Source organism: Streptomyces sp. NPDC008313 (assembly GCF_042956125.1).
Classification (GTDB): Bacteria; Actinomycetota; Actinomycetes; order Streptomycetales; family Streptomycetaceae; genus Streptomyces.
In genome coordinates, this window is the sequence record NZ_JBIBFR010000003.1 from 339675 (window position 1) to 430614 (window position 90940).

The window sequence follows — 90940 nt, forward strand, 5'->3', positions numbered from 1 at the left end:
TCCGGTGTCGATCACCGAGGACGACAAGGTGCCCTCGCCCCGGTCGGACGCCCTCACGGGTGACGGCGCGCTCTTCGACAACACCTCGGCGACCGACGCCACGGTGACCTCCGTCGACCTGCCGGTGGCGAAGGCCACCAAGGCGGTCCAGTACACGCTGACGTCCTCCGACAAGGCCGAGGCCCCCACGGGCTGGACGCTGCAGGGCTCCTCGGACGGCACCCGGTGGAAGACGCTCGACAAGCGCTCCGGCGAGTCCTTCGCCTGGGACAAGCAGACCCGGGCCTTCTCCGTCGGCCACGCCCGCTCCTACACGCACTACCGGCTGGTCCTCGACGGTGAGGCGGCCCTCGCGGAGGTGGAACTGCTGGGCTGACGCACCCCTTCAGGCAAGAGGGGCGGGCGCGGAGTGTGGACTCCGCGCCCGCCCCGCCGTCGTACCGGCGTCTCCCGCTCAGCCGGCCGCGACGGTGAACACGTGCAGATCCGCGTTGTCCGGCAGCTTCACGCTGCGGACCGTCTTCCCGGCCGGGGCCTCGTAGGGTTTCGTCGCGAAGACGTAGGTGGCCACCGGGTCCTTGTCGGCGCCCGCCACATTGCGGTAGGCCGTCCTGGCCACGACCTCGTTGCCGTACTGGACGGTGCCGCCTCCGCCGCCGACGGTCCAGTCGGTGAAGGAGAGGTCGACCGTGGCGGTGCTGCCGTCGCCGTAGGTGATGGTCGCCCTGGTCTGCTGATTGCCGTTGACCGCGCTGCCGAGGAACGACAGCCGGGTGGTGTCCGCCGGGAGTTCGACGGTCTGTCCGGCCGCCGAGGCGTTGTCGGGGCGGCCCGAGGGCGAGTTCGGCCAGGTGTACGCCAGTCCGCCTTCCAGCGTGCCCCTGCCGCCCGGGGTGAGACCCGCGGCGGCGAGCGCCTGGCGGGAGTAGCTCCAGCCGCCGCCGTCGTAGTCGGCCTCGTCGTGGTCGCCGGCGTCGTCCGAGACGCCGGTGTTGTTGTAGGCGGCGAGCAGGGAGCCCTCCGCCGCCACGGTCAGCGCCACCGGCTGCTCGTACGAGGTGCCGTCCGAGGTGACGGTGACCTTGACGTCGTAGAAGCCCTGCTCGGCCGAGTCCGCGGCGGACAGCGTGATCCGCTGGGCGCCGTCGGTGACGGTGCCCTCGGCGGGGCTCGCGGTCACGCCCTCGGGCGTCCGCACCCGGAAGCGGACCTCGGGGCCCGCGCCGCCGCCGAGCGACAGGGCCCGGATGTCGATCTTCGTGTCCGCTCCCGGCTCGACCGTCGCCGTGGTCGGGCCGACACCGATCTGGTAGGGCTGTTCACCCGTGCGGAAGGACGGCGGCGCGTCCGCCGGGTCGCTGCCCCAGGTGCGGTTCGCGGTGGCGCCGAGCGTGTAGTCGAGCGTGCCGCCGTGCCGTACGAACGAGGCGGGCAGCCAGGGGCGGTCACTGGAGCGGCCGTCGACCTTCAGCGACTGCACGTAGGGCGATCCCGCGGCAGCCCCGGTGGCGCGGATGCTGATGTCCCGGCCGTGCGGCCGGTCGATCTCGGCCCTCGGGAACAGCGGTGAGGCCAGCGTCAGTTCGGCCCGCGACGGCACCTGGGGGTACATGCCGAGCGCCGAGAACACGTACCAGGACGACATGGCGCCCAGGTCGTCGTTGCCGGGGATGCCGCCGGGCTCGGTCGACCACAGCTCGGACATCGCCGCCCGTACGGTCTCCTGCGTCTTGTAGGGCGCGCCCGCGTAGTCGTAGAGGTAGGGCACGTTCGTCGACGGTTCGTTGTCCAGCTCGGACTTGTCGCCGCCGCTGCCGGTGAACGCCCAGCCGCCGTCGGCGTCGTGGAAGAAGGCGTCCAGCCGGCCCAGCGCCTTGTCCCGGCCGCCCATGGCCGCGAAGAGACCGGCCGGGTCGTGCTGCACCATCCAGGTGTACTGGGCCGCCGTGCCCTCGACGAAGCCGTTGCCGGTGGACGGGGTGAAGCCGGTGACCCAGCTGCCGTCCGCCTTGCGGTTGGCGATGTAGCCGCCGCCGGGGTCGGCCGCGATGTTGAAGTTGTTCTGCCACCACTGGGAGCGGTCCGCGAAAGCGGCCGCCGTCCTCTTCCGCCCGGCCGCGTCGGCGAGCTGGGAGAGCGCGAAGTCGGCGCCGGACATCTCCAGCGTCTCCGCCGCGCCGCCCCAGGCGTTGGACACGGACGGCATGTAGTGGTGCTTCAGATACTTGTCGAGCGAGGGCCGCTGCCCCACCGAGAGGACCGGCTTCCCGGCCGGTGACAGGTCCTGCTCCGTCGGTACGGTCGCCGCCCGCACCAGGGAGTCCAGCGCCCCGCGCAGGTCGAAGTCCGTACCGCCGAAGGCCCGGATGCCGGCCAGCGCCGGTGCCGACGGGTCACCGTTCATGACGTGCGTCCCGCTCGCGCCGTGCAGCCAGCGGTCCCAGACTCCCCCGTTCTGCCGGGCGAGCTCGTACAGCGACTGCGCGACGTCGGAGCCGGTGTCCGGGCTCAGCAGGGTCACCAGCTGGACCTGGGAGCGGTAGACGTCCCAGCCGGAGAACGTGCCGTACTGGGCCTTGTGGCCCCGGCCCACGCGGTGCACCTCGCCGTCGCTGCCCCGGTAGCGGCGGTCGGCGTCACTGATCACGTTCGGGTGCAGCAGGGCGTGGTAGAGCGCGGTGTAGAAGGTGGTGCGCTCCGCGTCCGTGCCGCCGCCGACCCGGACGGCGTCCAAGCGGTCCCGCCAGGCCCGGCCGGCCGCCTTCCGCACGGAGGTGAAGGATCTGGACGGCGGGTTCTCCGCCCTCAGGTTGGCCTCGGCCCCGGCCGCGCTGACGTAGGAGATGCCGACCTTCACGTTCACCGGGCCGTCGCCGGGTTCGAACTCCACGTAGCCGCCGGCTCCCTTGCCCGCGACGGGGCGGCCGCCCTGGCCGAATCCCCCGGTGCCACCGCTCGCCTCGGTGGAGCCGGGGCTCAGCGTGCCGTCGTGCCAGGTGCCGGTGGACTTGAAGTCCCGGTCGAAGCGCGCGGTGAAGTGGAGGGTGTAGTAGCTGCGCTGCCCCTCGGGATCGAGGTAGCCGCAGAAGTTCCCGGAGGTGACGGAGCCGGAGACCGTCCGGGTCTCCGGGTCGATGCGCAGGTCCGAATCGGTGGAGCCGACCTCGGAGTTGGCGGTGCGGATCAGCAGCGAGGCCGGTTTGTCCTCGGGGTAGGTGAAGCGGCCCGCGCCGGTCCGCTCGGTCGCCGTGAGGTCGGCGGTGACACCGCTCGCGAGGCCCACCTTGTAGTGGCCGGGCTCGGCGGTCTCGTCGGCGTGCGCGAAGTCGGCGGCGTACACCGCGTCCTTGGTGTCGCTCGCCGGGGAGGAGGTGACCTCGCCCGCGTACGGGAAGAAGGGGATGTCGCCGCTGCCGCCCGCGCAGCCGGTGCCGGACATGTGGGTGAGGGAGAAGCCCCGGATGCGGGTGGCGTCGTACTGGTAGCCGCCGGGCGCGGCCGTGCGGGTGGCGTCGCCCCGGGTGTTCTCGGGGCTCCAGGAGAGCATGCCGAACGGCACGACGGCGCCGGGGAAGACGTTGCCGCCGTTCCTGGTGCCGATCAGCGGGTCGACGTGGGCGGTGGGGTCGCGGACGAGGTCCGGCGGGGCGCCGGACGCGGCCAGGGCTGGCGTCGCTCCTCCGGCCGCCACCAGGGCGACGGCCAGGAGCACGGATGACGGACGGAAACGCATGACGCGGCCCCTCCTCCTTCGGACGGGTCGCGCACCACAGGTCGCACAAGCCGCAGGGACAGTAGCGTGCGCCACCGGTACCACGGAAGACCGCGTACGGGACGGAGGCGGGCGCACAGGGCCTCAGGCGCACCGCCCGTTTCACTCCGCCAGGTCAGGCGGCGGACCGCGTGAGCGCGGATGGGCCGGTCACCTGGCTTGACATCGTTGTCCGTCGGCGGGGTAGAGTCATGTACAGACCATTAGACAACGTTGTCGCGTCCCACTGGTCCGCCACAAGCCACGCTCCACCCGGGTCGGCCTGCCCCCCAGCCCCGCCCCGGCTCGCGGACCGGGTGAGTCCCGAACACCCACCCGGTCCGCCCCGAGCCACCGCGTGAGGCGGGAGCGGCCCCGGAGGCGGGTTCCGGTCCACCTGGTATGGGAGCGCTCCCACCCCACTCTCCGGTGAAACTAGTGCCTCGGGGGGGTCCCTGTATACGCCTGACGCGCATCGCTTCCCCGCAGGGCGAGGGCCGCGCGTCCCGCGACCGCCCGCACGGATCGACGGGGAACCGCTTCCGGACACGGCGAGGGCCGCACCCCCGTCCACCGGGGATGCGGCCCTCGACTGCCTTGCCCTGCCGCCTACTTGCGGATCAGGCTGCGCAGCACGTACTGCAGGATGCCGCCGTTGCGGTAGTAGTCGGCCTCACCGGGGGTGTCGATGCGGACGACCGCGTCGAACTCGACGCCCGTGTCGGTGGTGACCTTGACCGTGCGCGGGGTCGAGCCGTCGTTCAGCTCGGTGACGCCGCTGACGGAGAAGGCCTCCTCGCCGGTCAGGCCGAGGGACTGGGCGGTGTGGCCCTCGGGGTACTGCAGCGGCAGGACGCCCATGCCGATGAGGTTCGAGCGGTGGATGCGCTCGTACGACTCGGCGATGACGAACTTGACGCCGAGGAGCGCCGTGCCCTTGGCCGCCCAGTCGCGGGACGAGCCGGAGCCGTACTCCTTGCCGGCCAGGACGACCAGGGGGATGCCCTGCTCGATGTAGTTGCGCGAGGCGTCGTAGATGAACGAGACCGGGCCGTCGGCCTGGGTGAAGTCGCGGGTGTAGCCGCCCTCGGTGCCCGGCGCGATCTGGTTGCGGAGGCGGATGTTGGCGAACGTACCGCGGATCATGACCTCGTGGTTGCCGCGGCGCGAGCCGTAGCTGTTGAAGTCGCGGCGCTCGATGCCGTGCTCCGTGAGGTACGTGCCGGCCGGGGTGTCGGCCTTGATGGCACCGGCCGGGGAGATGTGGTCGGTGGTGACCGAGTCGCCCAGCTTGGCGAGCACGCGGGCGCCGGTGATGTCCTCGACCGGGGCCGGCTCCATGCCCATGCCCTCGAAGTACGGGGGCTTGCGGACGTAGGTGGACTCGCCGTCCCACTCGAAGGTGTCGCCGGTGGGGATGGGCAGGGCCTGCCACTGGGCGTCGCCCGCGAAGACGTCCTGGTAGGACTTGTTGAACATGTCCTCGCCGATGGCGTTCGCCACGACGTCGTTGACCTCGGCCTCGGTCGGCCAGATGTCCGCCAGGTGGACGGGCTTGCCGTCCTGGTCGACACCGAGCGCGTCCTTGGCGATGTCCACCTTCATGGAACCCGCGATGGCGTACGCGACGACCAGCGGCGGGGAGGCCAGGTAGTTCATCTTGACGTCGGGATTGATGCGGCCCTCGAAGTTCCGGTTGCCGGAGAGGACCGAGGTGACGGCGAGGTCGTGGTCGTTGACCGCCTTGGAGACCTCCTCCGGCAGCGGGCCGGAGTTGCCGATGCAGGTGGTGCAGCCGTAACCGACGAGGTTGAAGCCGACCTTGTCGAGGTACGGGGTCAGGCCCGCCTTGTCGAAGTAGTCGGTGACGACCTTCGAACCCGGGGCGAGGGTGGTCTTGACCCAGGGCTTGCGGGTCAGGCCCTTCTCCACGGCCTTCTTCGCGACCAGCGCGGCGGCGACCATGACGTACGGGTTCGAGGTGTTGGTGCAGGAGGTGATCGCGGCGACGGTGACGGCGCCGTGGTCCAGCTCGTAGGTCGTGCCGTCGGGGGCGGTGACCGGGCACGGGTTGCTCGGCACGCCGTTGGCGGCGGCCGGGGCGTCGGAGGCCGGGAAGGACTCCTTGCCGGCCTCGTCGACGCTGTCGACGTAGTTGCGCACGTCCTGCTTGAACTGCTCGGCGGCGTTCGCAAGGGCGATGCGGTCCTGCGGGCGCTTCGGACCGGCGATCGACGGGACGACCGTGGAGAGGTCCAGCTCGAGCTTCTCGGAGAAGTCGGGCTCGGCGGCCGGGTCCAGCCAGAGGCCCTGCTCCTTGGCGTACGCCTCGACGAGCGCGACCTGCTGCGCGTCGCGGCCGGTCAGGCGCAGGTACTTCAGGGTCTCGTCGTCGATCGGGAAGATCGCGGCGGTGGAGCCGAACTCCGGCGACATGTTGCCGATGGTGGCGCGGTTCGCCAGCGAGGTGGCGGCGACGCCCTCACCGTAGAACTCGACGAACTTGCCGACGACGCCGTGCTTGCGCAGCATCTCGGTGATCGTGAGCACGAGGTCGGTGGCGGTGGTGCCGGCGTTCAGCTCGCCGGTCAGCTTGAAGCCGACGACGCGCGGGATGAGCATGGAGACCGGCTGACCGAGCATCGCGGCCTCGGCCTCGATGCCGCCGACGCCCCAGCCGAGGACGCCGAGACCGTTGACCATGGTGGTGTGCGAGTCGGTGCCGACCAGGGTGTCGGGGTACGCCTGGCCGCCGCGGACCATGACGGTGCGGGCCAGGTGCTCGATGTTGACCTGGTGGACGATGCCGGTGCCCGGGGGGACGACCTTGAACTCGTCGAACGCGGTCTGGCCCCAGCGCAGGAACTGGTAGCGCTCGCGGTTGCGGCCGTACTCCAGCTCGACGTTCTGCGCGAAGGCCTCGTTGGTGCCGAACTTGTCGGCGATGACGGAGTGGTCGATGACCAGCTCGGCCGGGGCCAGCGGGTTGATCTTCGCCGGGTCGCCGCCGAGCTCCTTGACGGCCTCACGCATGGTGGCGAGGTCGACGACACAGGGAACACCGGTGAAGTCCTGCATGATCACGCGGGCCGGCGTGAACTGGATCTCCTGGCTGGGCTGGGCCTGCGAGTCCCAGCCGCCCAGGGCACGGATGTGATCGGCGGTGATGTTCGCGCCGTCCTCCGTGCGGAGCAGGTTCTCCAGAAGGATCTTGAGGCTGTACGGAAGGCGGGCCGAGCCTTCCACCTTGTCCAGCCGGAAGATCTCGTACGACTCGTCGCCCACCTGCAGCGTGCTGCGGGCGTCGAAGCTGTTCGCCGACACGACAGTCTCCTTCATTCATGTGCGCGTACCACCGCATCCTGCCGCCACGACGTCCCGGCGATCCGCTAAGGTGAGGCTAAGTTAGGTAGCCCTTACCAGGAATCTCCGTCCGAGTGGCGGCCGCGGTGCGCCTCGGCAGATATCTCGATGTCGAGATAACTCTAGTACATGGGCACGGGATGGTCATGTCCGGTCCCTTCCGGGGTACCCGTTCCGGGCCGAGAACACCCGGCGACCGACAGCAGAGGGGGACTTCCGTGGGCCTCACCTTCCGCAAAAGCTTCCGCATCCTTCCCGGGGTGCGGCTGAACATCAACCGCCACTCGTGGTCCCTCACCACGGGTGGCGGTCACGGACCGCGGCGCACGCACAGCAGCACCGGACGGCGCACCACGTCGATGGACCTGCCGGGCCCGTTCGGCTGGCGCCGCACCCGCGACGCCACCAGGCGCCGCCGCGGCGGGTCCTGAGGGACCGTCACCCGACCGGGCGCTCCGGCGGCTATTCGGGGATTCAGGGGCGCGCCGACGCCCCCCTGAACATGCGCCATCTCATATCTGAGATAACCTGCCGCTATGGCAGACGACTACCTCGTACGCATCGGCAAGCTCATCCGTGACGCCCGTCAGCACCGTGGCTGGACCCAGTCGCAGCTCGCCGAGGCGCTCGGCACCAGCCAGAGCGCCGTGAATCGCATCGAGCGGGGCAACCAAAACATCAGCCTTGAGATGATCGCCCGTATCGGTGAAGCCCTCGACAGTGAGATCGTCTCACTGGGCTACGCGGGCCCGATGCATCTGCGGGTCGTGGGCGGGCGCCGGCTCTCCGGTGCCATCGACGTCAAGACCAGCAAGAACGCCTGCGTCGCGCTGCTGTGCGCCACCCTGCTCAACAAGGGCCGCACGGTACTGCGCCGGGTCGCGCGCATCGAGGAGGTCTACCGCCTCCTGGAGGTGCTCGGGTCCATCGGCGTCCGCACCCGCTGGATCAACGACGGCGTGGACCTGGAGATCGTGCCGCCGGCCGAGCTGGACATCACGACGATCGACGCCGAGGCCGCCATCCGGACCCGCTCGATCATCATGTTCCTCGGCCCGCTGCTGCACCGCCTGGACAGCTTCAAGCTCCCCTACGCGGGCGGCTGCGACCTCGGTACGCGCACCATCGAGCCGCACATGATCGCGCTGCGCCGCTTCGGCCTGGAGATCGCCGCGACGGAGGGGCTCTACCACGCCCAGGTGAACCGCTCCATCTCCCCCGACCGGCCGATCGTGCTGACCGAGCGCGGCGACACGGTGACCGAGAACGCGCTGCTGGCCGCCGCCCGCCACGACGGCGTGACCGTCATCCGCAACGCGTCCTCCAACTACATGGTCCAGGACCTCTGCTTCTTCCTGGAGGCCCTGGGCGTACGGGTCGACGGCGTCGGCACCACCACGCTCACCGTGCACGGCGTGCCGAACATCGACGTGGACGTCGACTACTCGCCCTCCGAGGACCCGGTCGAGGCGATGAGCCTGCTCGCGGCGGCCCTCGTCACCGAGTCCGAACTGACCGTGCGCCGGGTGCCGATCGAGTTCCTGGAGATCGAGCTGGCGGTCCTGGAGGAGATGGGCCTCGACCACGACCGGACACCCGAGTACTTCGCCGACAACGGCCGTACGCGCCTGATCGACCTGACCGTCCGGCCCTCCAAGCTGGAGGCGCCGATCGACAAGATCCACCCGATGCCGTTCCCCGGCCTGAACATCGACAACGTCCCGTTCTTCGCGGCGATCGCGGCATCGGCGCAGGGCAAGACGCTGATCCACGACTGGGTCTACGACAACCGCGCCATCTACCTCACCGACCTCAACCGCCTCGGCGGCCGGCTCCAACTCCTCGACCCGCACCGGGTCCTGGTCGAGGGCCCCACCCGCTGGCGCGCCGCCGAGATGATGTGCCCGCCCGCCCTGCGCCCGGCGGTGGTGGTGCTGCTGGCGATGATGGCGGCCGAGGGCACGTCGGTGCTGCGCAACGTGTACGTCATCAACCGCGGCTACGAGGACCTGGCGGAGCGGCTGAACTCGGTGGGGGCGCAGATCGAGATCTTCCGGGACATCTGACGGGTGGGGTGTCGTGCCCCTTGGGCAGCGGGCACGACACCTCAACATGCCAGCGGACCCGCGAATATTCACCTTCGCAGCTTTCCATTGATCACCGTTGTTTTTCAGCAGTAGCCGTCAGTCATTACGGAGCGCGACCAATGTGGCGGGGTTTTCGGGCCGTTCACCAGCAGCGCCCCGCGTACGTCGACTCAGCGTACGCGGGGTGGCAGTGAGCACTCCGGCGGTGGTAAGTGATCACTTGACAGGCAACCCACCGTTGACCCAGCGCCTCGATCATGCACCGGTCACCGTGTGCCGCGCAGACGGGAGCCTCGGCCGTTCTGCTCAGGCCGCGGAGCGATCCGTATCCTGGGGCCCGCACGGCCCATGACCATCCGTTGCATACCGGAGGCGTCCCAGTTGAACACGGATCTCAGTGTCGTCACCGGCGTACGACAGACGCTGGCCGTCGTCCTGCCGGTCCGGTTCGCCGCGATCACCGACTGGGCGACGGGACCCCTGCCCTTCGAACTCGGCGGCCGTCGCACCGATGCCGTCACCCGGCAGACGTACTACACCCCGGCAGCCGCCCGAGCCCTCTACGGCACACCTGAAAAGCCCTGCCGCTGGCACCGGTTCATGGACGTGCAGCACGAGTCTCTGTGCCTGAGGGGGATCGAGTTACTGCGCACGGCCACCGCCCGCTATCCCGACCACGGGCTGGCGGTGCTGCACTTCGATGTCGAGGGTCCCGCCCTCTTGGAGACGCTGCGCGCCATCGGCCACCGCAACCCCGCCCCGCCCGACCCGCTCGACGGTCCGCTCTCCCCCAGGGTGCTGCTGGACGGGGTCGCCGAGCCGCGTGGTGCCGCTGCCCCGTTCGCGATCGCCCGACCGTACACCGTCGCGTTCCTCACGCCCGGCACACAGCACACCCCCGCGCTGAGGCAGGTCGGCCGGCTCCCGGAGACGGCCGACCGCTGGCTCTGGTACCTCGCGTCGAGTTCCACGGAGGCCGACGTCCCCACCCCGTTGGAGCAGTGGCCGGACCGCGCGGAACACGCGCTGCGCATATCCGCCGACTGGAGCGCTCTCGTGCTGCGCAACGGCACCGCTTTTCTCGGACACCGTGCTGATCCGGGCGGAGGCGACTTCTACGCCTTCGCACAGTTGCACGCCCGCACCGTGTACCTCGACGCCTTGCTGCTCGGCAGCATCCAGCGCGATCACATCGACGAACTGACCGACGCTCTTTCCGGTGTCTTCGACGGTCCGAAGCTCGCCCGCCGGGTGTCCGCCCTCGAACGGCACATCGCCGCGTTCCGCAGCACCTACTGGCGTCAGCATCTCACCGCCCACGGGCCGGCCAACGAACTGCTGCTGAGCTTCCAGGCCCAGTACCGCCTCGCGGAGCGCTTCGACGAGATCCTCGCCGAAGCGGCGGACTACGCACGGCTGGTGCAGACCCAGGAGAGTCAGCAGATCGCGGGCGCACTCGGTGTCCTGACCATTCTCGGCCTGCCCGTCGGTGCTGCCCTGAGCATCCTCCAGGTGCTGGGCGCCGAGGGAGCCGTCCCCGTCGTCGTCGCGCTCGTCGCCGCGCTGGCCGCCACGGCCCTTGTCCTCACCACACGCTATGGCCGCCTCGTCCTGTCCTCGCTGCGCGGCGGGGATCCCGGCGACGATCGGTGACGTCCGTCTCCGCCTCGCCAGGAGGTGGGCACAATGACCGGATACACGCTGTACCCGCCCTTGACCGTGCGTTAGCTTGCTCTGCGCGGACCTTGGCGAAGAGGATGCGGGACACGGAGTGACGGTCAACGAGGGGGAACCGCTCCGGCTGTACAGAAAAGCTCTGAGGTACGCGGAATCGGACCCCGAGGTCTTCCTCGGCACAGCGAGGAGAGCGGCGGAGTCGATCCTTTTGGACATCGCCATGCGAGAGGCGGTCGGCTCGAAGCCGACGCTCGAATCCCTGCTGACCGTGCTCGCCTCGAAGAATTTGGTACCGCCCAAGGTGGTGCTCGCCGTGCGCACGATCCAGAACTACGGCAACTACGGCAGTCACGCCCAGGACGGGTCGGCCGAGGAGATCTCCGCCGAGGACGTCAGGCCGTGCCTCAACGCACTGACCCAATTGGCCGTCTGGTACGGGCAGACGAGCAGATCGCTCGCTGAGGAGGCCGTCCGGCACGAACTCTCCGACCGCCGGGGCCGTACGGGCACGACCCGGCTCGCGGACTCCACACTGATCGTGGTGAAGGCCGTTCTGCTGGGCTGCGGCCTGGAGAAGGCGCTGGCGCGGCGGAACCACCGTGTGGTGTCGTTGCAGCTCCCCTGGTCCGATCATCTCGTGCGGGACGTCGCGGCCCGGCTCCTCGACGCGGCGGTCTACAACGAGCAGCGCACCCTTCGCTTGCTGGAGGAGGAAGAGGCAGTCCAGGACCAGGTGGTGCCCATCGGACGGGTCGGCTATTCGATGGGCGGTCGCAATTTCTACCTGCTCGCCGCCCGTGGTGGCCGGTGGGGCGGAGTGACGGCCCAGGAGTTCCTCGCGGATCCGGCCGGTGCGCAGATCGCGGTGCCCAGGCACAGCGACATGTTCGACAACCTGCTCTCGGCGCTGGCGACCGATGAGGCGGGCCTCGCCGGCATGGGGATCAGCGTCCTCGACGTACCGCACCATCTCGGGCTGGAGTTGTTCCACCTCAACCGGGACGTGCTGGCGGTGGGCGGCCAGAACCTGCGCATGCACGCGCGGGAGGACGACGCGTACTTCGAGCTTCTCAACTCCGACATGCTTCCGGCACCGATCCAGGCACGGCTGCGTTCGGCGGCCGCCAATGTGCTCATCGCGAACCGGGCGTGGCTGGAGGAGCTGGATCTGCATCCCGGGGACCTGCGCCGGGAGCTGATGCGGTCGTTCCACGAGTGCGGGTCCGACGACGAGATGTTCGAGCGTCTGGTGCGTGATCTGGTGGCCCACGCCTCGTTCCCGCCGGAAACTCTGCCTGCCAGCCGCGAACGGCTCGTACGTCACGTGTTGTTCGAGAGTTACCGCTGGGGCCGGCCGTGAGCGCACCGAAACGCGTGCTGGTCGTGGGCGGTGTGAACTTCGACGTCATCGCCCAGGCCGACCGGTTTCCATCGGAGCACGAGAAGCTGCGGGGCAGGGAGTGCTCCGTGCTGCCGGGCGGTGCTGCATCGAACACCGCCGTGGGGCTGGTGCGGCAGGGCTGCTCCGTCCGGCTGGTGTCCGCCGTGGGCGACGACACGGCGGGCGCGATGTGCCGGGAGGTGCTGGACGCGAGCGGTGTCGACACCTCGCTGGTTCAGGTACAGGCCGGGGCTCGTACAAGCATGGCCGTCGTCCTGTCGTCGGGTTCCGGGAAGCGGATGCTGACGTTCGCGGGCGCGGACCGCGGCCTCGCGTTCAACGCCATCACCGAGGAGGACGTACGCGCGGCGGATCACGTCCATGTCATCGGGGAGCCCACTCCCGTACTCGGACGCATCGTCGAACTCGCTCACCTGACCGGGCGAAGTGTCTCCATGGAGTGGAACGGCAGAGACATGGGCCCGCTCGCGCAGGGAGCGTCACTCCATTTCATGAACGCCGACGAGGCCGCCCGCCTGCCGGTGTCATACGCAGCGTCCGACGTCTTCGGGACCGCGCGGCGCACGGCGGAGCTGGTGGCCGGCGATGTGATAGTGACGCTGGGCGCGGAGGGCGCCGTGTGGGCCACTGCCGCCGGGAAACTGTTCCATGAGCCCACCGTGCCGGTGGAACCGTTGGACAGAACCGGCGGCGGCGACGCGTTCGACGCGGGCGTCATCGCCGGCTGGCTCAACGGCGAGTCGCCGAGGGCCGCCATGCGGCGAGGCCTCGATGCGGCACGTCATGTGATCACAAGGATTGGAGCTCACCCGTGACGAGATGGCTCGGTGTTGCCCTGCTTCCGCGAGCGGACCATCTGCGTGCCGCCGTCCGGCTGCAGCGAGACCTCGGTGGGGACGTGCGTCTGCAGCCTCCGCTGCATCCGGACGGCAACCTCCCCCATGTGACAGTCTTCCAGGGCCCGTTCGAGGACACCCTTGATCCGGCGGAGGTGCTGGAGCAGATCGGCACGGCAGCGGTCGGGAGCGGTCTGCACGGCGAGGTGTCCCTGTCCGCCACGGGCGTGGTCTACCAGCCCACAGGCTGGCTGTTCCTCGCCCTGGAGCGTCCGCCGCTGCTCGAGGCGCTGCAGGACGCAGCGCTCGCCGCCCTGGACCGGCATCTCGACCGGGCGTCCTTCGACGCCGACAAGGACGTCTCCCGTTTCACGGACGCCGAGCGGGCCAGCTACAAACGCTACGGCTACCGGTACACCGGTGAGGCCTACGCACCGCACGTGACACTGGGCCGGACCGAGGAGGAAACCGCCCTGGAGCTGGTCCGCGCCGCGCGGGAGCGGACCGACATCCCCAAGGAGTGGGTGTTCGACCGGCTCAGCTTCTACGTCATGGGCGAGCACGGCGCCCACGCGGAGACCTTGCTGGAGCGACCGCTGAGCCGGACGTGACGGACCCACGGGAGTTGCTGACGATCGCCGAGGCGGCCGTGGGCGAGGCGGCCGCCTGGTCGGCGACGGCAGGGCGCACATGGTCGACCGCGCGGTACAAGGCCTCCGGCGAGGAAGTCACCGCTGCGGACATCGAGGTGGAGTCCCGGGTGACGCGGGTGCTGGCCGCCTGGACCCCGCGCATCCCGGTCGTCGGCGAGGAGTCGTCGGCCCCCGGGGCCTCGCTGCCCGCGCGCTGCTGGGTGCTCGACCCGATCGACGGGACGATGAACTTCGCCCGGGGCGCGCCGATGTACGCCGTGTCGCTCGCCTACGTGCAGGACGGCGTCCCGCTGGTGGGCGTGGTGGAGGCGCCCGCCCTCGGCCGGCGGTGGACGACGCCGGGCCGCCCGGAGAACGTACGCCCGGTGGCCGAGGACATGAACCGCGCGGTCGTGGGCCTCTCCGGCACCGGCGCGGCGCGCGGCGGCGCGCGACGTGTCCTCGACCGTGTCCAGGACGAGGCCTACCGGGTCCGCATGCAGGGCTCGATGGCGCTGGACCTGGTGGGCGTGGCTGAGGGCTGGCTGGACGCCTGCATGTGCATCGCCCCCAAGCCGTGGGACGTCGCGGCCGGAGTGGCGCTGTGTCGCGAACGGGGGCGGTCGGTCCTCGGCGCCGGCGGCAGGGCGTTCTCCTTCGACTCGCCGGTCCTGCTGGCGGGCTCCCCCGCAACGGCCCGATGGCTCGCCGGTCTGTGGGGAGGCGGCTGAACCGGCGGCCTTCGGCTGCCCCGCCGGGGTGGCATGGCTTTCGGACGCCGACGACTGAACACCTACGGTGACGAGCACTTGACGGCCATGCGAGTAGTTAGTCGTATCGTATGCCCACAGTAGTGCCGGAAAGGACGAGTTCGCCAGAGCCGTACCGCGTACGCCGAGTCAGCTTACGCGCACATTCGGTGGACGGTACGCGTCACGGTACGTCACGATGGTCACGGTCGGATCAGTACGACGGCGGGTGGCACGGGAGGTGGCCGGCGGTGGCCTACGAGAGCACGGGCGGCGGCACCGGGGCGGGGGGCGCGGAACCGGGGGCGTCGGACAGTTTGCGCACTTTCGGGGCGGTCGTCCAGGCCCTGCGGGAGCACGCGGGCCTGAGCCGCGAGGAGTTCGGCGCTCTGGTCCGCTTCTCGAAGCACACGGTCGCCTCGGTGGAACAGGGCCGGAGGATGCCGGACCGGGAGTTCGTGGAACGCGGGGAGGAGGCGCTCGGCAACACGGGGGCCTTGCGGAGGGCCGCGCCGACGCTGACGCGGCAGGCGGGGCTGGCCAGTTGGTTCCGGCAGTGGGCTCGGTTGGAGGTCACCGCGGTCAGCCTGTACACGTACGAGTGCCGGGTCGTTCCGGGTCTGATGCAGACCGAGGCGTACGCGCGGGCGGTGTCGCTGGACGTACCGCCGCTGCCTGACCCCGAGGAACTGGAGCAGCGGATCGCGGCGCGACTGGCTCGGCAAGAACTGCTGTCGGTCACGCGGAAGCCGCCGACGGCGTTCAGCTTCATCGTGGAGCAGGCGGTGCTGGAGCGGTGGACGGGCGGGCAGGAGGTGACGCGGGAACTCTTCGATCACTTGCTGGGGTTGATCGAGCGAAACTGGAACGTGGAGTTTCAGGTGATGCCGTTGCGCAGGCCGTCGCATGCGGGGTTGGACGGGCCGATCATGCTGGCCGAGACGCCGGAGCATCGGTGGTTCGGCTACTCGGAGGGGCAGCAGAACGGGCGGCTGATCTCCGACCCGAAAGAGATCAGTCTCCTCCAGCAGCGGTATGCGAAACTGCGCTCGCAGGCCCTGACCCCTGAAGACTCCCTGGGCCTGCTGAAGCGATTGCGAGGAGCGCTATGAGCACGTCCGAACTGGCTTGGTTCAAGAGCAGCTACAGCGGCTCGCAGGGTGACGCCTGCATCGAGGTGGCGAAGGGCACGCAGGCGATCCACGTCCGGGACTCCAAGGACCAGCGAAGCCCCGAACTCACCCTCTCCCCCACCGCATGGAACGACTTCATCACTTACACCGCCCAGGGCTGACTCTCACGACAGGCGCCCCGCACTGGACGCAACCGGTGCGGGGTGTCTGTCGTTCACCGGGCAGGAGGCGTCCACTTGTCTTCGTCTATGGCTTCCTGCAGCCGCGCGGAGAAGGTCGGCATGTGCCTCACGCGTCTCCCCTCACGGTTGGCCTTGAGAAGGGGCGGTGTAGCCCTCGGGTGAAGTTTCCCCCGCGTCGGGCGCCTGCCCGTCCTGTTCCTGTCGGCGGAGGCGGATCTCGACGTGGCCGTCGGTGATCCGGGACTCGAAGGCCGGCTGGGGGGCGGTGGCCGGGCCGCGGACGTTCAAGCCGTCCGAGAGCCGGAAGACGCTGCCGTGCCAGGGGCACTGGACGCATCCGTCGCTGACCGTGCCCTCGGAGAGCGGTCCGGCGAGGTGGCTGCACCGCTCGGCCAGGGCGTGGACCGCCCCTCCGGATTCCCGGACGACCAGGACCGGGACGTCGTCCACGCTGCGCCGTACCGGACGGTCGGCGGGGAACTCCGTCACGGCTCCGATCCGGTGCCAGCCCCGCGTGACGACGTGCGGGACCTCTTCGGCGTGGTTCGCGCCGGACGCCTGGCGGTAGGCCAGGTGGCCGCCCAGCACGCCGCCGAGTGCGACCGCCGTCAGCCCCAGGAAGCCGTAGGCCCGGCCTGCCGCGCCGCGTCCCCTGACGCGGCAGGTGAGCGAGGCGGCGTAGAGACCGACGGCCGTCGAGTTGGCCAGGGCGTGCACCAGTCCGACCCGCTGCTGCTGCGGGTGCAGCTCCGCCCAGTCGACCCAGCCCGCGAGGGCCGCGGGCGCGGCGGAGGACAGGCCGACGCCGATCAGCAGACCCGCCTCGCGCGAGCGGCCGGGGTACAGGTCCAGGACGGCCGCCGACATCCAGCTGCCGATCGGCACCTGCACCATCAGCGGATGCACCGGGTGCCCCAGCCACCTCCCGTGCAGGAAGTCCCGCGCGTCGCCGAGCGGCAGCGCCTTCACCCGCTGGCGCACCGCGTCGATCACCGCGTCGGCCCTGGGCTCACGTTCCAGGCGGTCCAGCAGCCTCAGGACCCTGTTCTGCCGCATGCGGCGGCGTGGCGTAGTACTCATGGTCGGCCGGGTCCCCGCCTGCGCGGACGGCAAACAGGAGCCGGGCCCGCCTGCGGCTCTCCGCCGGGGCAGGGTGGTCGGGGGTAGGTGGCGGAGCCGCCGTGCGTCACCGACCACAGGGCTCAGTCGAGGCAGAACTCGTTGCCCTCGACGTCCTGCATCAGGAGGCAGGACTCGTTCTCCTCGTCGGCGAGCAGGAGCTTCCCGCGTACCGCGCCGAGCGCGACCAGGCGGGCGCACTCGGCCTCGAGCACGGCCAGGCGCTCCTCACCCACGAGGCCGGTGCCGACCCGCACGTCGAGATGCACCCGGTTCTTGACCACCTTGCCCTCGGGGACGCGCTGGAAGTACAGCCGGGGCCCCGCACCTGTGGGATCACCGCAGGCGAACCAGGCTCCGCGGTCCTCCGGTGCCAGCGAGCGGTTGAAGTCGTCCCACGTCGCGAACCCCTCCGGGGGCGACGGTGCGACATACCCCAGCACCTCGCACCAGAAGCGCGCCACGCGCTCGGGGTCGGCGCAGTCGAAGGTGATCTGGACCTGCTTTACCGATGCCATCGGGTCACCGTAACAAGGTGGTCCCAGTGAGCAACTCGTTTACCCGGACGGCATTCCGTGTCCCAGCGGGCAGCGGGCAGGGCGTGGTGGCCACCGGTGGTCCGGAGACAGCCGCTGCGCCTCTGCACATGACAACCTTGCCACCGTTCCAGTAACGCCGTTCGCCCATCGAGAAGTTGAGACGATGACCGTTCCCTCCGCCCTTCCGCCCCTGCCCTCCGGCCCTCCGCCTCCCGCCGTCGGCGACCGGTCCTCCGCCAGGTGGAGGGAGCCGCTGATCATCGCGGTGGCGGCCGGGGGCGCCGGGGTGGGGCTCGGCTGGCTGCTGTGGGCCGGTGGGGGTGGTGCGGCGTCCGGTACCGGTCTGAACGACGCCCGGGCCGACGCGGTGGGTTCCTGCCAGGTGCTCCCCCGGACCCCGGGGCTGGACGCCCTGTACGAGGGGCCCAAGGACAGCTCCGAGGCCTACTTCAACCGGTTGGGTGCCGCCTCCCAACTGGCCCACTCCGCCGCCGTACTGGACGACCGGTACGAGGAACTGGACAAAGCCATGCGGGAGATCATGCGCCGCATGCAGACCTTCGACGTGAAGGACCCCGGGGCGACGGCCACCGAGAAGAAGGCCCGCGCGCTCTGCGCCGAGTACGAAGGTCAGTAGAAGCGCAGACCGCCGCCCACGCAGGGGCCGCCCACGCAGGGGCCGCCCGCACGGCGTGCCCGCCGCGCTCGGAGCGGACGGTACGTTCGCGTGGCCGTACCGGCGTCGGCGTGGAAGCCGGGACGTGGCGGAGCCCGGGAGTCGTATCCAGCTCCCGGGCTCCTGGGGATGCCACCCACTTGCGCACGCCGATGGCGTTCAAGAGGACGGATCAGTCATCAGGCCGTCGTGTTCTTCCTTCGAACTACCGCACCGCGAGAGGTGCAGGCGAGAGTCGAACTCACATCCGACGGCGTTCGTCCGGCCTCGTTCGATCCGGCGATCGGTGGCGATGCTGAAGCTGGAGCGAGAGTCTGAGATTGATGCGGTGTGCCTCTGCCGTGTTGGGCTACCCCGGCCCGTGATGCCTCTGTGTGCCGGGGGAAGGGCTCGAACCTCCACTGTCACCGCTTCGTCAGGCTGATCTTCAACCGAGGTCACGGGGCCTCGGGATTTTCCCGCCGTCCCGAGCCCGCGATGGACGCGGAGTCCGTCGTTTCCCCGACGGGGAGCAGGCCCCTTTCGGCGAAGACCTCCTTCGCCGCGAAGGTGGCGTTCAGCGCTCTGGGGAAACCGCAGTACGCGGCCGAGTGCAGGAGCGTCTCGACGATCTCCTGCGGGGTCAGGCCCACGTTGAGGGACGCGTTGACGTGGACGGCCAGCTGGGCCTCGCAGCCGCCGAGCGCGGTGAGGATGCCCAGTGTCACCAACTGGCGGTCCCGGGGGGCCAGCCCGGGACGGCTGTAGATCTCTCCGAATCCCCAGGCGGCGATCTGGTGCGCCATCTCCGGGGCGATGTCCGCGAGTGAGGCGATGACCCGCTCGCCGGCTTCGCCGTCGATGCCGGCGAGCACCTCCATACCCCGCTCGAACCGGGCCTCGCGGCTCTCGTCGGCCGGGCGGGGTCGTCGGGTGGCCATGTCAGCTCTCGCCCCGGTCCCGGCCTCGACTCTCGCCGCTGTCCCGGGTGAGGGTGACGCTCTGTTCGTTCGTCGCGTGGAACGCCGGCAGGGGGAGGCCCAGCAGGGCCGGGCGCATCTCCATCAGAGTGGCTTCCACGTGGGCGTCGCCCGCCTTGAAGGGATGCTCCCCCAGTCGGCTCACATTGGTCCAGCCGTGCTCCGCGCCGTCGCAGATCGCGGCGGTGCCGCCGATGCCGTACCGGACACCGGAATCACCCTGGGCCAGCGAGGAGGAGACGAACACGGGGCCGGTGTGGCTCACGCAGCGGTACGTGCCGGAGAGCGTGACGGTGCCGTCCGGGGCGATCACGCCCGTGCTGTCGACGGTGACCGACTCCGGGATGTCGGACGCCGCGTCCGCCACGGCGGCCGTGGCGGGTGCGGCGAGCAGGAGCAGCGTGGCGCCGGCGGTCGTGCCGATGGTCTGGCGCAGGGACATGAAGTACCTCCTGGAGTGCGGTGGGAGCGGGGTGCGCAGGGTCCAGAGGTACCGGGCCTTCGCTCCGGGCGGCGTCATCGTCACCCCACCGGTGGCGAGTCCGCCGCGAGCGTCCGGAACACGTCCGGGTGTTGTCCACGTGGTGTCCGCATGTTGTCACGCTTCACGGCGAGCCGTTCCGGTGCGTGGGCGACGGGAGCATGGTCCGTAGTGCGGGGCGACGGCGACGCAGCCGTCACTCATGGCATCCGACGTGGAGGTGCGCCATGTGTTCTCACCAGTCACCGGGCCAGTCAACGGGTCAGTCACCGGACCGCTCCGGCCGCGAGGCCGCGCACGAGGCCGTGATCGTCGCCGCCCACCCCGAGCAGGGCTGGAGCCTCAGGTGCGACGGCGTGATCGTCTTCGACGACACGGGTGAGCTCCTGCCCGACGGCAGCGTCGTCGCACCGCACCGGGTGGTGGCAGGCCGCGGCCCGGACGGACGGACGTGTGCCGACCGGGCCGCGGCCGGGCGGCTCGCGGTCGCCGCCTGAGCCGGAGGCGAGCGCGGGCACCAGCACGGGCACGGGGAAAGGGACGGACACAGGGACAGGCCCCCGGCTACGGAAGCACCGCGAAGCCGTCCAGCTCGACCAGGGCCTGCTCGTCCCAGAGGCGGGTGGCGCCGATGACGGCCATCGCCGGGTAGTCGCGTCCCGCCAGGCGGTGCCAGACACGGCCGATCTCGGCGGCGTGGGCGCGGTAGTCGGCGACGTCCGTGGCGTAGACGGTGACCCGGGCGAGGTCCGCGGGGGTGCCCCCGGCGGCGGCCAGGGCGGCCAGGAGGTTCGCCAGCGCCGTCTCGAACTGCTGCGGCAGCGTCTCCCCCCGCACCTTCCCGTCCCCGTCGAGCGCGGTCTGGCCCGCCAGGAACACCACGCGGCCCCCCGTGGCGACGACGGCGTGGGAGAAGCCGGTGGGCGGGGACAGCTCGGGCGGGTTGACTCTCCGCGTACTCATGGGCTCTCCACAGTCGCATACAACTCCTTGGCGATGATGGCGCGTTGGACCTCGCTGGCGCCCTCGTAGATGCGCGGGGCGCGCACCTCGCGGTAGAGGTGTTCGAGGAGGTGGCCGCGGCGCAGGGCGCGGGCCCCATGCAGTTGGACGGCCGTGTCGACGACGTACTGGGCGGTCTCCGTGGCCAGCAGTTTGGCCATCGCCGCGCGGCGCGGGACGTCCGGGTCGCCCGCGTCGTACGCCGCTGCCGCCGCGTAGACCATCAGGCGGGCCGCCTCCGTGCGCAGGGACATCTCCGCCACCTGGTGGGCGACCGTCTGCAGGTCCTTCAGTCTGCCGCCGAACGCCTCACGGGCCGCCGTGTGGGCGAGCGTCGCGTCCAGGGCCGCCTGGGCCATCCCCACCGCGAACGCGCCGACACTCGGCCGGAACAGGTTGAGCGTGGTCATGGCGACCTGGAACCCGCGGTCGGGCTCTCCCAGGACGTCGTCCGCCGTCACGGGTACGGCGTCGAAGGCGAGGCTTCCGATGGGGTGCGGCGACAGCATGTCGAGCGGGGCGCCGTCCAGCCCGGCACGGTCGGCGGGGACGAGGAACGCGGTGACTCCCCGGGCGCCGGCTCCTGGGGTGGTGCGCGCGAAGACCGTGTAGAAGTCGGCGTCGGGGGCGTTGGAGATCCAGCACTTCTCGCCGGTGAGCCGCCAGCGGTGCGCGCCGTCGGGTTCGGCGGACAGCGCCAGCGCCGCCGCGTCCGAGCCGGCGCCCGGCTCGCTCAGCGCGAAGGCGGCGACCGCCGTTCCGCCGGTCACGCGGGGCAGCCAGGTCTCGCGCTGGGCAGGGGTGCCGTACGCGTGCACCGGGTGCGCGCCCAGGCCCTGGAGGGCGAGGGCCGTCTCCGCCTCGGTGCAGGCGTGGGCCAGGGACTCGCGCATCAGGCACAGGTCGAGGGCGCCCGAGGTGAACAGCCGTGACAGCAGCCCCAGCCGGCCCAGTTCGGCGACGAGCGGCCGGTTGACGTGGCCGTCCGCCCCGCCCTTCTCGGCGAGCGGCCGCAGTCGCTGCTCGGCCAGGGCGCGCAGCTCGGCGCACCGGGCGGTCTGTGACGGATCGAGTGAGAATGCCGCCATGCGGTCCCTCTTCCCTGTGGGGCTGTACGAAGGTTATCGCGTACCGTTGACTGTCGTCACTATCGCGATACGCTCCCGGTGCGAGCCCACCCACACAAGGGGGCGAACCGCCTTGGAGACCAGCGACACCAGCGACGAGCGCGACACCCGGGACAGCAGGGACACCCGCGTAAGCGGGGACAGCGGGGACAGCAGCGGCACCGATGTTCGCCGCGCCGCGGTCGCCTCCGCCCACCTCGACACCTTCACCCGCGACCATCTGCCGCCTCCCGAGCAGTGGCCGCATCTCCCCCGCGACCTGCCCGAGCTGCACTACCCCGACCACCTGAACTGCGCCGTCGAGCTCCTCGCCCACACCGCCGCCGAGCGTCCCGTCTTCCGTACGGTGGACAAGGACGTGTGGACCTACGGGGAACTGCGCACCCGGGTGGACCGGATCGCGCACGTCCTGACCGGTGACCTGGGCGTCGTGCCCGGCAACCGCGTGCTGCTGCGCGGCCCCACGACGCCGTGGCTGGCCGCCTGCTGGCTGGCCGTGCTGAAGGCGGGCGCGGTCGCCGTGACGGTGCTGGCACAGCAGCGCGCCCACGAGCTGTCCACCGTGTGCGAGATCGCCCGGGTGTCCCATGCCCTGTGCGACGCCAGGTCCGTGGACGACCTGTTCGGGGCGGAGGTACCCGGGCTGCGTGTCACGGCGTACGGCGGTGACTCCGCCGACGATCTGCTCGTACGGATCAAGGACGCCCCGGACGGGCCGTATCCCGCCGCCGCCACCGCGTCGGACGACGTCGCACTGATCGCGTTCACGTCGGGGACCACCGGACGGCCCAAGGGCTGCATGCATTTCCACCGTGACGTGCTGGCGATAGCGGACACCTTCTCGAAGCACGTCCTGCGACCGCACGAGGACGACGTCTTCGCGGGCAGCCCGCCGCTCGGCTTCACCTTCGGGCTGGGCGGACTCGTGGTCTTCCCGATGCGCGCGGGCGCCAGCGCGCTGCTGCTCGAACAGGCGGGCCCCAGACAGCTGCTGCCGGCGATCGCGGAGCACCGGGTGTCGGTGCTGTTCACCGCGCCCACCGCGTACCGCGCGATGCTCGACGAACTGAACCGGCCCGACGGCTCCGATGCGCCCGACGGCCCCGATGCGCCCGGCGGCACCGGTACACCCGGCGGCCCCGGTACGCCCGGGGGTTCCGGTACGCCCGGGGGTTCCGGTACGCCCGGGGGTTCCGGTACGCCCGGGGGTTCCGGTGCGTACGACATCGGGTCCCTGCGGCGCTGCGTGTCCGCCGGGGAGAACCTGCCCGCGGCGACCTGGCACGCCTGGCACGAGCGCACCGGTGTGCGCATCATCAACGGCATCGGCGCGACCGAGCTGCTGCACATCTTCATCTCGGCGGCCGACGACCGGATACGGCCGGGGACGACGGGAGTCCCCGTACCGGGGTGGCACGCGCGCGTGGTGGACGGTTCCGGCGCGCCCGTGCCCGACGGGGAGCCCGGACTGCTCGCGGTGCGCGGCCCGGTCGGCTGCCGCTATCTGGCCGACCCCCGCCAACGGGAGTACGTGCGCGACGGCTGGAACATCACCGGTGACACCTACGTACGCGAACCCGACGGCTACTTCCGCTACATGGCCCGCGCCGACGACATGATCATCTCGGCCGGGTACAACATCGCGGGACCGGAGATCGAAGACGCCCTGCTGCGCCACCCGGACGTCGTGGAGACGGCGGTCGTCGGGCGGCCCGACGAGGCACGCGGCCAGATCGCCGTGGCGTACGCGGTGCTGCGGGCGGGCGCGCGCCGGGACGCGGACGCGCTGCGCACCTTCCTGAAGTCCGAGCTGGCCCCGTACAAGTGCCCCCGCGAGATCGTCTTCCTGGACGCGCTTCCGCGCACGGCGACGGGCAAGCTCCAGCGGTTCCGGCTGCGGGCGGAGCACACCGAGCCCGCTCGGGACACGGAGCGTACGGAGGGCGCGAGCGGCGCCGGCCGTCCCGAGGGCCGGTTGTCCACAGGGGGCGACTCGCCGTGATCCACGCGTTCTAGAGTGATCACGTGTCAGAGCAGCACGCCCCCAGGTCCCTCATCGTCACCTTCTACGGCGCGTACGGCCGTTCCGTGCCAGGCCCCGTGCCGGTCGCCGAGCTGATCCGGCTGCTGGCGGCCGTGGGCGTGGACGCGCCGTCCGTACGGTCGTCGGTGTCCCGGCTGAAGCGGCGCGGCCTGCTCGTGCCGGCCCGTACGACGGCCGGTGCCGCGGGGTACGCCCTGTCGCCGCAGGCACGGCAGCTCCTCGACGACGGCGACCGCCGGGTGTACGCGGCGATGCCGCCCGAGGACGGCGGCTGGGTGCTCGCGGTCTTCTCCGTGCCGGAGTCCGAGCGGCAGAAGCGGCACGTGCTGCGGTCACGCCTCGCGGGTCTCGGTTTCGGGACGGCGGCCCCGGGAGTGTGGATCGCCCCGGCGCGGCTGTACGAGGAGACCCGGCACACGCTGGAGCGGCTGGGTCTCGACCCGTACGTGGAGCTGTTCCGGGGCGAGCATCTGGGCTTCGCGCCGACGGCGGACGCCGTGGCGCGCTGGTGGGACCTGACGGCGATCGCCAAGGAGCACGAGGCGTTCCTGGACCGGCACGCGCCCGTGCTGCACGACTGGGAGGGGCGCGGGGACACACCTCCGGGCGACGCCTACCGCGACTACCTGCTCGCTCTCGACTCCTGGCGCCATCTCCCGTACACCGATCCCGGGCTGCCCGCCGCGCTGCTGCCCCAGGACTGGCCCGGCGTCCGTTCGGCGGCGGTCTTCACGGCGCTGCACGCCCGCCTGCGGGACGCCGGAGCCGCCTTCGCGGGGGTGGCGGAGACGGCTGGGGTGACGCCGGCCGGGGACGCGGAGGAAGCGGCGGGCGCGGAGGAAGCGGCGGGCCCCGCGGAAGCATGACGTGAGCCGTATCCGCACGCGCTAAGGGAACCCTCAGCTTCCTCCGTCCCTCTTCTCAGATTCCTTACCTAGCGTCGGGCCGCATGAGTCTGATGCGCAGTCTGAACCGGGCGCTCACCGCCACCACGGGCCTGCAGGTACGCAGAGCCGCACCGGCCGCACCCGGAGAGCCGCGGGTCACCGCGGCGAAGCCCGCCGAGCGGCCCGCTCCCGTGTACCGATGTCCCGCCCCGGAGGATCTCGGGACGGACCGGCTGCTGCGGCGGCCGGTCTTCATCCTGTCGCCCGTGCGCTCGGGCTCCACCCTGCTGCGGATGCTGCTCGACGCGCACTCCCGGCTGCACTCCCCGCACGAACTGCACATCCGCCGCCTGGAGGTCGGCTACGGCAGCAAGCTGTCGCGGCGTGCGATGAGCGCCCTCGACCTGGAGCGCGGCGATCTGGAACATCTGCTGTGGGACCGGGTCATGCACCGGGAACTGGTCCGGTCCGGCAAGGACTTCATCGTCGAGAAGACACCGAGCAACGCGTTCGTCTACCGGCGCATCCGGGACTGCTGGCCCGACGCCCGGTTCGTCTTCCTGCTGCGTCACCCCGTCTCCATCGCCCGGTCGTGGCACGAGGGCGACCCGGACAAGCGCACCTACGAGGAGGCGGCCGCCGACGCGCTGCGGTACATGAAGGCCGTCGACAACGCCCGCAAGGGCATCACCGGCGGCCACACCGTGCGCTACGAGGACATCACGGCCGACCCCGGCGAGGAGATGCGCCGGCTGTGCACGTTCCTCGGCGTCGACTTCGAACCGGCCATGCTCGACTACGGCAGGCGCGACGACACGCAGGTGGTCAAGGGGCTCGGCGACTGGCGCGACAAGATCCGCAGCGGCTCGGTGCAGGCCGGCCGCGCGCTGCCCGCCGGGGACGACATCCCGGAGATCCTGCGGCCGATGTGCGTGACCTGGGGTTACGCCTCGTGAAGCCGCATGCCGAGATAGAAGAGGTCTGGCCGCGCGACGGCCGCATCAGGCTCGTCGGACGCCTCGTCGGAGCCGTCTCCCAGGGCTTCGCCGAGCCCGGCGGGAGTGACGGCTGGCACCTGCTGCTGGTGCGCCGGGGCGGCGACGGCCGGAGGCTGCGCTACGCGGCCCGGGTGGAGGACGAGCGCTTCGAGGGCAGCGTGCCGGTCGCCGACCTCGCCGCCCCGGACCTCGCCGCCTCCGCCCCCGCGACCGCCGTCCCCGCGACCACCGATTCCACCGGCGTCGATTCCGCCGGCGCCGAGGAGTGGGACGTCCATCTCACCGACGGCACGGCGAGGTTGCGGGCGGGGCGGCGGCTGGACGACATCCGCGGCAAGAAGCACATCTTGGTCTACCCGGAGCAGCGGGTGCTCGGCGTGAGCGTCCGCCCGTACTTCACCGTGAAGGACAACCTGTCGCTGGAGTGCCGCGGCGGCCGGACGGGGGCCGCCCGGTGACGGACCACGACCGGCGCACACTCCCCAGGGTCCGCTATCTGCTGCTGCACGCGTACGGGCGCGGCGGCACCATCCGTACGGTGATGAACCAGGCCAACTCCCTGGTGGCGGCGGGCTGGGACGTCGAGCTGGTGAGCGCCGTGCGCCGCCGGGACGCGGTACGGTTCCCGCTGGACGCCCGGGTCCGGGTGTCCACCGTCGTCGACCTGCGCGAGGGTGCGCACACCCCGGCCGCCGGGATCCTCGGCGGATGGCGCGAGCGCCGCCGGGGCAGGATGCTCGGCCGGCCGGCGAAGCACATCCCGGCGGGCGAGTTCGGCTACCGGTACTTCAACCGGTACGTCGAGACGCGGCTCATCGCGTACCTGCGCTCCCTGGACGACGGCATCCTCGTGACCACCCGGCCCGCGCTGAACTTCCTCGCCGCCGAGCACGCCACGGGCGGAGTGATCCGGGTCGCCCAGGAGCACATGAACCACGGCACCCACAAGCGTGATGTGCGGCGCCGGATCAAGGAGACCTATCCCCGCTTCGACGCGGTGGCGGTCCTGACGGAACGGGACCGTGAGGAGTACGGGCGGCTGCTGCCCGGCACCCGGGTGGTGCGCATCCCCAACGCCGTGCACTCGCTGGACCAGGTCGCCTCGAACCACAGGTCGAGAATCGCCGTCGCGGCCGGGCGGCTCTTCCCGCAGAAGGGCTTCGACCTGCTGATCCCGGCCTGGGCGAAACTCGTCGAGACGTATCCCGACTGGCAGTTGCGCATCTACGGCAGCGGCGAGAGGAAGGCGGACCTGCGCGCCCTGATCGAGGAGCACCACCTCTACAACCACGTCTTCCTGATGGGCCACACCGACCGGCTCGACGACGAGCTCGCCAAGGCGTCCTTCTACGTGCTCAGTTCACGCTTCGAGGGGCTGCCCATGGTGATGATCGAGGCGATGAGCCACTCGCTGCCGGTGGTCGGCTTCGACTGCCCGACCGGTCCCGCGGACGTGCTGACCCACGGGGTCGACGGACTCCTGGTCCCGCCCGAGGACCCGGACGCCCTCGCCGACGCCATGAGCCGGCTGATGGGGGACGGGAAGCTGCGGGCGGACATGGGGGCCGCGGCGGTCCTGACGGCCGCGTCGTACGGTCCGGACGCGGTCCGCCCGCGCTGGGAGGACCTCTTCACCGGCCTCGACGCACAACGGCAGCGCACTCCCGGCGCCGCGCGAGGACAGCGGGCATGAGCGCACAGCCGGCGGTCGGCCGCCCGGAACCGGGCCGCCTCACGTCCCGAGCGTGAGCCGGGGCCTGGGGGCGTCCGTGCGGCCGGTGCGTGGTCTGCGGCTGCCCGCCCGGTAGGGCTGCGGCCAGACGACGCCCGGCCCCTCGTACCCCTGCTCGGCCGCCGCGTGGAGCGTCCAGTTCGGGTCGTAGAGATGCGGTCTGGCGAGCGCGCACAGGTCCGTACGTCCGGCCAGGATCAGCGAGTTGACGTCGTCCCAGGAGGAGATGGCACCCACGGCGATCACCGGGATGCCGGTCTCGCCGCGGATGCGGTCCGCGTACGGCGTCTGGTACGAGCGCCCGTACTCGGGCCGCTCGTCCGCCACCACCTGGCCGGTGGACACGTCGACCGCGTCGGCTCCGTGGGCGGCGAAGGCCCGGGCGATCGCGACGGCGTCCTCGGCGGTGGTGCCGCCGTCGGCCCAGTCGGTGGCGGAGATGCGCACGGTCATGGGCCGCTCGTCCGGCCACACGGCCCGGACGGAGTCGAAGACCTCCAGCGGGAAGCGGAGCCGTCCCGCGAGCGAGCCCCCGTAGCCGTCCGTGCGGAGGTTGGTCAGCGGCGACAGGAACCCGGACAGCAGATAGCCGTGCGCGCAGTGCAGTTCGAGCAGGTCGAAGCCACAGTCGGCGGCGCGGCGGGCGGCCTCCGTGAACTGCCGCCGGACCATTGCGAGCTGCGCGGCGTCCAGCTCGGCGGGCGTCTGGCTGCGCGGGGTGTACGGGAGCGGCGAGGCGGCCACCAGCGGCCAGTTGCCGTCGTCCAGCGGTTCGTCGATGCCGTCCCACATCAGCTTCGTGGAGCCTTTGCGGCCGGAGTGGCCGAGCTGCACGCCGATCGCGGTGCCGGGCGCCCGGGTGTGCACGAAGCCGGTGACGCGCCGCCAGGACTCGGCCTGTTCCGGGGAGTACAGACCGGCGCACCCCGGTGTGATCCGCCCTTCGGCGCTGACGCAGACCATCTCGGTCATCACGAGTCCGGCGCCGCCCAGCGCCCGCGCGCCCAGGTGGACGAGGTGGAAGTCGCCGGGGACACCGTCCACCGATGAGTACATGTCCATCGGTGAGACCACGACACGGTTGCGCAGGGTCAGACCGCGCAGCCGCAGCGGTGTGAACATCGGGGGCGTCCCGTCCGGGCAGCCGAACTCGCGCTCGACGGCACGGGTGAAGTGCGCGTCCCGCAGCCGGAGGTTGTCGTGGGTGACGCGGCGGCTGCGGGTGAGCAGGTTGAAGGCGAACTGCCGTGAGGGCTGGCCGAGATAGCGGTCCAGGTCCTCGAACCACTCCAGGCTGGCCCGGGCCGCGCGCTGGGTGGAGGCGACGACGGGGCGCCGCTCCTCCTCGTAGGCGGCGAGGGCGTCCGGCAGCCCGGGGTGCTCGTCGAGACAGGCGGCCAGGGCGAGGGCGTCCTCGACGGCGAGTTTCGTACCGGAGCCGATGGAGAAGTGGGCGGTGTGCGCGGCGTCCCCGAGCAGGACGACGTTGCCGTGCGACCAGCGCCCGTTGACGACCGTACGGAAGGAGGTCCAGGCGGAGTTGTTGGAGCGCAGCGGACGGCCGCCCAGCGCCTCGGCGAAGATCTTGGCGCACCGTTCGACGGATTGCCGCTCGTCCGTCCCGTCGAAGCCGGCCGCCCGCCAGACCTCCTCGCGCATCTCGACGATGACGGTGGACGCGTCGGCCGCGTAGGGGTAGCCGTGCAGTTGCATGACGCCGTGCTCGGTCTCGGCGATCTCGAAGCGGAACGCCTCGAAGGCGAAGTCGGCGGCGAGCCAGATGTAGCGGCAGCGGTGCGCGGTCGCCTGGGGGCGGAACACATGGGCGAGCGGTCCACGGGTGGTGCTGTTCACCCCGTCCGCGGCGACGACCAGGTCGTGGGTCCGCGCGAGCAGTTCCGTCGGGGGGGCCTCGGTACGGAAGCGGAGTGCGACGCCGAGGGACCGGCAGCGCTCGTGGAGGATCTTCAGGAGCCTGCGGCGGCCGAGCGCGGCGAAGCCGTGGCCGCCGGAGGTGTGGCGCACCCCGCGGTGCACGATGTCGATGTCGTCCCAGCGCACGAACTCCTCCCGCAGCGCCGCGTACACGACGGGGTCCGCGTGTTCGATGCCGCCGAGCGTCTCGTCGGAGAGCACGACGCCGAAACCGAAGGTGTCGTCGGGCGCGTTGCGCTCCCAGACGGTGACCTCGCGGCGCGGGTCGAGCCGCTTGAACAGGGCCGCGGCGTAGAGCCCTCCGGGACCGCCGCCCACGACGGCGACCCGGAGCGGGCCGGGCGCGGACGGCTGGTCCTCCGGCGGGGCGGACGGCTGGGCGGACGGCGAGGCGGACGGCGGGTCGGACGGCGGGACCGGCCGGGGCTGTGGGGTGGTCACCGCTATCGCCCCCGCCACTTCGGGGGACGCTTCTCGGTGAAGGCCGCGTGGAACTCCGCGTAGTCCTCGCCGTTCATCAGCAGGGCCTGAGTGGCGGCGTCCAGTTCGACGGAGGCGGCGAGGGGCATGTCCAGCTCGGCCGTCAGCAGGGCCTTGGTCTGCGCGTACGCGAGCGCCGGTCCCTCGGCGAGGCGGCGGGCCAGGGCCAGGGCCGCCTCGTCCGCGTGGCCCTCCTCGGTCAGTTCGCTGATCAGGCCGATCCGCTCCGCCTCGGGCGCGCGCACGGGTTCGCCGAGCATCAGGAGCCGGGTGGCGTGCCCGAGCCCGACGACACGGGGCAGCAGGTAGGCCGCGCCCATGTCGCCGCCGGAGAGCCCGACGCGGGTGAAGAGGAAGGCGAAGCGTGCCGAGGGGTCGGCGATCCGGAAGTCGGCGGCCAGCGCCAGTACCGCGCCGGCGCCCGCGGCGACCCCGTGCACGGCCGCGATCACCGGGAACGGGCATTCCCGTACCGCGCGGACGACCTGGCCGGTCATGCGGTTGAAGTCGAGCAGCTGGGACGTGTCCATGGCCAGCGTGGCGCCGATGATCTCGTCCACGTCGCCGCCCGAGCAGAAGCCGCGCCCCTCGCCGGCCAGCACGAGGGCGCGTACGGATCTCTCCCGGGACAGCTCCGCGAGCAGGTCGCGCAGGTCGGCGTAGGCGCCGAAGGTCAGCGCGTTCAGTCGGTCGGGGCGGGCCAGCGTGACCTGGGCGACGCCGTCGGCGATCTCGCACCTGAGGTGCCGCCAGTCGGGCGTGGGGCCGGCCGAGCCGGTGAAGGGACTCATGACGTGCGGCCTCCTCGGGCGGGGGCGGGGCACCGTATGTCTGCTCCACGATGTCTGCCCTTCGAAGTTATCACCCTTCCGTGACTGTCGTCACGAGTGCGCGATAGCCCTGGGCGCCTTTCCACCTCGGCGCGGCCCGCCGAGCCGTCCTGGGGGGTGACGCCGTACCATTCGTGACTTGAGGCAGGACAGCCTGCTGATGAACGGACCCACCTTGTACGAGCACTCCGCCGCCCCCGCTTCCTGGCGCATCGCGCTGCCGCACACGGCCGCCGCGGTGCCCGTCGCGCGTGCGCTGGTCCGTACGGCGCTGGCCGAGCGGGAGCACGTGGCCGACAGCGACACCGCGGAGCTGCTCACCGCGGAACTGGTCGCCAACGCCGTCGAGCACACGGCGGGCCAGGGGCCCATCGAGCTGGTGGTGGAGCTGCTGCCGACCGGCTGCAGGGTCGAGGTGCACGACCCCGATCCGGCGCCGCCGGGCGATCTCACGGTCCCGGGTCCGCTCGGCGAACCGGACCCCTGGCAGGAGCACGGGCGCGGCCTCCTGCTCATCCGCGCCCTCAGCTCGTCCTGCGGCCACCGGCCGACCGGCGCCGGCAAGGCCGTCTGGTTCCGGCTGCCGGTCGTGCCGGCCCAGCGGCGGCCCGTCTAGGGTCTCGTTCGGATCAGGCCAGCGTGGCGACCAGGATCGCCTTGATGGTGTGCAGCCGGTTCTCCGCCTCGTCGAAGACGACCGAGTGCGACGACTCGAACACCTCGTCGGTGACCTCCAGGGAGTCCAGGCCGTAGGCCGCGTGGATCTCCCGCCCGACCTTGGTCCCCAGGTCGTGGAAGGCGGGCAGACAGTGCAGGAATCTGACGTCCGGGTTGCCGGTGGCGCGCAGGACGTCCATGGTCACGGCGTACGGGGACAGCGCGCCGATGCGCTCGGCCCACACATCCTTGGGCTCCCCCATCGAGACCCAGACGTCGGTGGCCACGAAGTCGGCGCCGAGCACGCCCTCCGCCACCTCCTCGGTCAGCGTCACGCGCGCGCCGCTGACCTCGGCGAGCTCGCGGGCCCGGGCCACGACGTCGTCGGCCGGCCAGTAGGCGCGCGGGGCGACGATCCGTACGTCCATGCCCAGCAGGGCTCCGGTGACCAGGTACGAGTTGCCCATGTTGAAACGGGCGTCGCCCAGGTAGGCGAAGGCGATCCCGTCGAGCGGCTTGGCGCAGTGCTCGGTCATCGTGAGCACGTCGGCCAGCATCTGGGTGGGGTGCCAGTCGTCGGTGAGACCGTTGTAGACGGGAACACCGGCGAAGGCGGCCAGTTCCTCGACACCGGCCTGGCTGTCGCCCCGGTACTCGATCGCGTCGAACATCCGGCCGAGTACGCGCGCGGTGTCCTTGACGGACTCCTTGTGCCCGATCTGCGAGCCGGACGGGTCGAGGTACGTCGTGGAGGCACCCTGGTCCGCCGCCGCGACCTCGAACGCGCACCGGGTCCGCGTGGAGGTCTTCTCGAAGATCAGCGCGATGTTCCGGCCCCGCAGACGCGGCGTCTCGGTCCCGGCCTTCTTGGCCGCCTTGAGGTCGGCGGCCAGCTCGACCAGACCGCGGAACTCCTCCGCGGTGAAGTCCAGCTCCTTGAGGAAGTGGCGGCCGGCGAGGGCGGTCGGGACTGTCGCCATGGGGGCGCTCCTGGGGTGCGGATACGGGGGCCGTCGAGGGCGACGACGGGACGCCGACGCGGTGACCATGAAATTCTATACGACCATTAACATTTCTATACAGGCACCCGGTGTCAGGCACCCCCGCTCCCCTACCCGCCCACCGGATCACGCTCGACCGGGCAGCTCATGCACCTCGGTCCGCCCCTGCCCCGGCCCAGCTCGCTGCCCGGGATCTCGATGACCTCGATGCCCTGCTTGCGCAGATGCGTGTTCGTCGTCGCGTTCCGCTCGTAGGCGACGACGACGCCCGGCTCGACCGCGAGGACGTTGCAGCCGTCGTCCCACTGCTCCCGCTCGGCCGCGTGGACGTCCTGGGTCGCGGTCAGGACGCGGATCTCGTTCAGCCCGAGCGCGGCGGCGACGGCCCGGTGCATGTGCTCCGGCGGATGGTCGGTGACCTTCAGCTCCTTCTCCCCCGCGCCCGGCTCGATGGTGTACGAACGGAGCATGCCGAGCCCCGCGTACTGGGTGAAGGTGTCGGCGTCGACCATCGTCATCACCGTGTCGAGGTGCATGAGCGCCCGCCGCTTGGGCATGTCGAGCGCCACGATGCTCTGCGCCGACCCCGCCGCGAACAGCTTGTGGGCGAGCATCTCCACGGCCTGCGGTGTGGTCCGCTCGCTCATGCCGATGAGCACGGCGCCGTTGCCGATCACCAGGACGTCGCCGCCCTCGATGGTGGACGGGTAGTCCACCTGCCCCTGTGACCAGAAGTGGAAGCTCTCGTCGCGGAAGAGGGGATGGTGCCGGTAGATCGCCTCGAAGTGGACCGTCTCCCGCTGTCGCGCCGGCCAGCGCATCGCGTTGATGGAGACGCCGTCGTATATCCAGGCGGACGTGTCGCGGGTGAAGAGGTGGTTGGGCAGCGGCCCGAGCAGGAAGTCGTCGAGATCCATCACGTGGAAGCGCACGGAGGTCGGTTCCAGGTGCGCGTCCAGGAACTCCCGCTTGGTCATCCCGCCGACCAGCGCCGCGGCCAGGTCGGCGGCGGGCATCGTCTCGAAGGACGCCCGGAGATGGTCGGTGGCGAGCGGACCGTACTCCTTCTCGTCGAAGACCCGGTCCAGTACGAGCGTCCGGGCCGCCGGGATCTCCAGGGTCTCGGCGAGCAGGTCACCGAAGAGGTGGACGGTGACGCCCCGGTCGCGCAGCACGTCGGCGAACCCGTCGTGCTCGGCACGCGCCCGGCGCACCCACAGGACGTCGTCGAAGAGCAGGGCGTCCTTGTTGCTGGGGGTGAGCCTCTTGAGCTCGAGATCGGGCCGGTGCAGTATGACGCGGCGCAGCCGCCCGGCCTCGGAGTCGACATGGAATCCCATGACTCCATCCTGACCATCCCGACCCGCGTTCACCCGCCGATCGGACATTCACGCCGCCAGATCTTCGCCGAGCGGGGCGCGGGCCGGGGCGGGGCGCGGGTCACGGCGGGCCGGGCCCGGGGGGGGCAGGCCCCGTGAGTACGCGACAGGTCCGGAGGTGCCGCCGGGCCCGGAGGCACCGTCGGCACCCCCGGACCCGCGCGCACCGCCTCGTCGGAGGGGGCCCGGACTCGTCACAGACGGGGGTCCACCGGTTCCGACTCCAGAGCGAGCACGCCGAACACCGCCTCGTGGACGCGCCACAGCGGCTCGCCCTCCGCCAGCCGGTCGAGCGCCTCGAGACCCAGCGCGTACTCCCGGATCGCGAGCGACCGCTTGTGGTGCAGGGAGCGGCCCCGCAGCCGGGCGAGGTTGTCGGGCCGCGTGTACTCGGGACCGTAGATGATCCGCAGGTACTCCCGGCCCCGGACCTTGACGCCGGGCTGCACCAGGCGGCCCTTCTCGTCGCGTACGACCGCGCCGACCGGCTTGACGACCATCCCCTCGCCGCCGCGCCCGGTCATCTCCAGCCACCAGTCGATGCCCGCGCGCACCGACTCCGCGTCGCCGGTGTCGACGTAGAGGCGGCGGGTGGTCTGCAGCAGACCGCTCGCGTCGTGCTCGACGAGCCGGTCGATCAGCGCGAGCTGCTCGTCGTGCGGCAGCGCGGCCAGGCTGCGCCCCCGCACGGCGAGGATCTGGAACGGCGCGAGCCGCACGCCGTCCAGGCCGTCGGTCGTCCAGCAGTAGCGCCGGTACGCGTCGGTGAACGCCGCCGCGTCGTCCGCCCGGTCACGCTGTCTCGCCAGCAGGTCCGTCACGTCGACCCCGCGCGCGGCGGCGCCTTCCAGGGCGGCGAGTGCCCCCGGGAACACGGCACCGGAGGCGGCTCCGACCGCCGCGTACTGGGTGCGCAGGAGTCCGGCGGCCTTGAGCGACCACGGCATCAGCTCGGCGTCGAGCAGCAGCCAGTCGGTCTCCAGGCCGTCCCACAGGCCCGCCTCGTTCGCGGCGGCGCGCAGCCGGCCGAGGATCTCCTCGGTGACCGCGCCGTCGTCGAAGAAGGGCCGGCCGGTACGCGTGTACAGGGCGCCCGTGGGCCCCGACACGCCGAACCGCTCGCGTGCCACGTCCGCGTCGCGGCAGACCAGGGCCACCGCCCGGGAGCCCATGTGCTTCTCCTCGCACACGACGCGCTCGACGCCGTCCGCCCGGTACTGCTCGAACGCCTCGGCCGGGTGCTCGAGAAAGCCTCCGTCGGCGGCTCCGCCGTCGGCGTCAGGGCGCGCGGTCGCGGTGGGTGCCATCGTCGGCGGCAGGTAGGGCAGCAGTCGCGGGTCGACCGCGAAGCGGCTCATGACCTCCAGGGCCGCCGCCGCGTTCTCCTCGCGGACCGAGACCCGGCCCGCGTGCCGCGTCTCGACCACCCGGCGGCCGTGCACGTCGGCGAGGTCGAGCGGCCGTCCGTCGTCTCCACCGGGTGCCTCGGTACGCAGCGGCCTGGCCGGCTCGTACCAGATGCGCTCGGCCGGTACGTCGACGAGTTCACGCTCCGGCCAGCGCAGGGCGGTCAGCTTGCCGCCGAACACGGCGCCCGTGTCCAGGCAGATGGTGTTGTTCAGCCACGTGGCGTGCGGGACCGGTGTGTGGCCGTACACCACGGCCGCCCGGCCCCGGTAGTCCTCCGCCCACGGGTAGCGCACGGGCAGGCCGAACTCGTCGGTCTCGCCGGTCGTGTCGCCGTACAGCGCGTGGGACCTGACCCGGCCCGAGGTGCGCCCGTGGTACCTCTCGGGCAGGCCCGCGTGGCAGACGACGAGCCGTCCGCCGTCGAGGACGTAGTGGCTGACCAGCCCGTCCACGAACGCCCGCACGCTCGCGCGGAACTCCTCGCTCTCCTTGTCGAGCTGCTCCACGGTCTCGGCGAGTCCGTGGGTGTGCTGGACGTTGCGGCCCCTGAGGTGGCGGCCGAGCTTGTTCTCGTGGTTTCCGGGCACGCACAGGGCGTTGCCGTCCGCGACCATCGACATCACGCGGCGCAGCACGCCGGGTGTGTCCGGCCCGCGGTCGACGAGGTCGCCGACGAAGACGGCCGTCCGGCCGTCCGGGTGCGCCCCGTCCACGTAGCCGAGCTTGCCGAGCAGTGTCTCCAGCTCGGACGCGCAGCCGTGGATGTCGCCGATGATGTCGAAGGGGCCGGTGAGGTGGGTGAGGTCGTTGTACCGCTTCTCGGTCCTGATCCCGGCGCTCTCGATCTCCGCCACGCCCCGCAGGACGTGCACCTTCCGGAACCCCTCACGCTCCAGGTGGCGCAGGGAGCGGCGGAGTTCGCGGATGTGGCGCTGGATCACGCGGCGCGGCATGTCCGCGCGGTCGGTGCGCGCGGCGTTGCGCCGGGCGCAGACGTCCTCGGGCACGTCCAGGACGATGGCGACGGGCAGGACGTCGTACTGCCTCGCCAGCTCGATCAGCTGCCGGCGGCCGTCCTGCTGCACGCTGGTGGCGTCGACGACCGTACGGCGACCGGCGGCGAGCCGCTTGCCCACGATGTAGTGCAGGACATCGAAGGCGTCGCGGCTGGCGCTCTGGTCGTTCTCGTCGTCGGCGACCAGGCCGCGGCAGAAGTCGCTGGATATGACCTCGGTGGGCTTGAAGTGCCGCCGCGCGAAGGTCGACTTGCCCGAGCCGGAGGCACCGATCAGCACCACGAGGGAGAGGTCGGTGACGGGCAGGACGCGAGCGTTGCTCGTCGGGTCGGTCTCGGCCCGGTCGGTCTCCGTCCGGTCGGTCTCCGTCCGGTCGGCCTTGGTCTCGTCCGTCATGCGGTCTTCGCCTCCTTCGTGGCGTGAGTGGTGTGAGTGGTGTGAGTGGTGTCCCTGGCGCGGGTGGTGCCCGTCGCGCGGCCGGTGTCCGTGGCGGCCGCGTTCATCGTGAACGTGGCCATCTGGGTGGGCGGCCCCACCTCGGGGTCGTCCGGGCCGACGGGCGTGAACTCCACGTCGTAGCCGTGGCGTTCGGCCACCGTCCGCGCCCAGGCGCGGAACTCCTCGCGCGTCCACTCGAAGCGGTGGTCGCCGTGGCGGACGTGTCCGGCGGGGAGGGACTCCCAGCGGACGTTGTACTCGACGTTCGGCGTGGTCACGAGGACGGTCCTGGGGCGGGCGGAGCCGAACACCGCGTACTCCAGCGCGGGCAGCCGCGGCAGGTCGAGGTGTTCGACGACCTCGCTGAGCACGGCGGCGTCGTACCCCTTGAGCCGGTTGTCGGTGTAGGCGAGCGAGCCCTGGAGGAGCCTGACCCGCGCGGCCTGCCGCTCGCCCATGCGGTCCAGCTTGAGCCGCCGGGCGGCGACCGTGAGCGCGCGTATCGACACATCGACACCGACGATCTCGGTGAACCGGACGTCCTTGAGCAGCGCCTGCACCAACTGGCCCTGTCCGCAGCCGAGGTCGAGCACGCGGCTCGCCCCGGACGCGGTGAGCGCGGCGACGATGGCGTCACGCCGGGCGACCGCGAGCGGCACGGCCTGGCCGCCGCCGTCCGGCAAGGAGGCGGAGTCGGGCCCTGCTTCGGCCCCGGGACCGTCGGCGGCTTCAGTCGCCGCCCGCGCCCCTATCTCCGTCCCCGTCGCTGTCTCTGGCCCCGTCGCTGTCTCTGTCTCGGCCCCTGTCTCCGGCAGCTCGTCGTCGGCCGGCTGGTCCGCGACCGCGTTGTCGATGTCCTCGACCGCGCTGTCGTCGGCCTCCGCGAGCCGTACGAGTTCCATCCGCTCCATCGCCTCACGGGTCAGCGACCAGCGCCTGGCGAGGTAGCGGCTGGTGATCAGCTTCTGCTCGGGGTGGTCCGGCAGCCAGCCCTCGCCCGCCCGCAGCAGCTTGTCGACCTCGTCGGACGACACCCAGTAGTGCTTCGCGTCGTCGAGCACCGGCAGGAGTACGTAGAGGTGCCGCAGGGCCTCGGCGAGGGTCAGCTCCGTCGCCTCCAGAACGAGGCGTACGTATCGCGAGTCCCCCCACTCGGGGAACTCCGCGTCCAGCGCGACGGGCTCGGCGGCGACCGTCCAGCCGAGCGGTTCGAACAGCGCCCGCACGAGGCCGGCGCCCCCGCGTGCGGGAAGTACCGGAATCTCCACGCGGAGCGGACGCGGCAGCCCGGCCAGCTCGGGCCGCGCCTTGCACTGACCCTTCAGCGCGCTGGAGAACACGTTGCTCAGCGCCACGGCGAGCAGGGAGGACGCCGCGTAGGGGCGGTCGTTGACGTACTGCGCGAGCGTGGCGTCCGGAGCGCCGCCGCGTCCCTTGCCCTTGCCCCGCCGGACCAGCGCCACGGCGTCGATCTCCAGCAGCAGCGCGACCGTGCACCGCTCCGGGCCCGCCTCCGGATACAGGACGTGGGCGGTGCCGTAGGCGGTGGAGAACGCCTGCGCCTTGTCGGGATGCTTGTGCAACAGGAAGCCGAGCTCGGTCGCGGGACGTTCACCGGTACCGGTGGTGCTGATCGTCAGGAACACTGGGCATGCCTCGTTCGGGTGTGGATCGGGGGCCGTACGGTCCGTCGGCCGCCGCGCGGCGCCGCTTCACCGGCGCGCCCGACCAACGTACAGAGAACACCTGCGCGACACCCGGCAATATTCGCCGGTCACGGGCGGGCGCGAGCGCCCCGGCCTGCGGGTTCGGGGCGCTCCTCCCGCCCGGGCGGACCCGGCCGGGCCCGAACGGGAGCCGTCAGGACAGCTGCGACTGGACCCGGGTGGAGATCAGGTCGAGGTGGTCCAGGTCGTGCAGGTCGAGGACCTGGAGGTAGATCCGCCTGCTGCCGATGGCCTCGTACCGGCCGATCTTGTCGACGACCTCGTCCGGGGAGCCCGCCAGGCCGTTGGCCTTGAGGTCGTCGACGTCACGGCCGATGGCGGCGGCACGGCGGGCCACCTCCTGGTCGTCCTTGCCGACGCACGCCACCAGCGCGTTCGAGTAGGTGAGGGCGTCGGCCGCGCGTCCGGCCTGCTCGGCGGCGGCCCGCACCCGGCCGAACTGGCGCTCACTGTCCTCGATCCCGGCGAACGGGATGTTGAACTCGTCGGCGTACTTCGCCGCCAGCCGCGGAGTGCGCGTGGCTCCGTGGCCGCCGATGAGGACGGGCACCTTCTCCTGCGCGGGCTTGGGCAGGGCGGGCGAGTCCGTGAGGTCGTAGTGGGTGCCGTGGTGGCTGAACGTCTTGCCCTTCTCCGTCGCCCACAGTCCGGTGACGATCGCCAGCTGCTCCTCCAGGCGGGCGAACTTCTCCTTCGGGAACGGGATGCCGTACGCCTTGTGCTCCTCTTCGAACCACCCCGCCCCCAGGCCCAGTTCGACCCGGCCCCCGGACATCTGGTCGACCTGGGCGACCTGGATGGCGAGGACGCCGGGCAGCCGGAAGGTACCGGCCGTCATCAGGGTGCCGAGCCGGATGCGGCTGGTCTCGCGGGCGAGTCCGGCGAGGGTGATCCAGGCGTCGGTGGGGCCGGGCAGTCCGTCCCCCGATCCCATGCTGAGGTAATGGTCCGACCGGAAGAAGGCGTCGAACCCGAGGTCTTCGGTGGCCTTCGCCACGGCGAGCAGGGTGTCGTAGGTGGCCCCTTGCTGGGGCTCGGTGAAGATTCGAAGATCCATGCCCCCATCCTGCACGGTCGCACACCGCCCGACCGCGCGGACCGCTCCGGGGGCCGCCCCTCAGCCCCCTCCCTCGGCCCCGCCCCTTCAGCCCGCCTCTTCAGCCCGCCGCGGCGTCCGGCTCGGGGACCGCCTGCTCCCGTGCCGCGAGGCGCCGCAGCATCTCCAGGACCCTGTCCCGGGACTCGTCCGCCGCGTCGATCGCCTCCATGCACTGCCAGTACGTGCCCTGGTCGTCGGAGGCGCAGGCTATGCCGACGAGCGCGATGCTGACCTCGCCGAGCAGCCCGCCGAGGCACAGCAACGCCTCTCGGGCGTCACCCAACTCCGTGAGCTGCGCGGCCCGCAGGGCGTCCACCTCGGGCACCGGCACGTTCAGCACGCCGCAGCCTCTGCCCGCCAGCTCGGTCAGGCCCAGCGCCTCCCCGCGTAATTCGGGCGGACCCGAGACGGCGAAGCGGCTGCCTATCGCCTGCGCGAGAGCCTGAGCCTGCCACGCCTCCCTCATCGCCTCCGGCGTGTCGCCGCTCTCCACGAGGGCCTGCCTGCTCGCCTCGATGAGCCGCACCGCTTCCATGCGCTGCCCCCGTCTGCCCCGACGCACCCACCGGCACGTCTGCCCGAACTCCACCGTCCACTACCCAGAGTGAAGGCACGCGGGACGAAAAGCTAGAGGAAGCCCGAAATTTGTGGACAGATATTTCACCGCAGTCGCCTTGATGGCTACGGACAGTGATATGTGGGTGATGTCGTGCGGCGCCTCACCGCCCGCCGGAGTGCCGTCCTCCACCGGCCCTGGCGGCCCCCGCCGCCCGGTCGCCCCGGTCGCCTCGGTCGGCTCAGGGCGCCTCCCCCGCCGGGAACCTCCGCTCGTTCCGGTCGATCTTCGCGTCGAGTGCCGCGAGGGGGTCGACGCCGAGCACCGTGCAGAGCTGGAACAGATACGCCAGGACATCCGCGATCTCGTCCGTCACCCGGTGGGCGGTCCCGGGCCTCTCCATCACCTTCGACGACTGCTCCGGCGTCAACCACTGGAAGATCTCCAGGAGTTCGGACGCCTCCACGCTGAGCGCGGCGGCCAGGTTCTTCGGTGTGTGGTACTGCTCCCAGTCCCGCGCGGCCGCGAACTCGGCCAGTCGGCGCTGCAGTGTCGCCACGTCCAGTTCTGTCACGGCCCCAGGTCTACCACTGTGACCCCCGCAGTCCCCGCGGCCCAGGAGGCGTCAGCGACCGCGCCCACCAGCCGGATGTGTCCGCGCCCGCACATCCGCACCGCCAGCCCGACGAGTTCCCGCGTCTGCCGGGCATCCAGACCGCGGTCCAGTCCGTCCGCGAGGACGGTGAGGGTCTGCAGGGCCGCCGGGACCTCCCCGGCGGGGTCGACCTCCAGCACCCCCGGCCCGGTGAGCAGCACCAGGGCCAGCGCGAGATACCGCAGTTCGCCGTCCCCGAGCAGCCCCAGCGGCGTACGGACGCCGTCGCCCCGGTCGAGGACGGCGTGCACCCTTCCGTCCCCGGGGGACAGCGCCAGCAGATCCGCGACCTCGCCCGCGCAGCCGGCCCGGACCGCCGCCACCAGCAGCCCGTGCCGTCGGCCGCACTCCGCCCGCGTGCGCCACAGGACCTCGGCGAGGTTGTCGCAGCCGCCCAGCAGCCGCCCCGCGCCGAGGCGGACGCCGGTCCGCATGCGGGCGGGGCGGGGGTCGCAGGCGAAGACGGACCGCAGCGCGACGACCATCTGCTCGGCGGCGGCGAGGACCCGGCGTTCCCCGGCCGTCCTCCCGGCGACACGCAGCGGCAGCAGAGCCGTGCCCAGGCGGTCGTCGGGGAGCGGTCCCCTGGTCACCGCAGACGAACCCGCCGATCCCGCCGATCCCGTCGCGGAGCCCGCCGAGCCCGCCGAACGCCAGGCAGCCTGCACGAAGGGGCGGCCCGGGTCGCGCAGGGCGGTCTCCAGGAGGACGTGCCCGCCGGACGACAACCGCTCGCCGACGATGCGCAGTTCGGGCTCGGCCTGTACGGCGACGTCGAGGCGCACGGGACCCTCGGGCCCGTTGGCCGTACAGCCGATGCGGAATCCGCGGCGGCCCTGCGCGTCCGGCCGGGCCCGCTCCGGAACGCAGGCGGCCGGGTCCGGGAACACGTCGGCGAGCCCGGCGCCGCCGCCGAGCCGGGCCAGCGCCTCGTAGGCCCGCAGCGCGGTGGTCTTGCCACTGCCGCTGGGCCCGGAGAGGAGGGTGAGCGGGCCGAGCGTGAACCCGGCGTTGCGGTGTCCGGCGAAGGCGGTCAGCCACAGCGCGCCGACGCTGGGGCGGTCGTACCGCGCCTCGGCCGACTCGGGGGCGTCCAAGGACGACACGGTCATATGCGGACAGTAGACGCCCGGAATCGGGCGAACCGTTCCGTCCGCGCGGCCTTCCCACCATCGAGCGACCCCCGGGACCAGGGGTTACGCGGCTCACCACCGCGATGTCCCTCAAGGAGACCCACGCGACCCTTCGCGGGCGACCACCGCGACCCCTCAGGGCCGCTCGTCACCGCGCCCGCCCCGTTCCGGGCCCCGACGGCCCCGGCCCGCCTGTCTGCCTCTCTGCGAACCGCCCCCGATCACACGCCCGGAATCCCCGCTCCCTCCATCAGCCCCCGCACCTCGGTGCCGGGCGGTGTCAGCAGGAAGACGTTGCGGTCGACCCGGTGCATCCCGCTGGCCAGCCCGAAGACCACGCCCGTACTGAAGTCCAGCACCCGCTTGGCGACCTCGGTCTCCGCGCTCGTCAGATCGAGCAGGACCGGCACCCCCGCCATCAGGGTCTCGGCGACGTCGCGGGCGTCGGCGAAGACGTTGACCCGCAGGACCACGAAGCGGCGGCGCGCCTCGGTCGCGGCCTCGGGTATCGACCGGTGGTTGACGGCCGAGGGCCATGCGTCCCGGCCGCGCAGCGGAACGACCTGGGCGAGCCCTTCCCATTGTTCATCGGTGACGTCGTGGCTGTTCACTGACCCACCCCGTCCTGGCTCGCACTGATTGTCTGCACCGGGCAATTCTTACGCATGGTCACCTGTTCGGCTCAACAGCGACACGGTCCGCGACCGTCGGCGCTCTTTCGCGGCCCGCCGAGAGGGCTGCCGACGGGGCCGCCGCCCGGAACGATGAACGGCACATTACGGTGGAGCCCGGGTCGCACGCGCACGGGGCGGGGCGAGGCAGGACGGGGCAGGACAGGACGAGATGGGGCGCACGCAGTCGCGTGTCTCCCCCTCCGCCTCCCCCTCGGCCTTCGTCTCCGCGTCGTCCGTGCACAGTCGTCGTCAGGGGGAGTCGATGAAGTGGTTCAAGCAGGACCGATCGGGCCGGGAGCAGACGGAGCGCGGGCGAGCGGACCGGCAGGGGGACGGGAGCGCGCGGGAGTTGTCAGGGGTCGTCAAGACCGGTGACGCCCCGCCGGAGGCGGCCCCGGCGCTGCTCACGGCGGGTGGCAGGACCTTGCAGCGAGCCGACGGCGACAGCAGCCAGGTCGTACGCCTGACGACCGGTACCGGGCCCGTCATCCTCGACATCACCCATCGCGCCGGGGGGCGTTTCGTGGTCGACGCCCTGGACCAGCGGCTGCATTCCGAAAGTCAACTCGTCTACACCGACGGCCCCTTCGCGTGCCGTGCCCTCGTCAACGCGGACGACAGGCCGGTGCGGGCGCTGCGCATACAGGCGGACGGCCCCTGGACGGTGGAGGCCACCGAGGTCTCCAGCGCCGTGACGCTGGACGGCCACGCACACCGGGACGCCTCCGACGTACTGCGCTACGAGGGCGGCCCGGCGATCGCGAACCTCCGCTACGAGGGTGACGCGCGCTCCGACGACGGCGGCTACTTCCTGGTCGACACCTTCGAGCCCACCGGAGACGGCTTCGTCGACGAACTGGCCAACCACGTCGGCCGCTGGCAGGGCGAGGCCCCGCTGACCGGCCCCTGCCTGATCTACGCCCGCTCGGACGGGCCCTGGTCGATCGGCGTGGAGGAACTGGCCCCGTGACGAGACAGCGGCGCGCGGCTCCGGCCCCGTGAGCCCGGTGTGATCCGGGGACAGAGGGCAGCGGGCAGCGGGCAGGGGACAGGGCTTAGCGGATGACGTTCACGTGCGTGCCGGACGGGGCGAAGTTCCAGAGGGCCTCTCCGTCGGCGGCGTGTTCCCGGATCGCCCCCGTGTCCAGTCCCGGACTCGGCCGGGGGGACGCGCCGTCGGTCGCGTTGGAGAAGGCGACGGACACACCGGACCGGTTGGCGAAGTAGACGATGTTCTCGACCTGCACGCCGTCCGTGCCCTGCGCCTCCTCGCGCCGGAAGGAGACCGCGTAGGCGCCCTCGGCGGGGTTGACGGTGCCGGGCCAGACCTCGAAGGAACGGCTGACACTCCCGTCGGCGGCGACCAGCCACACGCGGCGCTGCCTCAGCGAGTACACGACTCGCTTGCCGCTTCCGGAGTCCGCCGGCAGCGCGGCCCGGGGCTCCTTGCCCGGCCCGTCCGAGCGCTTGGCGCTCGGCGAGGCGGAGGGTGCGGTGACGGACTTCCCGGGGTGCGTCCCCCGGTCGGCCCGCACGGCGAAGTAGGCCACGATCACCAGAGCGCCCATAGTCAACGCGGTGACCCAGACCGATGTGGGAATTCGGCGTGCAGGCACTCGGGCGGGTCTCCTCAACTAAGGCGCGCAGCAAGGGAATACGGCCAGCCTTCGACATGAACCCTTGCCTGCCGCGACCGCGCGAACATCCTACAGTCGCACCGATGGCCATCGCCGTGTCCGCGCTCGCGTCCGCCTCGCCGTGGTGCCCCGCCCGCGTGGTGCCCCGCCCGCGCCGCCGTCGGTGCCCGCGCCGGTCACGCCGGGACGGGTACGGCGGTGGCCGGCGTCAGCACTCGGCGCGCGTTCCGCATCCGCGCCGGGGACGCCGACGGGATCACCGCGAGCGCCGGCAGCACCGAGGCCACGGGCGTCACCGGCCGCACTGACCTCACCGGCGTCACCGGCGTCACCGGCGTCACCGGCGTCACCGGGGCGACGGGAATCACCGAAGCCGCCGAGGCCGCCCGGGTCGCCGGGCGTCGGGTCCGGGCGCCTGCGAAGACGAACAGGCGCAGCACCAGGAAGCGTCCGACTCCGGCGAGCCCTGCGGCACCGAGGTAGACGGCCTGGTCGCAGAGCACCCCGGCGGACGGCCGCACCAGGTGCAGTACGAGCATCGCCGCGCAGGTCACCACGTAGGCGGCCGTGGCCGAGCCCGCGGACTGCATGTGCTCACGCCAGGCCGCCCGGCGGCCGGCACCGAAGGTGAAGCGGGCGTGGAGTTCGGTGCACAGGACCGTGGAGGCCACCGTCATCAACGCGTTGGCCACCGTCCAGGGCATCAGTCCGGCGAGCAGCGCCACCGCGGCGCTCGAAGCGACACCGACCCCACCACCGCACAGGACGAACCGGGCGAAGGAGGCGAGAGGGCCGGGAGCACCGGTCGTCCGGGGCACGCCCGCGCCGTCGGATTCCCCCGCGGCCCCGCTTCGCGCGGCGAGGTCGCCGTGCACCGCGCTGCCGCCCCACGCCGCGAGGTCGCCCCGCGCCGTGCGCGCCGTCTCCGGCTTCGACGAGAGCTGCGACTTCATGGCGGTTTCCTTCCGGCGAGGGCGACGACGAACCCTTCGGTCAACGTGGTTCATACGATGCCGTCTTCGGCCCGCCGCCACGAGGACGTCCGCCCCCGAATCGGGGGTGGGGCTGTCCCCACCATGGGAGTCGGGCCCCCTCCACCCACCAGGGGTGACCCCCTGCTCGAATGCGCCGCGTGACGTCTGTGGACCCGGGTGATCGCCGTGAACCCCCGGACCTGCCGGCCCTTCTGGAGCGGCTCTACGACGCGGTTCCCCGCTCGGGGGCCCGCACCGGCGTCGCCGCCTCCGGACTCGCGCAGTTGGACCAGGCGGCGCGCGAGCGGACGGACGACGGTTCGGTGGCTCGCATGGCGGACCGCGTCCGGGCCGGTCTGAACCGGGGTCCAGCGCCTGGACTCGCGCTTCGACGCCTACCGGGACGCCGCCGGCCTGGAACCCGCGCTGGAATTCCATTCGCTACGCAGGTCCTACCCCACCCATCTGATCGAGGACGGCCACGACCCGTTGTTCGTCCAACAGCAGGTCGGCCACGACCATGCCTCCACCACCGCGATCTGCACCCGCGTCTCCTCCGGCTTCCGCACCCGTTCCCTGCGACGCGTACGCCTTCCGCGCAGGCCGCGACGATCCGGGCCGCTCCGCCACACGAACTGGGACGTGCCGCACAAGGCCGCCGTACCTCATGTGTGATGAACTGTGGCCCGGTTTCGAGAGGTTGATCTTGTCTCGAACAAGAGAGTCGGAGGGACCGTGAACCTTGGTGGGGGGACGTGGCAGCGGCTGACCGCCGTGGTGCTCGTCATGGCGGTGGCGGCCGGGTGTACGGGGCAGGGCGAAGGCGCGGGCGGCGGAAACGACGAAGACCTGCTGCGGAACCACGACTGGACGCAGATGCCGGGCACCACCGCGCGGAACGACATCCTGAGCGTCAGCGCATTGGATCGGCACATCGTGGAGCAGGACTCCTCCGGCGGCCGGCCCAACCCCCCGCTGAACCTGGCCGGCCCGCATCTTGAGTCCGATGGCGACTTCACCGTCACCGCGCGCATGTCCGGTGTGGGTGACGATGACGGCGGCTCATGGCTGCGGCTGTACGGACGGGTACCGGTCATCTACGACGAGTGGCGGCAGGAGCGGCCCTCACTCCGCGTCGGCGTGACCGCCGACGGACAAGTGAAGATACAGATATGGGACGGCGAGAGCGATGAGCCGGCCACCTCCAAGGAATTCGACTGCGGCTGCTCTGGAACGGTGACGCTCGCCGTGTCGAGCATCGGTGACACCTTCCGCGTGAAAGCCGACGGGCGGCGGCTGGGAACCGTGCATGACCCGGGGGTGTTCGCCGAGGGCACTGTCTGGTTCGGTCTGGAGGCGGACGCGGGCGACAACGAGCGCCGCGAAGGATGGCGTCTGACGCAACTGTTCGCGCGGGCGGAGAGCGGTGACTCGCTCCGCGTGATCAAGGCGCCGCAGCTACGCCAGGAGCAGTCCGACGACTCGCTGCGCGCGCGGGCCGCAGACGTGGGGCGGCCGTTCGACGTCGGCACCGCCCTGGCCGAGAACCCGCTGCTCACCGACTCACGCTACCGGGCGCTCGCGGGGAGCCAGTTCTCCATGCTCACTCCGGAGAACGCGTTCAAGCCACAGTTCCTCCACCCACACCGGGGCGTCTACGACTTCCGCGACGCGGACCTACTCGTACGCTTCGCCCGCGCGAACGACATGAAGGTGCACGCGCACACCCTCGTCTGGCACGAGGCTCTGCCCGACTGGATGCGGGAGAACGACGACCCCGAGGAGGTGCGCCGGACCATGCTCCGGCACATCGCCATGGTCGCCGGGCATTTCAAGGGAAAGGTCGCGGAATGGGATGTGGTCAACGAGCCCATGTCCGACGACGAGGAGAGCTACACCAACGGGGATCTCGGTCTGCGCTCCGAGCAGAGCCCGTGGTTCGAGGCCATGGGCGAGGAATACATCGACGAGGCGTTCAGGGCCGCCCACCGGGCCGATCCGAAGGCACGGCTGTTCCTCAACGAGTACGGGGTCGAGGAGGAAGGCGAGCGGTGGGACGCCCTCTACGACCTGGTCGAGCGGCTCAAGGCACGCGGCGTACCGATCGACGGCGTGGGTTTCCAGAACCATGAGTACGCACCCGGCGACCGCATCGACCCGGAGACCTTCCGCAGCCATGTGCGGGATCTGGCGGAACTCGGGGTTCAGGCGCGGGTGTCGGAGATGGACGTCCCCATAGGTGAGGACGAGGAGGACGGGCGGCAGACCCAGGCCGATGAGATGGCGGGCAAGCTGCGAGTCTGCCTGGAGGAGCCGAACTGCACGTCGTTCTCCACATGGGGATTCACTGACCGGTACGGTTCCACCGCCGACACCAAGATCTACCCTCTGCGCACGGCCGATTCCCTGCCGTGGGACGCGGCCCTGCGGCCGAAGCCGGCGTACGAGCGCCTGCTCGAGGCCTTTGACCTCGCGCGTTCATGAAGCGGGCTGTCCGGCAGGCGGTCAGGCGGTCAGGCGGTCAGGCAAGCGAAGCGAAAAGTGCCTCTGAACAGCGAGAATGAGGATCACTGAGGTCCTTGTTCCCGCCCCTGTCGGAGGCACTTTCCAGGTGAAGCGGCCTCCCGGGCCCTGCCCCCATGTCCGTGTCCGGGACGACGGCCGAGCGGTGGTCTCGCAGGCCGCTTCGGTCCTGCTGGTCGAATCCGCCCCAGATCGGCGAGTGATCGGCGGAATACACGACTCCCGAACATGCGACGTCACCAGTCCCAAGGCCGGCTTCCGTCGCTCGGAAGGAGCGGGTCTTCGCATGGCTCCGGGCGCCCCAACGCCGCTGATCAGGCCCGGTTTATAAACCGGTCTAGCCCACTCTACCCAGACCGCGCCCGCCACCCCTCCTCCCTAGCCGCGTCGCATCAAGCCGCAGACAGCAGCCCCATCGCCCGGTAACGATTGAGCATCGCGATGGAAATCTCAACTTTACCGGTTAACCAGCGACTGCCATAGTGCCGACATCCCGACAGCAGTCCCGAGCCGCCATTCCGAAGGAGTCGGACACATGGGGAAGAAGCAGACGTTCGCCGGTGCGTTCCTGGCCGTCGCGGCGCTGACCGTCACGGGGTGCGGCGGCAGCGGAACACCGTCCACCGACGCGGCGACCGCGCCCACGGAACCGGGCAAGGTCACCGGCACGATCACGGTGCTGACGCACCGCACCGACCTGGTCAAGAGCGGCGCGATGGACGACTACGCCGCGGAGTTCAGGAAGATCTATCCCAAGGTGCGGGTGAAGTTCGAGGGTCTGACCGACTACGAGGGCGAGGTCAAGATCCGCATGAACACCGAGGACTACGGCGACGTCCTCATGATTCCGGCCGCCGTGTCCCAGAACGACTACCCGAAGTTCTTCTCCCCGCTCGGCAGTTTCGAGGACCTGGGCCCCAAGTACCGCTTCAGCGACAAGACCGACGTCGACGGCAAGGTCTACGGGATAGCCCAGTTCGGCACGGCCAACGGCTTCCTCTACAACAAGGCCGTCTGGAAGAAGGCCGGTGTCACCGAGTGGCCGAAGACGCCGGAGGAGTTCCTCGCCGCGCTGAAGGCGATCAAAGCCAGGACGGACGCCGTCCCCTACTACACCAACTTCAAGGACGCCTGGCCGCTGGTCCAGTGGACGAGCAACGTCGGATCGGTCAGCTGTGACACCGGCGCCGCCAACAAGCTGGCCGGCCCGGTGTCACCCTGGAAGGACGGCAGCGACCTGAACGTCAGCGACACGCTGCTGCATGACATCGTCAAGGGCGGGCTGTCCGAGAAGGAGCCCAGTACCACCAACTGGGAGGCCTCGAAGGGCATGGTGGCCAAGGGCAGGATCGCGACCATGATGCTCGGCTCCTGGTCGATCACCCAGATGCAGGACGCGGCGAGGAAGGCGAAGGCCGACCCCGAGGACATCGGGTTCATGCCCTTCCCCACGCAGCGGAACGGGAAGTTCTGCCCGACTCTCACCTCCGACTACCAGCAGGCCGTCAACATCCACTCGGACCACAAGGAGGCGGCCCGCGCCTGGATCGACTGGTTCACGGAGAAGTCCGGCTACTCCGCGAAGGAGGGCGCCGTCCCCACCGTGAAGTCGGCCCCGATGCCCGCCACGCTGAAAAGCTTCGTCGACAACGATGTCAACTTCGTCGAGCGCTCCGAGCTGAAGACGGGCCAGGTCAACGAGATCGACAAGGCGGCCGAGATCGGCCTGAACACGCCCGACTACCGGCAGAAGCTGGTCGACATCGCGCGCGGAGCGCAGAAGGGGGATCTGAAGGACTACTTCGCCGAGCTCGACAAGAAGTGGAACGAGGCCGCGAAGACGGCCGGCTCCTGACGGACGGCCACGACGGGCCCCGGCCGCGTACGACACCGGCCGGGGCCCTGGGCCAGGGCCCACCCCGACCGTCACGGGAGCCCGGGGCCGTGGCCCACCGCACCCCTGCCTCAGCGTTCGAAGCCTGCGGCTCGGCCAGCCCGAGATCGCCCCGAAGAGTTCGCTCTTCGGAGCGAGATCGTGCTTCCTCCCGCGCAGGGGTTCCTCGGAACGCAGGTCCTCGGCGATGGCCTCGGCGTTCTTCTCCCCGGTGACGAAGCAGAGAAGGCAGAAGTCCTCCTGCGGGTTGACCTGAACGGCGCCTATGGCCTCGGTGGCGTCCCCGGGAACGGTCACGTGCATGAAGGCCGACACCTCGGCAGATCGATTTCGGCGCGGACCGTCTTGCCGACGGGGGCGCGGTCCAGCACGGACCAGCGGTCGGCCAGGGCGTCCACCAGGACCAGGCCCCTGCCGCCCTCCGCGTCCGGGTCCGGGGCGGCCGCCGTCCGCGGTCCGGGCGGGCGGCGCTCTCCCCTGCTGTCCGACACGTCGATCCGCAGCGTGTGCGCGTCCAGCCGCAGCACCACCTCGATGTCCCGCCCGAGCACCCGCCCGTGGGTCACGGCGTTCGCCGCCAGCTCCGCCACCAGGATCGCCGCCGTCTCCGACACCGCTGAGTCGTACGGGATGCCCCAGACGTCGAGCCGGTGCAGCGCGAGATGGCGGGCGAGGCGGGCGCCGCGCGGCGTGGAGCTGAAGCGCTGGCTGAAAACACGTGCTGTGACCGGCGGCCGGTCGGTGGGCATACGCGTCATGCCGCCCATACGACCGTCGCGCCGCCTCCGTTCACCAGATCACCGACCCGTACGCAGGGTCGGCGTACGAGTACGCACGGTGGACAGTAGGCATAACTGTTCGTGACCAGGGCGCCGTTGAGTGCGTTGTACGTGCGGGAGGTGGTGTCCTGATGACGGACGGTACGGGCAGCGGCGGTGGTGCGGGGGTCCTGTGCGGAGGCGGCGAACCGGAGGCCTCCGACAGCCTCAAGACGTTCGGTGAGGTCGTCAAGGCCTTCCGCAGGCGAGCGGGGCTCACCCAGGAGGAGTTCGCGCCTCGCGTGCGGTACTCGGTCCCCACGGTCGCCTCCATCGAGCAGGGCCGACGGTTCCCGCCAGCGGACTTCGTGGAACGCGCTGAGGAAGTCCTCGACGCGTTTCGGGGCGTTGAGGGGAGCGGCGCGGCATCTCTCACGGCAGCCGGGCCTGGCGAGCTGGTTCCGCCAGTGGGCACGGTTCGAGGCGGAGGCGGTCAGCCTCTACACGTACGAGTGCCGGGTCGTGCCAGGGCTGTTGCAGACCGAGGCATACGCGCGGGCGGTGACCGTGAGCGTGCCACCCGTCAAAGACGAAGAGCAGGTGGATCAGCAGGTGGCGGCACGCTTGGGCCGTCAGAAACTGTTCCTGCGCCGACCGCCGATCTCCTTCAGCTTCATCATTGAACAGGCGCTGATCGAGCGGGGCACGGGTGGACCGGAAGCCACACAGGAATTGATCGACAACCTGCTCACGCGGGCTCATCAGTTCAACGTGGAGTTGCAGATCATGCCGTTGCGGCAGGCGGATCACGCCGGGTTCGACGGTCCCCTCCAAGTGTCGGAGACACCTGAGAACCGGTGGTTCGGCTACGCCGAGGGGCAGCGCGGCGGCTTGCTGATCTCCGACCCCAAGGAGGTCAGCATCATGCTGCAGCGCTATGCGAGACTGCGTTCACAGGCTCTCAACCCAGAAGATTCCATAGGCCTGTTGAAGCGAATGCGAGGATCGCTATGAGCTCACTGGACCTGGCCTGGTTCAAGAGCAGCTACAGCAGCGGTGGGTCCGGCGACTGCGTGGAAGTGGCCCTGTCGTGGCACAAGTCCACCTACAGCAGCGGCAGTGACGGCGACTGCGTGGAGATCGCCCCCTGCCCCCACGCCGTCCACGTGCGTGACTCCAAGGTGCGGCAGGGTCCCCGGTTCGCCGTGTCGCCGGAGAGCTGGGCCCGGTTCCTTCCGTGCGTGACCGGGGCCTGACCGCGTCGGTGGACCGGCGTGCGGTCAGGTGGCGGACAGCGGTCGGCTGCCGGACCGGTGCAGGCGGTGGGTGAGGAAGGCGAGGATCTCGTCACGCGCCCGGACCGTGGGGTGGCCGGCCTCGTCCACGAGGTGGGCGGTGACGACGCTGTGCGGGGTGCCGACCACGTCGGCGAAGAAGGGCGGCGGGGCGGTGTTGGCAGCGCTGTCCGGGAGGACGCGTCCGTCGAAGGCGTCGCCGAGCAGCGCGCGGTAGGCGGCGAACCGCTGCCCCGTGCACCAGCGGTCGCCCTCGAAACGGTAGGCGAGGACGGTGAGGCCGTCGCGGTCGAGCCGTTCGCGCACCGCGCGTGCGTCCTCGGCGCCGAGTTCGAGTCCGCCGGGGTCGTCGAGCGGCAGTGACGGGTGGTTGACCACCGGAGCGATCACCGCCGGCTCCAGGGCCATGGTCAGGGCGAAGTTGCCGGTGAAGCACAGGCCGATCGCGCCCACTCCCGGCCCGCCGCACGCGCTGTGGGCCTGACGTGCCAGGCCGCGCAGCCAGGACGTCACCGGGCTGGTGCCGCCCCCGGCGAAGGCGCGGAACTCCGCGCTGACACAGGCGCGGCGGACGACCTCCTGGCCGCCCTCGGCCGTGGGGTAGGCGCCGTCCGTCCCGAACAGGGACGGCACATGAACGGTGAAGCCGGCGTCCCGCACCCAGCGCGCGAGCCGCAGGACGTCGGGACTGATGCCCGGCATCTCGGGCAGTACCACGACCGCGGGCCCGGACCCGGCCACGTACACCCTCTTCTCCACCCCCTCCACGGTCACGTTCCGGTGGGTGAAGTCGGTGATCGGATCGTCTTCGCTCATGGAGCCATCCTGGTGCGGTGCCGATCGCCGGGTGAGGGGCGGGATCGCCAGGGTCAGGGGTAATCTCGCCACGCGCGAGGGGCCCGCCGAGTGGTACACGGCCGGCGGCCCGGGGCCGAGGACGGGGACGACAGGGGGTGCGGGAGCGGTGGCGGAGTCGGCGCGGCAGACGGAGGAGGGCGGTGGCGTCGCGGGTCCGGGCGTGGGGCCGGGTGCACTGAGGGTCGGGGTCCTGGCGTATCCGGGATGTTTCGCGTCCGAAGTGTTCGGTGTTCCCGACCTGTTGACGATGGCCGGGCATGTCGCCGGGCCGGACGCGCCCGGCTACCGGGTGTCGGTCGTCTCGCCGCGCCGCCGGGTCACCGCCTCGGGCGGCGCGAGCCTGGACGTGCGTCCCCTGCGGGAGGCCGACGTGCTCGTGGTCCCGGGCTTCGAACTGCTCCCGGACGCGGACCTCGACGCGCGGCTCGCCGGGCTCGCCCCCGAGATCGCGGCGATCCGGGCGCAGGCCGCCGCGGGAACCGCCGTCGTCTCCCTGTGCGTAGGCGCGTTCCTGCTCGCCGAGGCCGGGCTCCTCGACGGGCGCCGGGCCACCACCTCGTGGCTGCACGCCGGCCGGCTGGCCGGGCGCTGCCCCAGGGCCGACGTGCGGCCCGAACACCTGGTCGTCACCGATACGGGAGTGACGACCACGGCCGCCTTCAGCGCCATGTACGACTTCGCGCTGGACCTGATCCGCCGGCACGACGGCGCCCGGGTGGCCCGCACCACGGCGCGGCTGGCGCTCGTCGACGACGCGCGGACCTCCCAGACCCCGTACGTGGACCCGCGACTCCTCCCGCAGCCCGGCCGGGAGTTCTCCCAGCGGGTCATGCGGCGACTCGACCAGAACCTCGCCGCGCGGTACGACCTCGCCGCGCTCGCGGGCGCCTTCCGCGTCAGCACCCGCACGCTGCTGCGCCGCTTCTCCGAGGAGACCGGAAGCAGTCCACTGGCCCATCTGCAGGCCTCCCGGGTCCGCCGCGCCCGGCACCTGCTGGAGACCACCGACCGCACCGTCGCCGCTGTCGCCGCTGAGGTCGGCTATCGGGACCCCGGCACCTTCGCCGCCCTCTTCGCCCGCCATACCGGCCACCGGCCGCACGCCTACCGGACCGCCTTCCGCCGCACGGCACGGGCGTCAGCCCTGGACGGCGGCGTCCGGGAACCTCCTTCCGCGCAGCCCCTTCACCCCGGCGAGCACCACTCGGACACCCGGGCGACAGTGCCGTACAGCACACCGATGACGGGCTGAGCGCACGGCGTTCGCGTGATCACCTCCGGTAATCTGGCTGCTCCCCCAGAAGGAGTTGACCAGTGGAGTTCCGGCTGCTCGGAGCGATCTCCGTCGCCACCGAGGCCGGCGAACTGCCGCTCGGTCCCGCCAAGCGGCGCAGTCTGCTGGCCGCGTTGCTGCTGACCCCCAACCGGCCTGTGTCCGTGGACCATCTGACGGGTGCGCTGTGGGACCACGAGCCGCCGGCGCAGGCCCGCAGTGTCATCCAGGGGCATGTGTCGCGGCTGCGGAGCCTGCTCGCGGGCACGGACGCCGAGATGTACGGGGTCGAACTCGTCACCCAGGGGACGGCGTACGTCCTGCGGATGCCGGAGACGCTGCTGGACGCCCACCGCTTCGAGGAACTGGTGACGCTGGCGCGCGGTCAGCGCGCGCCGGACGACGCCGTGGCGATGTACCAGGAGGCGCTGTCGCTGTGGCAGGGGCCCGCGCTGACCGGTGCGTATCCGAGTCCCCCGTTGCAGGCGGCCGCGCACGCGCTGGAGGAGTTGCGGCTGGCCTCCGTGGAGTCGCTGGCCGGGGCCTACACGCGGCTGGGTGAGCACGCGCGGGCCGCGGCCGTGCTGCGCGCGGAGGCGGGCGCCCATCCGTTGCGCGAGTCGCTGTCCGCCGCGCTCATGCGGGCGCTTCAGCGTGCGGGGCGGCGTTCGGAGGCGCTCGACTGGTTCCACCGCACCCGGAGGCTGCTCGCCGACGAGCTGGGCGTCGACCCGGGCCGGGAGCTGGCGGACGCCTACGCGGTGGCCCTGAGCGGCAAGGGCGAGGAGGAGGCGGACGCCCAGGTCCCGCCGCCCGTGCCGGTGCCCGTCCCCGCGCGGGCGACCGCGACGGGTGCACGGTCCGACACCGTCGATCTGCTGCCGAGGATGCCCCGCGGCTTCCACGGGCGTGGAGCCGAACTCACCGCGCTGTCCCGGGCCGCCGCCGGCGAGGCTCCCGTCTGCCTGATCACCGGGCCCGCCGGAGTGGGCAAGACGGCGCTCGCGGTGCACTGGGCGCACCGCAACCGTGCCGGGTTCCCCGGCGGTCTCCTCTACGCCGACCTGCGCGGCTTCAGCGACACGGGAGAGCCGACGCACCTGGAGATCCTGCGCGAGTTCCTGCTGGCGCTGGGGGTCGCGCCGCGCCGTGTCCCGGAGTCGACGCAGGCCGCCTCCGCGCTGTTCCGGTCCCTCGCCGTCGGCCGTCAGCTCCTCGTCGTACTGGACAACGCGCGCGGCTCCGAGCAGGTCAGGGAACTGCTGCCGGGCGGCCCCCGCTGCGTCACCCTGGTCACCAGCCGGTACCGGCTGCGCGGCCTCATCGCCTCCGACGCGGCCCGGCCCGTCGCCGTGGACGTCCTCGAACCGGAGGACAGTACGGCCCTGCTGGCCGCCGTACTCGGCACGGAGCGCGTCCTCGCGGAGGAGGTGGCCGCCCGGCGCCTCGCCGAACTGTGCGGCGGGCTCCCGCTCGCGCTGCGTGTGGCCGCCGCCCGGCTCGCCGACCAGCCGGACTGGTCCCTGAGCGCGATGAGCGCCGAACTGTCCGACGAGTCACGCCGTTTGAGCCTGCTGGACGTCGAGGACACCGGCGTCCGGGCGGCCCTGCGGCTCACCGTGCGCAGGCTGCCCGAGGAGGCCGCGCGTCACTTCTCCCACCTCGGCCGGTACCCGGGCACGCACGTGGACCGCTTCACGGCGGCCGCCCTGGCCGGCACGGACCCGGTCACGGCCGAGGCGGCGCTGGACAAGCTGAGCGCGGCGCACCTCCTCACCCGGAGCGCGCCGGGCCGCTGGACGCTGCACGATCTCGTGCGGCTGTACGCGCGTGGGCTGGACGCCGGTCCGGACGCCCTGGTGCGGGTCCTGGACCACTGTGTGGCCACCGCGCTGGCGGCGGCCGAGGCGGCCGAGCCCGGCGCCGAGTCGTGCTTCGCGCTTCCGGAGGACTTCCATGCCCCGTGTGCCGTACGGGAGTTCGCGGACCGGGACGACGCCATGGCCTGGTACGCGGCCGAGCGCGAAGACCTGACGCTGGCGGCGGTGGCCGCGCGGGAGGCGGGACTGCACGGCAGGACCTGGCGGATCGTCCTGGCACTGTGGCCGCAGATCGTGTGGCGGGTCCGGGACGGGTGGACGCCCCTGCTGGAGACGGCCCTGGAGGCGGCACGGGCGGACGCCGACGCCCGTGCCGAGCCGCGTGTCCTCGCCCTGCTGGGATGGGTGCTGACGGAGGAGGGGCGCACCCGGGAGGCGCTGGTCCATCTCGAGGCCGCCGCCGTGCTCGCCGCCCGGGCCGGGGACCCGCGCGGCCAGGCGACGGCCCTGGTCAACCTGTCGCTCGCGCAGGCCGCCCTGGGCAGTCCGGAGGAGGCCGCCGAGGGCTGCGCGCGGGCCGCCGTACTGGCCCGCGAGTCCGGCGACCGGCATACCGAGCGCCTGGCCCTCTACCACCTCACCCGGCACCGGCTGGACGCCGGACAGTGGCAGTCGGCTCTGGACACCGCCACCGCCGCCTTCGCCGTCGACGGGCCCTCGGATCTCTCGACGGCGTCCCGCGTGCTGCTGCTCACGGCCGCCGGGGAGGCACTGCTGGGGATGGGCGACGAGGCCGGAGGTATCCGGCGCCTGGAGGACGCGGCGCGGGAGGCGGAGGCGTCCGGTTACGACGAGGGAGCGGTGCGGGCGCTGGGCGCGCTGCTGCGGGTCTCCCCGGACCTGGGGCTGCGGGCACGCCACGACACCGCGATGGCACGGCTGACGGCGCGGACGTGACGTGCGGGCCTGACGGTGCGGACGTGACTGCGCGGACGCGACGGTGCGCCGGGGGCGCGCTGCCGCGCGTCGGTGCGGGGCGTCGGCGAGGCGTCAGCGGGACGTCAGCCAAACGCCAGGGCGGGGGCCGAAGCTGAAGGCGAACCCGGGGGCCGCACACGGTCTGACCTGGGATCGACCGCGCCACCGACCGCACCACCGCATCACACGGGGAGCTTCACATGCGTACCTTCATCCGCCGCCCTGCCCTTGTCGCCGCGACCGCCGTCGCCGCCCTCGGGCTGACGCTCACCGCCTGCGGGGGTGACGGCAGCGGCACGAAGGACGAGGGTGCCGCCGCGGCCTCGAAGTCCGGCGGCTCCAAGTCCGGCTCCGACGCGGGCTCCGGCAAGCAGGAAGCCGCCGCGGACGGCGGGTCGGGCAAGGAGGCCGCCGGTTCCGGCACCTCCGGTTCGGACTCGGCCGGCACCACCGCGTCGCAGACCCGCTCCAAGGAGAAGTCCGGCGCGAAGGCCCCGGCCTGCTCCGCCGACGACGTGAAGATCTCCGCGGCCAAGCAGGACGGCGTCCCCACCACCCACATCACGCTGACCGCGACGAACGTCTCCGGCCACGCCTGCACGCTGCTCCAGTACCCGGTGATCGGCTTCGGCGACCTGCCCCAGACCTCGAAGGACGTCCCGCCCGTCGCCAAGAGCAAGCCCGGCACCCCCGTCGTGCTGAACGCCGGAGAGCCCGCCTACGCCGCCGTCCGGATCAACCAGGGCGGTGTCGACGAGGACAACCACGTCGTCAAGTCCTTCTACGTGAACCTGTTCGCGGCCGACGGCCCCGCCGAGGGCAGCAAGACCGTCGGCGCGCCCAAGGGCGGCATCGCGGTCGACGACGCGGCCGCGAAGACCGGCTACTGGACGAACGAACTGCGCAACGGCGCCGACGAGTTCTGATCCGTCCCGGGCCCGGTACGCGCCGGCTGGGCGGCCCCGGTCGGCGCGTACCGGCTGACGTCAGCCGGCGCGTACCAGGCTGGGGCGCTTGGCGTCGAAGGTCCAGCCCGGCACGAGGTAGCGCATCGCGGCGGCGTCGTCGCGCGCGCCCAGCGTCTTCTCCCGGTACAGCTCATGGGCCGCGAGAAGGCGGTCCATGTCGAGCTCGACGCCCAGACCGGGGGCGTCGGGCACCGCGATCTCGCCGCCGACGATGCGCGGCGGATCGACCGTGAGCCGCTCCAGGCCCTCCTGCCAGATCCAGTGGGTGTCCAGGGCGTTGTACTCGCCCGGGGCGGCCGCGCCGCAGTGCGTGATCATGGCGAGGGAGATGTCGAAGTGGTTGTTCGAGTGACAGCCCCAGGTCAGGCCCATCTCGTGGCACAGCTGGGCCACACGCACCGACCCCTGCATGGTCCAGAAGTGCGGGTCGGCCAGTGGGATGGACACCGACTGCAGGGCCAGGGCGTGGGTCAGCTGACGCCAGTCGGTGGCGATCATGTTGGTCGCCGTGGGCAGGCCCGTGGCCCGGCGGAACTCGGCGAGGATCTCGCGCCCCGAGTAGCCGCCCTCGGCCCCGCAGGGGTCCTCCGCGTAGGCCAGCGTCCCCACCAGGGGCGAGCAGAGCTCGACCGCCTCGCGCAGGGACCAGGCACCGTTCGGGTCCAGGGTGACGCGGGCCTCGGGGAAGCGGTCCTTGAGCACCCGTACGGCCTCGACCTCCTCCTTGCCCGGCAGGACACCGCCCTTGAGCTTGAAGTCCCGGAAGCCGTACAGGTCGTGGGTGGCCTCCGCCTGGCGGACGATCGCGTCCGGGGTGAGGGCCTCCTCGTGCCGGACGCGGTACCACTCCACGTCCGCGTCGGGCTCGCGGACGTACTCCAGGTCCGTGCGGCCGGGGTCGCCGACGTAGAAGAGGTAGCCCAGGACGCGTACGGAGTCACGCTGCAGGCCGTCGCCCAGCAGGGCCGCGACCGGTACCCCGAGGTGCCGGCCGAGCAGGTCGAGCAGCGCCGACTCGACCGCCGTGACGGCGTGCACGGTGGTCCGCAGGTCGAAGGTCTGGGCGCCGCGTCCGCCCGAGTCCCGGTCCGCGAACCGGCTCCCGATCTCGCGCAGGACGCGCTTGTAGTCGCCGACCTTCGCACCGACGACCAGCGGTTCGGCGTCCCGCAGCGTCCGGGTGATCGCCTCACCGCCGGGCACCTCGCCCAGTCCCGTACGGCCCTCGGAGTCCGTCAGAACGACGATGTTGCGGGTGAAGAAGGGGCCGTGGGCGCCGGAGAGGTTGAGCTCCATGGAGTCGCGGCCGGCGACGGGATAGACGGCGAAGCGGGTGACGGTCGGCTGGCTCATGCGGGTCGGCTTCCTTGGGACGGGTGCGGTCTCCGCGACGCACGGGTCCCCTGACCATATCCCCATATGAAGATGGCGAACACATATGAGAACGACATCACGCCTGCCGCGGTGGGGCCGCGCCGTGGACCGGAGGCGGCCCGAGTTGATTGCGTATCCGTGAAAGCCGGGTCACGGATGGTCCTGGGCGCCCCTATCAGGCCATGATCTCTCCGGGCGGCGCCGCATCCACACCCCCCACATGCGGCGCCGCAACGGGCCGGCACACCTGACGCCCGGCACGAACGGCCGTACCGCCCGGCCTCACCAAGGGTCGGGCGGTACGGGCCACGGCGACGTCAGGGACACCGCGACCTCGCGGGCCGGCGGCTGCACGCCAGGTGCCCTAGCAGGCGCCCAGGTCCTCCCAGACGCCCCACTCGCCGGTGGTGCCGGGCCTGTCGCCCGTGACCCACCACTTGGCGCGCCAGGTGTGGCCGTCGTAGGAGACGGAGTCGCCACCGGTGTAGACGCTGGTCGCGCTCCAGACCGGCGCGGCGCAGGCGCCCGGATCGTCGTCATCGCCGCCACCGCCACCGCCCCCGCCGTCACCGCTGCCGCCGATGTTGACGTCGACGCAGGAGTAGAAGGCGTTGGAGGTGTCCGCCACGTTCCAGACGGCGAGCACCTTCTGACGGCCGGTGAAGCCGCCGAAGTCCACCTGGTGACTGACGTCCGCGGCGGGCTGCGCGTTGTGGCCGTCGAACTCGGCGATCTTCTGGCCGCCGATGAAGTACTGCCAGCTGGCGGTGGAGTGCCTGGCCGTGTTGTGCCAGGTGAACGTCGCCGACGCGCCGACCGGCGTGACCCGCCAGGGCTTGCTGTCGTCGTCGAGCTCGGCGTACTCCGCGTGTCCGCCGCTGCAGCTGTGCAGCCCCTTCGGGCCCTCGACGCTCTGCGGCTCGTACTTGATCTGACCGCAGTCGACGACGCCTTCGGCGCACTGCTGCTGCCGGCTCGTGGGCAGGGTGACCCAGCCGTGGGCGCTGGCCGAGCCCGCCGGAAGGCCGACCGCCAGCAGCGGCGCGAGCAGCGCGCCGATCCCGGCGGCCATCCGTCTCTTCGTGTTCATGCCGTGTCACTTCCTTCACTCGAAGCAGACTTGGTCTAGACCTGGCGCCTGTCAGGTCTAGACCATAGCCAGCAAGCGCGCCCGGTCAAGAGGTCGCGCAGAGTGAACTGCCGGGTAAAGCAACCGACTTCGAACACCGTCCACCAGTACTCAACTTCTGGGGTATTGGTCTAGACAAGCATCGGAAGAGTGGTCGAAGCTTCGAGCACCGGGCTCCTGTCACCGCCTCACCGCACTCCCCCACCTCGGCACTCCCCACCGCGCCGCGCCGTCCGCCCCGTCGCACACGACGGCATGGGCGCGCACCTCGGCGCGGTCCGCGAGGCCACCGCGAGAGAGGAGCCCCATCGATGGATGCGCCGGGAATCGGCAGAGAGCACGTGATCGGAGTCTTCCGCATCGTCGTAGGACTGATGTTCGCCTGCCACGGAGCCGCCGCCCTGTTCGGCGTCCTGGGCGGTCCGCACGGAGCGAAGCCCGGCTTCGCCGCATGGCCCGGCTGGTGGGCCGCCGCCATCCAGCTGACCGGCGGCACACTGGTGCTGTGCGGTCTCGGGACCCGCGCAGCGGCGGTGCTGTGCTCGGGGTCCATGGCCTACGCCTACTTCGTCGAGCACCAGCCCGACGGGCTCTTCCCCATCGAGAACGGCGGCGAGGCGGCGGCGATGTTCTGCTGGTCGTTCCTCCTCATCGCCACTCTCGGACCCGGCCGCTTCGCCCTGGTGTCCCTCGTCCGCCTGCGGCGCCGGACCGGCACCCGGCCGGTCACGACCAGGTCGTCGGCCTCCGCCTGAAGGACGGGGGCCGAAGCCCTGAAGGACGGGGCCGAAAGCCCCGCCACGTCACCTCCCCCGCCTCCGCGCGGCTCGGCTCACGCCTCGTCGGCGGCGCGGAGGGAGGTGGCGAGTTGCTGGCGCGAGTGCGCGCCGGTCTTGCGCAGGGCCCGGGCGACGTGCTGCTCGACCGTACGCGGGGAGAGGTGCAGGGCGGCGGCGATGTCCCGGTTGGTCATGCCGGCACCGGCGAGCTCGGCGACCTCCGCCTCGCGCGGGGAGAGCAGGTCGCCGTAGGCGGGCCGCCCGGGGGCGCGCCGCTCCTCCGCCGGAAGCTGTTCGCGCAGTTCGGCGCGGGTGCGGGCGGTGTCCCAGACGGCGCCCAGCGCCTCGAAGCGGTCGGCGCACTCGGCGAGGGCGGCGACCGCAGCGGCCGTGTCCCGGCCGAGGGCCAGAGCGCAGCGGGCGGCCGCGGCCGCGGTGAGGGACGCGTGGTACGGGCGGGACAGCGCGGCGTAGGCGGCCGAGGCGCTCTCGTACCGGCCGACGGCGGCAGGCAGGTCGCCGGTGTGTTCGGCGAGGGCTCCGCGAGTCCACTCCAGGGCGGCGCTCGCGGACGGCGCGTCGCGGCCCGCCAGTCCGGCGGCGAACTCCTCGGCCATCTCCCGGGCCGTCGCGACCGCCCCGGCCCTTGCGGTGGCCTCGACCGCCCAGGGTGCGAGTTCGGCGCCCCAGGCCCAGACGCCCTTGGCCCGCAACCTCCGCCAGCCGGCGATGGCCTCGGCGGCGGCGGCCTCGGTGTCGTCGCGGGCGAGGGCGAGGCGGGTCAGCGCGCCGGACGCGGCGGCGGAGAGGGGAACGGGACCGCGGTCGAGGTCGAGGGCACCGGGGCCGCTCAGGTGTTCGGCCAGGCCGGACCATTCGCCGCGGGCGAGCGCCAGCAGGCCGAGGACGATCCGGGCGTCCGAGGCCACACTCGCCATGGCACCGGCCTCGTCGACCAGCGCGCGGGCCCGGTCGGCGAGCCCCGCCCATTTGCCGGTGGCCCAGTCCAGGACGAGTGTGCAGCCCTGGCCGGTCTGCTCCGCGTAGGAGGCCCCGCTGCGGGCGGCGAGGGCGACGCCCTCCTCCAGCAGCCTGCGGGACGCGTCGTAGTGCCCGAGCCAGACGGCGGCGTCGGCGGCGTTGCACAGACCCCGGGCGGCCTGCTGGCGGCAGCCGACGAGTTCGCTGTCCCTCGGCAGCCGGTCGATGAGCCCCCAGGAGGCGGGGTCGCCGATGTTGAGCAGCACGCTGACCTGGTTGGCCGCGACGGCGGCCTGCACCACCGGGTCGCCGGACTCGCCGGCCACCTGGAGGGCCCGCTCCAGCCAGCCGATGTTGTCGGCCAGGCCGGCGCCCGGCCAGTACGGCATGGCCAGGGCGGACATGGCACGGGCCAGCGGCACCGGCTGTCCGGCCAGCTCGCCGACGGCACGCTCGAGCTCGACCTGGCCCTCGCGGACCCGGCCCATCTGGTTGACGAGCAGCAGGCCGAGGTCGAGCCGGATCTCGCCCCTGACGCCCGGAGAGAGGCCGTGGTCGGCGACGATCTGCCCGAGTACTTTCCTGGTCTGCTCCGAGCGCAGTCCGATGACGGCGTTGCCGGCGAGCATGACGGCCAGCCGGGAGCGGGCGTGCGGCGGGACAGGACCCGTGGCCAGGGCGGACTCCAGCAGCGCGACCACGGCGTGGACCTCCCCCGCTTCGGCGTACTGCTGGGCCGCGCGCTCGACGGCGTGCAGCCAGCCGCGCTGGTCGCCGCAGGCGCGGCGGTGGCCGGCCAGCCGGTCCCAGGGGACGGGCTGCTGCCGGGCGAGCAGGGCGGCCGCCTGCCGGTGCAGCGTCTCGCGCACGGGACCGGGCACGACTTCGCGGACGGCGGCGGCCGCGAGCGGCGAGGCGAAGCCGTACCTGCCGTCGCCGTGCTCGTGCAGGGCGGCGGTGCGCAGCGCGGCGAGCAGGGCGTCGCGGCCGGCGCGGCCGGGCAGGCCGGCGACCGCGGCGAGTTCGCGGGCGGTCGCGGGCCGGTCCAGGACGGCGGCGGCGAAGACGATCGGGCGGTGGGGCTCGGGGACGGCCGTCGTACGCCGCAGGGCGAGGGCGGCGAGCCGGGGCGGCGGGCCGATCGCGTCGAGGTCGGCGGGGCGCGGCGGGTCCGGGTTTCCGGCCAGGTGGGCGACGAGCAGGTCGAGCAGGTCGGCCACGATCTGGGCATTGCCTCCGGAGGCGTGGTGCAGGGCCTCCGCGAGGTCGGACGGGCAGCGGTCGGCGCCCAGCGCGGCGGCGGCCCTACGGCCCACGGCGGCGATGTCGAGCGGGCCCAGAGCGTGCCGGACGACGGCGAGCCGGGACGGGAACTCGGTCTCCGGGCCGAGCACCAGCCCCGGCTCGGCCAGCTCCTCGGGGCGGAAGGTGAGCACGCAGGCGAGCCCGGCGGGCGCGTCCGCGAGCAGGGCGCGCAGGGCGGCGGTGTCGGTGCCGGACGCCTTGTGGACGTCCTCGACGGCGAGCAGGAGGGGACCGTGGGGCCGCTGCCCGTCGGTGCCCGGGGGGACGGCCGCCGTGGCGGGGACGGTCGTCGCGGCGGGGACGGGCAGCGCGGTCAGCAGCCGGGACAGCAGCCGGCTCTTGCCGGTACCCGCGGCGCCTTCCACCAGGAGCAGCACGGGCCGCCGGTCCCCGTCCTTGCTCCCGCGTCCGCTCCCGCTCCCGCTCCCGCTCCCCGCGAGGGCGCCGGTCAGCAGGCCGACGAGCTCGTTCTCGGACCGTTCAACCATGATCGCCGTCCCGTCGTCCGAAAGCCTCCTTTTGTTTGCGTATCCGTACTTCCGCCACTCCTGATTGCGGCCCCCATCGCCGCCGGGGAGTGTGGGACAGGTCAAGCCCGCCCGGCCTCCTCGGCCGTCGAGGGCCGCCGCCGGCCCGGCCGGCTGCGCAGGCAGGAGTCACGTGGTGAATGAGATGACGTACCCGACGCCCGTCGCGGCGCCCCCGAAGCCCACCGGGCTTCCGCGGCTCGGCACCGCGTGCGAGGAGGTGCCGGTCCGCTCCCAGCGGCTGCTGGCCGCGGTCACCTTGCCCGCATGCCCGGAGTCCGTGCCCCTGCTGCGGCGTACGGCACGCCAGGTCGTCCGGGGCTGCCGGCTGTCCGAGCGGGTCGACGAGGCGGTGACGCTGATCGTGAGCGAGCTGGCCGCCAACGCGGTGCTGCACAGCGGCAGCGCGGACGTGGCCCTGCTCATCGAGGTCGGCGACACCGCGGTGACCGTACGGATACGTGACAACGGGCAGTGGCACGAGCGTCAGGCCCCACGCTGCGAGGCCGCCGACGTGGACACCGCCTTCGGCCGCGGCCTGTCCCTCGTCGACGCGTACGCCGTCGACACGTCCATCGTGCGCGGCCCCACCGGCACGGTCGTACAGGCCGTCGTCACCCTCTGACGCCCCCGGGACCGACCGGCAGGCACCGGACACCGTCGCGGGCGGGCCGAGGGCCGGGCGCCCGGACCGGCGGGCACCGCCTCCGCGCCGCCGGAACGGCTGGGCACGACCGGCCGCAACCACGCTTCTTCCGCTCTCACGCATCCGTATCCCCTGATGCCGTGGCACCGGCATGGTGTGCAACGCGTTCGTACGGGAAGTCTAGCCACCCTCGTGACCCATAGGTAACTTCTCGCCCCTCGGCTCCTGACCAGCCGATCCGGCCCGGGCGCCCCGCCCCGCGGAGCACCCGGGCCGGATCGTGCACGTGTCCCGCAGCGGAGGGCGGTCCCTCGGGACGTGCCTCCACTGTGGTGGAACGCGGCTGCCGCTCCGCCCGGCAGCGGTCAGCGGCGGGGGGCCGGTGGGCGCCGGGTCGTGGGCGGGGGCAGGAGCGGGGCTCCTGATTCGGTGCGTTTGTGCGCCGCCTCCGTGATCGCCGGGTCGGCCGCCGCCGACGTGAGGCCGTGGCGGTGGGCTTCCGCCGCCGTCTCGTAGAGTTCGTTCGCCGCGCGCTGCCGGGCCTCCACCGCCCGTCGCCGCTGCTCGGCACGTTCGCCCGCCGAGTCGACCCACGCCCGTGCGGCCGCGAGCCGGGTGTGCGCGGCGGCGAGTTCGTGCCCGCGCTCCTGCCGGCGTTCGAGCGCCGAGCGGAAGCTGTCGACGTGCGGGTGCTCGCGCAGCAGCCCGGCCAGGAGACCGATGCCGCCGGAGAGCAGCAGGAGCGAGATGAACATCCAGTAGACCGTCTGCGGCTGGAGGTCCAGGCGGTCCGCGAGGGCGGGAAGTGTGCCTGTGTCCACCCCGTCGAAGCCGCCGGCGGCCCCCGTCACGTGCTCCTCCGGCTCCTTGGCCAGGACGGTCTTGGCACGCAGGATGCCCAGGGTGACGGTGCAGGCCACCCAGACACAGAGGAACAGCAGGGCGGCCGGGCCCGCCTGCCGGCCGGCTCCCGTCGCGCCGCGTTCCCGCAGGGCACGGCCGCCGAGATGAGGCACCGTCAGCATGAGCACGCCCACGGAGACCGCCAGGGTCGCGTTGAGCACGCCGGAACTGGAGGAACCGACGCCGTGGAACGGCTGGAACGCCATCCAGTAGATCGGGACTTCGACGGCGAAGACCAGGACGAGCAGGAACAGGACCATCCTCTCCGGCATCGCGGCCCGGGCCCGCAGCCCCGGCCAGCCCTCGACGGACGCGGCGACCGTGCCAGGGGCGGGCTCCGGTATCGCCGCCGGACGCGGGCCCGCCACCACCGGAGTGAGGGTCTGGTAGGCGTCGTCGTCCTCGTCGGAGGCGTCCGCGGGCAGGACGGTGCCTGCGGAGACAGGGTCCTGCGCACCGCCGGGAGCGGTGCCGTCCGTACCGCCGGGGTGTGTCCCCGCGCCCGACCAGGTCCGCTCGAAGCGTTCGCGCACCGCGTCGCGGAGCCGCTGCCAGCGCATCGACCGGTGGGCGAGCAGGTCGAGTTGCTCGCGGGCGCGGCGCACGTCGTGCTCCGCCTCGACCAGCCGGGTCTGGGCGAGAGCGACCCCCTCCTCCTCCCGCAGGATCCGGTTGCGGGCGTCGGCGTCCTCCCGAGAGGCCCGGGTCTCCTGGTCGGCGGCCTCCTCCTCCACCAGTTCGCGCACGAGGTCGCGTCGGGCGGCCAGTTCGGCCGCGTACGGCGGCAGGACGCCGCTGGACAGCACGACGACGTCGAGCGCCGTGCCTCTGCCGTCTTCGGTGCCCTGCTTGCGCGCCCGTTCGACGAGCCGCCGCTGCGCACGGCTGCTCAGGACCAGTGGCACGCGCCGTACGTCGGGCCGGGACTGCCGGCCGAACGCCGCGAAGACCTGCCGTCGCGAGCCGTCCTCGCGGCGCAGCACACGGTCGATCCGTGAGCGCCGCGGAGTGGGCTCTTCGGAGTCACTACTCGTAGTCGTGGTGGACATGTGCCTTCGCCCGTGTCGTGAGGATGTCGGTCCAGAACTGCTTGAAGCCCTGGTAGGTGGAGGGCTTGCGGGTCGGGTTCTTCGCGTAGCCGACCGTGTAGAGGTCCATTCCCTGCAGCGCGGGGAGTTCCCGGCCGCTCAGGAGCTTGCTGACCGCGCGCTTCCGCTCGGCCTTGGTCGACAGCGGCTCCCGGGAGATGTGGAACTCCCGGTCGGTCTGCTCGAAGTCACTGACCGCGAGGATGCTCGCCCTGCCGGCCTCGTCGTCCTGCGTTTCGCGCAGGGTCTGGGCGACGCGGCCGAGGCCGCCGAGCACGTCCGAACCGTTCTGCGTCCGGGCGCAGTCGAGCATCTCGACGGACGCGTTGACAGCGGTGACGCGGGCCCGTTGCCTCAGCGCCTCCGGATCGGTGGTGCTCGACTTCGGCTTGGGGTCGAGGTCGACGGGCGAGTGGCGGCACGACGAGGTCCAGGAGGAGGCCGTCACGGGCGCGTAGGCGAGCGAGGAGCAGTCGCGGTCCTCCAGGAACGGGACGAGCGTCTCCTTGAGCTTCTTCGTGACGTCGACGCCGGTGTCATCGCTCGTACCGGAGCCGGAACCGTCCACGACGAGGCCGCAGGGCACCTTGCTCGCGCCCTTGCCGTCGGACGACCACGGCGTGTTGGAGCAGGCGGTGAGGCCGAGTGCCAGCGCTGCCACCAGGGCGACGGCGGCGCGGTGCGCCCGTGCCGGGGGGCGGACGGCCTGGGGTCCGCCCCCCGAATGGAGTGTGTTCATGTGGCTCGCTCTCACATCGGTGGTGTGATCGTTGACGGCTGGGGACGAATGGGGACGGATGGGGACGGCGTGCGACGGCTCACGGCAGCGCGTGGACGTGCGTGGACGTGCGTGGACGAGGGCATTTCGCCCGCGCGACGGGACGGCCCCGGCGGACGGGCGGGTGGCTGCCGTATGTCCCGCGGCTGCCGAAGGCCTCGTGGCTGCCGTACACCCTCGGGCGGGGGTCTTCGTTCGGTCAGGCCGCGCGCCGGCCTGCCGTGGGGTGGCCCGCGTCGAGCACCCGTAGGGCCGTCGTCAGCGCCGAGGTGGCCCCACGGGCCGCGGTGAGCCAGGAGTCGGGGTCCTCCCAGTCGGCGCCGAGGACGATCTCGCCCGGCAGCCAGGTGCCCGGGCGCGCCCGGGGGTTCTCCTCCTGGGCGGCCTGCTGGTGCCAGACGGCGTCCCAGTAGTGCGCCAGCCGCAGGTTCGCACCGCTGACGACCGAATCGGCTCGGGTGCGGCAGTGCGCCGCGGCCGCGCGCCATTCGGCGACCGAGCGGCCCCACCGGTCCAGCAGCGCGGGCGACGGGTTGCGGCGCACCTCGTACTGGGTGACCACCGCGACGGCGCCGGAGTGGATACCCGCCACCAGGGCGTGCCGGTCGCTCAGCAGGCGGCCGCGCAGTTCGGTGGTGGCACGCTCCGAGATGAGCCGTACCTCCTGGACGTACGGCGTGACCAGCTCGGGCGATCGCGGGGTGTGGCCGGCGACCGTCACCGTCAGCCGGGCCCCGTCGAGCCGTCCGCGCCGGCGGCTGCGCACCGAGCTGCGGAGGTCGAGTCCGCATTCACGCAGGCAGCGCGTGACGCTGTGTCTGGTGTTCACCGGCGGTTCCCCCTATGTGCGTGTGCCGTCCCCGCGGCATGTGCGTATGCCGCCCCCGCGGCACGGAAGATCGGCTCTCGGCACGGCCCATGGGCCGGCGACGTGAAAGTGAAAGCCGGGGTGGATGAGCGTAGCGGAATATGTGATGAACCACATGTGTGGTTAGCGAAATAATCCGCACCCGTTCCGGAACCGGAAAAGGTCCGTTTCTGTTCCGGACGGAGTCCGGTTCCCGTCCGGAACGAAACCGTCCTGGCATTGCCGCGCTCCGGGAAGAAGGCGAATACTTCTCTCCCCGTACACAGGGGAGGGAACACCTTGGACGACACGGAACGGCTGAATGTCAGCGGCACGCACCATCCGCTGCTGGCCCTGGGGCCGGGGGCGCGGCTCGGCATCTGGGTGCAGGGCTGTGGGCTGGCCTGCCCGGGCTGCATGTCACGGCACACCTGGGATCCCGCCGGCGGCACCCGCGTCCCCGTGGCCGACCTGCTCGCACTGTGGCAACGGGCCCTGGAACAGGGGGCGTCGGGACTGACCGTCAGCGGTGGGGAACCGTGCGACCAGCCGGCCGGACTGCGAGCGCTCCTCCAGGGGGCGGACGAACTGCGCCGGGCGCCCACCGCGCGTCCGGCGCCCGACGGCGGGGCGCCCGACCTGCTCGTCTACACCGGGTACGAGGAGCACGAACTCTCCGACGGGCGGCGGGCGGCGCTCGGGCCGGCCGACGCCGTGGTCACCGGCCGTTTCCGTGTCGCCGAACCGACCGACCTCGTCTGGCGCGGCTCGGCCAACCAACGGCTCACTCCGCGGACGGAGCTGGGCCGCTCGCGTTACGCGCCCCACCTCACACGCGTCCGGAGCCCGCGGGACGTGGGACTCCAGGTCGAGGTGGACCGGCGGGCGTTGGACGGGACGTGGCCGCTGCGCCTGTACGGCATTCCGCGCCGCGGCGACCTGGCCGCCTGGGAGAGGGAGGGGGCCCGCCGTGGACTGCCGGTCTCGATGCCCAGCTGGCGCCCCTGACCCGGCCTCAGCCCTGTCCGGCACCCCGCAGCACGGCGACCAGGGCAGGCGTGCGGGTCACCAGGTGAACCGTCCAGCGGGGGTCCGCGCGCAGTTCCTCCTCCACGGCCCAGCGCAGCCAGCGGGCGGCCCGCTCGGGCTCCAGAGCGCCGCGTCCGGCACCGAGCACCGGGAAACACAAGGAGGACAACGGGGGGTCGTACGCGTCTCGTTCGCCGGCGGCCACACGGAAGACGGCGGACACGGCATCGACCACCGTACGCGTGCAGACCTCATAGCCGTTGCCGTCACGCCGGGGTACCGCGACCGCCGCGTGCAGCACCCTGCGGACACCGCGCTGCGCCAGCGCGCCGGGGCCGGTGGGAACGACCGTGCCGGGCGGTACCTGAAGACCACTGCGGTTGTGCACGGCCAGCCAGTCGCGCAGTTCGCGGGCGAGGGGGTCGTCGACCACGGCGTTGGTCTCGTCCCGTACGGCCGCGGCACGGCGCAGCGCCCCGGAGACGGTGTTGCGGAAGATCTTGGACATCTCCAGGTAGGTGTTCTCGGAGGAGACCAGGACGTCGATGCCGCGCAGCAGCTCGATGGGCGAGAGGTGCACCTCGATGCGCGGGTGCGCGGCCGGGCCTGCGGGCGCGGTCGTGTCGTAGTGCACCGGCGGGTCGGTCATCCGGGCCGGGAAGGCCGGGACACGGGCGGGGGTGTTCCGCGCGGGCGCGGCGCCGTCCGGCGTGACGCCCGCTGCGGCCAGGGCCAGCACCGCGTCGGCCAGACGGTCGATGACCTGGCGCTCCTGACGGTGCCGGAAGCTCTCCGTGGTGACACCGAACACCGCGGCGGCCGCCTTGCGCCGCTCACCGGCGACCGGGGAGCCCGCCCCGACGAGCCCGAACGAATGGGCTGCCGCGCGGGCGAGTTCACCGACCGGGCCGGCGTCCGCCGGGGCCGGCCGGCCGTCGGGCGGCGGTGCGGAGCCGTCGAGCCAGTGGACCGCCGCCCGCAGCAGTCGTTCGATGCCCGCGGCCGGCTCCTCCGGTCCCGCGGGCAGGCCCGCGGCGGTCGCCGCCGCGGCGAGTCCGGGATGCGGTGTCTGCCGGACGCGGGGGAGGCCGGCCTTGCGCAGGGCGCGCAGTTCGGCGACGAGTTGGTGGTGCGGGGGCAGTTCCGGGGGTGCCGCGGAGCGGTGTGCCAGACCCATGCCAGAACGATAGGACCGCGCTTCCCCGGGCACGGGGGGTTTCGCGCGATCCGCCGGAAGCGGGCGGAGCCCTGCCCGACTCCCATGCCGACCATTTCCCTTCGTTTTTGCCGTGAATTATTCGCACGTGACCAGATGGGTCACCTTTTCCGGACCGGAAACAATCGCGATTCGATAAACAATCGACCGGCATGGACGAAGGCATATTGTCGCGTAGTATTCATCCGCCTCCGGCGGGCAGGTATTCCGGAAGCAGTACGACAACGCCGGGCGGGGGAAACCACATGAGCACTGCGGCACCACCGGACGGCGATCCCGCGACGGCCGGAAACACCGTCCCGCCGACCGACCAGTTCCCGGACGTCGAACCCGACCCGGCACGCGGCCGGGAAGCACGGCCGCATCTGCACGACCTGCCCGAGGAACTGCGCGGGCGCTTCGAGCGGCTCGCCGAACTCGGCGCCGGCCGCCTCGGCGAACCGCGCCCCGCGCAGGCCGTGGTGCTGCGCGTCGTGGAACGCACACCCCGGCTCGTGCCCGCGGGCGTCCCGCTGATCTGGAAGGGCTACCACCACTTCTTCGCCCCCGACCCCGAGGTGCACAAGCTCCTGCGCGCCCCCGTCGACCAGCACCTGACGCGGGTCCTCGAACGCGGCCACGCCACCGGAATGGTCTGGGAGGTGTGCCGCTCGGAGGGCGAGACCACCCTGAACGAGTACCGCGAGCGCCACCAGGAACAACAGGGCGTCCCGCTGCCGGCCGGGCACGTCCGACGCGTGGCCGAGCAACTCCACCAGGCGCTGACCGCACTGCACCGGCACGGACTCGTGCACCGCGACGTCGCCCCGGACAACATCATCGTCCGTGAAGGACCGCACGGGGAGCCGCGGCTCGTCCTCGTCGACATCGGCGCCGCCCTGCCCGTGTCGTCCACACGGGTACGGCACTGGACCGGCAAGCCGCACTACCTCGCACCGGAGGCCGCCGCCGTCGTCCAGACCGTCGACCCGTGCGTCGACTGGTGGTCCATGGGCATGGTCATCGCCGAACTCTCCCTCGGCGCCCACCCGATCCCGCTGCGGCAGCGCGGTCTCGTCCTGCGACGCGTCAGCACCGAGGACGTGGACCTGAGCGGCGTGGCCGATCCCCGGCTGCGCGCGCTGTGCGAAGGACTGCTCACCCGGTCCCTGAGACACCGCTGGGGTGCCGCGGAGGTCGGCCAGTGGCTCGACCCGGAACAGCGGGACCCCACGCCGGTCACCCGGCAGACCGCGAGCGCGCCCGGTCCCGGGGCCGAGCCGGGCCCCGCAGCGGCCCCGGACGGCGGCCCCCGGATACGGCCCTTCTCCTTCATGGGGCAGGAGTACACCGACCCGGAGGAGCTCGCCGAGGTCCTCGACCGCTGCCACCCGAGCGCCTCACGGCTGCTGTCGTCGGCCCCCCGGCGTGGCGAACTGGAGCGCTGGATCAGGCAGTTCACTCGGGGCGGAACCCCGCACGCCGAAGAACCCCCAGGAGGTCCGGGCGCGGCGGGCGACGCGGGGTACGGCGACCCGGCCGGCCTGCTCGCCCGGTCGGCCGACGCACCCGACCCCGTCACCCTCGCCGAACTGCTGAACGGTCTGGGCCCCCACCTGCCCGTCACCTGGCACGGCATCAGCCTCGAAGGCCACCAGTTGCCGGGCCTCGTGCGGCACGCCGTCACCGGGGACCCGGATGCCCGGGCCCTCGTCGTCGCCCTGAGCCACCCCGGACTGCTGACCGCACTCGCCGTCCGCCCCGGTGGCGAACAACTCGCCGGCACCGAGGAGCGGTGGCGGCGGCTGCGCGACACCTGGGACGCACAGACCGAGGAACTCGCCCTGCGTCAGCCACGGTTGCGTCGGCGCGCCGTCCGGTCCGCACTCGCCCGGGACACGGTCGTCGATGCCCACCTGCTGCACCTGGCCCGGCTGCCGCAGATCGCCGGCGCCTGGACCCGGCGGGCCCACCGGGCGGCACAGGGGCTCGCCGTCCGCGTCCCCTGGTTCGAGCGGCTGCTGGACGAGTCCGGTGAGCCACTGCGCCCACTGGCCGCGATCATGCTCGTACGCCTGGCCCAGGACGACGCGGAGCGGGGATACGCCCGCCTGGAGGAGCGCCGGCAGCAGGAGGCCGCCGCCGCCCTGGCCATCGCCCGCGACGGACTCGACGTCGCGATGCGCCGCCTCGACATGCTGCCGAACCTCGGCTGGGCGGTTCTGGGCGCCGTCCTGGTCTGCGCCCCGTGGGGTTTCGTCATCTCCCTCTCCGACGCCGCGGGGCGGGCCCCGCAGTCCGCCGTCGTCACCGGCTGGCTGCTGGCGATGCCCGCCGCGTTCGTCGTCCACGCCCTCGAACTGTGGACAGCCGTCCGTATGGGACCACCGGGCTACCACCCCTCGCACTCGCTGGCCGGGCTGGTCATCGGCAACGCCGAACGGCCGGGCCGGTTCGTGCTCCGCAGCCGCTGGGCCCGGCTCCTCTCCGGCCTGCTCGTGGCGGTCCTCTTCCTGGTGGTCCTCCCGTACGTGCTGCTGTGGGCGCCGTGGCTGTGGCCCGTGGGCACCGTCGGCGCCCTCACCGTGTGGACCGTCCGGCGCGACCGGATGTGGCGCCGGGAGCTCCGCAGGCAGCGGGCCGTCCAGGCCGCCGTGCGCGAGGGGAGGACCGCATGAGTTACGGCACGGGCTCCACCGGCGTCCAGGACGTGTGGCCGGGCTACGGGTACGACACGCCGTCTCCCTTCTCCACGAGCGACGTCACGAGCCAGTCCTCGCCCGTCTCCACGAGTGACGTCACGAGCCACCTCCCCCACGCGTCCCCCATCGGCGTCTCCGACGCCGTGGACCACTTCGCGCACGGGCTGGTCCACGTACTGCACGAACTGATGGAACCGGCCGCCATCGCGCTCGGAGCCATGAGCGGGGCCCTGCTGGCCGGGCGGGCCGCCATGGCCGCCACCGGGGTACTGGCACAGGCGGCCGTCCGCGCCGCCGACGATCAGCGCTGCCTCCTGCGCCAACAGCAGAGCGACCGCGACGCCGCCCAGCAGTGGGAGAGCGCCGCGTTCGCCGCGACCCGTGTCAACGCCCGCCGCACCGTCCTCGCGGCCCGGCTCACCCGTACGGTTCGCGGCACCCCGCCGGGCTCGCCCCCGCCGCCCTCCCCCGTACTGCCGCCGCCCGTCCAGCCGCTGGGCTGCCGCCTGGGCGCCACTCGCGAGGCGGTGGCCGAGGCGGAACGCGCCCTCGACCGCGCCGAGGCCGAGCTGGCCGCGTGGGAGTGTGCCGCAGCCGTGGCCGACGCGGCCGATCCGCAGGACACGGCGTGGCAGCGGATCCTCGCCGGGCGGCGGCGGGCCGGACGCCGCCCCGTCGCGCGGGCGGCCGGGAGAGCCGAGTCCACCGAACCCGCCGTGCGGCCCGAGCCGGCCACCGCCGCCCGTGCCAGGGGCGCCGGCGAGGACGAGGTGACCTCTGTCAGCGCCGGCCTGCTGGCCGGCCTGCCCGCCGGGGCCACCGCCGAGGACACCGAGCCCGTCGTCACCGCCCTGCACTACGCGCTGCTCTGCGCGCGTGCGGGTGACGGTGTCAGCGCCGCCGAACGTCTGGAGGAGGCGGACCTCTTCGCCGCCCAGGCCGGCCGGCGCGTCCGGCTGCGCGGCGAGGCGCTGGCCGAGGCCGCCGCCCAGCTCGACTTCCTCACCACCGAGGTGCCACCGGACGTGGAACCGAAGCCTCCCGCCGACGACGTCGTGGCGCTCCTGCGCAGGGCCGTCGAGGAGGGACGTCCCCTCGGCGCCGCCGACCGCGACCGGGTGCGCGCCGCCGTGGACGAACGGCTCGAACAACTGGAGCATCGCTACCTCCAGCGGAGTGTGGCCCACCTGCTCGGTGCTCTGAGCGAGGGGTCGGCCGAGTGGCACGAAACCGGGACCGGCGCCCGGTCCTGCGCCTACGCGCCCCCCGGCTGGGGACCGGCCCACTGGATCCAGGTCACCGTCCGCCCGGACGGCATCGACCTGGCCACCCGCCGGGCCGGCCCGCCCTCCCCCCTGGACGCACGGCGGTGCGCCGAGGCGAAGCAGTGGGCGGCCGACTTCGAACGCTCCGCCGCGTACCTGGGGCTGGACTGCGACTTCCACTTCGACTCGGAGAACGTCGCACCGGGTACGCCGGACGACGCCGCCCAGGTCAGATCGGGGCCGTCCGGGCGCGAGCACGAGCGTCCGGGGCGGCGAGTCCGGGACGACCGGCGGCGACGCGACGACGGACCACGGCACCGGCAGATCGACGACCCAGGCGACCACGACCGCGGGCGCTGACCAGAAGGAGACCGGGGCGGACGACCGCCGGGCCTCCTGCGGAACAACCCGCCGGTTCGGCGACCCGCCCGTCGCCGAACCGGCCACGCCGACGGCGCCGGCACCGGCATGCGCGCCGCACCCCACCGTCCGCGGTGCCCGTCGCACCGCCGAGAGAGGAACACCCAGTGAGCCAGACCAACGGATCGGCCGCGCACCGTCTCGCCAAGGACGGCCGGCCCCGCCACGCCGCCACGGGTCCCCACCTGCCGACCCCGCCCTTCGTCGACGAGATCACCGGCACGCTCGCGGTGCACAGCCAGTTCGTGCTGCACGGCAACATCCGTGACCGCTACCTGTCGCAGCACCGCGTCCACGGGCAGCCGGTCGACGTCGACCGGAGTCTGCCCGAGTCGCTGTGGGACAGGCTGCGCCACCTCGGTTACGGCACGCTGCTGAGCTACGACCAGATCACCGGGTTCATCACCCTGGTCGGCCCCGATCAGGACACCGTGGTCGAGCTGCTGAACGACGCCTTGCGCAGCCCTCGCACCGGGCAGAGCAGCAGTGCCGTCCCCCAGCTCCTCGACGCCGAGCCCCTTCTGCGGGAGATCGTCACCGGGTTCCAGGAGCGCCGCACCGCGCAGCGCCGGGACGGCCGGGAGGCCGAACCGCTGCGGCTCGCGCTGCTGATCGACTACTCGTCGCGGCTGAGCACCGACGTCACCCGGCTCAGCGACGCCGAACGGGACTTCTTCCTGGCCTGCGTCCAACTCGCCCAGCACGCCGAACCGTTGCCTTTGCCCGCACGCCGTCCCCCGCGTGACAGGACGGGGGCGGCAGAACTGTTCAACCCGGTCATCTGGCTCGCGGACAGCGACCGCGACCTGCCGCACTGGCTGGTCAGCGGTTCCGAACGCATCCGCGCGGTCGCGGTGCCCGGGCCGGACGCCGGCGAGCGCGAACGGATGGCCGCGTTACTGGCATCCGAACACGCCTCGGCCCCGAGTGACGGCGTGGCCGCTCACCGGGACGCCACCGGGGTCGAGCAGGCCGGGCCCGAAACGCGCTCACCGCTGTCCCCGGTCAGTGCGTTCGCCAAGGCCGCGGCCGGGCTGTCCCTGGACGCCATGCGGCAGAGTCACCGGCTCGCTCTGTCACGGGGCATGCCGTTCGAGGCGATGCCGGACGCGGTGCGCATCTACCGGCTCGGCGTGGAGAAGGACCCCTGGCGTTCCTGGGACATCCGCAGGCGGATCGCGAAGGGGGACAAGCACCTCACCGGCCGGGTACGGGGCCAGTCGGCCGCGGTCACCATGACGCTCGACATCCTCAAGCGCGCGGCCCTCGGGCTGTCCGGGGCACAGGCGACGTCCGCCGGGCACCGGCCGCGCGGTGTGCTCTTCTTCGCCGGGCCGACGGGGACGGGGAAGACGGAAATGGCCAAGTCCGTCGCGCAGTTGCTCTTCGACACCGAGGACGCGTACCTGCGGTTCGACATGAGCGAGTTCTCCTCCGCGCACGCCGCCGACCGGCTGGTGGGAGCGCCGCCCGGGTACGTGGGGTACGAGGCGGGCGGCGAACTCACCCGCGCCGTACGCGCCGACCCGTTCCGGGTCATCCTCTTCGACGAGATCGAGAAGGCGCACCAGGGGGTGATGGACAAGTTCCTCCAGCTCCTGGAGGACGGCCGGCTCACCGACGGGCAGGGGGTCACCACGTACTTCAGTGAGTGCGTGCTCATCTTCACGTCGAACCTCGGGGTGCAGCACACCGATCCGCAGACCGGGCAACGGGTGTGGGACGTACACCCCGAGGACGAGTACCGCGAGCTCGCGAGGCGGGTGAAGCGCAACATCCGCCACCACTTCGAGGCCAAGGTGGGGCGTCCGGAACTGATGAACCGCTTCGGCGGCAACGTGGTCGTGTTCGGCTTCGTCACGGGGACGGCCGCGGAGGAGATCCTCGACCTGTCGATCGACAACATCACGGCCGCGCTGTGGGAGAGCCAGGGCATCCGGCTGGAGATCGCCCCGCAGGCACGCAGGCAGCTCGGCGAGTACTGCCTGCGGGACCCCTACGCCGGAGGCCGGGGCATCGGTATGGCACTGGAGACGCATCTCATCAACCCGCTGGCCCGCGAGATCTTCAGTATCCAGCTCCAGTCGCCGCCCGGCACGCTCCGGTTGACCCACGTGACGGAGGGCGAGGAGAACGGGTCGGTGGACCTGGGGATCGAGCTCGTCGACGATCACCGATGACACACGCCGAGGACGACGGGCATGACCAGGACGACGAGTATGACCAGGGCGACGAGTACGACGAGGACGGCGACGCCTTCGAGGAACTGACCCCGCGCCGCCCCGGCGCGTCCCGCACCCCGGGCACGTGGGACCCCTCGCCCCGGCTCTCGGACGAGGCCCGGCCGGCGGACGACGAGCAGCCGGATGCGCCGGAGCCCCGGCGCCCCGGTGACGGGCCGGGGCCGGGGACCGCCAGAGCGACGGCCGACGACGACGAACCCTTTGAACCGCTGACACCCCGGCGCCCCGGTACACCGTCGGCAGCCCCGGCCCCGCCTCCGCGGCTGGTGCGGTGTACGGGGTGCGGGCGCAAGGTGCCCGCGGCGGCGACCGGTTGCCCCTCCTGCTCCGCTCCGGTCGCGGACGCGACTCCGGCCGGGGACGCGACTCCCGCCGGGGAGGGCGGCGCCACGGCGCTGCTGCGGTTCTCCGGTGGCCTGGTGCTGGTACGTCTGCGCCCCGGGGACCTGCGAAACCTCGGCCGGGACCGGGAATGGGCGCCCACGACGGCGCGCGGTTTCGCCGACGAGCTGTCGGTGTCCCGTCGCCACGCCGAGATCGCCCTGCACCCGGACGGCACCCTGTGGGTGACGGAGTACCGGGACGGCACCACCCATGGCACCCGCGTCAACGCGGACTATCTTCTGCCCGCCGTCCCCCGCCGGCTGAAGGACGGCGATCGCCTCGTCCTGGGGCTCCACTCCGAGGCCACCGTGTCGCTGTGCGCCCCGGGCGAGGACACGGTGGCCGGCAAGGAAGCCTGAGCTGCGGCCGGCGCGGGACCCGGGCCCAGCCGGCGCAGGAGGGCGAAGGGCGCCGCAGCCCGGCCACCCGAACCGGTCGTGTCACCGCCCCGGCGCGGCCTCCCGCTCCGAGAGCGTCGCGCGCACCGGTCCCAGCAGCCGCCGGGCCTCGGCCGCGCCCTCCTCCGTACACAGCCGTACCGTGCGTTCGGCCACCGGCTCCAGCGGGCCGTCGCCGCAGCGGTCCCCGAACAACTGGATCGCCTCGCGCGGCCGGTGACGCTTGGACTGCCACATCAGTCCCTGTACGTCCGCCGCGTGCTCCCTGATCAGCCGCACCCAGTACCGGGTCTTCGCGTAGTCGTCCCCTTCCGCGTCGACCAGCCAGGAGTCCTGCCACACCGCGGCCAGCCCCTCCGCGGTCATCAGGTCCACGAGGACGAGGTCGGTGGTGGTGCGCAGCACGGACAGGCAGTACATACGGGCCCTTGCCCAGGGGATGCGGCGCTGGGCTGACGGCCCGTCGAACCGCACCGACCTCAGCAGCACCTCGCTGAGCGCGGTCACGGGGTCGAGCGCCGCGTACAGGTAGGAGAACGGGTCCTGTTCCGTGGCGCCGAAGCGGTCGCCGTCGAAGAACGCGTGCTGGTGACTGGGGTTGAACGAGCCGGGCGCACGCGTCTCGCGGTGGCAGCGGTACAGCTCCGTGCCGGCGGGCAGCACGCGGACCAGGGGCTCCATGCGGGCACCCTCGGGCGGGGCGTGGCCGGCCATCAGTCCTCCTCCACCAGGGCGCGGGCGGCGGCGAGAACCAGATCGTCCGGCACCACGTCCAGCAGCGCGGCCGGGGCGCCGTCCAGCCATTCGTTGTCGCCCAGCCACCAGTCCGCGGCGCCCCACGGGTCCTCTCCGGCGAGCAACAGCCGGTTCACCTCGCGCACCACGGGGCGCGGTTCGTCCGTCCCCGGCGTGAACTGGAACTCCGGGTAGCGGCTGCCGAGTTCGGGGTGGTGCAGCCGGATCAGGTCGTCGGCCGCCGCGTCCGTCACGGCCCCGGGTGCCGCGTCCGCACCCCGTGCCGGGGCGCGCAGCAGCCGCTGCCTGGTGGTGTCCAGGACCTCCTCGGCCGTCGGTGGTGGTCCTGCCAGGAGGCCGAGCAGGTCGACGAGCCGTGCCCGGTCGACGACGGTGTCGCGGCCCGTGTCCGGACCGGCGTAGCGCACGGTGTCGTTCAGCGCGACGGCGACGGGGTGGTGGTCGGGCAGCCGGTTCAGCATCCGGCCCACGTCACGGACCGCGCGCAGGGTCGGGCCGCGGCCCACGGCGTCGCCGAGCGCGGTGACCAGGCGCAGCAACCGGGCACGCGCGTCGGCGTCCAGTTCGGCCAGCGTCTGCGCCCAGTGGCGGTGCAGCAGGGTGATCAGTCGGTCGGGCGTCATCGGACCGGGTCCCTCCGGGGAGTCGCGGGCGCGGGGTTGCCCTGGTGGATGAAGGCGGCCCAGTCCTGGAGCCTGCCGATGTCCTGCCGTGCGAGGAAGGGGTCCAGCGCGGCCAGCCCCGGTACGGGGTGCCGGCTCCCGGCCGGAGCGAGGGCGTACCGCTGGGTGGCGCGCAGGGCGTCGGGCGGCGCGAGTCCGGCGTCGAGGTGGTGGTGCAGGACCGTCATCAGGGCCGGGGTGACGCGGTCGGACACGGCCCAGCGGGAGCCGATCACGTCCGTGGCCAGCCGGTGCACGAGGGCGGTGGTGAGGGTGAGGGCCTCGTCGTGGTCCGCGTCGCTCAGGTCGGTCTCGCATGCGCTCAACACCACGAGCGGCCCGGAACGGTCCGGCGCGGGCGGGGTGTTCAGCAGGGCGGTCACGGTGAGGTGGCCCGATTCGGCGGGCGCGTCCTCCTCGCACCACAGGTACAGCGCGGAGCGGGTGGGGTCGGTGCCGGCCCTGCCGTGGCAGACCAGGTGCACGACTCCGGCGCGGTCGGCGGTCGCGTGGCCACCGGCTCCGAGGACCTCCAGGACGGCCGCCGGGGTCGGCAGGCCGGGGCCTGGCTGCTCGGAGCCGTCCTCCAGTATCCGGGCGTCGCCGTAGTACGCGTCCCGCAGCGCCCGGATCTCGTCCTCGGCGTAGAACAGGTCCGAGAGGACCCAGACCAGGACCTGTCCCTGGGCGATCGGCAGCCGGGACCGCCGTATGCCGTGAACCAGTTCGGAACCGGAGGCGACGAACGTCACGACGGCGAGTTCGCACAGGTGGGCGGTCGCGGGAACACCGGCCCGCCTCCCGTCCGCGTCCCCGTCGGCTTCGGCGTTCCCGTCGGCGTCGGCGTCCTGCGGCGGCAGTGGCAGCCGCGCGGCCTGCCACGGTACGACGCCCAGGTCGCCGCAGGGCACGACCACCAGCCGGACCGGCTCCGGTGCCTCACCGGCGTCGCACGGCCGCAGCCCGCTCTCGGCGAGCGCACGCTCCCACAGGCCCAGCGCGTCCATCACCGGACCCATGACCGCTCCGCCCGCCCAAGCGCACAGCCGCTCCAGGGACCGTTCCAGTTCTCGCTCCGGAGCACGGACCGCGGGGACCGAGCCGGGGGCTGTCGCGTCCGGTTCCCCGGTGCCCCGCAACGCGGCCCTGGCCCGCACGAACTCCTCCAGCGGACCGCGGTGCGCGGCGGACAGCCCCGGCAGTTCCACGGCGCGGACGCCGAGGCCCGGACGTAACAGCAGCGCGGTGCCCGCCTCGTCGCCGGTGCCCGGCACCAGGTAGACCAGCGCGTCGGCCCCGCAGCGGGCGAGCGCAGTGCTGAGGACGGGCACGGGCGGCGGCCCCGATGCCGCGCTCCCGGCTCCCGGCGCCGTACGCACCAGCTCCAGCGCCTCTCTGCGCAGCGCGCTGGGCAGGCGCGGCACCCCCGTGGCATCCGGGTGGAGCACCTCGTCGAGTACGGCGGGCCCGGCGGCGCCCGCGGTGGTCACGGCCTGCCGCCACGCGGCCGCCGTCTCGTACGCTCCGAGCGCCTCCAGCCGGTCGGCCACCGTGGTCCCGGCCGCGGCGGCGTGCAGTACCAGGGCCCGCCCGGACTCCAGGCAGGCGACCGCCTCCTCGGGCCGGCCCAGCCGTACCGCCCAGCCCGCCGCGAGGACGCCGAGGTCGCCGGCCGCTCGGGCGGCGCGCAGTCCGTGCTCGGCGCCGAGCTGGAGCAGCACGTCGTCGGCGGAGGCGCGCAGGGCCCGCCGGGTGTGGGCGAGCGCGCCGGTCAGCCGGTGCCGGACGGCGTCGTCGTGGGCCGGGTCGCCGGCGCCGGCCCGCTGGGCGAGGGCGGTGGCCAGCTGTTCGTGCAGGGGGACGACGAGATCGGCCGTGTCGGGCCGGGACCGGTCGTTCTCGGCCTCCAGGTCGGCCTCGGCCGCTTCCAGTTCGGCGATGGCCTCGTCGAGAAGGCCCGTATCGCCGTCGCGATGGTGCAGCGCGCGCAGGGCGAGAGCGATGGCCAGCCGGTTGCGGGGACGCTGGCCGGGCACGGAGGCGGGCGCGTCCAGCGCGGACCGCGCCGAGGCCAGGGAGCGCCGCACCCGTTCGGGGTCGGGCTCCAGGTGGGTGGCGAGCGCCAGCAGCGGAGCTTCCATGGTGGTGAGCATCGGGCGGGCGAAGGGAAGTGTGCCGGGGTGCGCCAGAGCGGCCGCGTGCTGGTCGACCGCGCTGCGCAGCGCGGACAGGTCGGCGGTCAGCCGCACCCTGACGAGTTCGAGGCCGCACAGGATGATCCGGGGCAGCCCGCTCCACTCACTGTCGTCGCCGGACTCCTGCTCGATCAGGGCGAGGAGTTCGTCCCGGATGCTGTCCAGCGCCCCTGCGTCGTTCTCGCTGTGGGCCCGGTCGATGGCGAACTGGGCGTTCAGGCAGCGGTTCATGAGCAGCAGGCCGGGCGCGCCCGGGCGGTCGGGGGCGCCCTCGGCGAGCAGCCCCGCGGGCGACAGCGCCGCCGCGATCAGTTCCTGCGCGGTCTGCCCGTCCTGAAGGCTGTGGCCGGTCAGATGGGAGGCGACCAGCACCGCGGGCACGGTCGCCTGGAGCAGCCATTCCGTCTCGTGGTCGACGGGCCCGTCCATGTTCCTGACCTGGGCCAGCAGCTCCAGGGCCGTTCCGAGATGGCCCTGTTCGCCCGTGCGGATCCCGAGGGCCAGGCAGGACAGCGCCGCGACGCCCCGCGCCCGGGCGTCCCCGGAACCGGCCTCGGCCACGGTCCGATCGGTCAGCACGCGCAGTTCGCCGAGCGTGATGAAACCGGGGTTGATCATCTCCGTGAGGATCGTGGGCACGTCCAGCGAGCGTGCCATCTCCTCCAGCTCCTGCGGACCGAGCGGCCCGGCGGGCGGTACGGTCTGTGCGTCGTCGTCCGGGGAGGTGCCCGGGGCGCCGCGCGGGGGCAGCACGTCGAACGCCTTCATCATGAACGGCAGCGCCTGGGCCAGCCCGCCCAGCGGGCCTTCCTGGGGCAGCAGACCGGGCAACGCGGCCATGGTGTCCGCAAGCGCGTCCGTGTTCCCGTTCCCGGCGTCCCTCAGCAGCGGCACCATGGTGGCGATCGCCTCGATGTGGGGCGGCAGTGGGCGATCGTCGCCCGCCACCTCACGGCTCAGCTCGACGGCCTCGGGCAGCACCTCCAGAACGTCCATGCCCTGCGCCGCGGCCGACAGGCCGAACGGGAGGTAGCGGGCGAGCCCGGGCGGGAGCGCCGCCGCGCCGCCCTCCTCGGCGGGGGCGGCCAGCAGCGGTGCCACCAGCAGGACGGCGAGGTCACGGGCGGCGTCCCGCCGGACGCCGGCGTCCAGCTCCGCCACACCCCGCGCCGCCCGCAGCAGTTCGACGGCCCGCGTACGGTCGGCGGGATCCCGTCCGTCCGCCCAGCGGGCCGCGAGCAGCGCCCCGAGCCGCGCCATGACCTCGGCCGCCGACCCACCCGCCAACTCCGCGCCGATCACTTCCAGTTCACCGATCAGGATGTCCCGTGCGGCCTTGTCCGGGCCGAGCGGGGCCACGCCCTGGTCCGCGTACGTCACCCCGGCGCCGCGGGCGCGGACGAGCAGCCCCCGCACCCGCTCCCCGTCCGCGCCCATCCCGGACCCGTCGTCCACCGTCAACTGCCGCCCCGCCCCTCGTTCCCGTCGTGCCGGCCGGTACCGTCCCCCGAGCGGTACCGGCCCCCCGCCGACCGCACAGTCGCCCCTCCGCGGTCACGGCGTCATGATGCTCGGTCCCACCCGTACAGGGGAGGGCTTCGCGGCGTACGACCGGAATGCGACCGGCTTTGGACCGAACTCGCCCCGACCTGCGCGGAAGAGTCCGCACGCCGGTCAGGGAGGAGCACACGGGGCGTACGACACGACCCCGGCGGCCACACCCCGGCTTCATCGGCTCCCGGAGGCGGCGGACACACGCCCCACCCCCCGCAGCGGGAACCGGCGGCGATGCCCATGGCCCGGGGCCCACGTTGTCGGTGCAGCCGGTTCCGGCGCCGAGTCCCCCGGGGCAGCCAGGGCGTGCGCGAACCGCAGGCGCTGACGCGTGAGTACGACCGTGCCCGCGGTGACACCGACGCGCTGTCGCACGACCTCGCCCCGGACAAGGTGATGCGGCGTCCGTACGAGAACTCCGGTGCCGTCAGCAGGAACCGGATCGGTGACGTCCGCACTGAGCACCTCGGGCACGCCCTGCCCACCGATCGGGACCCCGATCAGGCCCGCCGTATCGACGGCTGTCACGTCCTGCATCACCGCGCGTGACGTGCGAAGTACAGCTGAATCACGGCGAATCGGGATATGACCAACGCCGATGGACACGGCGCAGGACGCGCGGACCGCGGGCGGGAGTACGGGGACGAGAACCGGGTACCGGAGCGCTCGGCTCGCCTCCTGCCCGCCGGAGGGCTCGGCCCTGCGGAGCAGCTTGATCCGCTAGCCTTCCCCGTCGGCCCTGAACCCGAAGAAACGGACACCCACACGTGAACGCCACCGACACCAGCACCGTGCCGATCTACGACCTGCTGATAGCGGAACGGGGCGACGTCGTCGCCGACGCGGCGCGGGCCGCGGAGCAGACCCTCCGCGAGCTGGCCGGCACCCTCGACTTCGGCCTGGCGGACGGTGACGGCATCGGCGCGTAGCGGGGTCGTGCGGCGGCGGCCCCGGGGCGGCGGCCATCTAGATGCCTCGTGCCGCCGGTCACGCACCTGAGCGGGGTCCAGCGCGATGCGAATCCGGCGTACCTCCCGAGTGAACGGCGGCAGGTGCCATAAGGGCGAGTGATGAAGAGGTCACCGGCGGCCCGCGATAAACTTCCGTGAGCAGAGGCGGTAGACGGCATCAGCGAATGAGTCGATAAGCAATGGCTATGGTGGAACGACTGAACGTCGAAGGGCTCCGCTACGCGCAGGCGGTCGCCGAGACGCGCTCCTTCAGCGCGGCGGCCCGGGCATACGGAGTCACCCAGCCGGCCCTGTCGAACGGCATCGCGAAACTGGAGGAACGGCTCGGGGAGAGGCTCTTCGACCGATCCCCGCGCGGTGTGACCCAGACCGCCTTCGGCACCCGCATCCTTCCGCTCGTCGAACGCGCCGTGGCCGCGCTCGACGCCGTCGCCGCGGAGGCCAGACGTCTGACCGAACCGGGCGACCAGAAGGTCCGTATGGGCGTCTCGCCGCTCATCGGCCCGCATCTGGTCGGCCGCGCGTTCACCGCCGTCCGCGAACTGCCCACGCCCCGCGATCTCGTACTGCGCGAGGCGAACATGCGGGATCTGCGGGACGGCCTGCGGGACGGGCGACTCGACATCATCCTCATCCCGGCCGTCACCGCGATGCCGCGCTTCGAGCACCGGGTCATCGACGTCGAGCCCATCGTCGTCGTCGGCCCCGCCGCGGCCGACGACGCCTCACTCGAACTCACCGAGGCCCGGGACGAACAGTTCATCCTCGTGCCGGACGCGTGCGGACTGACGACCTTCACCACCCAGCTCTTCCACGCGAACGAGGTACCGCTGCACACCTATCCGGGAGAGGCGGCCAGTTACCGCGTACTGGAGGAATGGGCGGGCCTCGGGCTGGGTTCGGCGATGATCCCCCGGTCCCGGCTCACGTCCCCGGCCGTCCCCCATCGCCCCTTGCTGAACGAGGGCCGGGAAGTGCAGATCTCCTTCGAGGCCGTATGGAACCCGGACGCGGCACTGCGCACGGACCTGACCCTCCTGGCACAGGCGCTCGGCGCTTCTCACTGAGCCGCAGCCGGCGCCACCGGCAGGCGCCACCGGAAGGCGCCACCGGAAGGCGCCACCGGCAAGGAGCTCCTGATCCGGGACGAGGACGTCCGGGTACTCCACGGCTTCCTGCCTCGGGCAGCTGGACGACCCGGCGCCGGGGTCCTGCCGGAACCACGAACCCGAAATTCCGCCACTGATGGCTTCAAGTCGGCCTGAAATCGCGCCAGTTGAGCGCTGAATGTCATTGACTCGGCTCGGTCACGCTCCTTACGGTCAGGTGATCACTGTTGCCTGAGAGGAGTCAAGATGGCACTGAGTCATGCCCCTGCTACTGGCGCCCCTGCTGAAGCACCGTCCTACGAGTCGCTGGTGGAGGACGCCCTGCGCGAACTCTCCGCTGCCGAGTCGGACGCGGTTCTCGAGCCGGTGGGCAGTGGCGACGAAGGGCCCCTGATGGCCTGGTTCGTCGCCACCTGATCTGTTCCTGCGCGGCGGTATCGGGCGTTCCAGGCGCAGGGCGTTCCTGCGGCTGGGACGCCTGTGGAAGCGATCACAGGCCACGGGAGAAGAACATCTTGAGCGTCTTACGGACCGGCAACCGACTCCAGGCCGGCGTCGATTCACTCCTCGACCGGTACGTCGGTGTCTCCCCCGACGATCACTGCGTCGTCGCCTTCTCCCCGGACAGCCGGGAGGCGGCCGCCTGGCTCGTGGCGGGGTTGAAGCAACGTGACCTCAGCGCGCAAGCCGTAGGTATGCGGCCGCTCGTGGACTACGGGTTCGCCCAGCGCCTGAACTCAGCTGTCGCGGAGGCCGATTCCCGGTCCGGACGGCTCGTCGTCTTCACGCTCGAACGGGACACGATGTCCCACTTCGCGCCCCTCGCCGACGTGCTGCGGCGGGTCGGCGGTGACCGGTGCGTGATGGTGCGCATCATCAGCGCGTCGCGTGAGTTCTTCGAGGAGGCCCTCAGCCTCGGGCCGGACGAGCTCAGTGCCCGCAACGCCGCACTGCTGACGCGACTGACCGGGGCACGGACCGTCCGGGTCCGCACGCGCGGCGGCACCGATCTGCGGATCACTCTCGACTCGGACCGATTCGACTGGATCAGCAACCGCGGGGTGTGGCGGCCCGGCGGCTTCACCATTCTCCCCGCGGGCGAGATCGCCACGTACCCCGCCCGGATCGACGGCCGCCTGGTGGCCGACGGTGCGCTGAACTGCAACGTCATCACACGGATCGACACCCGGCTGGCAGCCCACCCCCTGACGGTCGACATCACCGACGGGCGTGCCACGGGCTTCGAGTGTGCCGGCGCCGACGTCCGCGAACTGGTGGAGCTCTGCTTCAAGCAGCCGAACGGCACCCGGGTCGGCGAGCTCGGCTTCGGCACCAATACGGGAATCGGCCGGTTCATCCCCGCCAACTCGCACATCAACGAACGACGCGTCGGCGTGCACATCGGCTTCGGCCAGCACAACCAGGACCGCTCCGTGGTCGACTACGAGGAGAAGGTGCACCTCGACCTCATCACCGATGGCGCCGAGGTCTTCGTCGACGAGGAGTCCTCACCCATCGATCTGGCCGACTTCCCGCTGACCGGGGACGAGCATCCCGCACTGGTGAGAGACGAGGACATCACGGGCGACTGCTGCGGATTCGGTTACGGCCAGTTGACCGATCCGGCCGCGGCGGCTCCGGGGGCTCCGATCGGATGAGTGTGCGCACGCTGAGCAAGAAGCTGACCGGAGGCATGGCCGACAGCGCCATGGGGCTGCGCGACTTCCGGTTCCTCTGGGCCGGGCAGGCGGTCAGCTCCGTGGGGGACCAGCTCTTCACCATCGCTGTGTCCCTCAGGGTGATCGAGACCGGCGGTGACGCCGGCGACGTCGGCATGGTGATCGGCGGCCGCATCCTCGCCACGGTCCTGTTCGCACTCCTCGGTGGTGTCTGGGCGGACCGCGTGCCCCGGCGCAGGGCGATGATCCTCGCCGACACCTTCCGGTTCGTGGCGATCACCGTGGCCCTGGTGGGGAAGTTCGACACGGGGACGCTCTCGCTCGCCGCCCTGACGTTCCTGGTCGGCAGTGGCGAGGCGTTCTTCCGTCCCGCGTTCGGCGGGCTGGTGCCCACGGTCGTCCCCGAAGAGCGGTTGCTCAGCGCGAACTCATGGCGCGGAGCCCTGGACAGCGGTGCGGCCGTGGTGGGCCCCGCGCTCGCCGGTGTGATCGTGGCGACCGCCGGAACCCGGTGGGCCTTCGGCATCAACGCGGCCACGTTCCTGGTCAGTCTGGTGTGCGTCTTCCTGGTCGCCGAACCGAGGAGGGAACGGCCCACGACTCGTTCCTCCATCGTCGCCGAGACCAAGGAGGGCCTGTCGGCGGTACGCCGGGTTCGCTGGGTGTCGGCCATTCTCGTCATGACCACGTTGCAGACCATGTTCGTCGTCGCACCGCACATGGTGCTGCTGCCGGTCATCACGCAGGAGAAGTTCGCGGGGCCCACCGCATACGGCCTGGTGATCGCGATGTTCAGCCTGAGCGGCCTCGTCGGCACGATCACGGTCGGGCGCGTTCCACTGAAACGGCCCGGCACGAGCGCGCTCGTCTTCAACGCGCTCTTCGCCGCCGTTCCCCTCGTCCTGCTCACCCCCTTCTCCCTGTGGTGGGTGGCCGGCGGATACGTCGTGGCAGGACTCGCGATGATGCCCTTCAACGTCCTCCTGCAGACCGCGCTGCAGCGCCAGTTCCCGTCGGCCCTTCTCGGCCGCGTGACCTCGGTCGACTGGCTGTGCAGCCTCGCCCTGCTGCCGATCGGTCTCGCCGTCGTGGGACCTCTGGCGGACGCGCTGGGCCGTACGACTGTCCTTGTCGTGGCCGCGGTGGTCCAACTCGGTGCCTCTGCCGCAGTGCTGGCCGTGCCCGGGGTGCGGGAATTCCATCAGGACCAGGACCAGGACCCGGGCCAGGACCAGGACCAGGAAGAACCAACAGCTGTCGAGCATGCGGAGGTAGCCGAGGATGGCAGTAGAACTAGTTCTTGACGATCCGTCCCTGCTGGCGTCCATCCGGGACAAGAAGCCGCATGTGAGCCGGAACCTGGCCGGACTGGGCCACGCGTTCTCCACGGAGATCGCGCAGCGCCTCCTCTTCGATCGAGGACTGCGCACCCCGTACGTCAGACTGTGGCGCCACGGCGAGGACATAGGCGTGCGGAACACCGCCAGGACCAAGGGCGGTGCCGACGAGCGCAGAGTGCTGTCCGGGCTGACGGATCCGCAGCACGTGGTGTCGGAGATGCGGGCGGGGGCGACGCTCGTCTTCCAGGCGATGTCCACGTACTGCCCCGAAGTGGCGTCCTTCTGCGCGGATCTGGCCGACGACATCGGCTGCCCCGTCGCGGCCAACGCGTTTCTGACGCCACCCCACGCGCAGGGCGCCCCCGTGCACTACGACATGGCCAGCGTCTTCATCCGCCAACTGGCCGGCTCCAAGACATGGCGGCTTCACGAGCCGCCCAAGCAATGGCCCATCAAGCGTTCCAGGCCCGGCGACAGACCGGAAACCCCCCTGTCCCAGGAAGTCACCCTTCACCCCGGCGACTGTCTCTACCTGCCCCGTGGCTACTACCACGAGGGGATCACCGGGGACGACGGCTCCGTTCACATCACCTTCTCCGACGGCGTGGAGGACCACTGGGTCGACGTCCTCCACGACGTACTGGATCTCGTCGCCGAACGGACCGCATCGATGCGGGGCCGTCTGCCGGCCAGGTCCGACGCGTTGAACGGCCAGTCGAAGGCACTGTGGCAAGAAGTCCGCGAGGACGTCTCCCGTGCGCTGGACGGCCTGAGCGACGAGATGATCTCCGCGCTGATCCTGCGCCGGCTCCAGGCACGCGAGCAGGAACTCGCGAGGTCGGAATCCGTCTCGCTCGCCGAGATCCTGGCGGTGGAGTCGAATCCCGGTGAGAAGTGAGGGACACGGGGCGGGACGAGATAGTCCGGGTCGCCATGACGCCGGCCGGGACCGCGAGCTTGACACGAAGCCACCGACAGGCGGTTCTCCGACGCCTCGCCCCCCTTCTCCCGGAGGGGCGGAAGTTCTCCTGCCTGCACCCCGGCCTGGTATGGGAGGCGGCGCGGACACCCGCCGGAAGCAGTCCCGCTCACCCCGCCGAAACCGCGGCGGCCCGCGAGCGCATCGCCGATCTGGTGAGCAGCCAGGCCCCCGGCGTACTCATGCCCGCACTGGAACACATCGAAGGCGGAACGCCCTCGTGCCCCGACTGGTGCCGTCATGGCATCGAAGAACTCCTGACGGACGTCCAACGCGTCACCGGTGCGTATGACGACGCATTCGGCGCCCCGAACATGAAGGAGGCGACCGAGCACCTCGAATCAGCTCGGGAAACCCTGCGCAGGGTATGGCCGGAGGCCGCCCTGGAAACGGATCTCCTGATCCGCGTCATCGTGTACGTACGGGCCGGACCCTTCCGTTCGGCCACGCTTCGCCAGACCTTCGGCGCCATCTACCTCGGCACGGAAAGCGTCGAGAGCACCGCCGCCGCCTTCGAGGCGCTCCTGCACGAGACCGGCCACCACTCCCTCTACCTGCGCAACACCTTCGAGACGTTCCTGACCAACGGCGACACCATGGTGACCCACTCACTGCGTCCCGAACCACGCCCGGTCGCGGGCGCTGTGCACGCCGCACACGTCCTCGCACGCATGACGTACGGACTCACCCGATGGGCGGCGGAGGAGACCGCGCCGCCAGAGGTCTCCGAGCGGCGCGACAACGCACTGGACCGCCTGCAACGCACCATCGAGGCACTGAAGCCGGCCGCGGAGTGGACCGACCGGGGCCGCTCGTACTTCGACGATCTGCTGAAGTGGGAGCAGGAACTGACGGACGCCCGGGACGGCTGACGGGGCCCGGAACGGGCCATGCCGAAGTCCAAGGGCGGGCTTCCGCACCCGGAGGTACGCCCTTGGGCCGGCACGCGCAGGTGACCTGCCGGTGGTCTGGCCGCAGACCGACAGGGGGCGTTGAGGCTGGGGTGTCAGTGGGAGATCCTCTGTCCCGCTTCGGTGAGGGTCAGTGTGAGGCACCCCAGCCAGGCGTCGGATTGCGGGTACTCCCAGTTGCCGTCGTCTGCCAGGACAGCGGGAAGATCCTGCTTCGGGATGGGGGGCCGGGCTGTTCTCCGAGAGTGCCATCTGGCGCTGTCCAGGGAACGAGCCGGCACACTCCGATCCATTCTCTGTCGATGAGGGGAAGCAGGAGCGGAACAAGACCCGAGGCGGGTCCTGAGATCAGCGGCTCATCGAGGTCACCCCAGACACCGGCAAGGATGTCGATCTCAGTGGCGTTGATCATGAAGGAGCGTTCGGCGGAGGACAGCTGGTCTGTAGCGGGTAGACCTGGAAGATCCTCCTGCCGCCTCAAGGGTGACGGCGCCCACCACGCCATGCTCGGCATCGCCGGCCGCACAACCTCGCCGTCGCCCTCGCCGGAAAAACCCACAAGCCACCGCGGCCAACCTCGCCCGAGGCGAGCTGTGGCCCTTGGGGAACCCAACTGCCCGCACGAGCTTGCCGCGCCTCGCCATAGGAGAAGGAAACGGGAAACAGCTTCGATCGCCTTGTCCGTCCGGGAGTTGGTGCCGCACTCTTCCGTGCAGTACCGCTTCGGCCCGGACGACCGGGTTCAGGAGGTTCCCGTGCCACATCCGTCCACATCGTTCGGCGAGGAACTGAGGAAGCGGCGACTGGAGGCCCGACTGAGCCTTACGGACCTGTCCCGTCTCGTGCATTACAGCAAGGCGCAGCTCAGCAAGGTCGAGCGGGGCATCAAGGTGCCCAGTCGTGACCTCGCGCGGCTGTGCGATGCCGCACTCGGTGCCGAAGGGGCACTGATCGCCCTGAGCACCCCCACCGCTATCGGTCCACCTGTTGTGTCGGAGCCAGGCCGGGTCGAAGAGGAGAACTGGATGATGCACTTGTCACCGGACGGCCCGAGCTCCTTCGGGCCCGTGGGCCGACGTGAGGTGATGAATGCCGGTGTCGCCTCGCTGATGACCTGGAGGTCGGACGGATCAGGTCCGGCTTCCTCGGCTGCCGGCGCCGGCATGCTGGAAGCCTCACGCTCCCTGTTCACGCACTACCGCAGACTCGGTCAGACCGTGGAACCCGGCCTGCTTCTGCCTGAACCGCCCCGGGTTCGGTAGAGATCTCAGATTGTGGTGATGAACTGGGGTTTCGTGAGTTCGGTGTAGTAGTTGACTTCGTATTCGACGGGCGGGATGTGGCCTATCTCACCGTGGAGTCTTCGGTGGTTGTACCAGTCGATCCACTCGGCGGTGGCCAACTCGACCTGAGAGAGCGTCTTCCATGGCCGCTGGGGCTTGATCAA

General features: G+C 72.1%; 76 protein-coding genes and 1 pseudogene (1 of these 77 running past the window's edge). 43 read left to right on the top strand and 34 right to left on the bottom strand.

The genetic code is table 11. The annotated features are described in order from the left end of the window. On the top strand, nt 1-376 hold the final stretch of the coding sequence (locus ACFY93_RS06230; protein WP_391354009.1) for a GH92 family glycosyl hydrolase. It extends 3428 nt beyond the left edge of the window; 376 of the gene's 3804 nt are visible here — the last part of the coding sequence; its start codon lies beyond the left edge, outside the window; it ends in the stop codon at nt 374-376. A gap of 78 nt (nt 377-454) precedes the next feature. Here the strand turns inward: ACFY93_RS06230 and ACFY93_RS06235 are convergent, their stop codons facing one another. Both ACFY93_RS06235 and acnA read right to left on the bottom strand, forming a co-directional pair. Next, on the bottom strand, nt 455-3733 hold the full coding sequence (locus tag ACFY93_RS06235; protein WP_391354010.1) for a GH92 family glycosyl hydrolase: 3279 nt from the start codon (nt 3731-3733) through the stop codon (nt 455-457). Between the two features lie 627 nt (nt 3734-4360). Then, entirely contained in the window at nt 4361-7075 is a 2715-nt protein-coding gene (gene acnA / locus ACFY93_RS06240; protein WP_391354012.1) for an aconitate hydratase AcnA, read from the bottom strand. A 257-nt stretch (nt 7076-7332) separates the two neighbouring features. Between acnA and ACFY93_RS06245 the strand changes: the two genes are divergently transcribed. From ACFY93_RS06245 to ACFY93_RS06285, 9 genes are all read left to right on the top strand, one after another. After that, the gene (locus ACFY93_RS06245; RefSeq protein WP_391354014.1) at nt 7333-7545 is read left to right on the top strand and encodes a DUF4236 domain-containing protein; all 213 of its coding nucleotides are present in this window, start codon (nt 7333-7335) and stop codon (nt 7543-7545) included. Nucleotides 7546-7650: 105 nt separating this feature from the next. Continuing rightward, the gene (locus ACFY93_RS06250) at nt 7651-9180 is read left to right on the top strand and encodes a UDP-N-acetylglucosamine 1-carboxyvinyltransferase (RefSeq protein ID WP_391354016.1); all 1530 of its coding nucleotides are present in this window, start codon (nt 7651-7653) and stop codon (nt 9178-9180) included. Nucleotides 9181-9582: 402 nt separating this feature from the next. Next, a complete protein-coding gene (locus ACFY93_RS06255) occupies nt 9583-10854 on the top strand; it encodes a hypothetical protein (RefSeq protein ID WP_391354018.1) in 1272 nt (423 codons plus the stop codon). Between the two features lie 118 nt (nt 10855-10972). Continuing rightward, nucleotides 10973-12238, top strand: coding sequence for a DUF4145 domain-containing protein (locus ACFY93_RS06260; RefSeq protein ID WP_391354019.1), 1266 nt, complete (start codon nt 10973-10975; stop codon nt 12236-12238). After that, nucleotides 12235-13095, top strand: a complete 861-nt coding sequence (locus ACFY93_RS06265) for a PfkB family carbohydrate kinase (RefSeq protein WP_391354021.1) — start codon at nt 12235-12237, stop codon at nt 13093-13095. Before ACFY93_RS06260 ends, ACFY93_RS06265 begins: the two co-directional genes overlap by 4 nt. Beyond that, a complete protein-coding gene (locus tag ACFY93_RS06270; RefSeq protein ID WP_391354023.1) occupies nt 13092-13727 on the top strand; it encodes a 2'-5' RNA ligase family protein in 636 nt (211 codons plus the stop codon). Before ACFY93_RS06265 ends, ACFY93_RS06270 begins: the two co-directional genes overlap by 4 nt. Further along, nucleotides 13724-14479, top strand: a complete 756-nt coding sequence (locus tag ACFY93_RS06275) for an inositol monophosphatase family protein (RefSeq protein WP_391354025.1) — start codon at nt 13724-13726, stop codon at nt 14477-14479. The genes ACFY93_RS06270 and ACFY93_RS06275 overlap by 4 nt, the downstream gene beginning before the upstream one ends. 269 nt (nt 14480-14748) lie before the next feature. Then, complete coding sequence (locus tag ACFY93_RS06280) at nt 14749-15609, top strand: Scr1 family TA system antitoxin-like transcriptional regulator (protein WP_391354026.1); 861 nt, start codon at nt 14749-14751, stop codon at nt 15607-15609. Beyond that, nucleotides 15606-15791 (top strand): DUF397 domain-containing protein, encoded by a 186-nt coding sequence (locus tag ACFY93_RS06285; RefSeq protein ID WP_391354028.1) that lies wholly within the window; start codon nt 15606-15608, stop codon nt 15789-15791. The genes ACFY93_RS06280 and ACFY93_RS06285 overlap by 4 nt, the downstream gene beginning before the upstream one ends. Before the next feature lie 141 nt (nt 15792-15932). Here the strand turns inward: ACFY93_RS06285 and ACFY93_RS06290 are convergent, their stop codons facing one another. Together ACFY93_RS06290 and ACFY93_RS06295 are read right to left on the bottom strand one after the other, a co-directional pair. Continuing rightward, nucleotides 15933-16868, bottom strand: a complete 936-nt coding sequence (locus tag ACFY93_RS06290) for a Rieske 2Fe-2S domain-containing protein (protein WP_391354158.1) — start codon at nt 16866-16868, stop codon at nt 15933-15935. A gap of 146 nt (nt 16869-17014) precedes the next feature. Then, complete coding sequence (locus ACFY93_RS06295; protein WP_391354030.1) at nt 17015-17449, bottom strand: VOC family protein; 435 nt, start codon at nt 17447-17449, stop codon at nt 17015-17017. A 184-nt stretch (nt 17450-17633) separates the two neighbouring features. On the opposite strand from ACFY93_RS06295, the gene ACFY93_RS06300 reads away from it, so the two are divergent. After that, on the top strand, nt 17634-18107 hold the full coding sequence (locus ACFY93_RS06300; protein WP_391354031.1) for a hypothetical protein: 474 nt from the start codon (nt 17634-17636) through the stop codon (nt 18105-18107). Nucleotides 18108-18583: 476 nt separating this feature from the next. Here ACFY93_RS06300 and ACFY93_RS06305 read toward each other — a convergent pair whose 3' ends face one another. Together ACFY93_RS06305 and ACFY93_RS06310 are read right to left on the bottom strand one after the other, a co-directional pair. Continuing rightward, complete coding sequence (locus ACFY93_RS06305; protein ID WP_391354033.1) at nt 18584-19066, bottom strand: carboxymuconolactone decarboxylase family protein; 483 nt, start codon at nt 19064-19066, stop codon at nt 18584-18586. 1 nt (nt 19067) lies between these two features. Further along, nucleotides 19068-19547 carry a DUF6299 family protein gene (locus ACFY93_RS06310; RefSeq protein ID WP_391354034.1) on the bottom strand — a complete coding sequence of 160 codons (480 nt, stop codon included), beginning with the start codon at nt 19545-19547 and terminating at the stop codon, nt 19068-19070. A 266-nt stretch (nt 19548-19813) separates the two neighbouring features. On the opposite strand from ACFY93_RS06310, the gene ACFY93_RS06315 reads away from it, so the two are divergent. Beyond that, nucleotides 19814-20083, top strand: coding sequence for a DUF5999 family protein (locus ACFY93_RS06315; protein ID WP_391354036.1), 270 nt, complete (start codon nt 19814-19816; stop codon nt 20081-20083). A gap of 67 nt (nt 20084-20150) precedes the next feature. Here the strand turns inward: ACFY93_RS06315 and ACFY93_RS06320 are convergent, their stop codons facing one another. After that, nucleotides 20151-20549, bottom strand: coding sequence for a Rid family hydrolase (locus ACFY93_RS06320; protein ID WP_391354038.1), 399 nt, complete (start codon nt 20547-20549; stop codon nt 20151-20153). Then, a complete protein-coding gene (locus ACFY93_RS06325; protein WP_391354040.1) occupies nt 20546-21676 on the bottom strand; it encodes an acyl-CoA dehydrogenase family protein in 1131 nt (376 codons plus the stop codon). Before ACFY93_RS06325 ends, ACFY93_RS06320 begins: the two co-directional genes overlap by 4 nt. 259 nt (nt 21677-21935) lie before the next feature. On the opposite strand from ACFY93_RS06325, the gene ACFY93_RS06330 reads away from it, so the two are divergent. The 5 genes from ACFY93_RS06330 to ACFY93_RS06350 all read left to right on the top strand — a co-directional run bounded on the left by ACFY93_RS06330 (nt 21936) and on the right by ACFY93_RS06350 (nt 27337). Then, nucleotides 21936-23717 (top strand): AMP-binding protein, encoded by a 1782-nt coding sequence (locus tag ACFY93_RS06330; RefSeq protein ID WP_391354160.1) that lies wholly within the window; start codon nt 21936-21938, stop codon nt 23715-23717. A gap of 23 nt (nt 23718-23740) precedes the next feature. Further along, nucleotides 23741-24625, top strand: a complete 885-nt coding sequence (locus ACFY93_RS06335) for a PaaX family transcriptional regulator C-terminal domain-containing protein (protein WP_391354042.1) — start codon at nt 23741-23743, stop codon at nt 24623-24625. An 83-nt stretch (nt 24626-24708) separates the two neighbouring features. Continuing rightward, on the top strand, nt 24709-25602 hold the full coding sequence (locus ACFY93_RS06340) for a sulfotransferase (protein ID WP_391354043.1): 894 nt from the start codon (nt 24709-24711) through the stop codon (nt 25600-25602). Then, nucleotides 25599-26102, top strand: a complete 504-nt coding sequence (locus ACFY93_RS06345; protein ID WP_391354045.1) for a hypothetical protein — start codon at nt 25599-25601, stop codon at nt 26100-26102. The genes ACFY93_RS06340 and ACFY93_RS06345 overlap by 4 nt, the downstream gene beginning before the upstream one ends. Next, nucleotides 26099-27337, top strand: a complete 1239-nt coding sequence (locus ACFY93_RS06350; protein WP_391354047.1) for a glycosyltransferase — start codon at nt 26099-26101, stop codon at nt 27335-27337. Before ACFY93_RS06345 ends, ACFY93_RS06350 begins: the two co-directional genes overlap by 4 nt. A gap of 39 nt (nt 27338-27376) precedes the next feature. Here ACFY93_RS06350 and ACFY93_RS06355 read toward each other — a convergent pair whose 3' ends face one another. Both ACFY93_RS06355 and ACFY93_RS06360 read right to left on the bottom strand, forming a co-directional pair. After that, nucleotides 27377-29752 carry a bifunctional salicylyl-CoA 5-hydroxylase/oxidoreductase gene (locus tag ACFY93_RS06355; RefSeq protein WP_391354049.1) on the bottom strand — a complete coding sequence of 792 codons (2376 nt, stop codon included), beginning with the start codon at nt 29750-29752 and terminating at the stop codon, nt 27377-27379. A gap of 2 nt (nt 29753-29754) precedes the next feature. Further along, nucleotides 29755-30582 (bottom strand): enoyl-CoA hydratase family protein, encoded by an 828-nt coding sequence (locus ACFY93_RS06360; RefSeq protein ID WP_391354050.1) that lies wholly within the window; start codon nt 30580-30582, stop codon nt 29755-29757. A 199-nt stretch (nt 30583-30781) separates the two neighbouring features. On the opposite strand from ACFY93_RS06360, the gene ACFY93_RS06365 reads away from it, so the two are divergent. Continuing rightward, nucleotides 30782-31237, top strand: coding sequence for an ATP-binding protein (locus tag ACFY93_RS06365; RefSeq protein ID WP_391354162.1), 456 nt, complete (start codon nt 30782-30784; stop codon nt 31235-31237). A 13-nt stretch (nt 31238-31250) separates the two neighbouring features. On the opposite strand, the gene argF is transcribed toward ACFY93_RS06365, so the two are convergent. The 9 genes from argF to ACFY93_RS06410 form a co-directional block, all read right to left on the bottom strand. Continuing rightward, the gene (gene argF / locus ACFY93_RS06370) at nt 31251-32258 is read right to left on the bottom strand and encodes an ornithine carbamoyltransferase (RefSeq protein WP_391354052.1); all 1008 of its coding nucleotides are present in this window, start codon (nt 32256-32258) and stop codon (nt 31251-31253) included. A 131-nt stretch (nt 32259-32389) separates the two neighbouring features. After that, entirely contained in the window at nt 32390-33619 is a 1230-nt protein-coding gene (locus tag ACFY93_RS06375) for an arginine deiminase (RefSeq protein ID WP_391354054.1), read from the bottom strand. 233 nt (nt 33620-33852) lie between these two features. Then, entirely contained in the window at nt 33853-36480 is a 2628-nt protein-coding gene (locus ACFY93_RS06380; RefSeq protein ID WP_391354056.1) for a polynucleotide kinase-phosphatase, read from the bottom strand. Continuing rightward, nucleotides 36477-38168: a 3' terminal RNA ribose 2'-O-methyltransferase Hen1 gene (locus ACFY93_RS06385; protein WP_391354057.1), complete on the bottom strand. Its 1692-nt coding sequence runs from the start codon at nt 38166-38168 to the stop codon at nt 36477-36479. The genes ACFY93_RS06380 and ACFY93_RS06385 overlap by 4 nt, the downstream gene beginning before the upstream one ends. Nucleotides 38169-38382: 214 nt before the next feature. After that, nucleotides 38383-39306, bottom strand: a complete 924-nt coding sequence (locus ACFY93_RS06390) for a TIGR03560 family F420-dependent LLM class oxidoreductase (RefSeq protein WP_391354058.1) — start codon at nt 39304-39306, stop codon at nt 38383-38385. Nucleotides 39307-39406: 100 nt separating this feature from the next. Beyond that, a complete protein-coding gene (locus ACFY93_RS06395; RefSeq protein WP_391354060.1) occupies nt 39407-39883 on the bottom strand; it encodes a DUF6099 family protein in 477 nt (158 codons plus the stop codon). A 262-nt stretch (nt 39884-40145) separates the two neighbouring features. Then, nucleotides 40146-40478 (bottom strand): MazG-like family protein, encoded by a 333-nt coding sequence (locus ACFY93_RS06400; RefSeq protein WP_391354062.1) that lies wholly within the window; start codon nt 40476-40478, stop codon nt 40146-40148. Then, nucleotides 40475-41671, bottom strand: a complete 1197-nt coding sequence (locus ACFY93_RS06405) for an ATP-binding protein (protein WP_391354064.1) — start codon at nt 41669-41671, stop codon at nt 40475-40477. The genes ACFY93_RS06400 and ACFY93_RS06405 overlap by 4 nt, the downstream gene beginning before the upstream one ends. A 242-nt stretch (nt 41672-41913) precedes the next feature. Further along, complete coding sequence (locus ACFY93_RS06410) at nt 41914-42303, bottom strand: cell division protein SepF (protein ID WP_391354066.1); 390 nt, start codon at nt 42301-42303, stop codon at nt 41914-41916. A gap of 232 nt (nt 42304-42535) precedes the next feature. On the opposite strand from ACFY93_RS06410, the gene ACFY93_RS06415 reads away from it, so the two are divergent. Beyond that, nucleotides 42536-43336 carry a hypothetical protein gene (locus ACFY93_RS06415; RefSeq protein WP_391354068.1) on the top strand — a complete coding sequence of 267 codons (801 nt, stop codon included), beginning with the start codon at nt 42536-42538 and terminating at the stop codon, nt 43334-43336. Nucleotides 43337-43421: 85 nt separating this feature from the next. Here ACFY93_RS06415 and ACFY93_RS06420 read toward each other — a convergent pair whose 3' ends face one another. Together ACFY93_RS06420 and ACFY93_RS06425 are read right to left on the bottom strand one after the other, a co-directional pair. After that, nucleotides 43422-43934: a hypothetical protein gene (locus ACFY93_RS06420; protein WP_391354069.1), complete on the bottom strand. Its 513-nt coding sequence runs from the start codon at nt 43932-43934 to the stop codon at nt 43422-43424. Nucleotides 43935-44179: 245 nt separating this feature from the next. Beyond that, nucleotides 44180-44821, bottom strand: a complete 642-nt coding sequence (locus ACFY93_RS06425; protein WP_391354164.1) for a hypothetical protein — start codon at nt 44819-44821, stop codon at nt 44180-44182. A 531-nt stretch (nt 44822-45352) separates the two neighbouring features. Between ACFY93_RS06425 and ACFY93_RS06430 the strand changes: the two genes are divergently transcribed. From ACFY93_RS06430 to ACFY93_RS06440, 3 genes are all read left to right on the top strand, one after another. Further along, on the top strand, nt 45353-45652 hold the full coding sequence (locus ACFY93_RS06430) for a tyrosine-type recombinase/integrase (protein ID WP_391354166.1): 300 nt from the start codon (nt 45353-45355) through the stop codon (nt 45650-45652). Nucleotides 45653-45712: 60 nt separating this feature from the next. Beyond that, a complete protein-coding gene (locus tag ACFY93_RS06435) occupies nt 45713-47461 on the top strand; it encodes an endo-1,4-beta-xylanase (protein WP_391354071.1) in 1749 nt (582 codons plus the stop codon). Nucleotides 47462-48035: 574 nt separating this feature from the next. Then, complete coding sequence (locus ACFY93_RS06440; protein ID WP_391354072.1) at nt 48036-49355, top strand: extracellular solute-binding protein; 1320 nt, start codon at nt 48036-48038, stop codon at nt 49353-49355. Nucleotides 49356-49687: 332 nt separating this feature from the next. Here the strand turns inward: ACFY93_RS06440 and ACFY93_RS06445 are convergent, their stop codons facing one another. Next, the gene (locus ACFY93_RS06445; RefSeq protein ID WP_391354074.1) at nt 49688-50152 is read right to left on the bottom strand and encodes an ATP-binding protein; all 465 of its coding nucleotides are present in this window, start codon (nt 50150-50152) and stop codon (nt 49688-49690) included. A 152-nt stretch (nt 50153-50304) separates the two neighbouring features. Between ACFY93_RS06445 and ACFY93_RS06450 the strand changes: the two are divergent. Continuing rightward, nucleotides 50305-51166 (top strand): annotated as a pseudogene (locus tag ACFY93_RS06450) (Scr1 family TA system antitoxin-like transcriptional regulator). Further along, nucleotides 51163-51408, top strand: coding sequence for a DUF397 domain-containing protein (locus tag ACFY93_RS06455; protein ID WP_391354076.1), 246 nt, complete (start codon nt 51163-51165; stop codon nt 51406-51408). Before ACFY93_RS06450 ends, ACFY93_RS06455 begins: the two are co-directional and overlap by 4 nt. Nucleotides 51409-51432: 24 nt before the next feature. On the opposite strand, the gene ACFY93_RS06460 is transcribed toward ACFY93_RS06455, so the two are convergent. Then, on the bottom strand, nt 51433-52263 hold the full coding sequence (locus tag ACFY93_RS06460; RefSeq protein ID WP_391354078.1) for a dienelactone hydrolase family protein: 831 nt from the start codon (nt 52261-52263) through the stop codon (nt 51433-51435). Nucleotides 52264-52525: 262 nt separating this feature from the next. On the opposite strand from ACFY93_RS06460, the gene ACFY93_RS06465 reads away from it, so the two are divergent. The 3 genes from ACFY93_RS06465 to ACFY93_RS06475 all read left to right on the top strand — a co-directional run bounded on the left by ACFY93_RS06465 (nt 52526) and on the right by ACFY93_RS06475 (nt 57302). Further along, a complete protein-coding gene (locus tag ACFY93_RS06465) occupies nt 52526-53557 on the top strand; it encodes a helix-turn-helix domain-containing protein (RefSeq protein ID WP_391354079.1) in 1032 nt (343 codons plus the stop codon). A 62-nt stretch (nt 53558-53619) separates the two neighbouring features. Then, complete coding sequence (locus ACFY93_RS06470; protein ID WP_391354081.1) at nt 53620-56355, top strand: BTAD domain-containing putative transcriptional regulator; 2736 nt, start codon at nt 53620-53622, stop codon at nt 56353-56355. Between the two features lie 221 nt (nt 56356-56576). Next, a complete protein-coding gene (locus tag ACFY93_RS06475) occupies nt 56577-57302 on the top strand; it encodes a DUF4232 domain-containing protein (protein ID WP_391354082.1) in 726 nt (241 codons plus the stop codon). A gap of 60 nt (nt 57303-57362) precedes the next feature. Here ACFY93_RS06475 and ACFY93_RS06480 read toward each other — a convergent pair whose 3' ends face one another. Then, nucleotides 57363-58697 (bottom strand): enolase C-terminal domain-like protein, encoded by a 1335-nt coding sequence (locus ACFY93_RS06480; RefSeq protein WP_391354084.1) that lies wholly within the window; start codon nt 58695-58697, stop codon nt 57363-57365. 385 nt (nt 58698-59082) lie between these two features. Continuing rightward, entirely contained in the window at nt 59083-59808 is a 726-nt protein-coding gene (locus ACFY93_RS06485) for a lytic polysaccharide monooxygenase (RefSeq protein ID WP_391354086.1), read from the bottom strand. A gap of 350 nt (nt 59809-60158) precedes the next feature. Between ACFY93_RS06485 and ACFY93_RS06490 the strand changes: the two genes are divergently transcribed. Continuing rightward, complete coding sequence (locus ACFY93_RS06490) at nt 60159-60602, top strand: DoxX family membrane protein (protein WP_391354087.1); 444 nt, start codon at nt 60159-60161, stop codon at nt 60600-60602. A gap of 77 nt (nt 60603-60679) precedes the next feature. Here the strand turns inward: ACFY93_RS06490 and ACFY93_RS06495 are convergent, their stop codons facing one another. Beyond that, the gene (locus ACFY93_RS06495) at nt 60680-63400 is read right to left on the bottom strand and encodes a LuxR C-terminal-related transcriptional regulator (protein ID WP_391354089.1); all 2721 of its coding nucleotides are present in this window, start codon (nt 63398-63400) and stop codon (nt 60680-60682) included. Nucleotides 63401-63584: 184 nt separating this feature from the next. On the opposite strand from ACFY93_RS06495, the gene ACFY93_RS06500 reads away from it, so the two are divergent. Beyond that, on the top strand, nt 63585-64064 hold the full coding sequence (locus ACFY93_RS06500; protein WP_391354168.1) for an ATP-binding protein: 480 nt from the start codon (nt 63585-63587) through the stop codon (nt 64062-64064). Between the two features lie 386 nt (nt 64065-64450). Here ACFY93_RS06500 and ACFY93_RS06505 read toward each other — a convergent pair whose 3' ends face one another. The 3 genes from ACFY93_RS06505 to ACFY93_RS06515 form a co-directional block, all read right to left on the bottom strand. Then, nucleotides 64451-66037 carry a hypothetical protein gene (locus tag ACFY93_RS06505; protein ID WP_391354091.1) on the bottom strand — a complete coding sequence of 529 codons (1587 nt, stop codon included), beginning with the start codon at nt 66035-66037 and terminating at the stop codon, nt 64451-64453. Further along, nucleotides 66015-66815 carry a hypothetical protein gene (locus ACFY93_RS06510; protein ID WP_391354093.1) on the bottom strand — a complete coding sequence of 267 codons (801 nt, stop codon included), beginning with the start codon at nt 66813-66815 and terminating at the stop codon, nt 66015-66017. Before ACFY93_RS06510 ends, ACFY93_RS06505 begins: the two co-directional genes overlap by 23 nt. A 238-nt stretch (nt 66816-67053) precedes the next feature. Continuing rightward, on the bottom strand, nt 67054-67683 hold the full coding sequence (locus ACFY93_RS06515) for a hypothetical protein (RefSeq protein ID WP_391354095.1): 630 nt from the start codon (nt 67681-67683) through the stop codon (nt 67054-67056). Nucleotides 67684-68001: 318 nt separating this feature from the next. On the opposite strand from ACFY93_RS06515, the gene ACFY93_RS06520 reads away from it, so the two are divergent. Next, complete coding sequence (locus ACFY93_RS06520) at nt 68002-68709, top strand: 4Fe-4S cluster-binding domain-containing protein (RefSeq protein ID WP_391354097.1); 708 nt, start codon at nt 68002-68004, stop codon at nt 68707-68709. Nucleotides 68710-68716: 7 nt separating this feature from the next. On the opposite strand, the gene ACFY93_RS06525 is transcribed toward ACFY93_RS06520, so the two are convergent. Then, nucleotides 68717-69907, bottom strand: coding sequence for an Appr-1-p processing protein (locus ACFY93_RS06525; protein WP_391354098.1), 1191 nt, complete (start codon nt 69905-69907; stop codon nt 68717-68719). 284 nt (nt 69908-70191) lie between these two features. On the opposite strand from ACFY93_RS06525, the gene ACFY93_RS06530 reads away from it, so the two are divergent. The 4 genes from ACFY93_RS06530 to ACFY93_RS06545 all read left to right on the top strand — a co-directional run bounded on the left by ACFY93_RS06530 (nt 70192) and on the right by ACFY93_RS06545 (nt 77298). Further along, nucleotides 70192-72603 (top strand): protein kinase, encoded by a 2412-nt coding sequence (locus tag ACFY93_RS06530; protein WP_391354100.1) that lies wholly within the window; start codon nt 70192-70194, stop codon nt 72601-72603. After that, nucleotides 72600-74252, top strand: coding sequence for a hypothetical protein (locus tag ACFY93_RS06535; RefSeq protein ID WP_391354101.1), 1653 nt, complete (start codon nt 72600-72602; stop codon nt 74250-74252). The genes ACFY93_RS06530 and ACFY93_RS06535 overlap by 4 nt, the downstream gene beginning before the upstream one ends. 167 nt (nt 74253-74419) lie before the next feature. Beyond that, the gene (locus ACFY93_RS06540) at nt 74420-76492 is read left to right on the top strand and encodes an AAA family ATPase (RefSeq protein ID WP_391354103.1); all 2073 of its coding nucleotides are present in this window, start codon (nt 74420-74422) and stop codon (nt 76490-76492) included. Continuing rightward, nucleotides 76489-77298 (top strand): FHA domain-containing protein, encoded by an 810-nt coding sequence (locus ACFY93_RS06545; RefSeq protein WP_391354105.1) that lies wholly within the window; start codon nt 76489-76491, stop codon nt 77296-77298. Before ACFY93_RS06540 ends, ACFY93_RS06545 begins: the two co-directional genes overlap by 4 nt. Before the next feature lie 81 nt (nt 77299-77379). On the opposite strand, the gene ACFY93_RS06550 is transcribed toward ACFY93_RS06545, so the two are convergent. Genes ACFY93_RS06550 through ACFY93_RS06560 form a run of 3 tightly spaced genes read right to left on the bottom strand, consistent with a single transcriptional unit; the run spans nt 77380 to nt 82405 of the window. After that, on the bottom strand, nt 77380-78051 hold the full coding sequence (locus ACFY93_RS06550; RefSeq protein WP_391354106.1) for an RES domain-containing protein: 672 nt from the start codon (nt 78049-78051) through the stop codon (nt 77380-77382). Beyond that, nucleotides 78051-78716 carry a hypothetical protein gene (locus ACFY93_RS06555; protein ID WP_391354108.1) on the bottom strand — a complete coding sequence of 222 codons (666 nt, stop codon included), beginning with the start codon at nt 78714-78716 and terminating at the stop codon, nt 78051-78053. Before ACFY93_RS06555 ends, ACFY93_RS06550 begins: the two co-directional genes overlap by 1 nt. After that, on the bottom strand, nt 78713-82405 hold the full coding sequence (locus ACFY93_RS06560; protein WP_391354170.1) for a CHAT domain-containing protein: 3693 nt from the start codon (nt 82403-82405) through the stop codon (nt 78713-78715). The genes ACFY93_RS06555 and ACFY93_RS06560 overlap by 4 nt, the downstream gene beginning before the upstream one ends. Nucleotides 82406-82810: 405 nt before the next feature. On the opposite strand from ACFY93_RS06560, the gene ACFY93_RS06565 reads away from it, so the two are divergent. From ACFY93_RS06565 to ACFY93_RS06605, 9 genes are all read left to right on the top strand, one after another. After that, on the top strand, nt 82811-83053 hold the full coding sequence (locus ACFY93_RS06565) for a hypothetical protein (RefSeq protein WP_391354110.1): 243 nt from the start codon (nt 82811-82813) through the stop codon (nt 83051-83053). Nucleotides 83054-83271: 218 nt separating this feature from the next. Next, nucleotides 83272-83433 (top strand): hypothetical protein, encoded by a 162-nt coding sequence (locus ACFY93_RS06570; protein ID WP_391354112.1) that lies wholly within the window; start codon nt 83272-83274, stop codon nt 83431-83433. Nucleotides 83434-83660: 227 nt separating this feature from the next. Next, entirely contained in the window at nt 83661-84542 is an 882-nt protein-coding gene (locus ACFY93_RS06575; RefSeq protein ID WP_391354114.1) for a LysR family transcriptional regulator, read from the top strand. A 288-nt stretch (nt 84543-84830) separates the two neighbouring features. Continuing rightward, the gene (locus ACFY93_RS06580; RefSeq protein WP_391354116.1) at nt 84831-85001 is read left to right on the top strand and encodes a hypothetical protein; all 171 of its coding nucleotides are present in this window, start codon (nt 84831-84833) and stop codon (nt 84999-85001) included. Between the two features lie 98 nt (nt 85002-85099). Continuing rightward, nucleotides 85100-86242: a hypothetical protein gene (locus tag ACFY93_RS06585; RefSeq protein WP_391354118.1), complete on the top strand. Its 1143-nt coding sequence runs from the start codon at nt 85100-85102 to the stop codon at nt 86240-86242. Next, nucleotides 86239-87567, top strand: coding sequence for an MFS transporter (locus ACFY93_RS06590; RefSeq protein WP_391354119.1), 1329 nt, complete (start codon nt 86239-86241; stop codon nt 87565-87567). Before ACFY93_RS06585 ends, ACFY93_RS06590 begins: the two co-directional genes overlap by 4 nt. After that, nucleotides 87545-88501, top strand: coding sequence for a JmjC domain-containing protein (locus ACFY93_RS06595; protein WP_391354121.1), 957 nt, complete (start codon nt 87545-87547; stop codon nt 88499-88501). Before ACFY93_RS06590 ends, ACFY93_RS06595 begins: the two co-directional genes overlap by 23 nt. A gap of 236 nt (nt 88502-88737) precedes the next feature. Next, nucleotides 88738-89454: an aKG-HExxH-type peptide beta-hydroxylase gene (locus ACFY93_RS06600; RefSeq protein WP_391354123.1), complete on the top strand. Its 717-nt coding sequence runs from the start codon at nt 88738-88740 to the stop codon at nt 89452-89454. Between the two features lie 749 nt (nt 89455-90203). Then, entirely contained in the window at nt 90204-90755 is a 552-nt protein-coding gene (locus ACFY93_RS06605) for a helix-turn-helix domain-containing protein (RefSeq protein ID WP_391354125.1), read from the top strand. 5 nt (nt 90756-90760) lie between these two features. Here the strand turns inward: ACFY93_RS06605 and ACFY93_RS06610 are convergent. Further along, nucleotides 90761-90940 (bottom strand): integrase core domain-containing protein (locus ACFY93_RS06610; protein WP_391354127.1); only part of this gene is annotated, 180 nt, incomplete at its 5' end.

Bases quoted from the DNA above. Each gene is read 5' to 3' on its own strand.
- ACFY93_RS06535 (WP_391354101.1), top strand. From the start codon at position 72,600: ATGAGTTACGGCACGGGCTCCACCGGCGTCCAGGACGTGTGGCCGGGC.
- ACFY93_RS06235 (WP_391354010.1), bottom strand. From the start codon at position 3,733: ATGCGTTTCCGTCCGTCATCCGTGCTCCTGGCCGTCGCCCTGGTGGCG.
- ACFY93_RS06380 (WP_391354056.1), bottom strand. From the start codon at position 36,480: ATGACGGACGAGACCAAGGCCGACCGGACGGAGACCGACCGGACGGAG.
- ACFY93_RS06420 (WP_391354069.1), bottom strand. From the start codon at position 43,934: ATGGGCGCTCTGGTGATCGTGGCCTACTTCGCCGTGCGGGCCGACCGG.
- ACFY93_RS06555 (WP_391354108.1), bottom strand. From the start codon at position 78,716: ATGACGCCCGACCGACTGATCACCCTGCTGCACCGCCACTGGGCGCAG.
- ACFY93_RS06285 (WP_391354028.1), top strand. From the start codon at position 15,606: ATGAGCACGTCCGAACTGGCTTGGTTCAAGAGCAGCTACAGCGGCTCG.
- ACFY93_RS06365 (WP_391354162.1), top strand. From the start codon at position 30,782: ATGAACGGACCCACCTTGTACGAGCACTCCGCCGCCCCCGCTTCCTGG.
- ACFY93_RS06305 (WP_391354033.1), bottom strand. From the start codon at position 19,066: ATGGCCACCCGACGACCCCGCCCGGCCGACGAGAGCCGCGAGGCCCGG.
- ACFY93_RS06460 (WP_391354078.1), bottom strand. From the start codon at position 52,263: ATGAGCGAAGACGATCCGATCACCGACTTCACCCACCGGAACGTGACC.
- ACFY93_RS06445 (WP_391354074.1), bottom strand. From the start codon at position 50,152: ATGACGCGTATGCCCACCGACCGGCCGCCGGTCACAGCACGTGTTTTC.
- ACFY93_RS06575 (WP_391354114.1), top strand. From the start codon at position 83,661: ATGGTGGAACGACTGAACGTCGAAGGGCTCCGCTACGCGCAGGCGGTC.
- ACFY93_RS06500 (WP_391354168.1), top strand. From the start codon at position 63,585: ATGACGTACCCGACGCCCGTCGCGGCGCCCCCGAAGCCCACCGGGCTT.
- ACFY93_RS06290 (WP_391354158.1), bottom strand. From the start codon at position 16,868: ATGCGGCAGAACAGGGTCCTGAGGCTGCTGGACCGCCTGGAACGTGAG.
- ACFY93_RS06340 (WP_391354043.1), top strand. From the start codon at position 24,709: ATGAGTCTGATGCGCAGTCTGAACCGGGCGCTCACCGCCACCACGGGC.
- ACFY93_RS06295 (WP_391354030.1), bottom strand. From the start codon at position 17,449: ATGGCATCGGTAAAGCAGGTCCAGATCACCTTCGACTGCGCCGACCCC.
- ACFY93_RS06250 (WP_391354016.1), top strand. From the start codon at position 7,651: ATGGCAGACGACTACCTCGTACGCATCGGCAAGCTCATCCGTGACGCC.
- ACFY93_RS06505 (WP_391354091.1), bottom strand. From the start codon at position 66,037: ATGTCCACCACGACTACGAGTAGTGACTCCGAAGAGCCCACTCCGCGG.
- ACFY93_RS06525 (WP_391354098.1), bottom strand. From the start codon at position 69,907: ATGGGTCTGGCACACCGCTCCGCGGCACCCCCGGAACTGCCCCCGCAC.
- ACFY93_RS06495 (WP_391354089.1), bottom strand. From the start codon at position 63,400: ATGGTTGAACGGTCCGAGAACGAGCTCGTCGGCCTGCTGACCGGCGCC.
- ACFY93_RS06485 (WP_391354086.1), bottom strand. From the start codon at position 59,808: ATGAACACGAAGAGACGGATGGCCGCCGGGATCGGCGCGCTGCTCGCG.
- ACFY93_RS06300 (WP_391354031.1), top strand. From the start codon at position 17,634: ATGACCGTTCCCTCCGCCCTTCCGCCCCTGCCCTCCGGCCCTCCGCCT.
- ACFY93_RS06405 (WP_391354064.1), bottom strand. From the start codon at position 41,671: ATGACCGTGTCGTCCTTGGACGCCCCCGAGTCGGCCGAGGCGCGGTAC.
- ACFY93_RS06490 (WP_391354087.1), top strand. From the start codon at position 60,159: ATGGATGCGCCGGGAATCGGCAGAGAGCACGTGATCGGAGTCTTCCGC.
- ACFY93_RS06475 (WP_391354082.1), top strand. From the start codon at position 56,577: ATGCGTACCTTCATCCGCCGCCCTGCCCTTGTCGCCGCGACCGCCGTC.
- ACFY93_RS06415 (WP_391354068.1), top strand. From the start codon at position 42,536: ATGGGGCGCACGCAGTCGCGTGTCTCCCCCTCCGCCTCCCCCTCGGCC.
- ACFY93_RS06440 (WP_391354072.1), top strand. From the start codon at position 48,036: ATGGGGAAGAAGCAGACGTTCGCCGGTGCGTTCCTGGCCGTCGCGGCG.
- ACFY93_RS06595 (WP_391354121.1), top strand. From the start codon at position 87,545: ATGGCAGTAGAACTAGTTCTTGACGATCCGTCCCTGCTGGCGTCCATC.
- ACFY93_RS06315 (WP_391354036.1), top strand. From the start codon at position 19,814: ATGTGTTCTCACCAGTCACCGGGCCAGTCAACGGGTCAGTCACCGGAC.
- ACFY93_RS06320 (WP_391354038.1), bottom strand. From the start codon at position 20,549: ATGAGTACGCGGAGAGTCAACCCGCCCGAGCTGTCCCCGCCCACCGGC.
- ACFY93_RS06310 (WP_391354034.1), bottom strand. From the start codon at position 19,547: ATGTCCCTGCGCCAGACCATCGGCACGACCGCCGGCGCCACGCTGCTC.
- ACFY93_RS06325 (WP_391354040.1), bottom strand. From the start codon at position 21,676: ATGGCGGCATTCTCACTCGATCCGTCACAGACCGCCCGGTGCGCCGAG.
- ACFY93_RS06590 (WP_391354119.1), top strand. From the start codon at position 86,239: ATGAGTGTGCGCACGCTGAGCAAGAAGCTGACCGGAGGCATGGCCGAC.
- ACFY93_RS06480 (WP_391354084.1), bottom strand. From the start codon at position 58,697: ATGAGCCAGCCGACCGTCACCCGCTTCGCCGTCTATCCCGTCGCCGGC.
- ACFY93_RS06455 (WP_391354076.1), top strand. From the start codon at position 51,163: ATGAGCTCACTGGACCTGGCCTGGTTCAAGAGCAGCTACAGCAGCGGT.
- ACFY93_RS06530 (WP_391354100.1), top strand. From the start codon at position 70,192: ATGAGCACTGCGGCACCACCGGACGGCGATCCCGCGACGGCCGGAAAC.
- ACFY93_RS06395 (WP_391354060.1), bottom strand. From the start codon at position 39,883: ATGGAAGCGGTGCGGCTCATCGAGGCGAGCAGGCAGGCCCTCGTGGAG.
- ACFY93_RS06360 (WP_391354050.1), bottom strand. From the start codon at position 30,582: ATGAGTCCCTTCACCGGCTCGGCCGGCCCCACGCCCGACTGGCGGCAC.
- argF (WP_391354052.1), bottom strand. From the start codon at position 32,258: ATGGCGACAGTCCCGACCGCCCTCGCCGGCCGCCACTTCCTCAAGGAG.
- ACFY93_RS06580 (WP_391354116.1), top strand. From the start codon at position 84,831: ATGGCACTGAGTCATGCCCCTGCTACTGGCGCCCCTGCTGAAGCACCG.
- ACFY93_RS06375 (WP_391354054.1), bottom strand. From the start codon at position 33,619: ATGGGATTCCATGTCGACTCCGAGGCCGGGCGGCTGCGCCGCGTCATA.
- ACFY93_RS06550 (WP_391354106.1), bottom strand. From the start codon at position 78,051: ATGGCCGGCCACGCCCCGCCCGAGGGTGCCCGCATGGAGCCCCTGGTC.
- ACFY93_RS06510 (WP_391354093.1), bottom strand. From the start codon at position 66,815: ATGAACACACTCCATTCGGGGGGCGGACCCCAGGCCGTCCGCCCCCCG.
- ACFY93_RS06390 (WP_391354058.1), bottom strand. From the start codon at position 39,306: ATGGATCTTCGAATCTTCACCGAGCCCCAGCAAGGGGCCACCTACGAC.
- ACFY93_RS06545 (WP_391354105.1), top strand. From the start codon at position 76,489: ATGACACACGCCGAGGACGACGGGCATGACCAGGACGACGAGTATGAC.